The sequence below is a fragment of the Microbacterium sp. 11MF genome (assembly GCF_000383475.1).
Lineage (GTDB): Bacteria > Actinomycetota > Actinomycetes > Actinomycetales > Microbacteriaceae > Microbacterium > Microbacterium aquilitoris.
Map to the genome: position 1 here is coordinate 1 of NZ_KB911460.1, position 111,660 is coordinate 111,660.

Genomic DNA, 111,660 nt, shown 5'->3' on the forward strand with positions numbered 1-111,660 from the left:
ACCATCGACGACACCGCCGTCTCCGTCATCGGCGACAGCACCACCGAAAGCACCGACGCAGCCACCCCGGCCGCACCCACCGGCACCACCGGAACGCCGTCCACCGACGGAACCGACGGCATCGGCTCAGGCACCCAGGTGGTCGCCCCGATCACCCTTCCGGTGACCGTCGACGACACCGCCGTCTCCGTCATCGGCGACAGCACCACCGTCGGCGGCGGCACGGCCGGCACGCCTGGCACGGGCACAACGCCCGGCGCCCCGGTCACCTCGGGCGAAAACGGGGTCGGCAGCGGTACGCAGATCCTGCTGCCGATCGACATCCCCGTCACCATCGGCGACACCGCGGTCTCCATCATCGGCGACAGCACGGTGACTGACCCTGGCACCGACCCGGTCGACCCGGTCGACCCGGTGGACCCGACCGACCCGGTCGACCCCGTGGACCCGACCGACCCGGTCGACCCGGTGGACCCGACCGACCCGGTCGACCCGGTGGACCCGACCGACCCCGTGGACCCCGTGGACCCGACCGACCCGGTCGACCCGGCAACCCCCGGCACGGACCCTACCAACCCGGCGAACCCGGGCACGGTCTCCGGTGACACTCCGGGCATGGGCACGGACGACCAGATCCCCGGCGCCGGCGCCGCTCCGATGGCGCCCCAGGCCAGCGCGAGCACCCCGGTCGGGACGCTGGCACAGACCGGCGGAGTCGCGGTGACGTGGCTCCCCGCGCTCGCCCTGGCTCTGCTCGCCGCCGGAGCGCTGCTCACTCTGCGGCGACGTACCGTCTGATCTCCCCCGAGGGGGCGGATGCCGCGAGCCTCGACCCGCGGCATCCGTCCCACCCGTGCGCCGATGCAATAGATCGCGAGCGACACCCCGACCCCGGGCCCCTCAGCCCGGCGTGTCGCCCCGAAACCCTTGCATCCGCGAACACCCGCAAACACGCGAACACCCGCGAACACCCGCGAACACCCGCACACACGCCCCCAAACGCCGGATGCCGCGGCCCCCGCCCCGAAGGGAGGGAACCGCGGCATCCGAACCGCGCGCCAGGATTACTTGGCGGCGACCACCTGCAGGGTGATCACGGCGGTGAGGTCGTCACGCAGGCGAATGGTCGCCTCGTGCTCGCCCACGGCCTTGATCGGCGAGGTGATGTGGATCTTGCGCTTGTCGAGGTCGCCGAAACCGGCGGCCTTGACGGCGTCGGCCACGTCGGCGGTCTTCACCGAACCGAACAGACGGCCTTCTGCGCCGGCCTTGACGGCCAGCTTGACCGTGTTCGACTCGAGCGTGTTCTTGAGCGCCACAGCCTCTTCGTGGTCGTGGATCGCGCGGGACTCGCGAGCGGCGCGGATAGACGCCACCTGCTTCTCGCCACCGCGGGTCCAGGCCACAGCGAAGCCCTGGGGGATGAGGTAGTTACGGGCGTACCCGTTCTTGACCTCGATGACGTCGCCTGCGCTACCGAGCCCGGCGACCTCGTTCGTGAGAATCAGCTTTGCCATGTCGGTACTCCTTACCGGCCAGCGCCGGCGTAGGGCAGGAGCGCCATTTCACGGGCGTTCTTGATCGCCTTGGCGATCAGACGCTGCTCCTGCACCGAGACTCCGGTGATACGACGGGCGCGGATCTTTCCACGCTCCGAGATGAACTTGCGAAGCGTCGCGACATCCTTGTAGTCGATGACGCCGACGCGGATCGCCTTCGCGGGAGCGGCGTTCTTCGCGCCCTTCCGCGGCTTGCGGCGATCGCCGGTTGCCTTTCCAGCCATGTGTCTTCCTTAAGAGAGGTGGATGCCGCAGCCCGCGGCATCCGGAATTCGAATCAGAACGGGGTGTCGTCGCCGTAGCTCGTCCCGGGCGCGCTCCAGGCGTCAGGGGCCGAAGACCCGGGCGTGGCCCAGGGCTCGTCTGCCTGCACCTGCGGACGCGACTGCTGCTGACCGCCGCCGAAGCTGCCGCCACCGCCGCCACCATTGCCACCGCTGGACGCGGCGCGGGTGACCTGTGCGGTCGCGTAGCGGAGCGAGGGGCCGATCTCGTCGACCTCCAGCTCGATCGCCGTGCGGTTGTTGCCTTCGCGGTCCTGGTAGGAGCGCTGCTTCAGGCGGCCGGTCGCGACGACCCGCATGCCCTTGGTGAGCGAGCCTGCGACGTGCTCAGCGAACTCGCGCCAGACCGACGCGCGCATGAACAGCGCTTCGCCGTCCTTCCACTCGTTGGCTTGACGGTCGAAGCTGCGCGGCGTCGATGCGATCGTGAAGTTCGCGACGGGCAGGCCGTTCTGCGTGTAGCGCAGCTCGGGGTCCGCCGTGAGGTTTCCCACGACCGTGATGATGGTCTCGCCGGCCATGAGCCTTAGGCCTTCGCAGCCTTGCGGGCGGCCTTGGCCTCAGCGCGCTCCTTCTCGGCGGCGACCTGAGCGATCGCCTCCTCGGCGCGGAGGACCTTGGTACGCATGATCTGCTCGTTCAGCTTGAGCTGACGGTCGAGCTCCTTCGTCGCGTCGCTCGTACCGGTGAAGTTGACGACGGCGTAGATGCCCTCGTTCTTCTTCTGGATCTCGTAGGCGAGACGGCGCTTGCCCCAGACGTCGACGTTGTCAATGGTGCCACCGTCTGCGGTGATGACCTTGAGGAAACCGTCGAGCTTGGGAGCGACCTGGCGCTCGTCGATCTCGGGGTCGAGGATGACCATGAGTTCGTACTGGTGGATGTGCGTCACTAACCCACCTCCTTCGGACTAGAACGGATGCCGAGCATTTCCCGGCATCAGGAGGGTTGATGCACGTGTCCGCTGATTCCGCGCATGAGCGCAGACGGACAACCACAACAGTCTAGCGGATGACCGGCCCGGCCACGGACGCCGCCATCCGGCTCCCCGCCTCCGCCGCCGCGGCGGCCAACTCCGGTGGGCCGACGACCTCGAACGGCACATCGAACCGCAGTGCCCAGGCGAGCACCCCCGCCCACGACCACGACCCGACCCTCACGACGCACGTGCCGTCCGGGCGCTCCGCGAGCTCGGCGTCGCCGAGCCACGGCGCGATCCGCCGAGCCGGCAGCGACAGGGCGATCTCTCCCGTCACGGGCCACCGGTCCGCCGTCTCGGATCCCTTGAACCTGGCCGCGAGATACGTCTGCGCATCCCCCGTCGGGATCTCGCGCGGCTCGAACGAGACCCCGCCGCCCTGGCGGGGTCGCAGCCGGTCGAGCCGGAGGATGCGCCAGTCCGCGGCATCCCGGTCCCACGCCACGACGTACCAGCGTCCGTCCCGAGCGACGACGGCGTGCGGTTCCGCGTGCCGGGCGGGTCGATCGGCGTCGTCGCCGTAGTCGAAGCGGAGCGTCCGGCGCTCGCGTGCGGCGACGCTCACCGCTTCGAGCGCGGCGGTCGCGACCTGCTCGGCCGGCGGCCCCGCCTCGAACCGGATCCCGTCGATGCGGTGGCGCAGGTGCGACGGCATGACCTGCCGCAGCGTCGCGAGGGCTCGGGCCGCGGCATCCGTGATGTCGACTCCGGATGCCGACTGCAACGCGACGGCGATGGCCACGGCCTGCTCGTCGTCGAAGAGAAGGGGTGGCAGTTCGTCGCCCGGGCTCAGTCGGTACCCGCCGTACGGGCCCTTCGCCGCCGTGATCGCGTAACCGAGCTCCCGCAGCCGGTCGACGTCCCGACGGACCGTGCGGACGGTCACCCCGAGCCGGTCGGCGAGTTCCTGACCTCCCCAGTCGCGGCGCGACTGCAGGACGGACAGCAGATCCAGCATCCGGTGCGACGGCGACGACATTCCTCCATCCTGCTCGAGAAGCGGACAGAAACGGTCCTCTACGCGGCGAAGAGTGGATCCCGGCAGACAGCCACCGACCGAAGGACCACCATGACCCTCTCCACCACCACGCACCTCAACTTCCACGGCGACGCCCGCGCCGCGCTCGAGTTCTACGGCCGCGTGTTCGACGGCACCGTCTCGGTGACGACGTACGCGCAGGTCGGCATGCCCGCCGAGGCGCCCGGCGCCGAGAAGGTCGTGTTCGGCATCCTCGTCGCAGCGGACGGCTTCCGCCTCATGGCGTACGACGTCCCGGGCGAGACGCGGGGCGCCGAGGCCGTGGCCGGTTCGACCCGCCGCGAGAACGGTGCCACGATCACCGACCGCGCCTTCTTCGTCTCGCTGCAGGGCGACACCCTTGACGAGGTCGCCGCGCGCTGGGAATCCCTCGCCGACGGCGCGACGGTCATCGAGCCGCTCGCCGCGTCGCCGTGGAGCGCCGGCTTCGGCATGCTCACCGACCGCTTCGGCGTGACGTGGGTCGTCGACGTGCGCGCGGCCCACGCCGGCTGACACCCGGCCGCTGGCACAGAACGTGCACCCGACGCCACCCCGCGAGCAGGATCTCTCGCGGGGTGGCGCTTTCGGTACCGTGGCCGCATGAGCACCCCCGCCTTCGACGCGCGACCTTTGACCGACCCCGTCGACGGGGCCACGGCGCGGGCGTACCGCAGGCAGCTCCTGTCGACGGGGCGCGCGCCGAAGACCGCCGGCTGGGCAGCGGGATGCCTCATCGTCGCCGTCGTCGGGGTCTTCGGCCTCGTCGTCGTCAACCTCATCTTCCGACTCGTGTTCGCCCCGTTCTTCGAGGGCTCACCGCCCGAGGGTGCCGGGTCGATCGCGATCATCCTCGTGGTCGGCCTCATCGCGGTCGGCCTGACCGCCCTCATCGTGAAGGCGTACCGCAACGGCAGTGTGCGCTGGTACCGACTCGACCACTTCGCCCGGGCGAACGGCATGACCTGGTACCCGCAGGCATCCAACCCGCCGCTCCCGGGGATGATCTTCTCGCTCGGCAGTTCGCGCACGGCGACGGACATCCTCCGCGGCGAGCAGCCCCGCCTGGTCGAGTTCGGGAACTACCGGTACACGACCGGGTCGGGCAAGAACCGCACCACCCACCGCTGGGGCTACGTCGCGATACGTCTCGGCACCCCGCTGCCCCACATCGTGCTGGATGCCGAGGGCAACAACACCTTCCTGGGCACGAACCTGCCGCAGACGTTCGACAAGCACCAGCGGCTCAGCCTCGAGGGCGACTTCGACAAATACTTCTCGCTCTACTGCCCGGAGGGCTACGAGCAGGACGCGCTCTACCTCTTCACGCCCGACATCATGGCGAGGTTCATCGACAACGCCGCGCAGCTCGATGTCGAGATCGTCGACGACTGGCTGTTCCTGTACGGCAAGCGCGACTTCTCCACCCTCGATCCGCGGACGTGGGGTTGGCTGTTCTCCGTCGTCGGTGCACTGATGGACAAGCTCGCGCAGTGGGAGCGGTGGCGGGACGACCGGTTGGCGATGCCCGCCGCCGGCGCAGCGGCATCCGGTGTCGTCGGCGGCGCCGCGAGCGGAACATCGCCCGACGGGGTGGCGGGCGCCCTCCCGTTCGCGCCGCCGGTCGAGGCGCTCCGCCCGCCGCCGGGCGTCGCCCCGAGCGGTCGCCGACTGAAGACGGCCGTGCCGTGGGCGACCATCCTGATCGGCGGAGCGATCGTGATCGTCTGGTTCGCGCTGCAGAGCGGGGTGTTCGGGGCGATCTTCAGTCGATGACGGCGGTCGCCAGGACGGATCGGCGCGGGCGCACGATGGGGTCCTGATAGCGCGCGGGCGTCACCGTGATGTCGCTGCCCGCGTCGGACCACGACTCGGCGCCGCGGCGGCCGAGCACCTTGCGGGCCGTCAGGATGCCCCAGACGAGGGGGGCGCCGACGGCGAGCGCGACGGCTCCGAGGACCGAGTGATCTTCCGCGCCGAGGACGGCCTTGCGCTGCCACGCCTCGTGAAGGCGCCCGCCACGGGCGATCGGCACGACGCGCGGCTCGAGCGCACCCCGGCGGCGCATGTCGACGAGCCGTTCGACGTCCGACCACCACGTCGATTCGGTCGCGTCGTGGAAGTAGTTGTCGGCCAGCCATGCGGTGTGGGGATGCCGGAACCGCCGAGCGATCACATCGTCGGCGCCCCCCTGCACGCCGCTCCGACTGAAGACGGTGTTGAGGTGGCTCTTCGAGACCCCGAACGTCGTGAGCGCGATGACGGGCAGGCCCATCGCCATCGCCTCGATCGCGGCCGTGGAACTGACCGTGACGAGCCCTTCCGCGGTCTCGAGCGCCCGAGACATCGGCTCGTGCGAGAAGACGAGGTTGTCGGGCCGATCGCGCAGGAGATCGGTCAGCTCGGTGCGCTCGAAGTGCGTCTCGGCCTCGCCGAGGTCGGGCCGACTGCGCAGCTTGAGGACCACGCGCCGCGTCGGGTCGGCCAGAGCTGCGGCGCGGAGGATCTCGGCGAGCTGGCGCCGTTCCTCGGGCTCGCGCGGCACGATCGCCTGCGCGGCGAAGACGAGGTCCGTACCGCCCATGGCCTCGTGGGCGGGGCGGGCGAACGGCAGGGTGGCCAGACCGAAGCGCATCGTGAGCCCGAGCCGATCCGCCAGCTGCCTGAACGCGCGCAGCTCGCGCTTCGAGTGCACGACCATCAGGTCGCAGTGCCGGCGGTAGAGCGCCGCACCCCGCTGGGCCGGGATCGACATCCCGGGAAGACCCGAGACGACCACCGGGCGCGGCGTGACCCGGTCGATCTGACGCATCACGAGGCGCACGAACGGACCGCGGCCGCCGATGACGACGACGTCGGGGCGGTCCTTCGCCAGCCAGGCGGCGATGTCGTCGTAGGCCACGCGGGTGACCGCCTCGGGACGGATGCCGGTGCCCGCCAACGCCGCATGCTCCTGCGTCACGCTCACCACGAGCGGGGTCTGCACGAGCAGCAGGTGCGGATCGGCGGACGGCGCGGAGTCGATGAGCGCCGCCGACCACTTCACGAAGGAGTCGGCGTCGGCGATCGCGACGACGCGCAGGCGTCCCGGACGGTCACCGCGCATGATCAGGCCGGGACGCGGCGCAGCTTCGCCATCGGAGCCAGCTCGCCGTCGTAGATGCGCTTGACGCCATCTCCGAGAGCCGTCTCGATGACACGGATGTCGCGGACCAGGTGCTCGAGGCCGGTCGGCTCGAGCGATGCCGCATGGTCCGAGCCCCACATCGTGCGGTCGAGGGTGATGTGACGCTCCACTGCGACGGCGCCGAGAGCGACGGCGGCGAGGGAGATCTGCAGGCCCCGCTCGTGACCGGAGTAGCCGACGGGGATGCCGGCGTACCGGTCGCGGAGCGAGGCGATCATCTTGATGTTCGCCTCTTCGGGCTCCATCGGGTAGGTCGACGTGGCGTGCATCAGCACGGTGCGGTCGGTGCCGAGCACCTCGAGCGCACGGTCGATCTGATCGATGGTCGACATCCCGGTCGACAGGATGACCGGCTTGCCCGTGGCGCGGAGGGCCTCGAGGAGCTCGATGTCGGTGAGGCTTGCGGAGGCGACCTTGTGGGCGACGACGCCGAGGTCCTCGAGGAAGTCGACGCTCGGCACGTCCCACGGCGACGCGAACCAGTCCAGCCCGCGCATCGTGGCGTGGTCGCCGATCTCGACGTACTGGTCGCGGTCGAACTCGACGCGGTAGCGGTACTCGAGGTAGGTCATGGTGCCCCACGGCGTCTCGCGCAGGGTGTCGCGCATGTGCGCCGGGGTGGCGATCTCGGGCGTGCGCTTCTGGAACTTGACGGCGTCCGCGCCGGCGTCGGCCGCGACGTCGATCAGCCGCTTGGCGAGCTCGACGTCGCCGTTGTGGTTGAGGCCGATCTCGGCGATGACGTACACGGGGTGTCCGCCGCCGAGCACGTGGTTTCCGATGGTCACCGTCATGGCGAGTCCTTTCGTCGTTACTCCTCTCAGGGTGGGTTCCGACCGTGAATGACGGATGAACCCCCGATGGCGAGGACCGGACGACTGGCTGTCGGATGCGTGCGGTCAGCGCGCGGCGAGGATGCGGTCGGCGAGTTCGCGCACCGCACCGTCGCCACCGCGGCGCGTCAGGACGATGCGTGCGGCCGCCACGACCTCGGGCTGCGCATCGGCGACGGCGACCGGCCAGCCGACGAGCGCCATGGCGGCGAGGTCGTTCACGTCGTTTCCGAGATACGCCGTGTCGGAGAGGTCGACCCCGCGGTCAGCCGCCCACTGCCGCAGCACGGATGCCTTGTCCGCCACGCCGTGGACGACCTCGACCTGCAGCTTCTCGGCCCGCGCCCGCACCACGGCGTTCTGCTCCGTCGAGAGGATCAGGATCGGCACCCCCGCACGGCGCAACAGCGCGACGCCCATGCCGTCGGAGCGGCTCACCCTCACGTGCTCGGTGCCGGCGGCATCCACCCATGCGGAGTCGTCGGTGTGGACACCGTCGAAGTCCGTCACGACCACCGTCGCGGCGATCGGCTCGGCGGGCGCCACGAGGTGGGCGAGCGCCTGGGCGGTCCGCAGCTGGGCGGGGTCGTCGATCTCGATCGACGTCGCCTCGGGCACTTCGACGATCTCGGTGCGGCCGAAGAAACGGTGCCGCGCGCGACGGAAACCGTCGGTCGTGAAGACGTAGAACGCGCCGGTCTCGACGTAGTGCGGTTCCCGCTCCTGCCGGCGGGGACGGTGCGCCGCGTCGTGACCGAGAGCGGATGCGGCACCGTCGGCATCCCGCCGCCAGACGAACTCGTAGCTCTCCCGTGCCGAGAAGGCGCTGTCGGCGCTGCCGCTGCGTACCGCTGCGATGCCGGTGCCCAGGGCGTCGGCCGGGATGAAGGGGCTCGTCGCCTGCAGGAACGCCGTCACCCGCGGCGCGATGCCGTCATCGGCGAGGATGTCGAGGGCGTGCAGGAGTGCACTCTCGGAGCTCGCCGTGTCGCCCGAGATGTCGGCCGGGCGGGCGATGACACGGGCGCCGGCGGCGCGTGCGGCGGCCGCGATCGCCTCGTCGTCGGTGGAGACCACGACGAGGTCGACGGCTCCGGACGCGTGCGCCGCTCGCACGGCACGGACGACGAGCGGCACCCCGCCCACGCGCGCCACGTTCTTGCCCGGCACCCCTTTCGACCCACCTCGGGCAGGGATGATCGCGATCGTCTCGACGGTGCCTGCCACGGTCATCCTCCTCGAAGGGCCTTCCAGGCCCGCTTGCCGCGGCGGCGAGCGCCGCGGAGGGCGAGCTGGATCTCGGTGATCCGACTCGCGCCACTCTGCGCCCCGAGGGCGCGGGCGAACAGTCCGGGCCGGGCACCGCCCGGCAGGCCGAGCGAGCTCAGCCGGGTGCGGGCGAAGTAGCGGTGCCGCTCGTCGGCGGGCGCCCCGGTGAGGAACTCCTCTGCGCGAGCGCGCAGGTGCGCGGCGATCACCGGCTGCATCGCGAAGCCGACCGCGTCGACGAGGTGCTGCATCCGCTCCCCCCGGTACGGCGAATCGGCACGGGTGAGCGCGTCGATGATCGTGACCGGGATGCGGTTGCCGTTCTCATAGGGCGTGAGCCGCTGCAGCAGCAGCTCGGTGCCGACGGCGGCGATGGGGAGTCCGGTCAGCGCCTGCAGTGTCGGGAGGGCGGTCGAGAATCCCGCGACCGCGCCGACGAACGGGGCCCGCAGCGCCAGGACCTCGGCGGGGGTGCCGCCGCGGAACACGGTGAACCGCACGCCGCGACTCTCCGCGTGCGCGGCGAGGTCGTCGATCAGCGCGGGTGCGGCGGACGGATGCGGCTTGAACACGATCGCGCCGGGCGTCCACTCGAGCGCGCGGTCGATCATGTCGCACTGCATCTGCAGTTCCTCGTCGGCGGTGATGAGCTTCAGCGCCGAGAGGTATTGGCCCAGGACGAGCGCGGGCCGATCGAGATCGCCGAGCGCGTCGATGGCGAGATCGTCGGTCGCGGCGGCCACCTCGTCGACGACGGCGCGGAGAGCCGTCGCCGGGACGGGCAACCGGTCGGTGCCGGCGAACAGCAGCGGCTCGACCCCGGGGACGGTGTCGGCGTAGACGACGCCGACCACACGACCGGCGACCGTGTGCGGCCACCGGTTGCGGATGGGCGAATAGGTCATCAGACCGTCGCCGACGATCGACACGGGCGCGCCCATGAAGACGTCGATGAACACGCGCGACGGCGCGACCTGAGGGCTCTGCAGGAACAGCTCGACCGCGTGGTCGCCGATCCCCCAGGCCTGTCGGAGCAGCCGCTCGAGCACGGGCGCCTCACCGACGGTGACCCGCCAGTGCGGCGGCCGCTCCGGCGCGAGCAGTTCGTTGAGGTCGATCACGCGGTCGAAGCGGGACCGCAACGCCGCCAGATGCGGGGCGTCGACGATGCCGTCGCCGGCCTCGGGAATGATCGCGGCGTTGACGGCGACCAGGATGCGACCCGACGACGAGGCGGGGAGGGCACCGGCATCCATCGCGGCCACCGCCGTCATGAGACCGTATGCCGAGTTGAGGACGAAGATCTGGGTCATGCGCTGCGGACCTCGCGCACGAGGCGCGCAAGGATGCGGCGTCGCCGATCCGACAGGCGCGACAGGGCGGGGTCGATCTGGTCCGCGGGGATGGCGCGGAGGAGATCGCGGATGCCGCTGCGCAGCGCCGTGCGGTCGGCGGTCGACATCGCCCGCGCGCGGAACAGGTGGTACGCGCAGACCGACATCGTCGTGGTGGCGATCTTCGGCAGGAACCTGTCGGCGTCGTGGTCGTCTTCGACGACACGGATCGCCTCGGCGAAGGCAGGGAGGAAGTCGAGTTGGCGGCGGTCGAGGACCTGGGTCAGCGAGGTCGTGACGCCGCGGCGGTACAGGATGGCGGGTGCGTCGACGACGGCGAACGACGCCGCCCGCAGATGGAGCCGCCAGATCCACGGTCGGTCCTCCGCCGTGAACAGTCCGGGCTCGAAGTGGGCGAGACCCTGATCCAGGATGCGGCGATGGAACATTCCCGCCCAGGCATAGGGGTAGTCGACCATGGTGGTCTCGTCCGCGGGCAGGATCGCCTCGCGCGGCGACACCGCCCGTCCGCGCCACGCGTGCGGCGCCCTCATCAACCGGCGGCGGCCGTCCGTGTCGGTCACGTGGTCGGTGCGTACGAAGTCGCATTCCAGCCGGCGCATCGAGGCGATGAGACTCTCGAGGCGCTCGGGATGCATCCAGTCGTCGCCGTCGACGAAGCAGAAGAACTCGGTGTCCACGCGCTCGAGTCCCTGGTTGCGGGCGGCGGCGAGTCCGACGGGCTGCGGGTTGGAGATGATCTCCACGTGGGGCATGTCGCGGGCGAAGTGCTGGACCTGCACACGGGTGTCGTCCGTCGAGCCGTCGTCGATGACCACCAGCCGTAGCCGGCCGGGGTCCTGGAACTGGCGTCCGAGAGTCGTGACGGTCGTGCCGATGTAGGGACCCGCGTCTTTCGCCGGAAGGATGACGGTCACGATCGGAGAGGACACGTCGCGATACAAACAAGTGGTCGTGACCGGGAGGTTGCTCCCGGGTGAACGGGCGCTGACCTCGTTCGCGTCGCAGCACAGCAGTACCCCTCGGTCCACGGTTCGAGCTGCTCGGACTCCTCGGCTACCGTTGTCGATCGTCGGGGGGCGCGTCGTCATGGTGCGTGTCCTCGCACACCGCAGACCAAGGAGACCCACATGTCACGTACGCACACCATCTCCGCCGGCTTCGCCGTCGCAACGCTGGCACTGTTCGCCCTGACCGGGTGCGGCTCGGCCGAATCGGGCACCACCACCAACCCCGCGCCGGTCAGCTCCGCTCCCGCCGCCCAGTCCCCGTCCGCTGACGCCGAGGCGCCTACCGGCGACCAGACCACGGCCGAGGCCTGCTCCATCCTGCAGTCCGACATGACCGACCTGTCGAGCGAGATCAACGCCGCGAGCGGCGAGGTCAACAGCGCGATCCAGTCCGGCGACACGAGCGCCGTCCGCGACACCCTCTCCGAGATCGGCGGGAAGATCGACGACGTCTCGGGCAAGATCACCAACCCCGAGGTCTCCGAGGCGTTCGACGCGTACGCCACGGCCTGGGGCAGCTTCGAGAAGACCTTCGCCGAGATCAGCGACGCGGTCGACGCCAAGGACCAGGCTGCGCTGCAGTCCGCCGCCGGCGACATCAACACGGGCGTCACGGCGTTCACCGACGCCGCAGGCAAGATCGGCGAAGCCTGCAACGGCTGAGTCCCCTGTTCGCACGGCGCCCCTCGTCCCTCGGACGGGGGGCGCCGTGCGTCAGGCGAGCCCGAAGGCGACGAGCTCGTCGGCGGTCAGCATCCGGGACCGGATGAGGAACCGCATCCCGGTCGGTCCTTCGACGCTGAACCCCGCGCCGCGCCCGGGCACGACATCGATCGTGAGATGCGTGTACTTCCAGTACTCGAACTGGGATGCCGACATGTAGACCTCGATCGGATCGTCGATGCCCGCGTCGATGTCGCCGAGCTTCACGTCTCCCGGTCCGGTGAGGAACATCCCGATCGGGAAGCACATGGGACTGCTGCCGTCGCAGCATCCGCCGGACTGATGGAACATCAGGGGTCCGTGCTGCGCGGTGAGGGTGCGCAGCAGAGCCGCCGCCTCGTCCGAGACGGCGACTCTGCTGTAGGTGGTGTCGGTCATGGGGTGTCGGCTCAGAAGAAGCCCATCGCGCCCTCGGCGTAGGACACGAGCAGGTTCTTCGTCTGCTGGTAGTGGTCGAGCATCTTGAGGTGGTTCTCGCGACCGATGCCGGACTGCTTGTACCCGCCGAACGCGGCGTGCGCGGGGTACTGGTGGTACGTGTTCGTCCAGACGCGACCCGCCTCGATCGCCCGTCCCGCACGGTAGGCGGTGGCGCCGGAGCGGCTCCAGACGCCCGCACCGAGGCCGTACAGGGTGTCGTTGGCGATCGAGATGGCGTCGTCGAAGTCGTCGAAGCTCGTCACCGAGAGCACCGGGCCGAAGATCTCCTCCTGGAAGATGCGCATGTCGTTCGTGCCCTCGAACACGGTCGGCGCGACGTAGTACCCGCCGCTGAGCTCGCCGCCGAGGTCGACCCGCTCGCCGCCGGTGAGCAGCTTCGCGCCGCCCTGCTTGCCGATGTCGATGTAGCTGAGGATCTTCTCGAGCTGATCGTTGGATGCCTGGGCCCCGATCATCGTGGCCGGGTCGAGGGGATTGCCCTGCACGACCTTGCCGACGCGCTCGAGACCGTCCGAGAGGAACGAGTCGTAGATCGAGCGCTGGATGAGCGACCGAGACGGACACGTGCAGACCTCGCCCTGGTTGAGGGCGAACATCGTGAAGCCCTCGAGCGCCTTGTCGTAGTACGCGTCGTCGGTGCGGCTGGCGACGTCCTCGAAGAACAGGTTCGGGCTCTTGCCACCGAGCTCGAGGGTGACGGGGATGAGGTTCTGCGAGGCGTACTGCATGATGAGGCGGCCCGTCGTCGTCTCACCGGTGAAGGCGATCTTGCGGATGCGCTTGTGCGAGGCGAGCGGGGCGCCCGCTTCGATGCCGAACCCGTTGACGATGTTCACGACGCCCGCGGGCAGCAGATCGCCGATGATCTCGAACAGGAACAGGATGGATGCCGGGGTCTGCTCGGCCGGCTTCAGCACGACGCAGTTGCCCGCCGCGAGGGCGGGGGCGAGCTTCCACGTGGCCATGAGGATCGGGAAGTTCCAGGGGATGATCTGCCCCACCACTCCCAGCGGCTCGTGGAAGTGATAGGCCACCGTGTCCTCGTCGAGTTGGCTGAGCGTGCCCTCCTGGGCCCGCAGAACGCCCGCGAAGTAGCGGAAGTGGTCGGCGGCGAGCGGGATGTCGGCGGCCAGCGTCTCGCGGACGGGCTTGCCGTTCTCCCACGTCTCGGCGACGGCGATCTTCTCGAGGTTCTGCTCGATGCGGTCGGCGATCTTGTTGAGGATGACGGCGCGCTCGGCGGGCGTCGTCTTCCGCCACGACGCGAACGCCTGCCAGGCGACGTCCACGGCGCGGTCGATGTCCTCGACGGTGCCGCGGCCGACCTCGCAGAACGGCTTGCCGGTGACGGGGGTGATGTTCTCGAAGTACTGGCCCTTCACGGGCTCGACGAACTCGCCCCCGATGTAGTGGCCGTAGCGCGCACGGTACTCGGCGACCGAGCCCCGCTGGCCGGGTGCGGCGTAGGCGCTCGAGACGCCCTCTTCGACGATGGTCATGCTGTCTCCTTCGACGGACATGGATGCGGCGTCCTCGCCGCGGATCGGATTGCCCGCACGCTACGCCGCCCGAGGTTGCATCGGGTTGCGCGGGCGGCGGCGTGCGCGGATGCGGACGGGCGGGGCGACCGCGCGGATGCAATAGATCTCGCGCGACACGCCCCGCCCCGGCATCCGATCCCGGCGTGTCGCGTCGGATCCCTTGCATCCGCGGACACCCGCAAGCGCGCCAGCCCCGCGGAGCTTCGTCAGCCCAGCGCCTCGATGCGGGCGACGAGGCCAGCGCGGCGCGGCGACCGGGCCGGCAGCATCCCGAGGCAGAGGCGCAGCACCTCGGCATCCTCGGATCCCTCGGCCGTGTCGGCGTAGGCGAGGAGGACGTCCACGCCCGCCTCGGTGAGGAGCGTCTCGCGCAGGGTCGCGCGGACGGATTCGCGGAGCGCGTCCACTCCGGGGGCGACGGACTCGGGCAGGACGGCGCCGGGGTAGGCGGCGAGCGCGACCCGGTGCGCACCGCGCCCGAGGAGCGACACGACGTGCTGCACGTCGGTCTCGAGCTCGGAGGGCAGCCGGTAGGGGCGCGACAGCGGCACGAGGTGAGGCGCGCGCTTCTCGAGCACCTTCCGCAGCCGCACCATCTCGGGTCGCAGGGTATCGACGGCCGGCTCGCCGTAGACGAGCTCCGCCAGGGCGTCGGCCGACAGCCCCTCCCGGTGGGTCGCGAGCATGAGCAGGATCTCGGCGTGCCGGGCACTGAGCTCGACGACGGATGCCGCGGCATCCCCCGCTGTCTCGAGCAGGGCACGGTCGCGCCCGAGCACCCGCAGGGTCGCGTGGGGGCGCGTCGCGGGGCGCGTCGCCCGGCGCCTGGGCGTCGCCGCCCGGGAGCGCAGGCGTCCGACGAGCAGTTCGCTCTCGATGGCGCGGGCCGTGGCGTCGACGAGCAGCTGCGCCTGAGGGGTCACGGCCTCCGACCCGCCGGTGACGTCGATGACGCCGAGCAGACGCTGCGTCTCGGGGTCGTGGACAGGCGCAGCGGTGCACGACCACGGCTGCACGTACCGGTTGAAGTGCTCCGCCTGTCGGATCTGCACGGCGCGGTCGAGGGCGAGGGCCGTTCCCGGCGCGGAGGTGCCGACGGATGCCTCGGCCCAATCTGCACCCGCGACGAAACCCATGTCGCCGGTGAGCGTGCGGATGCCGCGGTCGCCCTCGACCCAGAGGAGGCGGCCCGAGGCATCCCCGACCGCGACGACGACGCCGGAGTCCTCTGCGGAGCCGGGGAGCAGCAGCGAGCGCACCATCTCCATGACACCCGCCAGGGGGTGCGCGCGTCGGTACGCCTCGAGTTCGTCGGCGGTCATGTCGAGCCGCGGCAGGCCTTCGGCGGCGGCATCCGAGGCGAGCGAGCGACGCCACGACTCGCGGACCAGCGGACGGACGTCGGCGAGACGCGGATCCCCGGTGTTCCCCGCGAGGAGCTCTTCGTGAGCGCGTTCGATCAGCAGGCGCGAGGTGGCGGGTGCGACCTCGGTCCGGGCGGACCACGGCGAGCTCATGGGGCTCCGATCATCGTCGAAGGAGCGATGCCGGCCAGTCTAGGTCGGGCTGCCGCGCGGCGACAGGCTCAGCGACGGAGGAGGTTGCCGTCTGCCCATTCGCCGAGCTGGGTCAGGATCGGTGCCAGGCGGCACCCCGCCTCGGTCAGCGCGTACGTGACCGCGACCGGCGGGCCCGGTTCGACCTGGCGCGCGATCAGGCCGGCGTCGGAGAGCTCGGTGAGTCGGTCCGACAGGACGGCGTCGCTGATGCCCGAGACGGCACGGCGCACTCCCGAGAACGAGAGCTCGCCCTCACCGAGGACGTCGAGGATCATGCCGTTCCAGCGTTTGCCGAGGATCGAGAACGCGTGCGAGACCGCGGCGTCGCACTGTCGCGCGTCGTGATCATCGGCCATGGATACATCGTAGGCGTGCTAGCGTTCACGAAGCCGCTATGTTTTCCATAGTCACTCTGATCGGAGAAGCACATGACCCTGTTCCGTCTCGATGCCAGCATCCTGCCCGCCACGTCCGCCAGCCGCGAGCTCGGCGACCTCGTCGAGGCGGAGTGGCTCGCCGCCCACCCGTCCTCCACCGTCGTGCGGCGCGATGTCGCCGCCGACCCGATCGTCGCGACCGCCTGGCGGGACTCGGTGACCGCCGGCTTCACGCCGGTCGAGGAGCTGACCGACGGACAGGGTGAGGCGATCGCGCTCCGCACGCGTCTCGCCGACGAGCTGATCGACGCCGATGCGCTGCTGTTCACCGTGCCCCTCTACAACTACGGCGTCTCGCAGCACGTGAAGACCTGGTTCGACCTCGCCTACACGGATCCCCGAATCGACCCGCAGGGGACGGCGCTGCGCAGCAAGCCGGCGACCCTCGTGACCGTCCTCGGCGGCAACTACGCGCCCGGCAGCCCGCGCGAGGGCTGGGACCACTCGACCGGGTGGCTCCGCCGCGTGTTCGAGGACGTCTGGGGTCTCGAGCTCACCGTCGTCCACCGCCCCTTCACACTGGTGGGCGTCAACCCCGCGCTCGATGCCTTCACCGACGCCGCGGCCGAGCTCAAGGCCGGCGCGGAGCAGGCCGCGGTCGACGCCGGTCGCGCCCTCGCGGCATCCCGCGCCGCCTGAGTCGGGTGTCGCCCGTCACGACTCGCCGCGCGGCGGTGCAGATCGTGACGGGCGAACGGCCTCACGGAGCCGCCGCTCCCGCATCATGGACGCATGGCATCCGCGAAGAGCGTCACCGGCACCGTCGTCCGTCGCCTCACCCGGTGGGGCACGGCATCCGTCCTCGTCGGCGGCGCGCTCACGCTGGTCCCCCGGACCCGCGCGTTCGGCGTGCAGACACTGATGTGGGGGGCCATCGACGCTGGTCTCGCGGCGTTCACCCGCCGGCAGCAGACCGTCCCGAAGAAGCGGATGCTGCGCCGCATCCTGCTCGTGAACGCGGCGCTCGACGTGGGCTACGTCGCGACCGGCGCGCACCTCGCCGCGCGGACCCCTTCGTTCGGCGGTCGCCTGGGCGCGGCCGATGCCCGCGGACACGGCCTGGCGATCGTCATCCAGGGCGCGGCTCTGTTCGTCATCGACCTGACGGCGGCCCGGCGCCTCTGACACGACCCTTGCGCCGCTCACCCCGGCCGTGTCAATGTTGCTTTACAGTAAAGCGACCTTGACACCTGGGAGAGCATCATGACGAACACGGACGGGACCGCGCCGAACATCGACCGCACCCGCTGGGGGCGCCTCCGCGGCGGCGGCGGCACTCCCGCGATGGCGATCGCGATCCCGGCCGGCCTCGTCCTCGCCGTCCTGGTCGGCATCATCGCCGCCGCGATGTGGGATGCCCCCACCCCGCCCGTCGTCGTGGGCATCGGCTTCACAGTCGTCACCCTCCCCGCGCTCGTCGGCCTGGTCTGGGTGTTCCTGGTCGATCGCAACACGCTGCGCGGCGCGATCGACCGGCCCGAGGAGTCGGTCGAAGGCGCCTGGTACGACAAGGCCGCGCAGGGTGCCTTCTCGGACATCCTCCTCGTCGTCGGGCTCGGCACGGCGTTCCTCGCCATCACCGGCATCCGGATCGACGTGCTCATCGCCCTCATCGGCGTCCTTCTCGTCGCGATGGGCAGCTTCACCGTCCGCTACCTCGTCGCGCGGCGCCGGGGCTGAGGGTGCGGAACACACTGCCTGCGCTGCGACAGGACCGGGGCTGGTCGCAGCAACGCCTCGCGGACGAGCTCGGCGTCTCGCGTCAGACGATCATCTCGATCGAACGCGGCCGATTCGACCCGAGCCTGCCGCTCGCGTTCCGCATCGCGCGTCTGTTCGAGACGTCGATCGAGACCGTGTTCGAGCCCGACGACGCCGACTGAGTCAGGCTCGCGCGGCCCACCAGTCGCGCAGGCGCTGCTCGGCGACCTCCGGCTCGACGACGCCCTCATCGAGGCGGATGTCGAGGAGGAACCGGTACGCCTCGCCCACCTCGCGACCGGGGCGGATGCCGAGAACCTCCTGGATCCGGTTGCCGTCGAGCGCCGGGCGCATCGCCTCGAGCTGCTCCTGCTCGGCGAGCTGCGCGATCCGCGTCTCGATGTCGTCATAGGCCGAGCGCAGGCGACCCGCCTTGCGCTTGTTCCGCGTGGTCACGTCTGCCCGCGTGAGGATGTGGAGCCGTTCGAGCTGCTCACCCGCGTCGCGGACGTAGCGTCGGACGGCCGAATCGGTCCAGGCGCCCTCGGCGTACCCGAAGAAGCGCAGGTGCTGCTCGATGAGCTGACACACGGCATCCGTCGTCGCGCCGTCGAACTTGAGGGCCTGCAGGCGCTTGCGGGCCATGCGGGCGCCCTTGACGTCGTGGTGATGGAAGCTGACGGCGCCGCCCGGCTCCAGCTTGCGCGTCGCCGGCTTGCCGATGTCGTGCAGGAGCGCCGCGAGGCGCAGCGTCACGTCAGGCGCCGCGCCCGGGTGCCGCTGCTTCTCGAGGTCGATCGCCTGCGCGAGCACCGTGAGCGAGTGCTCGTAGACGTCCTTGTGGTGGTGGTGCTCGTCGACCTCGAGCCGCAACGCGGGGACCTCGGGCAGGAACAGTTCCATGAGGCCGGTATCGACGAGCAGACGGATGCCGCGGTCCGGCGCGTCGGTTGCGAGAAGCTTCACCAGCTCGCCCTGCACACGCTCGGGGCTCACGATCGACAGGCTCGGTGCCAGGCGGGTCATGGCCTCGAGGGTGGCCGGGTGCACGTCCATGCCGAGCTGGCTCGCGAAGCGCGCCGCGCGCAGCATCCGGAGCGGGTCGTCGCCGAAGCTGACGTCGGGGTCGGTCGGGGTGCGGAGCGACTCACCGACGAGGTCCTCGACGCCGCCGGTCGGGTCGACGAGGGAGGGACCGGGGATCCGCAGCGCCATCGCGTTGACCGTGAAATCACGCCTGACCAAGTCTTGCTCGAGCGTGTCGCCGAACTCGACGGTGGGCTTGCGGGTCGTGCCGTCGTAGCTGTCGGCCCGGTACGTCGTGATCTCGACCTGCTCGCCGCGGACCTTCGCACCGATCGTGCCGAACGCGCGACCGATGTCCCACGTCGCCGTCGAGAGGGGTTTCACGATGCGCAGGATGTCGTCGGGGCGCGCGTTCGTCGTGTAGTCGAGGTCGTTCACCCTGCGGCCGAGCAGCGCGTCGCGGACGGGTCCGCCGACGATCGCGAGCTCGTACCCGGCATCCGCGAACGCACGGGCGAGCGCGGCCGACACGGGAGCCTCGGCGAGCGCGCCCAGGCGCGCGAGACCCTCGGCCATGTTCAGCATGCCTACGAGCCTACCGAGCGTCGCCGGGGGCTCCGGTGGGTGTGCACCGCCCCGCGCGCCGGCCGGTCAGACCAGGCGCAGGAACCCGGTGAACACGAGCTCGCGCACGCGCGGCAGGAGGTCGGCGCGGAGAGCCCCGGCATCCACCTCGAGCAGGTCGGCGATCGCGTCGATCAGCACGCCCAGCGGCAGGTCGCCGTCGGATGCCCCCACGAGGGCCGCGAGCGCCGGGTCGACGTTCAGCACGCGCCCGAACCCGCCGCCCTGGTGCAGCTCGATGACCGACGGCTCCTCCGCGCCCGGGCGGTGGTGACGGGCCTCGGTGACGTCCGGGCCCACGATGACGGTCGTGTCGGCGAGCGCGTCGTCGTCGAGCAGTCCGAGCCGGTCCCACGCGGCGAGCGCCTCGCCGAGGTGCGTCCCGAGAGCCCCGCCCACCGGCTGGGTGACCCGCTCGTAGCGGGCGAGGGACGGCATCCCGATCGGCGTACGCCGCAGCAGCAGGTACCCGAACCCGACCGAGCTCACGCCGCGTTCCGCGAAGTCGGCGAGCCACGCGTCGATCAGGCGCGCGTACTCGGGGCTGCCGGGGGTCGTGCCGCCGTCTCGCACCCACAGCTCCGCGTACGCGAGCGGGTCGAGGCGTTCGCGTTCCACGATCCACGCGTCGAGCGGGTGAGTGGATGCCGCGACCCACGCCCGCACGCGCTCGAGACCGTCGGCATCCTCCCTGTACTCCCAGTTGCCGAGCAGCTGCGCCGTGCCGCCGGGGGCGAGGACGTCGCCCACGCCCGAGACGAACGCGGCGACGAGGTCGTCGCCCGCGAAACCGGCATCGCGGTACTCGTACTCGGGCACCCCGGCGACGCGCGGGGTGATGACGAACGGCGGGTTCGAGACGACGCGGTCGAACTCCTCGCCGGCGACCGGTTCGAACAGGCTGCCGTGGCGCACCTCGACCCCGTCGACGTCGTTGAGGGCTGCATTGAGCAGGGTGAACCGCAGCGCGCGCTCCGAGACGTCCGTGGCGACGACGCGCGGTGCGCTCCGCCGAGCACGCAGGGCCTGGATGCCGCATCCCGTCCCCAGATCGAGCACGCGCTGCGCGGGGGTGTCGAGCTGCAGTCCCGCGAGCGTGAGCGACGCGCCGCCGACCCCCAGCACGTGTCCCGTCGGCAGGGCGCCGCCGAGCGCCGCCTCGTCGAGGTCGCTCACGATCCACCACTGACCGGAACCCCCGGCATCCGCGTACCCCTGCGGGCGCAGCAGCGCGGTCGGGGTGACCGTGTCGGCGCCGAGCCGCACGAGACCCAGCCGCTCGAGGCCCGCCGCCCCGGCCGTGGGCAGGGCGGCGTCGACGTCGGTGACGGACGCCGGGTCACCGAGGAAGAGGAGTCGGCACAGCACCGCGAGCGCGTCGGCGCGGTCCGCGAGGCCCCGGCGGGCGGGAGCGAGCAGCCCGCGGCCGATCGCGTCGTCGGCGATCGCCCCCCACGCCGCCCGCACCGCGTCGGCCGTGTAGCCCGCCGCGGCGAGGTCCGCGCGGAGCGCGACGATCGAAGACGGGTCGGGATGCCGGGAGTCGCTCACCCACCCATTCAACCGGCCCTCGCACGCAATCAGGGGCTCTGCAGGGCAGTGACCCTAGAATCGCTCCCGATGGTGCGGTCATGGATCGCACGGGAATCGACCTCTTCATGACCTTCATCTCGCCTGTTCCGGGCCGACGTCCGCCGCGCCGACCGCGCTGGCTGCGTGCGGCGACAGCGGCGAGCGCGGCCATCGCCCTCGCTGCTCCCGCCCCGGCCGCCTTCGCCGCGGTGGACGGTGCCGGGGACGACGAGACGGCGACCGCAGTCCTGGCGCCGGCGAACGACGGTGTGCTCTCGGCATCCGCCCCCCTCACACTCACCCTCTCCGCCGACAACGCCGGCACGGACGCCCTCGCGGCCGGCCAGGCGACCTTCGAGATCGGCACGCGCGCGCTGACCACGAGCGACACCCTCGACTCCTGGCTCGAACGCGGCGCGGCGGCGGTGCCGTTCGACGCGGTCGGCGAGACCGACGTGCCGGCCGTCGCCGGACAGCAGTCGACCTCGGTGTCGGTCACCGTCGACCCCGACGAGCCCGCGGTCCAGGACCTCGCCCCCGGTGTCTACCCGGCTCGTGTCGTCTACCGCACCGGCGACGAGACCCTCCGCGCGCAGACGGTCGTCGTCGTGCCGCGGACGGGCGAGCCGGCGCGTCGCGCGGGTGTCCTCGTCCCGATCACGGCCGGGCCGCAGGCGACCGGCGCGCTCGGCGCCGATGCCCTTCGCGAACTGACGGCGGAGGACGGCGATCTGCGGCAGCAGCTCGACGCCGTCTCCGGAACCGACGCGATCCTCGCCGTCGACCCCGCCATCACCGCGTCGATCCGCGCGCTCGGCAAGGCCGCGCCCGCCGATGCCGTGACGTGGCTCGATGAGTTGATGGCCCTTCCGAACGACCGTTTCGCATTGCAGTACGGCGATGCCGACCTCGCCGCGCAGGTCGGCGCGGGAGCGACGGCCCCGGCGCGGTTGACCTCGTTCGCGGCGTACCTCGACGCGGCGAACTTCGAGGCCGACACCGGCGCCGGCGGAGCGACGCCCGCCCCCAGCCCGACTCCCGGCGCACCCGTGGTGCCCACTCTCGACGAGCTCTTCGACGTCGGAGCCGACCGCGGTTCCGTGTTCTGGCCCGCGACCGGAACGGCCGGCGCCGAGACCGCCGCCGCCCTGGGCGCCCTGACCGGCACCGACGACACCCCCGTCACGCTGCTGCCGAGCTCGGTGGTCGGATCGGATGCCGCGGCCCACGCCACCGCCGGAGGCGCCGATCTACTCGTCTACGACGAGGGGCTCTCGTCGCTCCTCGCACAGGCGTCGACCACGGCAGACGCCGCCGAACGTGCCGACATCCTCGCGGAATACACAGCGCGCGCCGCACTGACGGCGCCCACCGGCCCGCTCCTGGTCACCGTGGATCGCGCGACGGGCCGCTCCGAAGCGGCGCTCCGCGACGCGATCCGCGCGGCGACGGCGCTCCCCTCATGGTCCACCACCGACCTCGGCGCTCTGCTCGCCACCGATCCGACGGCCGTCGCCCTGACCTCCGTCGCCCCCGACGCCGACCGCGTCGCGGTGATCACCGAGTTCCGCGACGCGCAGACCGGCCTCTCGCGCATCGCCGGCGTCCTCGAGGATCCCTCACTCCTCGCTTCTTCCGAACGGGCGACAGAGCTGCAGCTGCTCGGCAACGCGTGGCTCGGTGATCGTGAGGGGTGGGATGCCGCGATCCAGATGCAGCGCGAACGCATCGCGACCTGGACCGACGGCGTCGCCCTCGTCCCCGGCGGTCCCATCACGCTCGCGGGCTCGTCCGCACCGCTCGTCTTCACGGTGCGCAACGATCTGCCGTGGCCGGCCCGTCTCGACCTGCTCGCCTCGCCGGGAGACGCCCGCCTGGTGATCGAATCCCGCACCGAGGTGGAGATCGGCGCCCAGCAGACCAGTCGCGTCGCGATCCCCGTCTCGGCCCTCGTCGGCAGCGGCGAGTCCTCGGTGCAGCTCCAGCTGCGCACCCGCGCCGGTGTCGACATCGGTCCCGGTGAAACGATCCGCGTCTCGGTGCGTGCCGAATGGGAGGCGGTCTCCGTCATCATCCTCAGCGCCCTCGTCAGCGTCCTCCTCGTCTTCGGTGTCGTCCGCACCATCCGACGACGCCGACGGATGCCGGTGGACGCCTGATGGCCGGCCTCGGCCGCGCGAGCGCCACCGTCGCCGCCGGGACCATGGCGTCCCGGATCGCCGGCCTCATCCGCAACATCGTCCTGACCATCGCGCTAGGCACCGTCGGAGCGAAGGCGGCCGACTCCTTCGCCATCGCGAACCAGCTGCCGAACTCCGTCTTCGCGCTCATCTCCTCCGGGCTGCTCGCCGGGGTGATCGTCCCGCAGATCGTCAAGGCGGTGAAGACCCACGACGACCGGGGCGACGCCTTCGTGTCGAAACTCCTGACGCTGGGCGTGCTCGCCCTGCTGGTCGTCACGGCGGTCGCCGTGATCGCCGCCCCCCTGCTGGTCGAGATCTACGCGGGCGAGTTCACGGAAGAGGCGAAGACCCTGACTCTCGCCCTCGCGTACTGGTGCCTCCCGCAACTGCTCTTCTACGGCTTGTACGCGCTCGTCGGCGAGATCCTCAATGCGAACCGCGTCTTCGGCCCGTTCGCGTGGTCTCCGATCGTGAACAACGTGATCTCCATCGCCGGCTTCGGTGTCTTCATCGCGCTCTTCGGCACGTACGAAGCCGCCACGGGCTGGACCGCGGGGATGATCGCGTTGATGGGTGGCACCGCGACCCTCGGCATCGTCGTGCAGGCCGGCATCCTCTTCCTGTTCTGGCGACGCGCAGGCCTCCACGTGCGGCCTGACTTCCGGTGGCGGGGCATCGGTCTCCGCCAGATCGGCCGACTGGCCGGCTGGACCTTCCTCATGGTCGTCGTCGGCCAGGTCGCCGGGGCGTTCCAGGTCAACATCGTGGGCGCCGCGTCGGGCCCCGCAGCCGCCGGAGCGACCCTGCAGAACGCCTGGCTGCTGTTCATGCTCCCGTTCTCCGTGATCGTTTTGTCGCTGGGCACGCCTTACTACACGAAGCTCAGCGAGCACGTGGCAGAGGGACGGACGGATGCCGTCACCGCCGACCTGTCCTCCCTCACCCGCACGGTCGGCATCTTCATGGTCGGCATCCTCGCCGCCATGTCCGTCGCCGCCGTGCCGCTCTCGCGTCTGTTCACCCCTACGCCCGAGAAGGCGATCGCCTTCGCCTTCGTGCTCGGCGCCTATCTCGTCGCTCTCCTGCCCTTGTCGTTCCAGTTCGGCATCCAACGCACGTTCTACGCTCTGAAGGACACGCGCACGCCGTTCTTCTACACCCTGGTGCAGGCCGCGATGGTCATCGCTACGGCCGTGACCGCCTCCGCCCTGCTGAGTGCCGGCATCCTCCCGCTCACCTGGCTCGCCGTTGCCATCGCCCTCGGGCAGTCCGTCGCCAACATCGTGCAGTTCGCTCTCGCCGTGTCACTTCTGCGACGCAAGATCGGCCCGCTCGGGCTCGGCGGTGCGTTCCGCGGCATCCTGCGCTTCCTGCTCGCGGCGGTCCCCGCCGCGGCGGCCGGGTGGGGCGTCTTCCTTCTCTTCGGCGGCGTGCACGGCTGGACCGTCTCCGACCGCTTCCTCGGCTTCCTCGGCGCCGCACTCATCGGCGGCACCACCCTCGTCGTGTACGCCGCCATCCTCGCGGCGTTCCGCACTCCCGAGCTCGCCACGGCGGGCCGCGCGCTCCGACGCTTCCTGCCCGGCCGCTGACACGGGCCCGCGTCCCCAGGCGACGTGGAATGCCACGCGACTAGCATTGGTTGGACGTGTCGGGGCGAGGAATTTCGCCCCGATGGAGAAGGGATTCATCGTGCGCAAGGTCATCATCATCGGCTCGGGCCCCGCGGGGTACACCGCGGCCATCTACGCAGCCCGCGCGAACCTGTCGCCCCTCGTGGTGGCGAGTTCGGTCGAGGCCGGCGGTGAGCTGATGAACACCACCGAGGTCGAGAACTTCCCCGGGTTCCCCGAGGGCGTCATGGGCCCGGACCTCATGGCCAAGATGCAGGAGCAGGCCGAGAAGTTCGGCGCCGAGGTCGTCTACGACGACGTCGTCTCGCTCGACGTCTCCGGCGACATCAAGAGCGTCACCCTCGGACGCGGCGAGACCCACGAGGCTGAGGCGATCGTCTTCGCCACCGGCTCCGCTCCCCGCAAGATCGGCATCGAGGGCGAGACCCGTCTGTCGGGCCGCGGCGTCTCGTACTGCGCGACGTGCGACGGCTTCTTCTTCCGCGAGAAGGTCATCGCCGTCGTCGGCGGCGGCGACTCCGCGATGGAAGAAGCGACGTTCCTCACCAAGTTCGCCTCGAAGGTCTACGTGATCCACCGTCGCGGCGAGCTCCGCGCCTCGAAGATCATGCAGGACCGCGCGAAGGCGAACGAGAAGATCGAGTTCGTCTGGAACAGCGAGGTCATCGACGTGCTGGGTGAGGATGCCGTGACCGGCGTGCGCCTCCGTGACACCGTCGACGGCTCCGAGCGCGACCTGGCCCTCGACGGCGTGTTCGTCGCCATCGGCTACGACCCCCGCACCCACCTCGTGCACAACGTCCTCGACATCACCGAGCACGGCACGGTCTGGGTCGACGGCCGCACCTCGAAGACGTCGGTCGCCGGTGTCTTCGCCGCGGGCGACGTCATCGACCCGACCTACCGCCAGGCGGTCACCGCCGCCGGCAGCGGCACGGTCGCCGCCCTCGACCTCGAGCACTACCTCGCCGCCCGCGGTGACGCCGGGGCGCCGGCCGAGGACGCCTCGATCATCGACGGCCTGCCGACCCCGGCCTGACCGCGGAACAATTCCGGCATCCGCCGCGTTTTCCCACCTGACACGATCGTGTCGACCCCTAAGGAGACAGACATATGACCGCCAAGGCAACGAGCGAGAGCACCTGGCAGCAGGACGTCATCGACGCCGAAGGCCCCGTTCTGGTGGACTTCTGGGCCGAGTGGTGCGGACCCTGTCGCATGGTCGGGCCCATCCTCGACGAGATCCAGACCGAGAACCCCGAGAAGATCACGGTTCTGAAGCTCAACGTCGACGAGAACCCGCAGCTCGCCATGCAGTACCAGATCACGTCGATCCCGGCGATGAAGGTCTTCAACAAGGGTGAGGTCGAGAAGACGATCATCGGTGCGAAGCCGAAGTTCGCCCTTCAGCAGGACCTCGCCGACTACATCGGCTGAGACACCGCTTCACGAAGGACCCGCGCGACTCCGGTCGCCGGGTCCTTCGTCGTTTCACCCGGTCAACGCGAGAAACGCCGACGCCATCGCGCCCAGACCGAGCCCCGGCGGGCCGGGTGCAACTGCCGCCACACCATCCGGCCGGCCGGAGTTCGCTCGACGTGCTCGGCACCGGGCAGAGCGTCGATGTCGACGGTCCCCCGAACGATCCGGCCCACCTCGGTGGGCAGCCGGAACGCTCCGACAACGGCGTCGATCAGTACGTCGTCGTTGTCCCGCGTGAGCGTCTCCTCGATCTCGTTCCGCTCCACTCCGAGTTCTGCGAGCGCGGCATCCCGGTCGACCGGTCGTCCGAGGGCGCTCGACGACGACTGCCGGCCGCGCCCCAGCATCCGTTCGATGTCCGCGATCTGGCCGCGTGCATCGGACACCGGTCGCCATCGCGCCTGCCAGCTGAACGTGAGATTCGGGATGCCGAGCATCTGAGCGTCGTGCGACCCGACCGCACCGCGCATCGCGTCGCGGCTCCAGACCTCCACCGTCAGCGAATCGCCGACAGCGGTGACGGCGACGACCGGACGCTGCGCACTCGGCCAGTAGTCCTGCGGTTCCCCGTGTGCCTGCAGAACCCACCGCCCATCGATCGCGATGACGCTGACAGAGGCCTCGAGTTGCGCGGCGAAATCAGGCCGTCGCGCCGGGTCCCCCGTCACGCCACCGCCGATCACGTACACACGCCGCCGCGGCGGCATCTCCGCGTCGCGCGTCGGCTCCGGTCGAGCGGATGCCGCCACGAAACACACGTCTGATTCGAGCGTGACGTCCGCCGACCACTCGCCCGCGAGCGATTCGACGACTCCTGGGGCGGATTCCACCGTCGGCTGTCGCCCCTCGATCGAGACGAGGACGTCGCCGGCGTCGTTCACCGCCGCCCGGGCGGCCGTCCGCCCCTCCACCACACCCACCACGCCGAGCACACCGCGACGGGCGAGTGAATCGGCAACGACGTCGACCGTGATGTCATCGGAGGCTCGGATATCGAGAGAGGCGATCCGGATGTCGCGTGGCACGGCCCAAGCCTACGTATCGCCGGTGAACGGCGATGTTTCACGTGGAACGGTCAGGACGCGCGGACGGACAGATCCCAGGTGCGGTGTGGCTCGCTGCCGAGTAGTCGCCACACAGCCGGGCTCAGCGCAGGGTAATCCAGCGCGATCTGGCGCAGAACCCGGTAATTGCGCGCCTGCGTCGGCCGCTGACCGCCGTCGGAGGCGATGTTCTCCGCCCGAAGTGTCAGGACGACCAACTCGTCGACCGTGGGGAGGTCCTCCATGAAGGCCCAGGGATCCTCACCGTCGCGAAGACGCTCTTCGACGAGCACAGAGAGCTCGTCCGCGGCCTCGGCACGCAACACCTCGAGGCTGGCGCGACGAGGGAGGTTCGGGCTGTCACTCACTCATCCAGCCTACGCTCGACCCCTGGGAAGGAGGGCCGCTGAGCTGCGGATCAGGCTCCGCCGAACTCCGTTTCACCCAGTTCGCCGAGGATTCGGTTCAGGTCCTGGATGGTGGCGAAATCAATGCTGATCTGCCCTTTTCGCGCAGACAGCGAGATCTTCACCTTGGTGTTGAGTCGGTCCCCCAGCCGCTCTGCCACGTCGTCGAGGTGCGCGCGACGCGTTCCCGCCTTCGGGAGCGGCCGCACCCGGTTGCCGATCGTCTTAGCCGCCGCCTCGGCGGCGCGAACCGACAGATCCTCGTTGACGATCTTGTCGGCGAGCCGGGCCATGGTGTCGGTGTCCTCGACCGACAGGATGGCGCGGGCATGTCCCGCGCTGAGAACACCGGCGGCCACACGCTGCTGCACCGGGACCGGCAGCTTCAGCAGACGGATCGTGTTGCTGATCTGCGGACGCGATCGTCCGATGCGCGTCGCGAGCTCCTCCTGGGTGATCCCGAAGTCCTCGAGCAGCTGCTGATACGCGGATGCCTCTTCCAGAGGATTCAGCTGGGACCGGTGGAGGTTCTCCAACAGCGCGTCACGAAGGAGGTTCTCATCCTCCGTCTCGCGCAGGACAGCCGGAATCGCGGTCAGTCCTGCCTCGCGAGCAGCGCGCGTGCGCCGCTCGCCCATGATGAGCTCGAACTCACCGTCGTCGTTGCGGCGAACGACCACGGGCTGGAGCACACCGAACTCGCGAACACTGTGGACCAGCTCCGCGAGATCATCCGCATCGAAGTTGGTACGCGGCTGACGCGGGTTCGGGACGATGGCGTTCGGATCGACCTCGATGAGGCGCGTACCGGGGACCGCCACCAGGTCATCGGCCGGCGATGCGGCGGCGGCATCCGTCCCCGACTCAGTCTTCGTCGCCGCGGCATCCGACAGGGATGCGCCCGGGAAGAACACGTCCACGGGTCGCGCTTCTGAGGAGTCCTGGGTGGGGATGAGGGCACCGATGCCGCGGCCCAATCCGGTTCTCTTAGCCATCAGTGGGCTCCTTCGTCTGATTTCTGCTGGTGACCGCGCCGAACGATCTCGACGGCGGCCTCGCGATACGCGACCGCACCGACGGACTGGCCGTCATAGGCGATGACTGTCTGACCGAAGCTCGGCGCCTCGGAGATGCGGACCGAACGCGGGATGACCGTGGTGAGCACCGTCTCGGGGAAATGTGTGCGCACTTCATCCGCCACCTGCTGTGCCAGGCGGGTGCGACCGTCGTACATCGTCAGCAGGATCGTCGACAGGTGCAGTGACGTGTTCAGGTGCTTCTGGATCATCGTCACACTGCCGAGCAGCTGGCTCAGTCCTTCGAGCGCGTAATACTCGCACTGGATCGGGATGAGGACCTCCGTCGCAGCCGTGAAGGCGTTGATCGTGAGGAGTCCGAGCGACGGCGGGCAGTCGATGAAGACGAAATCCACGTGGTTGTCGCGCAGGTACGTGTCCAGAGCCGTCCGCAGACGGTGTTCGCGTGCCACCTTGGACACCAACTCGATCTCGGCGCCCGCGAGGTTGATCGTGGAGGGCGCGCAGAGGAGGTTGGGCGATTCCGGACTCGTCTGGATGACGTCGGCGAGCGGCTCCTCATCGATGAGGACGTCGTAGATACTCGCAACGTCGGCGCTGTGCGGGATGCCGAGTGCCGTCGAGGCGTTCCCCTGCGGATCCAGGTCGATCACGAGCACACGGGCGCCGACTGAAGCCAGCCCCGCAGCGAGGTTGACGGTGGTCGTGGTCTTTCCCACGCCACCCTTCTGGTTCGACACCGTCAGGACGCGGGTCGTGTCGTCGAACTCGACGTGCACGTCTGCCAGCGCTTTCCGACGCGACGTGAGATCTGCGAGTTCACGCGCGATCGGACTGTCGTCGAAAGAGAAGGGTGCGGGAGAGGTCTTGTTCTCCGAATCCGGCACCTGTTACTCCTGTCGTGTCGAGGACCATCCCACTGTAGTCGAGGCCTCCCCCGACCGCGGACGGTCATGATGTTTCACGTGAAACGAGCCGGTTCGATCCGAGTGTGTTTCACGTGAAACGGAATCCAGTCACCGCGCCGGGCCGTGATGTTCCACGTGAAACGTCGTGTCAGCGCACGGTGGCGCGGATGACGCGGGTGGGCTCATCGACAACCCCATCGCCGACCGGCTCGATCCGGACGTGGGAGAGCCGGAACTTCCGGATCACTTTCTCGGCCGCCGTGATCTCATTCGCAGCATTCGCACCCTTCAGAAGGATGAGCTCGCCGCCATCACGGACCAACGGTGCAGTGATCGGGATGAGCGTGCGGAACGCGCTGACCGCGCGTGCAGTGACGGCATCCAGAACCGGACCTTCCGCCCAATCCTCGCCGCGGCCACGAACGATCTCGACGTTGTCGAGGTGCAGATCGTTCGTCTGCTCTGTCAGCCACGCGATACGACGTTCCATCGGCTCGATGAGCACCCAGCGCACATCCGGCCGTGCGATCGCGAGCACGAGGCCGGGCAGTCCCGCACCCGATCCGATGTCACCGACTCGAGCGCCGGCCGTGAACAGGGGTGCGGCGACCGCACTGTTCAGAATGTGGCGCGTCCAGATGCGGGGGAGTTCGAGCGGGCCGATGAGCCCACGCTCTTCACCCTGCGCGATCAGCGCGTCGGTGAACCGCCGTGCCAGGTCGAGGCGTTCACCGAAGACGGATGCCGCGCCTGCCGGCTCGATCTCGGGTGTTTCACGTGAAACGTCAGCCACGACGGAGAACCGTGTGACGGTCTGCACCCTCGCCGTACGACTCCGACACCAGACCGTGCTCGGCGGCGATATCGTGGATCAGCTTGCGCTCATAGCTGGACATGGGCGGAAGGGATGCCTGCGACGCACCGTCATCGAGACGCTCGACCGCTCGTTCGACGAGCTTCTGCAGCTGACCGCGACGTGCATCACGCGAACCGCCGACGTCGAGGATCAGTCGCGAGAAGCGTCCGGTCTTCGTCTGCACGGCGATGCGGGTGAGCTCCTGCAGAGCCTGGACCGTGTCGGGGTCGGCGAGCAGCGACAGTGCGTCGGCCTGCTCGTTCTCGACCGACACGTAGGCACGGCCGGCGCGAACGTCGAGAGTCAGGTCGCCATCGATGTCGGCGATGTCGAGGATCCCCTCGACGAAGTCCGCCGCGATGTCGCCTTCCTGCTCGAGCTCGTCGACGGTGGGCTCAGGACGCGCGCTGGGGTTCTGTTCAGTGGTCGTCATCATCGTGATCCTTCGCTTCCGTCAGGACGTGCCGTCCTGCTTGCCCTTCTGAGCCTGCTTCTTCGCACGGTTCTTGCTCACGGGCTGCTGCCGCTTGGGGGCTGCCGCCTTCGCGCGCTCCGCCTCTTCGAGCAGTCGCTGCTGCTCGGCCTCGTACTTGGCCATCGGGATGACCTTGCCGGTGGCGTCGAGCGCCTTCCCCTTCTTGGCCAGGCGCTCCTCGCGGGCCTTGGCGGCCTCCGAGCCCGGCGTCGGAAGGTTACGGATGACGATGAACTGCTGGACCATGGTCCAGATGTTCGACGTGAACCAGTACATGACCACGCCGAGGGGGAAGAAGACACCCGAGAAGATGAAGGCGAGGGGGAGGACGTAGAGCATGATGCGCTGCATCTGGTACGCCTGGCCGGTCTTGGCCTCGGGGGAGAGGTTCTTCGAGATGATCTGCAGCTGCGTGAAGAACTGCGACAGGATCATCAGGATGACGAGGATCACGAGGATCACGACCGTCGCGGTCTGATTCGTGTTGATGGCATCGATCATGTTGACGTGCAGCGGTGCCACACCGAAGAGTTCGGCGTTGTAGAACTCGCGCGTCAGGACGGGGTTGAGCAGCCCGGTGCCGCCGACGCCCCACTCCGCGTGTCGCTTGACCTCACTGAGCGTGTAGAACATGCCGAGGAGGATGGGCATCTGCACGAGCAGGGGAAGACAGCTCGACAACGGTGACGTGCCGTGCTTCTTGTACATCGCCATGGTCTCGCGACTCATGGCCTCGCGAGAGAGCTGGTCGCGCTTACCCCGGTAGCGCTCCTGGATCTTGCGCATCTCGGGCGCGAGTTCCATCATCTTCCGCTGGCTCTTGATCTGCCGAACGAAGAGCGGGATCAGCGCGGCACGCACCACGATGACGAGGCCGACGATGGACAAAACCCAGGTCAGACCGGCATCCGGCTGCAGCCCGATCGACGTGAAGACCCAGTGCCAGAAGACGAGGATCGCCTCGACGACGAACTTGAACGGCCAGAGGATGGTGCTGAAGAAGTCCAGTCCGCCCGGTTTCGGGGTCGTCGGGTTCGGGAGCGGAGGCAGGGTCGCCGCGGCGGCGAAGAGATCCACCAAGGATCAGTCCTTTCTGCGGGGCACGACGAAGCCGTGCGAAGTCAGGTCGTGCCGGAAGTGCGTGTGGGCGGGAACGTCGTCGATGCCGCCCGCTGCCCACGGGTGGCATCGTGCGAGGCGGGAGGCTGCGAGAGCCGAGCCCTTAATCACACCGTGCTGTTGCACCGCGCCGAGCGCGTAGGCCGAACACGACGGATAGTACTTGCACACGTCGCCGTACACCTGGGAGATGGTGGCCCGGTATCCGTGCAAAAAACCGATGACGGCGTTGCGGGGGAGAAGCAGAACGGATGCCGGCAGTGCCGCGGCATCCATCACCGCTTCTCCTCGTGTGTACGAGGGGAGTGGTGCGGAGCTCACGCGGCGGCCTTCCGCTCGAGGCACCGGACCACTTCGGTTCGGAGATCCGAATAGTCGGCGGATGCCGCTGACGGCAGCACGCGGATCACCACGTCGGCACCCGGTCGCACGTCGGCGAGAGCCTCAGCGCAGATCGCTTTCAGGCGGCGCCGGACGGTATTGCGCACGACAGCGCCCCCCACGCGCTTGCTCACGATGAAGCCGAAGCGTGGGGGGCGCTGCTCAGACGTGCTGACCACATGGGTCACGGTGTGCGCTGCCGCACAGCGAGAACCTCCGCGGACGACGGAACGGTAGTCCGCCCCGCGGGTGATGCGATTCCCGCGCGCCAGCACCGTGTGGCGTCAGGCCGAGAGCTCGGTGCGCCCCTTGGCGCGACGAGCCGAGAGGATGGCGCGGCCGGCGCGCGTGTGCATGCGGGCGCGGAAGCCGTGCTTCTTGGCGCGGCGGCGGTTGTTGGGCTGGAACGTGCGCTTGCTCATGAAGATCACTCCGGGAAGGCGGGGTCACCCGAACGCTCGAGACCGGGGACACAGGTACATGGGGGACCCACGCCGAAAAGGCGCAAGTCAACCGACCTAGGATACGTCGAGATTTCTGAGATCCCAAACCGGGACGCCGACCGGCCATTATCCACCGATGCCGGAAGCGGCCTGGCGACGACACGCGGGCCGGTTCTACAGTGGGTTTTGCCTTGCGGAGCCCTGATGACTAGCGTGATCCGGACACTTATCCACAGGTTGTGCACAGACCCGTACACACCATTGTCCACACCCCGGGAGGGTCATGTCCGAGCACGAACTTCCAGATGTCCCCGTCTGGAGCGCTGTGCTCGACGTGCTGGCCCAGGACGACCGCGTGACACCGCAGCTGCACGGGTTCGTGAACCTCGCCGTCGCGCAGGGCGTGATGAGCGGCACCCTCTACCTCGATGTGCCGAACGATCTGACCGCGGGTCAGTTCAACAAGCGTCTGCGCGGGCCGATCATGGAGGCCCTCGCCCAGGTGGATGCCGAGCCGGCGGCGAGCACATTCCGTGTCGTGGTCAATCCCGAACTGGGTGACGCGCACCTCACCGCCCCGGTCCCCGTCCAGTCGGCGCTCGCGCCGACACCTTCGGCGCCGACGCGACCCGGAGCGGACGACTACGCGGAGCAGGCGGCCCCGGCATCCCGCAACGACACCCGACTGAACCCGAAGTACACGTTCGACAGCTTCGTCATCGGGCAGTCCAACCGCTTCGCCCACGCCGCCGCCGTCGCGGTCGCCGAGGCGCCCGCGAAGGCCTACAACCCGCTCTTCATCTACGGAGACTCGGGGCTCGGGAAGACCCACCTGCTGCACGCGATCGGCGATTACGCCATCAACCTCTACACGGGCATCAAGGTCCGGTACGTCTCGAGCGAGGAGTTCACGAACGACTTCATCAACTCGATCGTGAACAACCGCGCCTCCGCGTTCCAGGCCCGCTACCGGGATGTCGACATCCTCCTGATCGACGACATCCAGTTCCTGCAGGGTCGCGCCGAGACGCAGGAGGCGTTCTTCCACACCTTCAACCAGCTGCACGACCACGACAAGCAGGTGGTGATCACGAGCGATGTGCCGCCGCGACACCTCACCGGGTTCGAGGACCGGATGCGGAGCCGCTTCGAGTGGGGCCTCATCACCGACGTGCAGGCTCCCGACCTCGAGACCCGTATCGCGATCCTCCGGAAGAAGGCGCAGTCCGAACGCCTGCAGGTCCCCGACGAAGTGCTCGAGTACATCGCGACGAAGGTGTCGAGCAACATCCGCGAGCTCGAGGGCGCCCTCATCCGCGTCTCGGCGTTCGCGAGTCTCAACCGGTCGAACCTCGACATCTCCCTCGCGCAGACCGTCCTCCGCGACATCGTCGACCAGGATGACGCGAACGTCATCTCGCCGACCGACATCATCTCCGCCACAGCGCAGTACTTCCGCCTCACGGTGGACGACCTCTACGGCTCGAGCCGCTCGCAGTCGGTCGCAACCGCCCGCCAGATCGCCATGTACCTGTGCCGTGAGCGCACGAGCCTGTCGTTGCCGAAGATCGGTCAGCTCTTCGGCAACCGGGACCACACGACCGTGATGTACGCCTACAAGAAGATCAGCGAGCTCATGAAGGAGCGACGCTCGATCTACAACCAGGTGTCCGAGATCACGTCGCAACTCGGCCGTTCGGCGCGCTGAAGCTCGCACACACCCACGCTGAAGCTCGCACACGCCCGAGTGTTCCGGCGTACTTGACACGCCTCCGGGCAGACCCTCACAATGCGGTTTCCCACAGTGTGGAAAGCCTGTGGATAACTGTGCGGTGGCGGCCCTCGAATGTGAACGAACGGCGACAACCTGTGGATGACGGTCTGAACCGAGCATCGACGGCCGCAACGTTCTCCCGCGTGTTTCCGCAGTCTCTGCACAAGTTACACGGATGTGGTTCCGGCTCGACGACTGGGATCCACCGACTTATCCACAGTTTCCACAACTGTTAACAAGAAGACAGAGAACTATTTAATGAGAGCCAGATCCGATCACACCCACGGGTAGCGGTCGGCGGCCGACGGCTCGTCGCCTGTGCTTCCGGACCCGCTCCTCGTGGGCACTAGCATGAGAGGGCCCATCTCGCCGTCAAGGGAGCATCAGTGAAGTTCCACGTCAACCGCGATGTATTCAGCGAAGCCGTGTCGTTCGTCGTGAAACTGCTCCCGCAGCGGAACCCTCAGCCGATCCTGGCTGGCGTCCTCATCGAGGCGAGTGACGAAGGCCTCTCGCTGGCCGCATTCGATTACGAGGCATCCGCCCGTACCCGTATCGACGCCACCGTCGACGAGCCGGGCACGATCCTCGTCCACGGCCGCCTGCTCTCCGAGATCGCCAGCCGTCTTCCCAACGCCCCGATCCAGATCACGCAGGATGCCGACGGTGAGATCGTCCTGACCTGCGGATCCGCGCGCTTCACGCTGTCGGCGATGCCGGTGGCCGAATACCCGGCGATCCCGGAGGTGTCGGGAGAATCCGGACTCGTCCCGGGCGACGACTTCTCGACCGCGATCGCGCAGGTCGCCTTCGCAGCATCCCGTGACGACGTCACCCCCGTGCTCACCGGCGTCCAGCTCGAGGTGACGGGCAACGAGCTGAGCCTCGTCGCGACCGACCGCTACCGTGTCGCGCTCCGCGAGATCAACTTCGACAGTGGAGCCGTCGCCCGCGAAGAGGCGACCACCGCACTCGTGCCGGCTCGCACGCTGACCGAGGTCGGCAAGACCTTCGCCCACTCCGGCGACATCCAGGTGTCGTTCTCGGGGTCGGGCGACCGCGAGATCATCGCCTTCACGGCGGGCAACAAGACCGTCACGTCTCTCCTGATCAAGGGCAACTTTCCCCCGGTCCGGCGGCTTTTCCCCGCGCAGACCGAGCACTACGCCGTCGTCAACACCGCCGACCTCGCCGAGGCCGTCCGTCGCGTCTCGCTCGTGCTCGACCGTTCCGCGCCGCTGCGTTTCACGTTCTCCGACGAGGGTGTGTCGATGGATGCCGCCGGCACCGAGCAGGCACGCGCGACCGAATCGGTCGATGCGACGCTCGCCGGTGACGAGGTCACGCTGGGTCTGAACCCGCAGTACCTGCTCGAGGCCCTCGGCGCGGTGAAGAGCGAGTTCACGCGTGTGACGTTCACCTCGAGCGAGAACGCGAACAAGCTCAGCCCGGTTCTCATCACGCCGCAGACCTCGGGCACCCCCGAGACGTTCAAGTACCTGCTGCAGCCGAACCTGCTGCTGCGCTGACCCCGTCGTCCGTCCACCTCGAGGCGTGTCGGTGCCTCGAAGGAGGGTGATCTGATGATCGTGGAGCATCTGAGTCTCGTCGACTTCCGCAATTATGCGTCGGCCGAAGTGAGCCTCGTCGCCGGCCCCAACGTCTTCGTCGGTCGGAACGGTCAGGGTAAGACCAACCTGGCCGAGGCGATCGGTTATTTCGCCACCCTCGGCTCGCACCGCGTCTCGCAGGATGCACCGATGGTCCGGTACGGAGCGGATGCCGCCTTCGTCCGCGCGCGTCTCGGCTACGGCGACCGGCGCATTCAGCTCGAAGCGCAGCTGAACCGCTCCGGATCGAACAAGGCGCGTGTCAACGGCTCGTCCGTGCGTACCTCCGAACTCCCGCGCTATGCGCAGGTCGTCCTCTTCGCGCCCGAGGACCTGCAGATCGTTCGAGGTGACCCGTCGGCCCGCCGCAGGTTCGCCGATCAGTTGCTCGTGCAACGCTCGCCCCGCATGAGCGGCGTGCTCGGCGACTACGACCGAGTGCTGAAGCAGCGAACCGCGCTCCTGAAATCCGCGCGGGCCCGTGGGCTCAAGGCCGAGCAGCTCACGACGCTCGACGTATGGGACGACAAACTGATCTCGCTCGGCACCGAGATCATCCTCGCTCGGCTGCGACTGGCGGAGGATCTGGCGCAGCCCATGCGGGACGCCTACGAGGCGATCGCCGGTGCGGATCACGACCCGAAGCTCGAGTGGGTGCTCACCGTCGAGGGCGCGGATCCCGAGGACGACGCATCCGCTGTCGGACAAGCCGGTTCCGCCGTCGGCGCCGAGGCGATCGCGGCATCCTTCCGCGCAGGACTCACCGCCAAGCGCTCGCAGGAGCTCGAGCGTGGAGTGACGCTCGTCGGGCCGCACCGTGACGATCTCCTGCTTCGGCTGCGCGGTCTGCCGGTGAAGGGCTACGCGTCGCACGGCGAATCGTGGTCGACCGCACTGTCGTTGCGGTTGTCGTCCGCGCAGCTCCTGCGCGACCAGTTGCGGCTCGGCGACCCGATCGTCATCCTCGACGACGTCTTCGCCGAACTCGACGCGGATCGACGCGCGCGACTGGCCGGCGTGGTGGCGGATTTCGAGCAGGTCATCGTGACGGCCGCCGTCGAAGGCGACGTCCCCGAAGCGCTCCGAGTGCGGACCGTCCGAGTCGAAGCGGGCACGATCGTGACGGATGCCGATGTCTGATCCCGCCGGCATCCCGGAGACGGTCGCGACGTACATGCGCCTGCGCGGACTCGAGCCGTCGGCCGCCAAGAAGCGCCGCAAGCGCCGCCGGAACGACGACGACGAGAACCAGCCGTTCACGTCGGGACGCGATCCGAAGGGGGTCGGCGATCTGCTCGCGGACCTGACCCGTCAGTCCGGGTGGGATGCGCAGCTCGCGAAGGAGGACCTCGTCCTCCAGTGGGCCCAGGTCGCCGGCGAGGAGACCGCCCGTCACGCGGATCCCGTCGCGCTCAGCGACGGCGTCCTCACCGTGCAGTGCGATTCGACGGCGTGGGCGAAGAACCTGCACCTCATGCGGTCGACCATCGTCACGGAGCTCATCCGACGATTCCCCGAGGCCGGCGTCGAATCGGTGCGTTTCGTGGGGCCGGACGTCCCCTCATGGAAATGGGGCCCCAGAGCCGTTCCAGGGCGGGGCCCTCGCGATACCTACGGGTGAGGCACGTCCCGCACCATCCGGGAAGCTTTCACGCGCTCACAGCGCCGTTCAGCCGCTCATCGCGCCCCCTTTCCGATAGACTGGGGAGAAGGCCTGAACGATGGATGTGGAGCGCACGAAACCGATGACGTCAGAAACCCCCGACACCGTTCCCGAAGAACCCGAAACTCCCGCCGAACCCCGGATTCCCGCCGAATACGGCGCCTCCGAGATCCAGGTGCTCGAGGGTCTCGAAGCGGTTCGCAAGCGGCCCGGCATGTACATCGGATCGACCGGTGAGCGCGGCCTCCACCACCTCGTGTACGAAATCGTCGACAACTCGGTCGATGAAGCCCTCGCGGGCTACTGCGACACGATCCACGTGACGATCCTCGAAGACGGCGGGCTCCGCGTCGTCGACAACGGTCGCGGCATCCCCGTCGACCCGCACTCGTCCGACCCGAGCAAGTCGACCGTCGAGGTCGTGCTCACCGTCCTCCACGCCGGCGGAAAGTTCGGTGGCGGCGGATACGCGGTCTCCGGTGGTCTCCACGGCGTCGGCTCCTCTGTCGTGAACGCCCTGTCGACGCGGTTCGAGGTCGAGATCGCGCGCCAGGGTCACGTGTGGCGTCAGACCTTCTCAGGCGGCGGCAAGCCCGAGGCGCCGTTGGCGAAGGGCGAGGAGAGCGACAAGACCGGCACGACCATCACGTTCTGGCCGGACGGGTCGATCTTCGAGGCGACGGACTTCGACTACAACACCCTGCGCACGCGCTTCCAGCAGACCGCGTTCCTCAACAAGGGCCTCCGCATCACCCTCACGGACGAGCGTCCCGAGGCCCTCGACGTCGTCGACCTGCCCGAGGGCGGGTCCGAGACGGCCCAGCGCCACGACGACTTCCTGTACGAGCGCGGCCTCGTCGATTACGTCGAGTACCTCAACAAGGTCCGCAAGGCCGAGGTGATCAATGACGAGATCATCGAGATCGAGTCCGAGGACACCGTCCGCCACATCTCGCTCGAGCTCGCGATGCAGTGGACCGCGGGATACACCGAGAACGTCTTCACCTTCGCGAACACGATCAACACGCACGAGGGCGGTACCCACGAAGAGGGTTTCCGCGCCGCGATGACGATGTACATCAACCGCTACGCGAAGGAGAAGGGCCTTCTCAAGGAGAAGGACGAGAACCTCGCCGGTGAGGACATCCGCGAAGGACTCACCGCGGTCATCTCCGTGAAGCTCGCCGAGCCGCAGTTCGAGGGCCAGACGAAGACCAAGCTCGGCAACACCGAGGCGAAGGCTTTCGTGCAGAAGGTCGTCGGCGACCAGCTCATGGACTGGCTCGACCGCAACCCGCAGCAGGCCAAGCTCATCATCACGAAGGCGATCGAAGCCGCCACGGCGCGCATGGCCGCCCGCAAGGCGCGCGAGACCGCGCGTCGCAAGAGCGTCTTCGAGTCGGCATCCATGCCCGAGAAGCTCAAGGACTGCACGAGCAAGGACCCGTCCATCAGCGAGATCTTCCTCGTGGAGGGTGACTCGGCCGGCGGCTCGGCGGTCTCGGGTCGCGACCCGGAGCGGCAGGCGATCCTGTCGCTGCGCGGCAAGATCCTCAACGTCGAGAAGGCGCGCCTCGATCGCGCGTTGGGCAACGCCGAGATCCAGGCGATGATCCAGGCGTTCGGCGCCGGCATCGGTCCGGACTTCGACATCGCGAAGGCCCGGTACCACAAGGTCGTCCTGATGGCGGATGCCGACGTCGACGGCCAGCACATCACGACGCTGCTCCTGACGCTGCTTTTCCGCTACATGCGCGGACTGGTCGAGGCAGGCTACGTCTACCTGGCGCAGCCGCCGCTGTACCGCTTGAAGTGGTCGAACGCTCCTCACGAGTACGTGTACAGCGACGCCGAGCGCGACGCGCTGATGCGCGACGGGCTGGCGGCGGGCCGCCGCATCCCGAAGGACAACGGCGTGCAGCGCTACAAGGGTCTCGGCGAGATGAACGCCAAGGAGCTGTGGGAGACGACGATGGACCCCGAGACGCGCACGCTGCGTCAGGTCACCATCGACGACGCCGCGGCGGCCGACGAGATCTTCTCCGTGCTGATGGGCGAGGACGTCGAGGCGAGGCGCGGATTCATCCAGCGCAACGCCAAGGACGTGCGGTTCCTGGACATCTGAGTCCGCCGCATCCGCCCCTGCACTCCGACGACGACGAACGAAGACTGAGAGAACATGGCTGACGAAGAGCGTCCCGACCCGACTGCCGGCTACCAGCATGGCAACATCGACCAGGTCGACCTCCAGGTCGAGATGCAGCGGAGCTACCTCGACTACGCGATGAGCGTGATCGTGGGGCGTGCGCTGCCGCGCGTCGAGGACGGCCTCAAGCCCGTCCACCGCCGTGTCATCTACGGCATGTACGACGGCGGCTACCGTCCCGACAAGAGCTACTCGAAGTGCGCTCGCGTCGTCGGCGAGGTCATGGGTCAGTACCACCCGCACGGTGACAGCGCGATCTACGACGCCCTCGTCCGCCTCGTTCAGCCGTGGTCGCTGCGCTACCCGCTCGCCGACGGTCAGGGCAACTTCGGCTCCCCCGGCAACATGGGTGCCGCCGCCCCGCGGTACACCGAGACGAAGATGGCTCAGCTCGCGCTCGAGATGGTGCGCGACATCGACGAGGACACCGTCGACTTCGAGGACAACTACGACGGCCGCACGCGCGAGCCGGTCGTCCTCCCCTCGCGCTTCCCGAACCTGCTGGTCAACGGCTCGGTCGGCATCGCGGTCGGCATGGCCACGAACATCCCGCCGCACAACCTCCGCGAGGTGGCCGACGGCGTGATGTGGGCGCTGCAGAATCCGGATGCCTCTCGCGAAGAGCTCCTCGATGCGCTCATCGAGCGCATCCCCGGGCCCGACTTCCCCACCGGTGCGCAGATCCTCGGCACCAAGGGCATCCGCGAGGCGTACCGCACCGGCCGCGGATCGATCACGATGCGCGCCGTCGTGAACGTCGAAGAGATCCAGAACCGCACGTGCCTGGTGATCACGGAGCTCCCGTACCAGGTCAACCCCGACAACGTCGCGGCGAAGATCACCGCACTCGTGCGCGAGGGCAAGCTCAGCGGCATCGCCGACATCCGCGACGAGACGAGCGACCGCACGGGTCAGCGGCTCGTCATCGTGTTGAAGCGGGATGCCGTCGCGAAGGTCGTCCTCAACAACCTGTACAAGCACACGCAGCTGCAGGAGAACTTCGGCGCGAACATGCTCGCGATCGTCGACGGCGTGCCCCGCACGCTGCCGATCGACGGTTTCATCAGCTACTGGCTGACGCACCAGTTCGAGGTCATCGTCCGTCGCACCCGCTACCGGTTGCGCGAGGCCGAGAAGCGCATGCACATCCTGCGCGGCTACCTCAAGGCGCTCGATGCGCTCGACGAGGTCATCGCCCTCATCCGCCGCTCCCCCACGGTCGACGAGGCGCGCGAGGGACTGAAGTCGCTCCTCGATGTCGACGACGCGCAGGCCGATGCGATCCTCACGATGCAGCTGCGCCGACTGGCGGCCCTCGAGCGCCAGAAGATCGTCGACGAGGCGACCGAGCTCGAGCTCAAGATCGCCGACCTCAACGACATCCTCGCCTCGCGCGACCGCCAGAGCGCGATCATCGGCGACGAGCTCGGCGAGATCGTCGCGAAGTTCGGCGACGAGCGCCGCACGCACATCCTGCACGGATACGACGGCGACATGTCGATGGAGGACCTGATCCCCGAAGAGGAGATCGTCGTCACCGTCACGCGCAACGGGTACGTCAAGCGCACACGCAGCGACAACTACCGCTCGCAGCACCGCGGCGGCAAGGGAGTGAAGGGTGCGCAGCTGCGCGCCGACGACATCGTCGAGCACTTCTTCGTGTCGACAACGCACCACTGGCTGCTGTTCTTCACGACCAAGGGTCGCGTCTATCGCGCGAAGGGCTACGAGCTCCCCGAGGGCGGGCGCGACGCGAAGGGTCAGCACGTCGCCAACCTCCTGGCGCTCCAGCCGGGTGAGGACGTCGCGCAGATCCTCGACATCCGCGACTACGCCGCCGCCGAGTACCTCGTGCTCGCCACACGCGACGGCAAGATCAAGAAGACGGCCCTCACCGAGTACGACACCAACCGTCAGGGCGGCATCATCGCGATCCGTCTGCGCGGTCAGGACGAGGAGAACGGCGACGAGCTCGTCAGCGCGATGCTCGTCGACTCGACCGACGACCTGCTGCTCGTCTCGCGGCTCGGCATGTCGCTGCGCTTCACGGCGAGCGACGAGTCCCTGCGTCCCATGGGTCGCTCGACGGAGGGTGTGAAGGGCATGTCCTTCCGCGACGGCGACAGCCTGCTGTCGGCATCCGTCGTCCGTGATGAGGGCTTCGTCTTCGTCGTCACCCAGGGCGGGTACGCCAAGCGCACGGCGGTCGATCAGTACCGCGTGCAGGGCCGTGGTGGCCTCGGCATCAAGGTCGCCAAGCTGCACGACGATCGCGGCGAGCTCGCCGGCGGGCTGATCGTCAGCGCGGACGACGAGGTCCTCGTGGTTCTTGCCAGCGGCAAGGTGGTACGCTCGGCCGTTGCTGAGGTGCCCGCCAAGGGCCGCGACACGATGGGCGTGGTCTTCGCCCGGCCCGACGACGACGACCGGATCCTCGCGATCGCCCGCAACGGCGAGCGTGGACTGGCCGAAGCCGTGGCCGACGCGGAAGCCCCGGCCGATCCCGCAGCCGCCTCGGCTCCTGAGACCACCGAAGAGAGTGACGCATGAGCTCTGTTGCCGACAAACTCGCCAAGAAGTCCTCGAGCCGGACGACCGCCAAGCAGGTCCGCCTCCGTCTCGTCTACGTCGACTTCTGGTCGGCCGTGAAGCTGTCGTTCCTCGCTGCGGTCGCCCTCGCGATCGTCACGGTGGTCTCGACGCTGCTGATCTACCTCGTGATCAGCTCGACCAACTTGATCGGCCAGGTCGACCAGCTCCTCGGTGCCGTCAACGGTGAGAACTCCTTCACCCTGTCGTCGGTGATCAACCTTCCGCAGGTGATGGCGTTCGCTGCCGTCGTGGCGATCCTCAACCTCATCGTCGTGACGGTGCTGGGCGCGGTCATGGCCGGGATCTACAACCTCATGGTCAAGGTCACCGGCGGCTTGCTGGTCGGCTTCACCTCGAACTGAGTCGGATGCCGCGGCATCCCGTCACGCGACGGAGGTGCCCAGCAGCAGACCCAGCGCCCACGTGACGGCGAGGGCGAGCGCCCCGCCGACGACGAGGCGGGTGACGGCGCGACGCTTGCCGGCGCCGCCGAGGCGGGCCGAGATCGTCCCGGTCAACGCGAGCGCGATGAGCACGGCGACGAACGTCGTAGGGACGCGCCATTCCGCCGGCGGGAGGACGATCGCGAGGAACGGCAGCAGGGCGCCCAGCGTGAACGCGATCGCCGACGACAGGGCGGCCTGCCACGGGCTCGTGAGGTCATCCGGGTCGATGCCGAGCTCGATGTCGAGGTGAGCGCCCAGCGCGTCGTGCGCGGTGAGCTCTTCGGCCACCTTCAGCGCCGTCTCCTCTGACAGTCCCTTCTCGCGGTACAGCTCCGCGAGTTCTGCCAATTCCTGCTCGGGCATCTCGGCCAGCTCGCGCTTCTCCTTCTCGATGAGGGCGCGCTCGGTGTCGCGCTGGCTGCTCACCGAGACGTACTCGCCGAGTGCCATCGAGATCGCCCCACCGACGAGCGCCGCCGAGGAGGCCGTGATGATGGGACCGAGGTCGGTCGTGGCACCGGCGACGCCGACGGCGACGGCCGCGACGGAGACGATCCCGTCGTTCGCGCCGAGTACTCCGGCGCGCAACCAGTTCAGGCGCTGCCCGAGGCCAGCGCCCTGCGGTTCGGTGTGGAACGTCGTGCTCATGAGCCCAGTGAATCAGAACGAGCGGATGCCGCGGCCCACCCGTCGCTCGGATTCGTCAAACAGGCCCATCGTCGGGTAAAGTCTTGGAGGTTGCAGGCGTGAGCCGGCAACGACGGGGCTATAGCTCAGGCGGTTAGAGCGCTTCACTGATAATGAAGAGGTCCCAGGTTCAAGTCCTGGTAGCCCCACCGTCACCGCACCGGGGGCCTTAGCTCAGTTGGTAGAGCGCCTGCTTTGCAAGCAGGATGTCAGGAGTTCGAATCTCCTAGGCTCCACAGTACGAACGCCGGAATCCGCATCGGATGCCGGCGTTCTGTCGTTCTGTGATCGTTTCGTTGCCGGATCTTGCGGCTTTCTTGCGGTGGCCTTGCGCCTTCGTTGCGCCGAGGCGGCGACGATGATCGTGTCGCCGAAAGAACCGATGACCCGAATCTCGGATCCTTCGATGAGCACAGGCTCCCGCGGGGGACGCGGATCATGTTCGCGACATTCGCCTGGGGCGCGTGGCTGGGGAGCCCGCGCTCCAGGCAGTCGCGCGCACACCGGCATCCGCTCCCACTAGGGTGAACGCGTGGACATCCGCGTAGCTGCCTACGCCGTCATCACCGACGGAGACCGCATCCTTCTCGCCCATTGGAACAGCCCCACGCGTCCCGCGTGGACGATGCCGGGCGGCGGATTGGATCCCGGTGAGGATCCGATGGATGCCGCGGTGCGGGAGGTCCTGGAGGAGACGGGGTTCCACGTGGAACTCGACGGGATCCTGGGGACGGACTCGCAGGTGATCGCCGAGAAGGACCGATTCCACGGCAGCGGACCGATCCAGGCGCTGCGGATCGTCTACCGCGCGCACGTCGTCGGTGGCACGCTCCGGAATGAAGAGGATGGCTCGACGGACGAGGCCGCATGGTTCCCCCTCAGCGACGTCCCCTCCCTCACACGGGTCGGGCTCGTCGACACGGCGATGCGGATGGCGGGCCTGGGCGCCTGACCGCGACCCGGCCGGGTCACTGAATCGTCTTGATGTAGGCGAGCACGTCGTCCACGCGCTCGGGGCAGAACGTGACCGGCCCCATCCCGACCATCCCGGACGCGCTCTCGCTGTCGAGGAATGTGCCGGCCGTGACGATGAAGTTGTCGATCGCATCCTTCATCGGCAGGGTCTCGAGGTCTGCGCACAACTCCCGCGAGATCGCGAGGGCCTTGGTGATGTCGACGTCGGGGAACTCCTTGGCCGTGTACTGCTTGAAGGCCTCGACGAGCTTGGGCTCGTCTCCCGGACAATACGTCTCGACGGCGGGCGTCACGATGATGTCGACCGCGTCCTCGCCGTACTGCTTCCGGATCTTGTCGTTGAAGACCCCGTACCCCAAGATGTAGCCCTTGTCGTCGTCGTACAGGTCCTCGCAGAGCTGGTGCACCATCGGGATGAGCGTCTCCATGTCGGCCTCGGGCAGCTTCGCCGTCACCTCGGCCGTGAAGGCGGCGTCTTCTGCCGACACCGTCGGTGTGGGAGTGGACGACGGCGATGCCGACGGTGACGCCGTCGTGCCGGCGGCCGGACCCGTCGCCGTCGGAGCCCCGGAACAACCGACCAGGGTGAGCGCGGTCACGATCACGGCGAGGGCGGGCAACAGGCTGCGCGAGACGGCGGAAGTCATGACTTCATGCTGGTGCACGCCCCCGCTGACGACAAAGGCTGGCGCCGGGCACCCCGCGCCCCCTAAAGAGGGGTCAGACCCGTCGCTCGCTCATCGGCTGCGAGATGTCGTCGACGACGGCGTCATAAGAGCGGATGAGGTCATCCGCGTCGACGAAGAGACTGAACCCGTGCGCCCCGGCGCCCATCGCGATCCGTTTGCCGACGATGCTCGCATCGGCGTAGACCGGCCAGGCGGTCGTGCTGCCGACCGGCGTGATGGTCCCGCGCTCGAATCCCGTCGCGGCAAGCGCCAGCTCGGGTTCGGGGAGTCTCAGCTTGTTCACCCCGACGACGGCGCGCAGCTTCGGCCAGGAGATCGCGCGGTCCCCCGGGATGAGGGCGAACAGGTACGTGTCGTCGCTGCGTTTCACAACGAGGGTCTTGACGATGTCGGATGCCGCGAGTCCGAGAAGCTCCGCGGCCTCGTCGAGGCTCCCCGCCGCCGGACGAGCCACGAACTCCACCGACAAAGACCGGGAGCGCGCCGCTTCAGCGACGCGCTCCGACGGTACGGGCGTGGATTCAGGCATCCGGTGCGCGCAGCGGGTCGTCCGCCACCCACAGCTCGTCGTCAGCACGAAGCGTCTGCCACGCGGCGTAGAGGACACCGGCCGTGGCGGCGACACCGAAGATGATGGCGAGGACGCCACCGGCGCCGAGGCCCTTCTTCTCCGGGACCGACAGCTTCTTGGTGGCCTTCTTGCCGGCCTTGGCAGCGTTCTTGCGGAACGAGTCGGCGTCGAACCCTCCCAGGCCCTTGCCCTTGGAGAGGCGGTGGCGCTGGTCGTTGGCGACATCCCACACCGACATCGCGGTGCCGACGACCGCGCCGGCGGCGGGAACGATCGCGCCGTTCAGCACCTTGCGGCCGGTCTCGACGCCACGGTCGACGTACGGTGCGGCGTAGCGCTCGTAGGAGTCCTTGGCGGCAGGCACGACGTGGTCGTGGTTGTACTTGCCGAGCTGGCGACCCGCCTCGCGGGCGACGTCACCGGCCTGACCGACGAGCACCTGCTGTGACTCCCACAGGTTCGCAGCCTGCTTCTGCAGCTTGCGGAGTTCCTTCTTGGTCTTGCGGTTGAGGCTCACGGGGCCCTCCCTTTTCGGGGTTCATCCGGGGACGTAGTGGGTCCATACTGCCAGACGCATTCAGGCGGCGCGGGGGGTTGCAAGTGAGAGGATGATGAGTATGCCGATTCACTCCGCTGTCGCAACACTGCACACCAACCACGGCGACATCGTCGTCAACCTGTTCGGCGATCAGGCGCCGCGCACCGTCAAGAACTTCATCGGTCTGGCCGACGGATCCCAGGCCTGGACGCACCCCGCCACGGGTAAGCCCGGCGAGGGCCCCCTGTACACCGATGTGATCTTCCACCGCATCATCCCCGGTTTCATGATCCAGGGCGGCGACCCGCTCGGTCAGGGCGTCGGCGGACCCGGATACAACTTCGACGACGAGATCAGCCCCGAGCTGACCTTCGGCACGCCCTACCTCCTCGCCATGGCGAACGCGGGCCTCCGCCGCAACGCCATCACCGGCAAGGCCGAGGGCACCAACGGCTCGCAGTTCTTCATCACGACCGACCCGACTCCGTGGCTCAACGGCAAGCACACGATCTTCGGTGAGGTCGCCGACGACGCCTCGCGCGCCGTGGTCGACGCCATCGCCGCCGTTCCGACCGGAGCGCAGGACCGCCCGGTCGAGCCCGTCGTGATCTCGTCGATCGACATCACCGAGGCCTGATCCCTTCGTGACCTCAGCCGACCCCCGGACCAATCCGGACAACTTCTGCTACCGGCATCCGGATCGTCAGAGCTTCGTGCTCTGCCAGCGGTGCCTGCGCACCATCTGCCCCGAGTGCCAGACGCCGCTTCCCGTCGGCGTCATCTGCCCGGAGTGCCTGGCGGAGCAGCAGAAGGGGGCGCGGTCGGCTGAGGTGAAGCGGATGCCGGGGCGGTTCGCGCGCAAGATGCGCAGCGACCGCCCCGTCGTCACCTACGCGATCGTGATCTTCACGCTCGCGATGTACCTCGTGCAGCTCATCCCCGTCGTGGGTGGTGCGGTCACGAGCGCGCTCGCGTTCGTGCCGGCGTACGCGGTGCCCGGCACGGGTCTGCCGTTCGAGCCGTGGCGGATGCTCACGGTCGCCTTCGTCCATTCGACCCCGCTCCCCTTCCACGTCGCGCTCAACATGTTGGCGCTGTGGGCGCTCGGCCGGAGTCTCGAGCCGCTGCTCGGCAAGGCGCGCTTCGTCGCGCTCTACGCACTCAGTGCGATCGGTGGTTCTGCCCTGGTCGCACTCATCGCGCCGGGTACCGTCGTCGTCGGCGCCTCGGGTGCCGTGTGGGGGCTTCTCACCGCGATGCTGATCATCGGTCGCAACCTCGGCGTGAACATCCTGCCGATCGCGATCCTGCTCGGGATCAACCTGGTCTTCTCGTTCGTGGGCTCCGGTGTTTCCTGGCAGTCGCACATCGGGGGCGGCCTGGTGGGCCTGCTCATCGGGTTCATCTTCTCGAGGACGCGCGCGCAGAAGCGTCAGCCGTTGCAGGCAGCACTGCTCGTCGCTGTCGGTGTGGGTCTCGTCGCGCTGACCGCAACGGTGCCGGCTCTGCTGTACCTCTGAGTTATCCACAGATTCATCCCCAGGCTGGGGATGAATCACACCGGTGTAATTCCTGTCGGTGGGATGCCGCGGCTCAGCGCCAGCGCGTCGTCATCAAGAAGCCGACGAAGGCGATGCCGAAACCGATCGCGAGGTTCCACGGACCGATGTCGGGGATCGGGAAGGCCTGGCCGCTCAGGTAGAAGACGATGATCCAGACGAGGCCGATGAGCATCAGCCCGATCATGATCGGCTTGAACCAGACCGGGTTGGGGGCGGCGTCGCCCTCGGGCTGGACCAGTCGGTCCTCGTCCTTGTCTCCACGTGCCATGGCGAGAAGTCTACCTGCCAGCCCTGTTTCAGCCTGCGCTGGCTAAACTCCGATCGTGACCGCCTCCTCGCCCACGGAGCACCAGACCCGACGCACTCGTCGGAACCGTCCTCGTCCACGTGCCACCGTCCTGAGCGTCGTCGGTGAGATCCTGCTGACGCTCGGTGTCGTGACCCTCCTCTACGTCACGTGGCACACCTGGATCGGTGACGCGATCGTGCAGGGCGAACAGCATGCGGCCGCGCAGGCGCTGGCTGATCAGTGGGCCGCCGAGGGTGACCCGACCCCCGACGCCTCGGCCCCCTCGACGCCGGCGCCGGACGACCCGGCGGCGATCCCGATCCTGGGAGATCAGAAGCACGCCGAGGTGTTCGGCATCATGAAGGTGCCGCGCTTCGGCAAGGACTGGCAGTTCAAGATCGCCTCCGGCATCTCGCGCCCCGACATCCTCGACCGCGGTGAGATCGGGCATTACCCCGACACCGCCATGCCCGGGGCGGAGGGCAACACGGTCTACGCCGCGCACCGCTGGACCTCGGGTGCGCCGTTCGATCCGATCGACCGGCTCGTCATCGGCGACGCCATCGTCATCCAGACCAAGGCCGGCTGGTACACGTACCGCTTCCGGTCCCTCGAATACGTGCAGGACACCCAGATCCAGGTGCTCCTGCCTGTCCCCAACAAAGAAGGCGTCGCCGCGAACGGTCGTTACCTGACGCTCACGAGCTGCGCGCCGAAGCTGAACTCCCTGGAGCGCATCATCGCCTACGCCGTCTTCGACGAGTTCACTCCCGCGGCCGCCGGTCCGCCCGCCGCGCTGACCGCCGGGGTAGGTGCCTGATGTACGCGGCATTGTGGCGCGTGCTCCCGGGTCCGTGGTGGGTACGGGTGCTGATCCTGCTGGTCCTCGCGGCCATCATCTTGTATCTGCTCTACTTCTACGTCTTCCCCTGGGTGTTCCAGACGGTGTGGCCCAGCGAGGAGTCCACCGTCGGCGGCGGCGGGTGAGCGGCGGCATCCGGGTACTGGTCGTCGACAACCACGACAGTTTCGTCCACACCCTGATCGGCTACCTCCTAGAGCTCGGTGCCGAGGTCGACATGGTCGAGTCGGATGCCGCCGATGCCGTCGACTGCGTCGGTGCAGCCGACGCTGTGCTCATCTCTCCCGGTCCCGGTACCCCCGAGGGTGCGGGAGCGTCGATCGCCATCGTGGAGCGGTGCGCGAGCACGGCCACCCCGCTCCTCGGGGTGTGCCTGGGACATCAGGCGATCGCGGTCGCCTTCGGAGGGGTCGTCTCGCATGCGGCCGATCTGATGCACGGGCGGACGTCGCTCGTGCACCACGACGGTTCCGGTGTCTTCTCGGGTCTGCCGCGGCCGTTCACCGCCACTCGGTACCACTCGCTCGCCGTGGCGCGCGCGTCGCTGCCCGTCGACCTGCGGGTCACGGCGTGGACCGACTCCGGCACCGTCATGGGCCTGGCCCATCGGTCGCTGCCGGTCGAGGGGGTGCAGTTCCACCCCGAGAGCGTCCTCACCGAAGGCGGTTACCAGCTGCTCGGTACCTGGCTGGAGGGCGTCGGACTGCCGGATGCCGCGCGTCGGGGTGCGAGCTTGAGCCCGCATCGGGCGGTCGGCTGAGCCTGAGGGGTCAGCCGCTGCAGGTCGTGAGCGTGATCTCGGACCCGACCGGCACCTCGCCGATCGCGGACTGCACCTTCACCATCCGCGGATCGGTCGCGGGGCACGACGGATCCTCCTGCACGACCGGATCGAGGTTGTACTGGTCGGACTCGAGGATCTCGACGGCCTTGTCGACCGTGTAGTTGAGCGCGAAGTCCTCGACGGTGACCGTGCCGGTGGCGACGACCAGGTCGACCGCGCTCCCCTTTGGGATCTCCTGCCCGTCGGTCACCGCAGCGCCGTTCACCGACCCGCTGATCACGACGTCGGCCGCCAGCCGCGGATCGTTGCGCCGGGTGATCGAGCCGAGCTTCAGGCCGGCCTGCTCGAGCGAGGAGGTGACCTCCGAGACGGTGAGATTCGCGAGCGCGGGGACGGCTGCCTTCTCGACGCCCTGCGACACGTAGACCGTCACCTGCTCGCCGGGTGCGACCGTGGTCCCTGCAACGGGATCGGTGCGGACGACGGCGCCTTCGGGCACGTCGGCGCTCGTCTCGTCGATCTGCTGCGGAACGAGTTTGGCCTTGTCGATCACCTGTTCCGCTCGGTCCCAGGTCATGGTGACGACGTCGGGCACCGTCAGGGCGTTGGGTGTCACCGTGCCCTCGTCAGGTCGGAGCGTGTTCACCCAGATGAAGACGGAGACCAGCAGCACCGCGAGCATCGCGATGCCCGCCCACACCCACGCGACGGGCGGTCCCGACTGGGTGCGGCGCATCGTGTCGTCGCTGGTGAGCTGACGCAGCGACCGCGCCGTCTCGGCGGCCTGCTTCGGATCGGGGCCGTAGAGCTCGTTGCTGAGCGATTCGACGCGGCGCTTGCTCGGAGCCTTGCGTCCGGTCGCGGCCGCAAGGGCGTCGCGGAAGGCGACGGCCGTCTGCGGACGCTGGAACGGATCCTTCGCGAGCGCGCGGAGCACCAGGGCGTCGAGCGAGCGCGGGACGGTGTCGACCAGCTCGGACGGCGGAACGGGAGCCTCGGAGACGTGCTGGTACGCGACGGCGATCGGGTTCTCGCCGCGGAACGGCGGCTGCCCGGTGAGCAGCTCGTACAGGACGATCCCCGCCGAGTAGATGTCTGCACGGGCGTCGACCGGGTCGCCCTTGGCCATCTCGGGCGAGAAGTACGACGCGGTCCCGATGATCGCCGTGGTCTCGGCGACCGTCGACGACGAGTCCGACACCGCGCGCGCGATGCCGAAGTCCATGACCTTCACCTGACCGGCATCCGTCACCATGACGTTGCCGGGTTTGATGTCGCGGTGGACGACGCCGGCGCGATGCGAGTACTCGAGCGCCTCGAGGATGCCGTCGGTGTACCGCAGCGCGTCCTCGAGCGGAACCGGGCCGTCGCTGATGATGTCCTTCAGCAGGTGCCCGGTGACGAGCTCCATGACGATGTACGGCTCGGGATGCGGCTGGCCCGCGGCATCCGTCCTCGTCTCCTCGCCGGCGTCGTAGACACGGACGATCGCGGGATGCGACATGCGCGACGCCGACTGCGCCTCGAGCCGGAACCGCGTGCGGAAGGCGCTGTCTGCGGCCAGGTCGGCCTCGAGGATCTTGATGGCGACCGGACGACCGAGGGTCAGGTCCTGTCCGCGGTACACGGAAGCCATGCCACCCCGGCCGATGAGGTCATCGACTCGGTAGCGGCCCGACAGCACGCGTGACTTAACGGACACTTCACTCCCCGGAATGGAACCCGGACAGCCTATCCGACCGTGTTCGAAAGCCTGCTGAATGCGGTCGTGATCAGCCGTCGCTGCCGTTGCCGCCGCCGTCGCCACCGTCAGCGGGAGGGGTCTCCTCCTGAGCGGGGACGATGGATGCCGCAGCCTCCGACGACTCTCCCGAGACCCGCTCGGTGCCCTCGCCGTTGCAGGTGACGTTGTACGTGACCGAAAGGGCCTGACTGTTCGTGCCGACGACGACCTCCTGCGGACGGTCGCCGATCTCGAAGCTCGCGGTCGACTCGCCGTTCTTCTGGAAGACGCCGCCCGAGAGGGTCATCGTGTAGCTCGTGGCCTGCGGTGCACCGGCGGGGCAGGTGTAGCTGTCCCACATGATCCGCACGGTCGACCCGGCCGTGACGGTGCCGTCGTCGTTGCCGCCCTGGATGCTCGGCGCGGCGGGCGTCTGCATCTGGGTCGTCTTGTCGTAGTAGAGCAGGGTGATCTCACGGTCGAACTGCACGTTCCCCGTGGGGTCGATGCTGTAGACCTTGCCGACCTGGTCGTCGGTGTTCGCCTGGTCGCCGCGTTCGCAGACGACGTTGGCGAAGCCGTTGTCGTTGAGGATCTGCCTTGCGTCCTCGCACGACTTGCCCTCGATGTCGAAGGACTCGGGATCTGCCGAGGTCGGCGCCGCGGGCGTCGACGGCGGCGCCGAGGACGGCGGCGGGCTGGACACCGCGGCCGGGCTGCTGGGCGGCGGCGTGGTCGGGCCCGTCTCGCCGGTCGGCTGGAAGAGGGTGACGAGGGCACCGATCAGCACGACGGACAGCAGGACGATGAGGGCCACGAGGGGCCAGGTCCACGGGCTGCGCTTCTTCTTGGCGGGCTGCTGGCGAGCGGGCTGCTCGGTAGCGAGGGCGGCTGTCCCGGTCCCGACGCCGGCCGCTGCGCCGACGCCGGCGGCCGCGCCGGCGGCTGCTCCGGCCGCGCCCGCAGAGGGGAGCAGGCGGGTCGTCGCGTCGGTGCCGTTGTTGGACGTCAGGAGCTGCGTGAAGGCATCCGGTGACACGGCGCCGGCGATCGCCGGAACGATTGCGGCCGCGCCGGCGACATCGCCGCGGCGGAGTGCACCTGCAGCGCGGGCGACGGCCGAGGTCGACGCCGGACGCTCGTCGGGCTTCTTCGCGATCATGCTCATCACGAAGCGCTGCACGGGCTCCGAGATCGTGTCGGGAAGCGGCGGCGGGGTGTCGTTGATCTGCGCCATCGCGATCGCGACCTGCGATTCGCCCGTGAATGGGCGTCGGCCGGCCAGCAGCTCGTACGCGACGATGCCGAGCGAGTAGATGTCGGTCGAGGGGGATGCCGCGTGACCCGACGCCTGCTCGGGCGAGAGGTACTGGACCGTGCCCATGACCTGACCGGTCGCGGTGAGGGGCACCTGATCGGCGATGCGCGCGATGCCGAAGTCGGTGATCTTCACGCGACCGTCGGGAGTGATGAGCAGGTTGCCGGGCTTGATGTCGCGGTGGACGAGGCCTGCGGCGTGGGCGGCCTGGAGCGCCGAGGCGGTCTGCGCGACGATGTCGAGCGTCTTGTCGGTCGACAGCGCGCCCTCGCGCTCGAGGATCGTCGACAGGGCTTCGCCGGGGACGAGTTCCATCACGAGGAACGCGGAGCCGTTCTCCTCGCCGTAATCGAACACGCTGGCGATGCCCTCGTGGTTGACGAGCGCGGCGTGGCGGGCCTCGGCGCGGAAACGCTCGAGGAACCCGGGGTCGCCCATGTACTCGTCTTTGAGGATCTTGATGGCGACGGTACGCCCGATGACGTGGTCGGTGGCCTCCCAGACCTCGCCCATGCCGCCGATCGCGATCCGCGAAGCCAGTTCGTACCGTCCGCCGAAGCTCACACCCTGCGTCGGTCTCATTCGCTCAGCACCGCCTCAATCACTTTCTTCGCGATCGGGGCCGCGATCCCGTTGCTCGTTCCGTTCTGGCCGAGCCCACCACCGTTCTCCACCATCACCGTGACGACCACCTTGGGGTCCTCCGCGGGGGCGAAACCGGTGAACCACAGCGTGTACGGGTCCCCCGGATCGTGCTCCGCCGTTCCGGTCTTCCCGGCGACGTCGACTCCGTCTATTCTCGCACCCGACGCGGCGCCGTTTTTGACATTGCCGATCATCAGCTGCGTCATCGTCTGGGCCACCTCGGGCGACACGGCCCGGCCGAACTCGGTGTCGGCGGGCTCGTCCTGAACCGTCAGGTCCGACGCGACGACGCGGTCGACCATGCGCGGGTTCATGACGACGCCGTCGTTCGCGATCCCCGCGGCGACCATGGCCATCTGCAGCGGCGTCGCGCGGACATCCGTCTGGCCGATGCCGCTCAGCGCGGTCTGCGGCTCATCGAAGCCCTCACGGTAGCTGGACGCGGTCACGTCGAGCGGGATCTCGAAGGCCGAGTTGAACCCGAACTTCTGCGCCTGCTCCCGGATCGCGTCAGTGCCGAGCTCAAGCGCGAGCTCGGCCATGGGGATGTTGCAGCTGAGCCGCAGAGCTGTCTCGAGCGTCGTCTTCTCGCCCGGACCGCACGTGCCGCGATCGAAGTTGTGCAGGACGTTCGTCGTTCCGGGGAGCGTGAAGGTGGCGGGGTTGTCGAACGTCGAGTCCGGCGTGTACTTGCCCGACGCGAGCGCCGCCGAGGCGACCACGAGCTTGAACGTCGACCCGGGGGGCTCGGTCTCGCGCGTCACCCGGTTGGTGAGGGGACGCAGCGGGTCGGCCTGCAGCTTCTGATCCGCCGCGTTCACGGACGAGCTGTTGTGCGAGGCGAGCAGGTTCGTGTCGTAGCTGGGGCTCGTGGCCATCGCGAGGATGCGACCGGTGTCGGGCTCCATCGCGACGACCGCGCCCTCGAGACCGTCGAGCGCGTCGTAGGCGACCTTCTGAACCTTCGGGTCGAGCGAGAGGAGGACGTTCGATCCGCGCGCCGGCTGACCGCTGACGATCTGGTCGAGACGGGTCAGGAACTGCTGGCTTCCCGTTCCGGCGAGGGCCGCGTTCATGGCGTACTCCATGCCCGTCGACGAGCGGAGGACGGGGTTGATGAACCCCGTCACGGGCGCCCACATCTCGGCATCCGGGTACGTCCGGATCCAGCTGTAGACGTCGTCGCTCGGCTTCGACGAGGCGATCGCCGTGCTGCCCGCGTAGACCGTGCCGCGCTGCACCTCGTACGAGTCGTACAGGGTGCGGCGGTTCTCCCGGTTCTCGTTGAGCTGACCGGCCAGGGCCACCTGGATGACACTCGTCGCCGCGAACAGGCTGAGGAACATGAAGAGCACGACGACGCTCAGTCGGCGGAGTTGCTTGGTCATCCGATCACCACCCGGGGCCTGGAGCGAACCGCATCCGAGATCCGGAGGAGGATCGCGATGATGAGGAAGTTCGCGATGAGCGACGAACCGCCCGCCGCGAGGAACGGCATGGTCAGACCCGTGAGCGGGATGACGCGTGTGACACCGCCGACCATGATGAACACCTGCAGGGCGAGCGTGAACGAGAGCCCGGTCGCGAGGAGCTTGCCGAAGTCGTCCTGACCGGCGATGCCGATGCGGATGCCGCGGCTCACGAACACCATGTAGAGCGCGAGGATCGCGAACACACCGACGAGGCCGAGCTCTTCACCGAGGCTCGGCAGGATGTAGTCGTTGTGCGCGAGCGGTGTCAGGTCGGGGCGGCCGAGGCCCCATCCGGTGCCGATCAGTCCGCCGTGCGCGAGACCGAAGATGCCCGACACGAGCTGGTAGCTGCTGCCGTTGATGTAGTCGGGGTTGAACGCGTCGAGCCAGTTCGAGAAGCGGGACCCGACGTAGGGCAGGATCCGCGATGCGACGATCGCGCCGCCCGCCGCGAGGAGGACCCCGAGGATCGCCCAGCTGGCCTTTCCCGTCGCGACGTAGAGCATCGCGATGAACATTCCGAAGATCAGGATGCCGGTGCCCAGGTCGCGCTGCAGAACGATGATCCCGAGCGAGACCCCCCAGATGATCAACAGGGGGCCGAGCTGGCGAGCCTTCGGCCACGTGATGCCGAGGAACTTCGTGCCGACGGAGCTGAGCGCCTCGCGGGTGCGCACGAGGTATCCCGCGAAGAAGACGGCGAGGCAGATCTTCGCGAGTTCACCGGGCTGGAACGAGAAGACGCCGCCGATCGACACCCAGACGTCCGCGCCGGCCTTGATGCCGAGCCCCGGCACGAAGGGAAGCAGGAGCAGCAGGATGCCGCTGAGGCCGAACACGTAGGTGTAGCGGAAGAGGACGCGGTAGTTGCGGAGGAAGATGACGATGAGGATCGCGCCGGCGATGGCGATTGCCGCCCACACGAGCTGACGGAAACCGAGCGATCCCCAGCCCGCACGGTCCTCGGCGATGTCGAGGCGGTAGATCATCGCGATCCCGAGACCGGTCAGCAGCGTCGCGATCGGCAGGACGAACGGGTCGGCGTCGCGCGCGCAGATCCGCGTGACGATGTGCATAGCGAAGGCGAGTCCGGCCAGGCCGCCGCAGTACGAGAGGAACGTCGGGTCGATCTGGTCGCGGGTGCCCAGCTGGACGAGGATGACCGCGACGGTCGTCACGACGATGGCGAACAGGAGCAGCCCCAGCTCGCGGTTGCGCTGGGTGGCCGGCATCCGCAGTTTGCGCAGTGCCTTGATGACCGTGGTGTCGGTCTCTACCGAGGCTGTCATGGGGTCCCCTGGCGGAGGTTGTCGACGATCGCCTGCGCGTCGGCGAGGGATCGTGCGGAGATGGTCTGCTCGACCGACTGCCGCTCGAGGGCGTCCAGGTCGGCGAGGAGGATGTTCGTGTCCTCGTAGGGTGTCGACAGCGAGATCGGGCCGATGTCCTGCTGGATGCCGCGGTAGATCACGACGCTGTCGTCGTCGGCGCCGATGAAGTACCGCGTCTGCGTCCAGGCGTAGCCCGCGAACACACCTGCGGCGATGACCGCGATGATCGCGAGGAAGCCGACGAACCACCAGACGCGACGGCGCCGGGCACGACGGCGGTCCTCCTCGATGAGTTCCTCGAGGTACTCCGCCGCCGGCTCGAAGTGGCTCGGCTCGTTGGCCGCCTGGCGCCCGGTCTGGAACCAGCCGGTACGCGCCGGTCGCGCGACGGGGATCTCGATGCCCTTCGGCGTCGCGGCGGAACCGACGATCGTCGCGGTCCCGCTGTACATCGGATGCCGCCCGCCCACGTCCACGAGGACGATCGTGACGTTGTCGGGGGCACCGGCATCCAACGCCAGCTTCAAGAGCATGTCGGCGGTGCGGCCGGGGGCGAGGTCCTGCCGGAGGACCTTGGCGGTCTGCGCATCGTCGACGACGCCGCAGAGACCGTCGGAGCAGATCAGCCAGCGGTCGCCGGGCTGGGTCTGCATGATGAAGGCGTCGACCTCGGGGTCGGTGCCCATGTCGCCGAGGACGCGCATGAGGACGGAGCGCCGCGGGTGGTACCGCGCTTCTTCGGGCGTGATGCGTCCCGAGTCGACGAGACGCTGCACGAAGGTGTGGTCCGTCGTGATCTGAGTGAGCACGCCGTCGCGGAAGAGGTAGACGCGCGAGTCGCCGATGTGGGCGATGACGGCGTACTCGTCGACCATGAGGACGGCGCTGACCGTCGTTCCCATACCGGCCAGCTCGGGACGCTCGGCGACCGTGTCGACGAGGACGTGCGCCGCATCCACGATCGACTCGCGGAGTTCGCGCTCGGCCTCGGCCGGAGTCGGGAAGCCGTGGTCGAGGCCTTCGAGGTGGTGGACGGCGATGCTCGAGGCGATGTCGCCACCGGCGTGGCCGCCCATGCCGTCGGCGACGACGAACAGGTTCGAGCCGGAGAAGCCCGAGTCCTGATTGTTGGACCGGACCTTCCCGGTATGGGAGATCGCGGCGCTCGAACCCTCGAAGACCATCGGTGCGGGCCGTTACTTCCGCAGCTCGAACGTCGTTGCGCCGACCTTGATGGGCGCTCCGACGATCACGGGGACGGGAGAGGCGACGCGCTCGCCGTCGTGCCAGGTGCCGTTGGTGGAATCGAGGTCCTGCACCATCCACTGCTCGCCCCAGAGGACGAGGCGCGCGTGGTGGCTCGAGGTGTAGTCGTCGCGGATGACGAGACCCGATTCGCTCGATCGGCCGATCGTCAGGGGCTCGTCGCCGAGGGGGAGTTCGAGCCCGGCCTTCGGACCGCTCGTGATGACGATGCGGGAGACGGTGCTGCGGGTGGCCTTCTGCGGCCCGCTCGGGGCGGCCGGGCGATTGGTGATCGGCGAGACGATCGACGTCTCGGCGTTGGCCGGCGCTGTCGCCACGGGGCCGGGCGCAGCGGCGACGGGCTCGGGCATCTTGCGGACCTTGACACCGAACAGATCGGCGCGCAGCGAGTAGACCACCGCGAAGACGAAGAACCACAGCAGGATGAGGAACCCGATCTGCAGCAGAAGGAGCGTCAGTTCACTCATGCCTGGCCTCCGATGTCGAACATGCGGGTCGCGGGATCCTGCGGCCGCGGGGGGATGCGGGAGGCCTGCGCAACGACGCGGAAGGTGATGCGCGTGCGCCCGATGGTGACGACGGAGTCCGGCTCGAGTGCCGCCTCCGAGACTTTGACACCGTTGAGCTGCGTGCCGTTGGTGGAGCCGAGATCACGGACCATCGCGCGGCGGCCGTCCCAGAGGATCTCGACGTGCCGGCGGCTGGTGCCGGCGTCGGAGATCGTGATGTCGGCATTCGTCCCCCGGCCGATGACCGTGCGGCTGGCCGTGAGGGGGTGCTGGGTGCCGTCGATCTCGACGACACCGTGCCACGAGACGTCGTCGACGCTCGCGGAGGCGGAATCGACGCGGACCGTCCCGGTGCTGAGCGACTCGTCGGGGTTGATCCGCAGCGACACGGGCCCGGCGAAACTGTACTGCTGGCTCTTCGCGTGGGCTTCGACGAGCTGCAGCAGCTCGTCGTGCAGGGCACGGCCCAGCGTCCCCATGCGTTCGTGGTCCGCCGGCGCGAGCCGGACGACCAGCGTGTTGGGAACGAGGATGCGGTCTCGCGAGACGACGGCGGCCTTCGCGTCGAGCTCGGCCCGCAGTGCCGAGGCGATCTCGACAGGCTGCACACCGCTGCGGAAGGTCTTGGCGAACGCACCGTTCACGGCGCGCTCGATTCCCTTCTCGAAGCTGTCAAGTAGTCCCACGGGGCTCCTCAGGCAGTCTGGACCGGTGCTCACATGCTAGTTGTCGACCCTGGCAGGGTCTGGGGAACAAGGCTGCGGCTGTTTCTCCGGCGGGCTCGCGCCATGATATCCTCGGAAAGTTGATCCCGTGGCGACACGGGTTCGCGCGAGTGGCGGAATAGGCAGACGCGCTGGCTTCAGGTGCCAGTGCCCGAAAGGGCGTGGGGGTTCAACTCCCCCCTCGCGCACAGACAGTGCGACACGAAGCCGGTCGGTGGTGAGAACCTCACCACCGACCGGCTTCGTTGTTTCCGCGCGCGTAGGCTCTTGAGGTGAGTGCATCGCGTGGCCGGATCTGGACCGGGGTCATCCGTGTCGCGCCCTACGACCGCGATCACACGGTGGCGATCCGTGCCGCGATCAGCGTCGGCGTCCCCCTGCTCGTCCTCTGGGCGATGGGCCGGCTCGATCTCAGCATCTACGCGAGTTTCGGAGCCTTCGCCTCGCTCTACGGGCGCACCGATCCGATCGGCGATCGCGTCAGGATGCAGGCGGCCGCGGGCGCGGTCCTGGTCACCGCCATGCTCATCGGCACGGCCACGTCGGTCGCCCAGCTGGCGGCGCCGTGGGCGATCGTCGTCGTGTCGGCGGTCGCCTCGGTCGTCACCCTGCTCGCGTACTCGGCCCAGTGGCATCCGCCGGGAGCGCTGTTCATCGTGTTCGCCGCGGGGGCGACGGCATCCGTTCCCGCCGATGCCACACGGCTGATCGACGTCCTCGCTGTGGGTCTCGCGGCCGTGGTCTTCTCGATCCTCATCACGCTCGTGTACGAGGCAGTCTCGGCCCGAGGGCTTCCGCGCCTGGCGCGAACGAAGAACCGCATCGCCGTCGGCGCTGTGGCCACGGAGATGGCCGTCACGGTGGCGGTGGCGACGCTCCTCGGCGGGATCGCGGGGCTTCTGCTCCTGGATTCCCACTGGTACTGGGCGATGGTCGGCGCGGTCGCGGCGGTGAGCGGTCCGCACGTGAAGGCGCGCATCATCCGCGGACTGCAGCGGCTCATCGGGACCGCGCTCGGAGTTCTGGTGGCAGCAGCCATCCTCGCCCTGGGCGTGCCTCCCCTCGGGGTCATCCTGATCGCCGTCGGTCTGCAGGCGACTGCCGAACTGTTCGTGGGTCGCAACTACGCGATCGCGATGATCTTCATCACGCCGCTCGCGCTGTTGATGGTCCAGCTCGCGGCACCGACCACCGTCGGCGTGCTGCTGAGCGACCGACTGGGGGAGACGCTCATCGGCATCGTTGCGGGAACAGCCGTCGCCGTCGTCTCGGCGTTCGTCCGGAGCCGTCGGGCAGCCCGCTGAAGTTAGCCGGAACCGTCTTCGGGCGCCTCCCACAGTTCGATCTCGAGTCCTTCCGGGTCGACGATCCGGACGAACCGGCCGTACTCCGTCTCCCACTCCGGGCGGGTTTGGACCGGGACCCCGGCGCCCTCCAGACGCGCGACGAGGGCGTCGAGCTCGCTCACCCGAAGGTTCAGCATGAACGGCTGGTCCGCCCCGAAGTAGTCGCTGTCGGCGGAGAACGGCGCGAAGACCGTCATCCCGGCATCCTGCTGCCAGACGGCTCCCTGGCCTTCGGCGCCGGCATCGATGCCGAGGTGTCGGCGATACCACTCCGCCCGTGCCTGCGGATGACGACTGCGGAAGAAGAGCCCGCCGATCCCTAGTACGCTCACGCGGCCGAGCATACTCACGCGCCCGGGGCCCGGTCCGCCCTGATAGCCCGGTCAGCCCTGATAACCGATGAGCCAGGTGACCCCGAAGCGGTCGGTCACGGTGCCGTCATGGTCGCCCCACGCGCGCAGCTGCAGCGGATCGATGACGCTGCCGCCGTCGGCGAGCGTCGCGAACCAGGTCTCGAGCTCGGCGGGCTCGGCGGTGCCCAGGAGAGAGAACATGACGCCGCGCAGTTCCAGCGGTGGATCGCCCGGCCCACCGTCGGCGGCGAACAGCTCGACGCGCCCGCTCAGCATCCCGTGCGCGATGAAGTCGCTCGGCCCGTCCTCCCGTCCGAAGTCTCCGAAGGTGTGCAGCACCAGGCCGCCGCCGAAGACCTCCTGATAGAAGGTGAGCGCATCGCGCGCGACGCCGGGGAAGTGGAGATACGGAGTGAGTCCGGTCATCCGGTCACGCTATTGGGCGGACCCGCCCTGCGGAAGCCCCGCCTCGACGCCATCGGTCCAGGTGAGCCATCCGCCGTCGAGGTTGCGGACGTCGTGACCGAGCTGCTGCAGGAGGCGGCTGGCCGTGTGACCTCGCTGGCCCACCCTGCAGTGGACGATGAGCGGCGCAGCGGGGAGCTCGCCGTGCCGCTCGCGGAGCTCGTCGAGCGGGAGCAGGATCGAGCCGGGGATCGAGCCGGCATCGTGCTCGCCGGCCGTGCGGACGTCGACCACGACGGCGCCGGCCGCGCGGGCGGCATCCACCTCGTGCCACTGGATCGTGCGATCGGCGCCCGTCGCCAGGTTCTCGGCGACGTACCCGGCCATGTTGATCGCGTCCTTCGCCGACCCGTACTGCGGTGCGTAGGCGAGTTCGAGTTGGGTCAGAGCGGATGCCGTGAGCCCGGTCGTCATCGCGACGGCCAGGACGTCGAGCCGCTTGTCGACGCCGGCCCGCCCGATGATCTGAGCGCCGAGGAGGAGGTCGGTCTCGGGGTCGATGAGGAGCTTCATCGCCATCTGCTCCGCGCCGGGGTAGTAGGTCGCGTGAGAGAAGGGATGCGTGTGAACGACCCGATGCGGCCGGCCTGCCGCGACGAGTCGGCGTTCGCTCCAGCCGACGAGCCCGACGGTGAGACCGAGCACCCCGACGATGGTCGTGCCGAGGGCGGGAGTCACGGCCGGGGTGGGTGCGCCGGCGATGTCGTCGGCTGCGGCGCGCCCGTGGCGGTTCGCGAGACCCGCCATCGTGACGAGGGTCGCCTGCCCGTCGAGGTGATCGGTCTTCTCGACCGCGTCGCCGACGGCCCACACCCCGGGGACGCTCGTGCGATGTCGGTCGTCGACGGCGATGCCGCCCGTCGCCCCGAGCGCGATTCCGGCGGCCTCGGCGATTCGCACGTCGGGACGGACGCCGCGAGCGTCGACGACCAGATCGGCGGGCACCCGGGTGCCGTCGGAGAGCGTGACGGCCTCCGTGTCGACGCTCGATACCGTGACACCGGTGCGGAGGTCGACGCCGGCGTCGGCGAGTGCGCGATGGACGGGCGACACCATCTCGGGGTCGAGAGGGCTGAGCACCTGCCGTCCTCGCTGGACGAGCGTCACGTGCGCGCCGCGGGCGACGAGGTTCTCGACCGCCTCGATGCCGATGAACCCGGCCCCCGCGACGACCGCTCGAGGCGACGCGACATCGGCGAGGGCGTCGGTGATCGCGTCGACGTCTTCGACGCTGCGCAGGGTGACCACCGGCATCCCGTCACCGGGAAGGCGATCGACTGCCGTCGCACCCATCGCGAGGACGAGGTCGTCGAACGGTTCGATCCGCTCGTCGCCGGCGTCGAGGTCGCGAACGGTGACGGTCCGCGCGGCCACATCGATCGCGACGACCTCGTGGCGGACGTGGACCTGCAGCGCGGAGCGCGCGGCGAGGGATGCCGGTGTCTGCAGCAGCAGCGAGGAGCGATCCTCGATCACTCCGCCCACGTAATAGGGGAGTCCGCAGTTCGCGAAAGAGACGTAGGAGCCGCGCTCGAATACCACGATCTCGCGGTGTTCGTCGAGCCGGCGGAGTCGGGTCGCCGCGGACATGCCGGCGGCGACGCCACCGATGATGATGGTGCGCATACCTCTGACTATACCCCGGGGGGTATTACGACATGTCGCGGGCTTGTCATATTGGTCACCGATCGGTGTCCGGCGGGCAACGTTTGTGTCACCTTCCTACGGAGGGGGTGACTGTACAGGTTGCGGGGGCTAGGTTGGGGAAGGACCGGCGGACGTGTCGCCGGCAACAATCAGTAAGGCAGTTCATGAGCGTCAGCGGTACCGTCAAGTGGTTCAACTCGGAAAAGGGCTTCGGGTTCATCGCCCCCGATGAAGGCGGCGCCGACGTCTTCGCCCACTACTCAGCCATCGAATCTTCGGGCTACCGCTCGCTGGAAGAGAACCAGCGAGTCGAGTTCGACATCGCCCAGGGCCCCAAGGGCCTGCAGGCGGAGAACATTCGCCCCGTCTGAGGTTTTACACCTCAGCAGTGAGGAGCAGGCGGCGGAGTTCGGCCATCGTGTCGACCGCCGCCTGCGCCCCTTCACTCTCGTGGGGCCAACTAAAGCCCCACCGTACGAAAATGACGGGGACGCCGTTCGCGGCGGCCCCGTCGACGTCGTGATGGCGGTCTCCGATGAGGACCGGGCGGCTCGTGTCCGCCCCCGCCGCCTTCAGGCGGCGCAGTGCCTCGGCGACGATGTCCGCCTTCGTGGCGAGTGTCATCTCGTCCGGAGTCGCACCGGCCATGGCCTGCATGTGCTCTGACAGACCGAAGTGCTCCATGAGCGCGACTACCTGCACCTCGGGCTTCGAGCTCGCGGTCGCCTGCGCGATGCCGGCTGCCGCGACATCCGCGATCAGCTCCCCGACTCCCGGGTAGAGCTCCACGTTCGCGGTGTAGCCGTCGGCCTTGCCGAGAGCCCGGTAGTAGGCGACCGCCTCGGTGGCCTGTTCCGGCGTCATCCCGACGTTCTTCTGGAACGAGTCGTACATCGGCGGACCGATCCAGTGGACCAGTTCCGCGCGCGTCGGCGCCGCGTACCCGAAGTGGGTGAGGCAGCGATCGAGGCGGCTCAGGATGCCGACGGACGCGTCGACGATCGTGCCGTCCACGTCCCAGAGGATGCAGGACCAGGGGGAGCTCGTCGTCATGCGTCCAGCCTACGGGGACGGATGCCGCGGGTAGGCTCGTCGCCGTGCGTCTCGTCATCGCCCGCTGCTCCGTCGACTACACCGGTCGCCTGAACACGCATCTGCCCCCCGCCACCCGTCTCATCATGGTGAAGGCGGACGGTACGGTCGCGTTCCACCGCGACATCCAGCACCAACCGCTGAACTGGATGAGCCCGCCGTGCACCCTGACGGTGATCGAGCCCGGCGAGGACGACGTCGACGTCGTCGAGAAGTGGCGCGTCACCCACGCCAAGACCGGCGACGAGCTCACCATCCGCATCTACGAGGTGCTCCACGACTCGTCGCACGAACTCGGCGTCGATCCCGGTCTCGTGAAGGACGGGGTCGAGGCCGATCTGCAGCGGCTGCTCGCCGAGCAGGTCGGCGTGATCGGCGAGAACCTGACGCTCGTGCGACGCGAGTTCCCCACGGCGATCGGTCCGGTCGACCTCCTGCTGCGCAACCCCGAAGGCGGCACGATCGCGGTCGAGGTCAAGCGCCGCGGCGACATCGACGGTGTCGAGCAGCTGACGCGCTACCTCGAACTTCTCGGGCGCGACCCGCACCTCGCCCCTGTCACAGGGGTGTTCGCTGCGCAGGAGATCAAGCCGCAGGCGAAGGTCCTGGCGACCGATCGCGGCATCCGCTGCGTCACCCTGGACTACGACGAGATGAAGGGCATCGAGTCAGGCGCGCCCCGCCTCTTCTGATCCCCGTCAGTGGCTGGTGCCGCGCGTGCCCGGCAGCGGCTTCGCCGCACCGGAGGCGAACCCTGACGCGGCCACCAGCGCCGCAATGATGAACAGCGTGTTCAGCAGACCGATGTGCGTGCTGATCAGGCCGAGGACCGGCGGCCCGCACAGGAACGCGACGTAGCCGATCGTCGCCGCCGCGCTCACTCGTGCCGCCGCGCGGGCCGGATCGTCGGCCGCCGCCGACATCCCGAGCGGGAAGCCGAGCGAGGCGCCGATGCCCCACAGGGCCGCGCCGACGAAGACGAGCGGCAGGTTCGGCGCCAGGATGAACAGCAGGATGCCGGCCACCGCCGTCACGGCGAGGACGCGAAGCGTCGCGACCCGGCCGAAGCGGTCGACGAGCGGGCCGCCGAAGACGCGCACGACCGTCATGGCGATCGAGAACACGGTCAGGGCTGCCGCGCCGAGCGCGAAACCGCCCTCGTGATCCTCGCTCACACCGAGGGCCAGCCAGTCGTTCGCGCCGCCTTCGGCGAACGCCATGCCGAGCATGACGACACCGAGGACGTAGGTGCGCGGCTCGCGCCACGCCGACAGTGCGGTCGCGAGTCGGTTGCGCCACCCCGTGGGTGCGTCCTCAGGCGAACCGAACTCCCGGTGCGGCACGTAGCGGAAGGCGACGAATGCGAGGACCACGATCGAGATCGCGATCACGGCGGTGTGGGGGAACACCGCGAGCCGCGCACTCGCGGCCAAGGCGCCGATGCCGGCACCGATCACGGTGCCGAGGCTGAAGAACGCATGGAACAGCGGCAGGATCGTCTTCTTCACCTCGACCTCGATCGCGGCACCGTCGACGTTCATGAGGACGTCGAGGGTGCCGTTGCCGAAACCGAACAGGGCGAGCCCGATGAGGACGAGGGGGAGCGACGGGATGACGTCGGTGCCGACGCCGATGAGGAAGAGCCCTACCGACAGGACGAGCATGACCGCGAGCATGCCGCGTCGGGTACCGATGCGTGCCGCGATCATCGAGGAGACCGAGAGGCCGATGATCGAGGCCGCTCCCATGCCGAGCAGCAGGAGCCCGATCGTGGCGTTGTCGATGTCGAGCGCCGCCTTGATGGACGGAACCCGTGACGCCCACGTGGCGATGCTCAGACCGCTCGCGGTGAAGATCGCGAACACGGCGAGACGCCAGGTCCACAGGCGTGCAGAGGTGAGCTCGAGGGTCATGACGGTCACTCTAGCGGGATCTCCGAATCGATTCGACAAACGGATTCCGGCGGCTACGATCGAAAACATGAGCAGCCGCCGAGCGACGATCTCGGATGTCGCGCGCGAAGCCGGAGTGTCGGCCTCGACGGCATCCGTCGTCTTCAGCGGCAAGGTCGCCGTCTCGGACACGACCCGCGCGAAGGTGATGCAGGCCGCGGACGCGCTCGGTTACACGGGCCCCGATCCTCGCGCCGCCTCCCTGCGCACCGGCCGGGCCGGCGTCGTCGCGGTGCTGTTCCGCGAACGTCTCGGCGTCGCGTTCCGCGACCCCGTGACGACCGCCATGATGGACGGCCTCACCGACGCGCTCGGTCCGATCGGCGCCGGCATCCTGCTCCTCACCGACGAGGGGCCCGCCGAGTCCGGCCCTACGCTCACGACCGCCCCGCTCGACGCGGCGATCCTGCTCGGCTGCAACGAGATCCTGCAGTCCTCGGTCGACGTGCTCCGTCGCCGGGGCATCCCGGTCGTCGTGATCGAGGGGGATGCCGGATCCGACGTCCCCCGCGTCCTACTCGACAACGTGGACGCGCAGCGCGCCGCGGCCGAGCACGTGCGCTCCTTGGGCCACGACGACGTCGCGCTCGTGACGCTGTCCACCGACGCCGCGCGGGCTCGTGGCTTCATCGACGATTCCGCCCCGATCACCGTCGAGGTCACCCGCGACCGCCTGCGCGGCGCGCGAGAGGTCTTTCCCGACGCGCCGGCGTACGCGGTCAGTGAGAGCTCGATCGACGAGGGCCTCGCCGCGGGCCGGGTCCTGCTCGCCGGTGATCGACCGACCGCCATCATGGCGCAGAGCGACCTGCTCGCAGCCGGAGTCATCCGCGCAGCCGAAGAGGCCGGCCTGCGTGTGCCCGAGGACCTCAGCGTGACCGGTTTCGACGGCATCACGGTCGACGGTCTCGCGCCGTACGCCCTCACGACCCTCGAGCAGGATTCCCTCGCGAAGGGTCGCGCTGCGGGCGAGGCGGTTGTGGCGATGCTCGACGGGCGGGATCCGGCATCCGTCACCCTGACGTGCACATTCCGCCGGGGGAACACAACCGGTCCGTTAACGGTCTGACCTGAGAGGCAACCGGGCGCCGCCTTTGCCTCAGCCGGTAGACTGAAATCCTCGACCCCCGATTGCGCAGAGGAGGCCAGGTTGCTGATCCTCCTCGCGGCGTTCGCGCTCGTCCCCCTGGTTCTGCCGACGCTCGTCGCCCGGTTGGGATCGCGCACCTTCCTCGTCGCCGCTCTCGTGCCGATCGCGGCGTTCCTCCACACGGCGATGCAGGCGCCGCAGGTCCTCTCGGGTGATATCCCGTTCGAGACATACGTCTGGATCCCCGATCTCGACGTCCAGCTCTCGATGCGGATGGACGTTCTCTCGTGGGTCATGGCGCTCATCGTCACCGGCGTCGGTGCGCTCGTGATGATCTACTGCCGCTGGTACTTCGCCGGCAAGCGCGAGGGCCTCGCGACGTTCTCCGCGGTCCTCCTGGCCTTCGCCGGCGCGATGTACGGACTCGTGCTCACCGACGACATCGTCGTGCTCATCATGCTGTGGGAGGTCACGAGCGTCCTCTCGTACCTGCTCATCGGCTTCTATCACCGCCGCGGCGCGAGCCGGCGCGCCGCCCTGCAAGCGCTGCTCGTGACGACCCTCGGCGGACTCGTCATGCTGATCGGCGTCGTCATGCTCGTCGTCCTCTACGGCACGACCAGCATCACCACGATGATCGAGACCGGACCCGTCTTCCAGGGCGGCGAAGCGGTCGCGCTGGATGCAGCGATCGTCATGCTCCTGGTGGGCGCCCTCAGCAAATCGGCCATCTTCCCGTTCCACTTCTGGCTGCCCGGCGCCATGGCCGCGCCGACACCGGTCAGCGCCTACCTGCACGCGGCGGCCATGGTGAAGGCCGGCATCTATCTCATCGCCCGGTTCGCGCCCGCGTTCGCCGACACCGACCCCTGGCGCCCGATCGTCATCGGCCTCGGGGTCTTCACGATGGTGCTCGGTGGCTTCCAGGCTCTCCGCGAATCCGACCTCAAGCGCATCCTCGCCTTCGGCACCGTCAGCCAGCTCGGCATGCTGACGGTCGTCCTCGGCTACGGCGAACGCAACAGCGCGCTCGCCGGCCTCGCTCTGCTCGTGGGCCACGCCCTCTTCAAGTCCGCGCTGTTCCTCATCGTCGGCGTGATCGACCGGCAGCTCAGCACCCGAGACATCACGGAGTTGTCGGGGGTGGGGCGGCAGGCCCCGACCCTCGCCACGTTCTCGATCATCGCGATCGCGTCGATGGCCGGCGTCGCCCCGACGGTCGGCTTCGTCGCGAAGGAGGCGGCTCTCACGTCCTTCCTCGAGGGTGGCGCGTCTCCCGCGGCCCTCATCCCGCTGATCGGCATCCTCGGCGGGTCGGCGCTCACGGCGGCGTACGGCATCCGTTTCGTATGGGGCGCCTTCTGGACGAAGAAGGATGCCTCGGGCTCGCCGCGCGAGCGCACCGAGTGGCCCGACCCGCCCATCGGCTTCCTCGTGGCCCCGGTCGTCCTCAGCGGTCTGACGATGGTCGCCGGCCTTGCGGCGCCCGTGCTCGATTCGGCCCTCGCCGGTTATGCCGACGGCATCCCGCTCGACGACGCCGGCACGGCATACCACCTCGCCCTCTGGCATGGGTGGGAACCGGCGCTCTTCCTGTCGCTGGGGTCGATCGCGCTGGGTGCAGTCTTCTTCTGGGCGACGCAGCGGCGTCCGCTCTCGGCGCGCATGCTGCCGTTCACCGCGAACGACATCTACAACCTGGCGCTGCGCGGTATCGCGAAGCTCTCGGTCTGGACGACGTCGCTGACCCAGCGCGGATCGCTGCCCTTCTACGTCGGCACGATCTTCGTCGTCTTCATCGCTGCCGAGGCCACCGCGCTGGCGGCGACGACCGAATGGCGCATCGCGGTCGACGCCTGGCAGAGCCCGGCGCAGCTGCTCGCCGCTCCCGTCATGATCCTGGCGGGCATCGTGGCGATCCGGGCGCGCAAGCGGTACACGGGCGTGGTGCTCGTCTCGGTGACCGGTCTCGGCATGGTGCTGCTGTTCGCGACGAGCGGCGCACCGGACCTCGCGCTCACGCAGATCCTCGTCGAGACGGTGACGCTCATCGCGTTCGCGCTCGTCCTCCGCCGCATCCCGGCTCGCCTGGGAGACCACAACGCCTCGGTGCTCCCGGTCGTCCGCGCCGTCATCGGCATCGGCGTCGGCGTCACGATGGCGGCGGTCGCCCTCATCGCGACGGGAGCACGCGTCGCCGACCCGGTCTCGGGCCCGTTCCCCGACCTCGCCTACGAGATCGGGCACGGCAAGAACGTCGTCAACGTGACCCTCGTGGACCTCCGCGGGTGGGACACGATGGGCGAGCTGTCGGTGCTCATCCTCGCGGCGACGGGCGTGGCATCCCTCGTGTTCGTCACCAACCGCTCCGACAGCCGGGTCCTGCCGTCGCTCCCGTCGAGCACGGGTCGCAGCCGTCGCCCGCTCGTCGAGACGGCCGACGGTCCTCGCCCCCGCTCGACCGCACCGGGTTCGACCCGGCAGGCGTGGCTCGTGGGCGGGCTCAAGGTGAAGCCCGAGAATCGGTCGCTGCTGCTCGAGGTGATCGTCCGCGTCCTCTTCCACTCGATCATCGTCGTGTCGGTCTATCTGCTCTTCGCCGGGCACAACCTGCCCGGCGGAGGATTCGCCGGCGGTCTGGTCGCCGGTATGGCCCTCGTCATGCGCTACGTCGCGGGAGGGCGGTGGGAGCTGGGTGCGGCCGCGCCGACGGATGCCGGTCGGCTGCTGGGAGCGGGCATGGTCCTCGCGCTGTCGTGCGCGATCGTGCCGCTCTTCTTCGGCGCCGCACCCCTCACGAGTACGTTCTGGGAGGCGAACATCCCGGTCATCGGTCACGTCGAGTTCGTCACGTCGACGATCTTCGACGTCGGCGTGTACCTGGTCGTCATCGGTCTCGTGCTCGATGTGCTGCGCTCGCTGGGCGCCGAGGTCGACCGCCAGACGCAGGCGCAGCGGGATCGGGTGAGCGCATGACCGTCTCGCTCGTCCTCGTCATCATCATGGGTGCGCTGTTCGCCGCCGGGGTCTACGCGATGCTCGAGCGCAGCCTCACGCGCGTCCTCATCGGCTTCCTGCTGCTGGGCAACGCGGCCAATCTCTTCCTCCTGATCGTCATGGGCGCGCCGGGCGTCGCCCCCTTCTTCGGCAGCGCCAGCGAGGGCGAGACCTTCAGCGATCCGCTTCCGCAGGCCCTCTCACTGACGGCCATCGTCATCACGTTCGCGATCTCGTCCTTCCTGCTCGCCCTGATCTACCGGTCGTGGCAGCTCGGGCAGGCCGACACGGTCGCCGATGACGAGGCCGACCGCGAGGTGCGCGAGCGCGGCGCCCGCGACGAGGAGACGATGGACGACGAGATCACCGAAGAGGATGACGACGCCACGACCGACTTCATCGGGACGGAGACCTCCCCCATCCTGATCCTCCATGCGCAGGACATCGCCGAACTTCGCGACGACGCGGGCCTCGACAAGCCGGGAGGCCACCGGTGAGCGCGCTCGTCCCCCTCCTCGTCACCCTGCCGCTGCTCGGCGCGGGCATCGCGCTGATCTTCGGTCGCCGTCGGCGCGTGCAGGTGGGCGTCTCGATCGTGACCCTCACCGTGGCCGCCGCCATCGCCGCCGTGCTGCTCTACTACGTCGACGTGAGCGGGATGCCGCTGGCCGTCTCGGTCGGCGGGTGGCCGATCCCGTTCGGCATCGTCCTCTACGTCGACCGACTGGCCGCCCTGCTCGTGCTCGTCTCGAGCATCGTGCTCCTCGCGGTGCTGCTCTTCTCCGTCGGACAGGGTGCCGCCGACGGCGACGAGGAGACGCCGGTCTCGATCTTCCACCCGTCGTACCTGATCCTCGCCGCGGGCATCTTCAACGCGTTCATCGCCGGTGATCTCTTCAACCTCTACGTCGGCTTCGAGATCCTGCTCGTCGCCTCGTACGTGCTGATCACGCTGGGGTCGACGGAGTCCCGCATCCGCACCGGCGTCGTCTACATCGTCGTCTCGCTGGTCTCGTCGATCCTGTTCCTCGCCGCGATCGCGGCAATCTACGGCGCCCTCGGCACGGTAAACATGGCGCAGCTGGCCGACCGGATGGGGGAGCTCCCCGATGAGGTGCAGCTCGTCCTGCACCTGATGCTGCTGCTGGCCTTCAGCATCAAGGCCGCTGTCTTCCCGCTGTCGTTCTGGCTGCCCGACTCGTACCCGACCGCGCCGGCTCCCGTGACCGCGGTGTTCGCGGGATTGCTGACCAAGGTCGGCGTCTACGCGATGATCCGCACCGAGACGCAGATCTTCCGGGACAACGACGTGAATCAGCTGCTGCTGATCGTCGCGCTCGCCACCATGATCGTCGGCATCCTCGGCGCCGTCGCCCAGGCCGAACTCAAGCGCATCCTGTCGTTCACGCTCGTGAGCCACATCGGATACATGGTCTTCGGGCTCGCGATTGCGACGCCCGAATCGCTCGGCGCGACGGTCTACTACATGGTCCACCACATCGTCGTGCAGACGACGCTCTTCCTCGCGGTGGGGCTCGTCGAGCGGCGCGCGGGATCGACCTCGATCCTCAAGGTGAAGGGCCTCATGCGGGCCGCGCCCTTGTTGGCGGTGCTCTACTTCATCCCGGCGATCAACCTCGGCGGCCTGCCGCCCTTCTCGGGCTTCATCGGCAAATACGCGCTGTTCGACGCGGCCGCCGCGGTGGGCACGCCGATCATGTACGCCCTGATCGTCGCGGGGATCGTGACGTCCCTCCTCACCCTGTACGCCCTCATGCGCGCGTGGAACCTGTCGTTCTGGCGCGAGGAGGAGGACGCGAACGAGGAGTCCGGCGTCATCGACCGGATCTCGTACCTCGACGACGCTCCCGCCGCCGGTGTGCAGACCGAGCGTCGCGTCATCCCGAAGATCATGACGGCCTCCACGACGGGCATGGTCGCGGTCACGATCGCCCTCACCGTCTTCGCCGGGCCTCTCTACCACCTGTGCGCGAGCATGGGAGCATCGCTGCTGAACCCCGTGAGCCTCACGCAGCTGCAGGACGAGGTGAACGGTGGGAACTGACATCCGACGGAGTGCGCTGACCGGCATCTGGCGGCAGCTGCCGTTCTTCCTGTGGCTCATCGCCCTCTGGATGCTGCTGTGGGGGCAGTTCACGGTGCTCGCCTTCCTCACCGGCGTCGTCGTGGCCGTCTTCGTCACGAGCGTCTTCCGTCTGCCCCCCGTCGAACTGTCGGGACGCCTCAACCCGTGGTGGCTGCTCGTCTTCCTGCTCCAGTTCCTGGGCGCGGTCGTGAAGGGCTCCCTCGTCGTCGCGTGGCAGGTCGTCTCGCCGCGCAGTCAGCCCGGCGTCTCCGTCGTCGCCGTCCCGCTCGTGACCGACGACGACCTGATCATGGCGCACGTCGGGGTCACGGCATCCCTCATCCCGGGCTCGCTCGTCCTCGAGACCGACCGCGACCGCCGGATCCTGTACCTGCACGTCCTCGGAGCGTCGACGGATGCCGAGGTCGAGGCGCAGCGTCGCCTGGTGCAGCGGTGGGAGGCCCGGCTCGTTCGGGCCGTCGGGTCGCGGGCCCAGCTCGGCGCCATCCGCGCATCCCAGGCGGACGTCCGGACCTCCGTGAAGGGAGAGCGCTCGTGACCGCCGTCCTCATCGTCGTGATCAGCGCCGTCTTCGGCGTGGCCGCGCTGCTCACGGTCTGGCGCATCATCGTCGGCCCGTCGATCCTCGACCGCGCCGTCGCCTCGGACGTCCTGCTGACGCTGCTCATCTGCGCCCTCGGGGCCGAGATGGCGATCAACCACCACACCCGCACGCTGCCGGTGCTCCTCATCGTCGCCGCGGTCGGCGTCTTCGGGTCGGTCTCGATCGCCCGCTTCGTCGCTCGTCGCGACTCGGAGGTCGACCGATGACCGAGATCCTCCACGTTGTGTCGCTGCTGCTGATCCTCGCCGGGGCCCTCCTCTGCCTCACTGCCGCGATCGGTCTGCTGCGGTTCCGCGACGTCCCGACCCGTCTGCACGCCGCGACCAAGCCGCAGGTGCTCGGCCTGTTGCTCATCGCGATCGCCGTCGGGCTCGAGCTGCAGTCCTGGCCGGTCGTCGCCTTCCTCGTCCCGGTGCTGCTCATCCAGTTCGCGACCGCACCGCTGTCGGCGCACATGGTCGGCCGGCAGGCGTACCGCAACGGCACGATCGACCGCCGGAACCTGCACGTCGACGAACTCGCCGACGCGAAGGAGACCCCGCCGGGAGCGGGCGGCTGACCCTCAGCCGATGAGGCTCGGCTGCAGGTCGCGCATGGTGCGCCGGAACGTCATCCGGGTCACGCCGGCCATGGCGACCAGCAGCGCGCCGACCAGCCACGTCGCGAGGACCGCGGCATCCGTCCATGCCCTGCCGGCGACACCGCCGTACATCACCTGCCGCATCGCGTCGACGACGAACCCCATCGGCAGCACGTGGTGGAGCGCCGCGAGCGGTGCCGGCAGCGTCTGCCACGGGAACGTGCCGCCGGCCGTGACGAGCTGCAGCACCATGAGGACGAGTCCGACGAACTGGCCCACCGATCCCAGCCAGACGTTGAGCGCCAGGATGATCGCCGCGAACGTCGCCGAGGCGAGCAGCAGGATGCCGAGGGTCGGCAGCGGATGCGTGAAAGAGAACCCCAGGGCGATCGAGAGCACGCCGAACAGCGACACCATCTGCACCGCGCCGAGGGCGGCCGGCGTCAGCCAGCCGGCGAGGGTGACGCGGATGGGGGAGCGGAGCGCCGTGACGGCCCGCTTCGAGATCGGCTTCACGATGAGGAAGAGCGCGTAGATGCCGATCCAGCCGGCGAGGGCGGCGAAGAAGGGCGCGAGACCGGCGCCGTAATTCTGCGCCTGGGTGAGGGAGTCCTCGGCGATCCCGACCGGGTCGGAGAGCGTCGCGGCCTGCGCCTTGCGGGTGTCGGCGCTGTCGTCGGGGAGCTTCTCGGCACCCGCGCGGAGGGCGTCACGCAGCGTGGCGGCGCCGTCGTCGAGCTTGTGGATGCCGGTCGCCAGGGTGTGCGCCCCGTCGTCGAGCTTGTGGGCACCGCTGTCGGCGCTCGCGACGCCGTCGGCGAGCGTGTGCGCTCCGGTCGCCGCGGTGGCGGCACCGGCGGCGAGCTTCGCGCTTCCTCGGGCGACCTGGGCGGCGCCGTTGTCGAGCGCGTCGATCTGGGCGACGGCCTGCTGGACGCGGGAGTCGAGTTCACCCACCCGCGTGCCGATCGGATCGACGACCTCGAGGACGTCCGCGATCTGCGCGTCGTCGAGCCCGCGCTTCTTCAGGGCGGCCGTGAGGTCCTTGCGCACGGTCGGCACGGCGGACGAGACGCGGTCGGCGGCCGATCCCACGCGGTCGGCGACACTGCGCAGCTTCGCCGTGCCTCCGGAGACCTGCTCGGCGCCCGACGTGAGCGAGGAGAGGCCGCTCGAGAGCGTGTCGACGCCCGACGCGAGCGACGCGGCGCCCGTGCGGAGCTTCGACGTCCCGGCGGCGAGGGTCCCGGCGCCGTCGGCGAGGGTGTCGGCGCCGTCGCCGGCGCTTCCGAGCCCGTCGGTGAGCTTTCCGGCGCCGTCGGCGGCGTCGATGAGCTTGACGCGGACGGTGTTCAGGGCGTCGAGCATGGTCAGGCCGGCTTCGCGGACCACCTTCTCCGTGACGGTGGTCCGGATCCGCTGGACCGCCTGCGACCCGATGGTCGAGGCGAGGTAGTTGTTGGCGTCGTTCGTCGTCAGGTCGATCTCCGCCTGACGCGGGTCCTTCGACGAGATGGAGGCGACGGCGGAGGTGAAGTCGGCGGGGAGCGTGACGGCGAAGTCGAACGTACCGTCGTCGAGGCCCCGGTGGGCACCGGCGGCATCCACCTCATGCCAGTCGAAGCTGCCGTCCTCGATCAACGAGTCGGCGACCTCGTCGCCGAGGTTGCGGTCGGCGCCGTTGAGCGAGGCGCCGTCGTCCTGCACGACGAGGGCGACCGGCACCTCCGACAGGTTTCCGTACGGGTCCTGGTTCGCCCACAGGTACAGGCCGCCGTAGAGGACGGGCACGAGGATGAGCGCGATCAGTGCGATGACCCGCATGCGGGTCGAGGTGAGGCGGCGTAGCTCGGCCGCGAACAGAGCGGGGATCTTCACGAGAGGATGCCTTCGGTAGACGTGCGAGTGAGCAGGCGTCGCCGGCGGCGCAGCGACGATGTGGGCCGGATGCGCGGCCTGCCGACGCGGCCGCGTGGGGCCGGCGGTTCTGCGTCGAGCGCGGTCGCCGCGGCGGTGCCGGCGATGACCAGGACCGCGAAGCCGCGCGCGGCGAAGTCCTCGGCGATGCGCTGCCAGTGCCGCGGGTCGCCGCCGTGACGGTCGGGCGAGACGAGGACGAGCGCCTCGATCCCGCGGCGCAGGGCGGCGAGTTCGAGCAGCATCCGGATGCGGTCGTCCGCCTCTAGCTGTCCGATCGGGGTGCGGGCGAGCGTCCGCCAGCCGTGGTCGTCGAGCCACCGGCGCGCCGAGAGCGGATCGGCACGGCGCCCGGCGAACATCAGCTCTTCCTCCACCACGCCGACGACGGCGATGTCGGGAGCCGGGTCGTTGACGTCGGGGGCGTCGACAAGTGCCACGACCTTCCGCATCCTGCGAGGGCTGCGGCGGCCGTCGATCGTGACGGTACCGGTGGCGGGGCGCATGCGGCCGCTCGCGATGAGACCGAGCACGGAGGGGCGCTGCTCGGTCTCGGCGGTGGTGAGGGTGACGCGACCGGAGGCGAAGGCGAGCCGGGTCGCCGGCAGGACGCCGCCGTTGCGTCCCTTCGAGACGTCGTCGAGCACGATCTTCATGCGCGGGCTCCTTCCAGCACCTCGTCGGCTTCGCGCCAACCGAGACCGGCGACCCCGAGGATCGTCCGCACCGCGACCGAGGCGGCTTCGGGGCGACCGGTGTCGAGCCGGGTGATGACGGTGCGGGCCGCCTCCTCGACGAGCCGGGCGACCGTTGCCGCGGGCATGTCGGTGCGGATCGTGCCTTCGTCGCGCCCCCGCGTGACGATCGCGAGCACCCGGCGGCGGACGGGGGTCAGCACCGCGGCGGTCTCCTCGATGTGCGAATCGTCGAGGGCGACGGTCGCGGCGAACTGCACGTCGGCTGCGCCGTCCCAGAGCGCCAGGGCGAGGCGGGCGAGGGCGAGAGGGGCGGGACCGCTGTCGTCGACGCCGTCGGCGAGGGCGTTGAACCGCTCCGCGCCGCCGAGGATCATGGCGCGCAGAAGCGCGTCACGGTCGTCGAAGTGCCCGTAGAGCGCGCGTCGGCTGAGCCCTGCGGCGCGCGCGATGGCGTCGATCGGGGCGTGGGGGTCGCGGGCGATGGTGGCCGCCGCCGCTGCGAGGATGTCGGCGCGGTTCGACGCGGCATCCTTTCGCGGACGACGCGGCGATGCGGTCGTGGTCACCCCACGATCGTACGAAGTTGCACAGTCGTGTGCAACTTAATTCAGCGACCTCTCAGTCGGCGCCGAAGTCGAAGGATGCCGAGTCGCCCGACTCGTCGATGGCACCCGCCAGCTCGTCGACCTCACCGGTGTTCCCCGTGATGGCCGCAGCGCCGCCCTGCTCCAGCTCGCCGACGAGCTCGGCGGTCGCGCCGCCGATCATGCCGAGCGACACGAAGTGCTCGAGGCGCGCGCGGGAGTCGGCGATGTCGAGGTTGCGCATCGTGAGCTGCCCGATGCGGTCGGTCGGACCGAAGGCGGCGTCGCCGACGCGCTCCATCGAGAGCTTCTCGGGGGAGTACGAGAGGTTGCGGCTCTCGGTGTTCAGGATCGTGTAGTCCTCGCCGCGGCGCAGGCGCAGCGTCACCGTGCCGCTGATGGCGGAGCCGACCCAGCGCTGGATCGACTCGCGCAGCATGAACGACTGCGGCTCGAGCCAGCGGCCCTCGTACATGAGGCGCCCCAGGCGCCGACCCTGCTCGTGGTAGGTCGCGAGGGTGTCCTCGTTGAGGATGCCGTTGACCAGGCGCTCGTACGCGATGAACAGCAGCGCCATGCCCGGCGCCTCGTAGATGCCGCGGGACTTCGCCTCGATGATGCGGTTCTCGATCTGGTCGCTCATGCCGAGGCCGTGGCGACCGCCGATCTCGTTCGCGGCCATGACCAGGGCCACGGCATCCGAGTACTCGACACCGTTGATCGCGACGGGGCGACCGGCTTCGAAGGTGACCGAGACGTCCTCGGTCTCGATCTCGACGGCCGGGTCCCAGAAGCGCACGCCCATGATGGGTTCGACGATCTCGAGCGACACGTCGAGGTGCTCGAGGGTCTTGGCCTCGTGGGTCGCGCCCCAGATGTTCGCATCGGTGGAGTACGCCTTCTCGACCGAGTCGCGGTACGGGAAGCCGTGTGCGACGAGCCACTCGCTCATCTCGGTGCGGCCGCCCAGCTCGGTGACGAAGTCGGCATCCAGCCACGGCTTGTAGATGCGCAGGGCGGGGTTGGCGAGCAGCCCGTAGCGGTAGAACCGCTCGATGTCGTTGCCCTTGTAGGTGGAGCCGTCGCCCCAGATGTCGACGCCGTCCTCCTTCATGGCCCGGACGAGCATCGTGCCGGTGACGGCACGGCCGATGGGGGTGGTGTTGAAGTAGGTGCGTCCGCCCGAGCGGATGTGGAAGGCGCCGCACGAGAGGGCGACGAGGCCCTCCTCGACCATCATCGGCTTGCAGTCGATGAGGCGGGAGCCCTCGGCGCCGTACTGCAGGGCGCGGCCGGGGATCGACGCGATGTCGTCCTCGTCGTACTGACCGAGGTCGCCGGTGTAGGTGAAGGGGACGGCGCCCTTGTCGCGCATCCAGGCGACGGCGACCGAGGTGTCGAGACCCCCCGAGAAGGCGATGCCGACGCGCTCGCCGACGGGCAGGGACTGAAGGACCTTCGACATGGTCCCCATCCTATCGAGGGGGCCGTGCCGCGATCGGCGCGGTTACGCGGGGGACCGTGTGGCGGAGATCCGCCCGACGCGCCGTGGGGCGGATGCCGGGGCCCGGCGCGGCGGCCGGGATCTCCGCCGTTCGCTCGATGGCGGATGTGAGTGCTCACATCCATGGAGGCGGGCGACGGAGGGGGACGTGGATGTCCTTCGGTGGCGGCACCCGCGTTACGCAAATGTTATCGCTCACAATCTAGCGCCGCGAGAAATGTGAAGGCTAACATTCGAGCAACCGGAGGCCACGGCGGCCCGGAACACCGGCGGTCAGCCGGACCCGAACAAGGAGGTTTTGGGATGAAGAAGACTGCTTTCGCAGCAGCGGCCATGCTGGGGGCACTGGCACTCGTCGTCACCGGATGCGCGGGCAACGGCGCACCCGGCGCAGGGGGCAACGGGGGTGGCGGCGACCTGATCACGGTCGGGTTCGCACAGACCGGTTCCGAGTCCGGATGGCGCGCAGCCAACACCGAGTCGATGAAGAAGGCGTTCTCGGAGGAGAACGGGTTCAAGCTGACGTTCAACGCGGCGGACAACAAGCAGGAGGCGCAGATCTCCGCCGTCCGCAACTTCATCAACCAGGGCGTCGACGCCATCGTCATCGCGCCCATCACGGTCGACGGCTGGGACGACGTCCTGAAGGAAGCGAAGGATGCCGGCATCCCGGTGATCCTCGAAGACCGCACGGTCTCGGCGAGTGACGACCTCTACGCCTCGTGGGTCGGTCTCGACTTCGAGCAGGAGGGTCGCACCGCGGGCGAGTGGGTCAAGGAGAACTTCGACGGCAAGGGCGCGAACCTGGTCGTCCTCGAGGGCACGACGGGTTCGTCCGCCGCGCTCGACCGTGCCACCGGCTTCGACGAGGCCATCAAGGGCACGGACGTGAAGGTGCTCGACTCGCAGACGGGTGACTTCACCCGTGACGGCGGCAAGAAGGTCATGGAGGGCTACCTCCAGAAGTACGGCAAGGACATCAACGTCCTCTTCGCGCACAACGACGACATGGGCCTGGGTGCTCTCGACGCCATCAAGGCGGCAGGTCTGACCCCCGGCAAGGACATCCAGATCGTCACCATCGACGCGGTGAAGGACGGCATGACCGCCCTGGCGAACGGCGAGTTCAACTTCATCGTCGAGTGCAACCCCCTCCTGGGAGAGAAGGCCGCCGACCTCGTCAAGTCCGTCGTCGACGGCAAGTCGGTCGAGAAGCGCACGATCGTCGAAGACCAGTCGTTCACGCAGGAGCAGGCCGCCGAGGTCCTCGACTCCCGCCCCTACTGATCGATCGCCACCCTCACGATCCTCAACGATCACCGAACCACCGCCGGGGACCGGATTCCGGTCCCCGGCGGTCATCACGGAAAGGCGCGCCTCATGGTCGATGTCGCAGCCACGCCGGCCTCGCCGGCCACCGCCCCGCAGCACGACGAGGTCGTGCGGATGCGGGACGTCACCATCCGGTTCCCCGGGGTCCTCGCGCTGGACCGGGTCGATCTGACGCTCCGCGCCGGCGAGGTCCACACCCTCATGGGCGAGAACGGCGCCGGCAAATCGACGCTCATCAAAGCGCTCACGGGCGTCTACGCCATCAACGGCGGGACGATCGAGGTCGCCGGCGAGCAGCGCGTCTTCCGCTCGACCGCCGACGCAGAGGCATCCGGGATCTCCACGGTCTACCAGGAGGTCAACCTCTGCACGAACCTGTCGGTCGGTGAGAACGTCATGCTGGGCCGCGAGGTGCGGCGGGCCGGCTTCATCGACTGGCGCGCGACCCACCGCGAGGCGACGCGCTACCTCGCGGCCCTCGGGCTCGACATCGACCCGCGCTCGGCCCTGTCGTCGCACTCCATCGCGGTGCAGCAGCTCGTCGCCATCAGCCGCGCGACGGTCGCCGACGCCCGCGTGCTCGTCCTCGACGAGCCGACCTCGAGCCTCGACCGCAGCGAGGTCGAGCAGCTCTTCACCGTCGTCCGGGGTCTCCGTGACCGCGGCGTCGCCATCCTCTTCGTCACGCACTTCCTCGACCAGGTCTACGAGATCTCCGACCGCCTCACGGTCCTCCGCAACGGGCAGCTGGTGGGGGAGTACCTGCCGGCCGAGCTGCCGCGCGGCGAACTCATCGCCAAGATGATCGGCCGCCAGCTCGACGAACTCGAGGCTCTCTCGCGCGCGTCCGAGCGCGAGATCGACCGCACCGCGACACCGGTCCTGCGGGTGGCGGGCCTCGGCCGCAAGAACGTCATCGAACCCGTCGACATGGAGGTGTACGAGGGCGAGGTCGTCGGCATCGCGGGTCTGCTGGGCTCCGGCCGCAGCGAACTCGTCCGCCTCGTCTACGGCGCCGACCGCGCCGACGCCGGTACGCACGAAGTGCGGGGGGATGCCGCGCGCATCACGAACCCGCGGAACGCGATCGACAAGCGCATCGCCTTCTCGAGCGAGGACCGTCGCGCCGAGGGGATCATCGCCGACCTCACCGTGGCCGAGAACATCGTGCTCGGCATCCAGGCCAAGCGGGGCGCCATGCGTCCCATCGGCCGCACCGAGCGGGACGCCATCGTCGCCGAGTACATCTCGGCGCTCGGCGTCCGCCCCGCCGACCCGAACGCGCTCGTGCGCAACCTCTCGGGCGGCAACCAGCAGAAGGTGCTGCTCGCCCGGTGGCTCGCCACCGCGCCGCAGCTGATCATCCTCGACGAGCCGACGCGCGGCATCGACGTCGGCGCGAAGGCCGACATCCAGCGCAAGGTCGCCGAGCTCTCGGCGGAGGGGCTGTCGGTCGTCTTCATCTCCTCGGAGCTCGAGGAGGTGGTCCGCATCGCCCAGCGCATCGTGGTGCTGCGCGACCGTTCTAAGATCGGCGAACTGGACGCCACCGACGTGACGGTCGACGATCTGGTCGCCCTCATCGCGCAAGAGTCCGGCGAGACGACGTCGTCTCGCCTCAACCCGGAGACAGCGGCATGACCCCGACCCTCAAGCGCTTCCTGGCGCACCGCCTCGTCTGGCCGATCGCGGCACTGCTCGTGCTCGTCATCGTCAACACGATCGCGCGGCCGTCCTTCATCTCGATCACGGTGCAGAACGGTCAGCTGTACGGCCCGCTGCTCGACATCCTGCGCAACAGCGCACCGCTCATGCTCGTCGCGCTCGGCATGACGCTCGTGATCGCGACGCGCGGCATCGACCTCTCGGTGGGCGCCATCATGGCGGTCTCGGGGGCGGTGGCCCTGACCGTCATCTCGAACTCCTCGTCGCCGGGGGACCTGTCGACCGTGCTCATCGCGATCGCGCTCGCCGTCTTCGTGGCGCTGTTGCTGGGGGCGTGGAACGGCTTCCTCGTCGCGGTCGTCGGCGTCCAGCCGATCATCGCGACCCTCGTGCTCATGCTCGCCGGTCGCGGTGTCGCCCTCCTCATCACGGGCGGCTTCATCACGACCATCACGAGCGCGCCGTACCGCTTCATGGCGCAGGGCTACCTGGTGGGCCTGCCGTTCGCCTTCTACGTCTCGGTCGTCGCGATCGTCATCGTCGCAGTGCTGCAGCGTCGCACCGCGCTCGGCGTCCTCACCGAGGCCGTCGGCATCAACCCCGAGGCCAGCCGACTCGCGGGCGTGCGGTCGCGCGGCATCATCTGGGGCGCCTACGCGGCGAGCGGCCTGCTCGCCGGATTCGCCGGCATCCTCTATTCGTCGAACATCATGGCGGCCGACGCCAACGCGGCCGGCCTCTACATCGAGCTCGACGCGATCCTCGCCGTCGTCCTCGGCGGGACGAGCCTCATGGGCGGCAAGTTCACGATCGCGGGCACCGTCGTCGGCGTCTTCACGATCCAGACGCTGAAGTCGACGATCACCTTCCTCGGCGTCCCGCCGGCGGTCAGCCCGCTGTTCCTCGCGATCGTCGTCGTCATCGTCGTGCTCGTCCAGTCCCCGCGAACGCGGTCGCTGGTCGCGAAGGGGGTCGATGCCGTCCGAGGCGGCGGCCGTCGCACCGTGGAGGTGGCCTCGTGAGCGCCGTCACCGCAGACCTCGGTCGCACCGGCGGGTTCGCCGACACGATCCAGCGCTTCCGCAGCCGGCACGCCTCGTGGGTGCCCGTGTTCGCCGCCGTCGTCATCCTCGTCGCGATGCTCATCGGGGCGCAGGCCTACTTCGGCAACTTCGTCACGCCGCGTGTGCTGTCGGCGCTCCTGCTCGACAACGCGTACCTGCTGATCCTCGCGGTCGGCATGACCTTCGTCATCCTCACCGGCGGCATCGACCTGTCGGTCGGCGCGGTCATGGCGTTCACCGGGATGCTGGGGGCGAGCATGCTGAGCCAGGGCACACCGGTCGCGATCGTCATCCCGGTCATGCTCGTCCTCGGTGCGCTGATGGGACTGTTCGTCGGGGTGCTCGTGCAGTACTTCGGGGTGCAGCCGTTCATCGCCTCGCTCGCGGCGATGTTCGCGGCGCGGGGGCTCGCGTTCATGGTGAGCCTCTCGTCGATCCGCGTCGAGGAGCCCGCGATCCTGTGGCTCCAGTCGACCCGCATGCAGGGCGGCCCCGGCAGCTTCTACCTCACCCCGACGGGCATCCTCGCGCTCGTCGTGGTGGTCGTCGGCATCCTGATCCTGCAGTTCACGAGGTTCGGGCGCACGATCTACGCGATCGGCGGCAACGAGCAGTCGGCGCGCCTCATGGGCCTCCCGGTCGTGCGGACGAAGCTGCTGGCATACGTCATCAGCGGGGTGTGCGCGGGGCTCGCGGGTGTCGTCTTCACGGCGTACACCGGGGCGTCCTACCCGCTGAACGGCATCGGGACCGAGCTCGACACCATCGCCGCGGTGGTGATCGGCGGCACGCTGCTCACGGGCGGCAGCGGGTTCGTGCTCGGCTCGATGATCGGCGTGTTCGTCTACGGCACCATCAAGACGGCGATCTCGTTCCTCGGCGTCGACCAGTCCTGGACGCGCATCACGATCGGCGCGCTGCTGCTCGTCTTCGTGGTCGTGCAGCGCCTGCTGGTCGCGCGGACGGCGCGAACGTCACGGTGATGTCAGGCGTGAACCTCGGGGGAGGCTCACCGCGGGCATGATGGTCCGTATGGATGCGCGCGAAGCAGCGGTCGCGCCGGTCGTGGAAGTGACCGGCGCGACCGTTCGCTTCGGCGCCGAGACGGTGCTCGACGCCGTCGACTTCCGGCTGCTGCCGGGCGAGGTCCACTCGCTCATGGGCGAGAACGGGGCGGGCAAGTCGACGCTCATCAAGGCGATCACGGGGGCGCTCCGCCCGGATGCCGGGACGATCCGCGTCGGCGGAGAGCCGGTGCACTTCGCCTCGCCCGCCGATGCCCTCGCGGCCGGGATCAGCGCGGTCTACCAGGAGATCGATCTGCTCCCGAACCTGTCGGTCGGCGAGAACGTGCTGCTGGGGCGCGAGAGTCGACGCTTCGGAGCGATCGACTGGCGTGAGACCCATCGCCGAGCGGGGGCGATCCTCGAGGGCCTCGGACTCGACATCGACCCGCGGACGCGCCTGTCAGGTCATTCGCTCGCCGTGCAGCAGCTCGTCGCGATCGCCCGCGCGATCTCGGTCGACGCGCGTGTCGTCGTGCTCGACGAACCGACCTCGAGCCTCGACCTCGATGAGGTCGCCGAGCTCTTCCGCGTCATCCGCGAGCTGACCGCGCGCGGGGTCGCGGTGCTGTTCGTCTCGCACTTCCTCGACCAGGTCTACGAGATCTGCGACCGCATCACGGTCCTCCGCGGCGGGCGCCTCATCGGCGAGTACGTCCCCGCCGAGCTCCTGCGCATCGACCTCGTCGAGAAGATGCTGGGCCGCGGTGCCGACGAGATGGACGTCCACCAGAGGGAGGATGCCGCGGCATCCGTCCCCGTCGCGCTCGCCGGACGGGGACTCGCCTCGGGTACCGGGCTCACCGACGCGACCGTGTCGATCGGCGAGGGCGAGGTCGTCGGGCTCGCGGGGCTGCTCGGGTCGGGCCGCAGCGAACTGGCGCGTGCCCTCACGGGCGTGGACCGACCGGATGCCGGTGTCCTCGAGGTCCGTGGTGCTCCCGCCCACCTGCCGACCCCGCGCCGGGCGATCGGTCAGGGCATCGTCTACTCGTCCGAGAACCGCCGGACCGAGGGGATCATCGGCGAGCTCAGCGTGCAGGACAACATCACCCTCGCGCTGCAGGCCGATCGCGGCATCCTGCACCGGCTCGGCAACGCGCGCCGCCGGGAGCTCGCGATGAGCTGGATCGAGGCTCTCGACATCCGCCCCGCCGACCCCGACCGGCCGGCCGGCACGCTGTCGGGCGGCAACCAGCAGAAGGTGCTGCTCGCTCGGCTGCTCGCCCTGTCACCGCGCGTCCTGGTGCTCGACGAGCCGACCCGCGGCATCGACGTCGGAGCGAAGGTCGAGATCCAGCGGCTCGTCGCCGACCTCGCCGACAACGGACTGTCGGTGCTGTTCATCTCGGCCGAGCTCGAAGAGGTGCTGCGCGTCTCGAACCGCATCGCCGTCATGCGCGCGGGCCGCCTCGTCGACACGATCCCGGCCGACTCGTTGACCGTGGACTCGCTGCTCGCGCTCGTCGCCCGCCCCGAGGACGAGTCGTGAGCGACGAGCGCGGCGCGAAGTCCGCGAACATCTTCGACGTCGCGCGCCTGGCGGGGGTCTCGCACCAGACGGTGTCGCGGGTCCTCAACGACCTGCCGAACGTGCGGCCCGCGACGCGGGCCCGGGTCGAGCAGGCGATGGCGCAACTGCGCTACAGCCCGTCGCCGGCCGCCCGCGCGCTCGTCACCAAGCGCACGCGGACGATCGGCCTCGTCACCCCCGGCACGGCGGACTTCGGGCCGACGTCCATCGCCATGCACTTCAACGTCGCCGCCCGCGTGGAGCGGTACTCCGTCGACTCGGTGACCGCGCCCGACACGGATGCCGCCAGCATCCGCTCGGTCGTCGAGGGACTGCTCCGCCAGCGCGTCGACGCGATCGTCCTGGTCGTGACGGACCTGGGCGTCCTCGAGGTCGTGCGCGGGCTCGACCTCGGTGTGCCGATGGTCGCCGCGGCGGCGACCCAGCGGCGTCACCCGCAGCTCGTGTCCATCGACCAGTACCGGGGGGCGCGGGCGGCCGTCCGGCACCTCGCGGAGCTGGGGCACCGTCGCATCCTCCACATCGCGGGCCCGCCCCGCAATCCCGACGCGATCGAACGCATCCGAGGCTGGCGCGACGAGCTTGCGGCGCGTCAGCTCACGGTCGCGGAGCCGCCGCACGGCGACTGGACGGCGGCCAGCGGTGCCGAGATCGGCCGGACCCTCGACGTCGCCCGAGGGGATGCGGTCTTCGCGGGCAACGACCACATGGCGATCGGCCTGCTCTCCGCCCTTCGCGCGCGAGGGCTGCAGGTGCCGGAGGACGTCGCCGTCGTGGGCTTCGACGACGTGCCCGAGGCGGCCTACCTCTCGCCGCCGCTGACGACGGTGCGGCAGGATTTCCGCGCCCTCGGCGAGCTGATGATGCAGAAGGTGCTCCTCGCCGTCGAAGAGCCCGACGGCCTCACCGAGGACACTCCGCTCCCGACCCACCTGATCGTGCGGGAGTCGTCCCGCCGCTGAGCGTCGGCTCAGACCGGGGCGGGGACACGAGCCGCGCGGGTGCGCAGGCGCCCGACCCAGACGACGAGCGAACCGACGACGACGAACGCGGTCGCGATCCCGACGACGTACGCGCCGACCCCGCCCCACCCGTTGATCCCGTTCGGGTCGAGGAAGGGATAGGGGTACCAGAACGCCACCCCGTCGGTCGGGTCGACCACAAGGGGTCCGCGCACGAGCGTGTACCCGATCCAGGCGATCGGGACGGCGAGGATCACGATCACCGCGCGCCATGGAAGGGCCCGACGGGTGGGGGCGAGGAACAGGTCGAGCAGCAGGAACAGCGGCGCGACGACGTGCACGATCTCGTTCGCCCAGGCGACGTGATCATCCGACGTGGGATAGCCGCGCAGCAGCAGGTTGTAGACGACGCCCGTGATGAACAGGTAGCTCGTCGCGGCGGCGAGTCCGAGCGCGACCCCCGCCGGCTCGCGCTGCTCGTGGTGCGGCCGCATCCAGAACCAGACGACAGCGGCCAACAGGGCGAGGGCCCCGACGATGTTCGACAGGATCGTGAAGAAGCTGAAGAAGTTGGCGATCGTCGTCGCGACGTCGCGGTCCTGCGAGATCGCGGTGCGGACGGTCGTGATGAATTGGGCCACGACGGCGACCGTGATGGTGGCCGCCGCGACGAGCCTCAGTGCCGACCACACCGTCGGCCACGTTCGGGTACGCATGACCGAACCCTAGCGCGCGCCGCGCCGCCTCAGGCGGCGCCTTCCCGCGGGTGCGTTCCGCGTCCCCATCGGGCTCCCGCGCGGAAGATCCCGGCCCCGATCGCGACGACGGCGAGGACAGCGGCGAGGCCCAGCATCCCGGTGACGACGTCCCACATCGTCAGCCGGATCAGCCACACGATCGTCCACACCGTCGCGGCGGCGCCGATGCAGCGGGCGACGGCGCGAGCACGCACGATCGCCGCCAGGAGCGCGAGCACCCAGACGGCACCTGCCAGGAAGCCGGTGAACTCCTCCGTCAGGACCCGCAGCCAGATCGCGTCCGACGGGCTGCCGGGCGGGACCTCGAAGAAGAGGGGGAAGAAGACGAGGATGCCGGTCGTCACCGCCGCCGTCGCAGCCGCCGCGAGACGGGCGCGCACCGGGGCGAGGAGGGCGAGGAGGGCGAAGACCGTCATCGTCACCGTCGTGATCGCGCGGGGACCGGCGAGCGGGTCGAGCTGGGCGTAGACGAACGCCCCGACGCCGGCCACGGCCGTGGCCGCGAGGGCGATGCGCGCCGCCCGCGCGGCGCCGCCCAGGATCAGGACGAACGCGATCACCCACAGCCCGGCGGGCACGAGTCCCGGGCTCGCCTGCAGGTCGAGGTTCTGTCCCTCGGCGGGGAGGCGCCAATCCACGCGTTCGCCGAACCCGCTGAACACGGCGAACATCACGGCGAGGGCGAACCCGGTGGCCGCGGATGCCGTGGCGAGGGCTTCGCGGGCGGGGTGCGGTATCCACCCCAGGATGCGAACGGCGAGGCCGCTCCGCATCAGCGCGATGCGCTCGCCGCGGGAGGGTTCGTCTCGTCCCTGCGCCTCGGCTTCGTCGAGCAGCGTGCCGAGCATGGCCTCGCCGTGCCGTTCGCGCCACGAGGAGGGGTACGCGCGGAGCGCGCGGCGCCAGGGGGTGTCATCGATCGTGGTCACAGGGCGCCTCCGAACGCCGGGCGCAGCGCGAGGCGGCGTCGGGCTTCGGCCACGGTCACCTCGCGTCGGGCGACCTCCTCGGCGAGCAGATCGACCCCGTCGGGGGTGAGTTCCACGTACCGGCGGACGCGCCCCTGCACCCGCTCCTCTCGGGCGATGCGGATCGTGCCCTCCTTCTCGAGGCGGTCGAGGGCCGCGTAGAGGGTCGCGACCTTCAGGCGGACGTGGCCGCGGGAGACGCGGTCGACCTCTTCGATCAGCGCGTAGCCGTGCTTGGGGCCGTCGGCCAGAGCCGTCAGCATGAGGAACGTCGGTTCCCGCATCTCCTGCGTCATGGGGCGACCATACTCTGACAGACAGAGTATCCGCCACCCTCCGTCGGCTCCCGACACCCGGCCCGATAGGATGGGGTGTAACCGTCCGATAAACGGGGGAGAGCCCATGCCAGGCATCGTGATCGTCGGAGTTCAATGGGGAGACGAGGGCAAGGGCAAAGCCACCGACCTCCTGGGTGAGCGCACCGACTGGGTCGTCAAGTTCAACGGCGGCAACAACGCCGGCCACACCGTGGTGATCGGCGACGAGAAGTACGCCCTGCACCTGCTGCCCAGCGGCATCCTGTCGCCCGGCGTCAACGCCGTCATCGGCAACGGCGTCGTCATCGACCTCGAGGTGCTCTTCGCCGAGCTCGGCGCCCTGCAGGCCCGCGGCCTCGACGTCTCGCGGCTCAAGGTCAGCGCGAGTGCGCACATCATCACGCAGTACCACCGCACCCTCGACAAGGTGACCGAGCGATTCCTCGGCAAGAAGATGATCGGCACGACCGGTCGCGGCATCGGCCCGACCTACGCCGACAAGATCAACCGCACCGGCATCCGCGTGCAGGACCTCTTCGACGAGAACATCCTGCGCCAGAAGGTCGAAGGCGCGCTCGATCAGAAGAACCACCTGCTGGTGAAGGTCTTCAACCGTCGCGCCATCACGGTCGACGAGGTCGTCGAGGATCTGCTCTCGTACGCCGAGCGCCTGCGCCCGATGGTCGCCGACACCGGGCTGATGCTCAGCAAGGCGCTGGATGCCGGTGACGTCGTCGTCTTCGAGGGCGGCCAGGCCACGATGCTCGACATCGATCACGGCACGTACCCGTTCGTCACGTCGTCGTCCGCCACGGCCGGCGGCGCCTCGACCGGCTCGGGTGTCGGTCCGAACCGCCTCGACCGCATCGTCGGCATCGTGAAGGCGTACACGACCCGTGTCGGCTCCGGTCCCTTCCCGACCGAGCTCTTCGACGAGAACGGCGACTTCCTGCGCTCACGCGGCTTCGAGTTCGGCACGACGACCGGCCGTCCGCGCCGCGTCGGCTGGTACGACGCCCCGATCACGCGGTACGCGACGCGGATCAACGGCATCACCGACCTCGTGCTCACCAAGCTCGACATCCTCACCGGGCTGAAGGAGATCCCCGTCTGCGTCGCCTACGACGTCGACGGCGAGCGGTTCGACGAGGTGCCGGTCAACCAGACCGACTTCCACCACGCGACGCCGATCCTCGAGAACTTCCCCGGCTGGGACGAGGACATCTCGACGGCCCGCACCTTCGAGGACCTGCCGCAGACCGCGCAGGACTACGTGCTCGCGCTCGAGAAGATGAGCGGCACGCGCATCTCGGTGATCGGCGTCGGCGCCGCGCGCGACGCGGTCATCGTGCGCCACGACCTGCTCGACTGACCCGTGCGGTTCCTGCTCGGCGGGTACTCCGCCGACATGGGCGGGTCGGCGACGGGCATCGGACTGCTGGATGCCGGTGGCCCCGACTCCCCGCTCGCGAGCGGTCCGCTCGGGGTGGGCCCTGACGTCGTCGCGGCGGACTCGCCGTCGTGGATCGCGCGGCATCCGTCCCTCGACGTCGTGTACGCGGCGCTCGAGGGCCGGGGCACCGTGCGCGCCTACCGGCGCACGGGTGACACCGCCTACGCTCCGCTCGGTGCCGAGGTCGCCGTCGGCGAGAGTCCCTGCCACGTCCTCGCGCTCGAGGACGCGCTGATCGTCTCCTGCTACGGCGACGGCGGTGTCGTCCGGGTTGCGCTGGCGGCCGACGGGCGACCCGGCGCCGCGCGACGGTGGACGGATGCCGCCGCGGGCGACCCGGCATCCGATCTCGCCGCGGCGGCTCGGGCCCTGCGTGCAGCCGTCGGCGCGGAGTACGCGAACGTCGTGCCCTACGCCGACGAGACCGAGCCCGAGCCCGACGCTGCACCCGACTCGTCGGCGCGACCCTCGCACGCGCACCAGGCGGCATCCCTCCCCGGCGGACTGGTCGCGACGACCGACACCGGCCTCGACCTCGTGCGCTTCTGGCGCGGCGGCCGCGAGATACAGCGCCTCGACCTGCCGGCAGGGACGGGGCCTCGGCACCTGCGCCCGCACCCGAGCGGGCACCTCTACGTCGTGACCGAGCACTCCGGCGAGGTCTTCGCCCTGGCCCCCGACGCATCCGGATCCTGGCGGCTCGTCGGCGGCGCGCAGCTCGGCGCCTACCCGGGGGATGCCGGGGCCGAGCTCGCGATGTCGCGGGACGGCGTGTTCCTCTATGCGGGGCTGCGCGGGAGCGACACCATCGCGACCGTCCGGGTGCGCGGCGGCGGCGAGATGCTGCAGCCCGTCGCGCTCGCCGAGTGCGGCACAGTCTGGCCCCGCCACCACGTCGTCGCCCGTGACACCGTGCTGGTCGCGGGTCAGCGTGCCGACGAGATCGTCTCGCTCGCGATCGACGAGCGGACGGGTGTCCCGGGCCGCGTGCGGCACCGGACAATAGCACCGGCACCGACGGCCCTCCTAGCCTTTCCGGCGTGATCCGGCGGCCCGGTAACGTGTCGGCTCGGAGGGGTTCATGAGCGCGGGCGGACGGACGAGGGCGGGCAGGTCCGTGGGCCCGAACCTCGACGGCTTCACCGTGCTCGTCTCGACCCTCGGCCTCGTGGTCGCCGCCATCATCGGTCTCGCGTACGCGGATGCCGGCGATTTCGAGCTCGATCGGATCGGGGCCGGCGGGGGTGGCGGCGGCTACGCCCTCTCGCCCTGGACGAACCCCGATCCCGTCGTCGCGGACGAGAGCGACGTCGACACGTACCGCGGCCCGGACGGCGCCGTCATCCGGCTTACGGGTCTCGACGTCGACACCCCGATCGTCCTCACCCCCGCGGAAGACACCCGCGTCAGCGCCGTCTGGGTCACGGGTGCCGACGGCCGCATCGTCACGGAGGGCGAGGGTGGTGAGCCGCCCCGTTTCTCGACGCTGTGGGACGGTCAGATCGTCATCCTCGTCGAGCAGCCCGACGTCGAACTGTGGATCGACGGCTCCGGCGACGAGCCGTGGGAGGCGTCGCTGCGCTTCGACCGGGGACTGCGGGCCGACGACGTCCTCTCGAGTTCGCAGACCCTCATGTTCACCCACGACGGCGGCGCGACGACGGCGCGCGTGAGCGCACGCGGCGGTGACAACCTCTCGATCCAGGCCGTGACCGCCCACGGCAGCGAACGACCGCTCACCGAGGATTCGCCGTTCGACCGGTCGATCGCCTGGCGCGACGCGCCGCTCGTCCTCTTCTACATCGAGTCCTGGCACGACACGGCCTGGCGGATCGAGTTCCCGACCGACGCCGGATCCACGCCGACCCCGACCCCGGAGGGGACGCCATGACGACCGCGGATGCCCGGATCCGGCGCTTCTCGACGATCACGTTCCTCGCGGGGTCGGTCGTCGCGGTCGTCCTGGCGTTCATCGTCGTGCCGTTCGTGGGCATCAACCCCGCCACGGGGGAGTTGCTGCTCGACGATCCGAACGAGTACGAGTACCGCCCGTGGGCGGACCCCGCCGCGCAGGAGGTCGGTCGCGACGGCGACACGCTGATCGGGGCCGCGGGCACCCGCTATCTGGACATCCCCGCGGGGGACGACGTCTGGGTCATCGGCCCGCTCACCGAGGGTCAGCAGGACTACCTCAGCATCCATCAGCAGATCGACGCCGACGCGAGTACCGCCGACGATCGTCCGGCCTACATCGGCCTCGTGAGCGGGTCGCGGTCGCTCACGTTCGTGGCCGGCGACCACGCGAGCCGTCTCTGGTTCGCCCCTCGGCTGACGGACTGGCGTGCGACGGTCACCCGCGAGACTCCCACGCCCGTGGACGGCGCGACGGTGTCGGGCGAGGGATCTGCCCTCCTCGTCTACGACGGCGAGGCCCTCAGCGCGCGGTTCGTCTACGCGGGCGACGGTTTCTTCGGCGTCGAGGCCGTCTACCCCGGCGAGGCCGCCCTCGACGTCGTGCAGGGGTTTGACGCCGTCGACACGAGATCGTCCTGGCCGCCGAGCGACCGGGTCGTCCTCCGCGTCGACTCCGACGAGGGATCGGGGAAGTGGACGATCCGCTTCGACGAACCGGCATCCGACTCACCATGACCACCACACGAAAAGGAACCGACGTGACCTTCGACGCCACGCTGGATGCGGCCTTCAAGGCCCGCCTGCCCCTGCTGTACCTCGAGACGGCCGAGGAGGTCCGGGCGGTGGCCGCGATCACGGATGCCGCGCACGCCCAGCGCAACCGTCGCCGCGTCTGGACGTGGACGTCGGCGCTCGGGCTCATCGACCCCGACGGCAAGAGCGTCTCGAACACGACGAACCCCGCGCGGGCGTTGCAGCACGCGGCGGGGGTGACCGACCCGAGCGTCTTCATCTTCTGCGACCTGCACGCCTACTTCGGCGGCGAGCACCGGCAGGGCGACCCTGCGATCGTGCGGACGGTGCGCGAGACCGCACTCGAGTTCCGCCACGGCGACGTGTCGCGGACGCTCGTCGTCACGGCGCCGGTGCGGGTGATCCCGCCCGAGCTCGACGAGCTGACCCACCTGTTCGACTTCCCGTTGCCGACCGCCGCGGAGATCCGCGATCTCCTCGACACGATGATCGAGAACAACGCGGGTGACATCCGTGTCGACGCCGACGACGCAGCGCGGGAATCGCTCGTCCAGGCCGCGCTCGGCCTCACGATGGCCGAAGCCGAGAACGCCTTCGCGCAGGCGATGGTGAACGACGGCAAGCTGACGGGCGACGACATCCGCGTCGTACTGCACGAGAAGCGCCAGGTGGTGCGCAAGTCCGGCGTGCTCGAGTTCGTCACGGGCGACCTCGACCTCGACGATGTCGGCGGCCTCAACAACCTGAAGCGCTGGCTCGAGCGTCGCAACGGGTCGTGGCTGCCGAGCGCACACGAGTACGGGCTGCCCTCGCCGAAGGGCGTGCTGATCACGGGCGTCCCCGGCTGCGGCAAGTCGATGACCGCGAAGGCGACGGCGGCCTCGTGGGGGCTGCCGCTGCTGCGGCTCGACATCGGCCGGATCTTCTCGGGCCTCGTCGGCTCGAGCGAGCAGAACCTGCGGACGGCCATCGCGACCGCCGAGGCGGTGGCCCCCTGCATCCTGTGGGTCGACGAGATCGAGAAGGGCTTCTCGAACACCACGGGGCAGGGAGATTCGGGCACGACGGCGCGCGTGTTCGGCACGTTCCTGACCTGGATGCAGGAGAAGAAGCACCCCGTCTTCGTCGTCGCGACCGCGAACAACATCGACGCCCTACCGCCCGAGTTCATGCGCAAGGGGCGCTTCGATGAGATCTTCTTCGTCGACCTGCCCACGACCGTCGAGCGCGAGGTCATCTGGTCGCTGCAGCTCGCCGCGCACGCCACCCCGGCCAACGGGCTCGACGCGATCGCGAAGGATGAGGCGGCCGTCGCCGCCCTCGTCGCCGCGACCGAGAACCACTCGGGCGCCGAGATCGAGCAGGCCGTGGTCGCCGCCCTGTACGAGGGCTTCAGCGGCCGGAAGACGATCACCACCGATGTCGTCACCCGTGTCGTCGAGACGATGATCCCTCTCGCGGTCACGCAGGCCGAGGAGGTCCAGCGCATCCGCGCCTGGGCCGCCCAGCGCGCCGTCGGTGCGACCGGGACCGAAGACCTCGACGCCCACGACGTCACCGCGAACGGCACGGAGACCCACGGGGCCCTGTCGTCGCGTCGCGGCGGTCGTACCGTGGACTACTGACCGGTCGAGACACGCAGGAACGGGAGTCGGACATGAAGAAGCTCGTGGTGCAGTTGCGCTCCGACGGGTCGGTCGCGGCCGAGACCTTCGGGATGACGGGGGCCGAGTGCCTCGATTACATCGAGCAGCTCGAGGCGCTGCTCGATGCGGAGGCGACGTCGTCGCAGTTCACCGAGGACTACACGCGCGTCGCGTCGGCGGCATCCGATTCCCTCGTGCAGGAGGAACGGGACCGGTGATCGTCACCCAGTCGCTCGGCGTCGGCGGGGAGGGCAGCCTCCTCGGGACGACGCCGCCCCCGCGGGGCGGTGCAGCGCTGCAGTGGTCGCGTTTCGTGCCGGCCACCGCGGCCGAGGGCCCGGGGCTGCGGGCGGCGGTGTGGGTGCAGGGGTGTTCGGTCCGCTGCCCCGGATGCTTCAACCCGCACATGTGGGCCGAACGGGGGGCGCTGCTCGATGACCCCGCCGATCTCGCGTCGCGGTGGGTCGAGGACGCACGGGCCGCCGGCGCCGAGGGTGTGACACTCCTCGGCGGCGAGCCGTTCGATCAGGCCGACGCGCTCGCCACGGTCGCCGAGGCGTTCCGCGATGCGGGACTCGGCGTCATGGCGTTCTCGGGGTACACGCTGGACCGTCTGCAGGCCTGGGCCGCGGAGCGCGACGGCGTCGCGCGCCTGCTCGCCGCGACCGACCTGCTGTGCGACGGACCGTACCTCGCCGACCTCCCCGACACGCGTCGGCCGTGGATTGGGTCGCAGAACCAGTCGATCCGCGCCCTCACGCCCCGGTACGCCGCGGAGGTCGACCGCATCGCGCGCGACGGCGGCCGGGACGCCCTCGAAGTGCGCATCTCCGCCGACGGCGCCGTCGCCGTCAACGGGTGGGCGACGGATGCCGCGCTCGCCGACCTGCTGGACGATCTGGGCGTGCGCGGTGACCGCGTGGCATCCATCAGAAAGGGAACCTCCCGATGAGCATCTCGCTGATCCTCCTCCCCGCCGCCCTCGCCGCCGCCGCGGCCGTCGGCGGTACGGGCGCCCTTGGCGCGATCGCCCTGAACTCGCGGGCGACGTCCGGCCCCCGCGGCGAGTCGGAGGCCGTCCCGATCGCCGTGCAGACCCGGATGAAGGACCCCGACCTGCTCGCGGCCGCGCTCGCCGACCTGGGCGGGGCGGATGCCGTGCTCGTCGACGGGGTGCTGACGGCGACGATCGACGGCGTCGAGATCGTCATGTCGCGGACCGACGACGGGGTCTGGGGCGCCCACCTGTCGCGGCTCGACGGCCACGAGGTGACCGAGGCCGAGGCGACCGCCCTCATGACGCGAGTGGATGCCGCCTACGCGCGTCACGTGCAGCGTGCGGTCGCCGAGCGCATCCGCTCCCGCGCCGATCAGGCGGGGTTCGAGCTCGTCTCCGAGACGCGCGACGAGGATGACACCGTCACGATGGTGCTGAACGTGCGGGACTACGCGTGAGCACTCCCGCCCGAGACAGCGCGGTGCCGAGTTGGGGCTGGCTGCTCGGCGTCAGTTCGTGGCTCCTCCTCGTCTTCTTCGGGCCGGGCTCGGCGTGGATCGGCTTCCTCATCGTGGGGCTGGTCTCTCGTCGACGTGCCGCGTTCGTGGCGACCGCCGTGAGCGGGCTGTTGTACATCTCCGTGATCACCGAGCTCTGGGGCGGGCTGACCAGCATGGTCAACGCGGTCGCCCACCTCGGGGGCATCGTCTTCGCACTCATCCTGAACCCCGGGTGGCTGCGGTCGCGGTGGGAGGCCCGCACGTCGCGGGGAGCGGCGCGGACGTCGACCCACGGCTCGCGCGGACGGCGATCCACCCAGCGGTCCACGAAGCGCCCCACGACCGCGGCATCCTCCGGCTCGGCCCGATCTGCGGCCTCGACCCGCTCCGCGGCTCCGACGCGCTCGACCGAGGCGACGCGCCTGGCCGCCTCCGTCGGCGCGTCGTCCGCCGACCTGCTGCAGACGGCGGAGCCGGCCGAACCCGTCGACGTGCAGAACGCGACGGCGGACGAACTGGCCGAGCTGCCGGGCCTCACCCGCACCAAGGCACGCCGCGCCGTGCGGACGCGCGGCAAGAACGGCGGATTCACCTCGCTCGAGGACTTCGGCGAGGCCGCCGGCTTGCAGCCGCACGAGATCGTCCGACTGCGATCGGTGGCGACCTGCTCGCCCCGGCCCCGCGGCGAACGCCGGTTCGGCCGACGGGTGGATCTCTGACCGACGCTTTTCCAACGTTGCAATTCGGTCGCGCGGGGTCCAGGATCGGGGGCATGGCCGACTCCCCTCTCGAGCCCCTCGACCCGGCATCCCTCCCCCCTCGGGTCGACGTCCGCGACAGTTCGGCGGCGATCGCCGCGGTGCAGGACGTCATAGACGACGGCCCGTACGACGCGACGTGGGAATCGCTGCGGGCGTACGAACCGCCGCTCTGGTACCGCGATGCGAAGTTCGGGATCTTCATCCACTGGGGCATCCCGTCGGTCCCCGCCCAGGGCGAGTGGTACTCGCGCACGATGTACCTCGAAGCCGATCGCGCGTTCGAGCACCACCGCGTCACCTACGGGTCGCACGATCAGTTCGGGTATAAGGACTTCATCCCCTCGTTCACGATGGACCGCTTCGACCCGGCCGAGTGGGCCGAGGTGTTCCGCCGCGCGGGTGCCCAGTTCGTCGTGCCCGTCGCCGAGCACCACGACGGGTTCGCGATGTACGACACCGACCGGTCGCGGTGGAGCGCGGCCAAGATGGGGCCTCGACGCGACGTGTTCGGCGACCTCATGACGGCCGTCGACGACGCGTGGATGGTGCGCGGGGCCTCCTCGCACCGTGCCGAGCACTGGTTCTTCCAGAACGGCGGGATGCGGTTCGACTCCGACGTCCGCGATGCGCGCTTCTTCGACCTGTACGGCCCCGCCCAGCGCGAGGAGACCGCGCCGAACGAGCTCTTCCTCGAGGATTGGCTGCTGCGCACCGTCGAGATCATCGACAAATACCGGCCGCAGGTGCTGTGGTTCGACTGGTGGCTCGAGCAGCCCGCCTTCGAGCCCTACATCCGCGTGCTCGCGGCGTACTACTACAACCGTGCGGCCGAGTGGGGCCGCGGCGTCGTCATCAACTACAAGTGGACGGCGTTCGCCGAGGGGAGCGCGGTCTACGACATCGAACGCGGGGCGATGCCCGGCATCCGTCCCGACGTGTGGCAGAACGACAGCTCGGTCGGCAAGACGTCGTGGGGCTGGATCGAGGACCACGACTACAAGAGCGTCGACGACCTGATCGGCGAACTCGTCGACGTCGTCGCGAAGAACGGCAACCTGCTGCTGAACATCGGGCCGAAGGCCGACGGCACGATCGCCCCGGCCGAGCGTGAGATGCTCGAGGGGATCGGCGACTGGCTCACCGTCAACGGCGAGGCGATCTTCGGGACCCGGCCCTGGCTCATCCCCGGCGAGGGACCCACCGAGGTCGTCGCGGGGTCGATGATCGACGACGCGTTCGCGCCGTACACGTCCGAGGACGTCCGCTTCACGACCCGCACGGACGTCACCGGCGACTACGTCTACGCGACGGTGCTCCGCTGGCCCGAGGACGGCGTCGCGTCGATCCGCTCGTGGGGACGCTCGAGCGGTCTGCTCGGACGCCGCATCGCGGAGCTCACGGTGCTCGGCGCGGGCTCGGCCGAATGGACCCAGGATGCCGACGCCCTCCGCGTCACGCTGCCCGAGACACCGCCGTCCGCCGTCGGGGTCGTCGTGAAGCTCTGGCTCGAGCCCGTGCACGAGCCGGCGCGCAAGGACTTCCTGCACGGCTGAGTCTCATCATCGACCGCGGTACTCTCGTCGCCGGAGGAATCATGACCGACCCGAACGTCCAGCTGCAGACCCTGCGATCCAGCATCGACAACATCGACGCCGCCCTCGTGTTCATGCTCGCCGAGCGATTCCGCTGCACGAAGCAGGTCGGCGTCCTCAAGGCGGAGCACGGGATGCCGCCATCCGACCCCTCCCGCGAGGAGCAGCAGACCGCGCGCCTGCGACGCCTCGCCGAAGAGGCGGACCTCGATCCCGAGTTCGCCGAGAAGTGGTTCAACTTCGTCGTCGCGGAGGTCATCCGACACCACACCGAGGCCGCCGAAGAGCGCTGACGGACGGGTCCTCGACGCGACCCGTCAGCGGATGCAACAGTTCGGCGGCGACACGCCGATCAGGCGAGGGATGCCGCGGCGCGCCGCGCGGAATCTATTGCATCCGCTGACGCTGTACCCGCAGCCAGCGGACGCCGTGCGGCGCGAGCTCGAGGCCGTCGGTCAGATCCACGGCGGCATCCGTGACGACGTCGATCGCTGTCGCCTCGAACCCCGAGAGCGTCTCTCGGCCGACCGTCACCGCGTCGTCCCCCACGTTCGCGAGCACGAGCACGACGCCGGCGCCGACGCGTTGGAACCCGACCACCGACGGATGCAGCGTGTGGAACGGCGTCAGTGGATTGCCCGCGAACTCGGGCGTCCGCCGGCGGGCCGCGATGAGCGCGGCGAGCCGGGCGTGGATGCGCCCCGCGACCGTGGCGGTGTCGTGCCGCGCGGCGAACGCCGCGGCATCCGCTGCCGGACGGTGCACCCAGCGGCTGTCGCCGACGTGCGCGGGGTCGTCGAGGTACGAGTGATCGTTGAGCTGCCCGAGCTCGTCACCGAGATAGAGCAGAGGGATGCCGCCGGTCGACAGCGCGAGCGCATGCGCCAGGATGACGCGGTCCTCGCCGCCCGGGTCGCCCGCCTCAACGCCGGCGAGGGACGCCGTGGTCCCCGCGACGCGGGCGTCGCCCGTCTTCGGGTTCTCCTGGAACGGCACGCCGCGCGAGAACGTGCCCTCGAAGCGCCCCACGTAGAAGTCGTTGAGGAACCGGCGGTGCGAGTAACCGTCGATGCCGAGGGTCGCGGCATCCTCATCGGCGAAGGTCCAGCCGATGTCGTCGTGGCTGCGGACGTAGTTCACCCACGCGGTGCCCGCGGGCAGGGCGTGGCGTTCGTCGAGCGCCTTCTGCAGGAGGCGTCCGTCGCGGGTCGCCAGCGCCTCCCAGCCGAGCGCCATCTGCAACGGGTTGTAGGAGAGCTGGCACTCGTCGGGCGAGATGTAGGTGATGACCTCGTCCGGGTGCACGATGGCCTCGGATTTGAAGAGCACCGACGGGGCACCGAGGGCGAGGACCTGGTTGAACGCCTGCAGCAGCAGGTGCGCCTCGGGAAGCGATTCGCAGGTGGTGCCGAGCCGCTTCCAGATGAACGCGACGGCGTCCATGCGGAGCACCTCGACGCCCTGGTTCGCGAGGAACAGCATCTCGCCCGCCATGGCGCGGAAGACCGCCGGGTTCGCATAGTTGAGGTCCCACTGGAAGTGGTAAAACGTCGCCCAGATCCAGCGGCCGTCGGGCAGCTGCACGAACGCGCCGGGGTGGTCGTCGGGGAAGATCTCGCGGACCGTCTGCTCGTAGAGATCGGGCATCGTGCGGTCGGGGAAGATCAGGTAGAAGTCCTCGTACCCGGGGACGCCGGCGATCGCCTTCTGCGCCCACTCGTGCTCGTTGCTCGTGTGGTTGAAGATGAAGTCCACGACGAGCGAGATCCCCGCCTCGCGCAGCTCCGCCGACAGGGCGGCGAGGTCTGCCATCGTGCCGAGGCGGTCGTCGACCGCGCGGTAGCTCGACACCGCGTAGCCGCCGTCGTTGTTGCCCTCGGGGGAGTCGAACAGCGGCATCAGGTGCAGGTAGGTGAGACCCAGCTCCTGGAAGTACGGGATGCGATCCCGGATGCCGCGGAGGGACCCCGCGTAGCGGTCGACGTAGCAGACGCCGCCGAGCATCTTCTCCGACAGGAACCAGTCCGGGTCGGCGAGGCGTCGCCGGTCGAGGGCCTTGAGATCGGCGGGGCGGTCGCGCCAGCTCGCGGCGGCGGCGGCGATGACGTCGGCGAGGGCCTCCTGGCCGTCCTCGCGCTCGCCGTAGAGCTGCAGGAACAGGCCGTGCAGGACGGGGAACACGTCGTCGAGGCGAGCCTCGAACTCCGGATCGGGTCGGCCTGAGGCAGCGGATGCGGCGGCGACGGCGGCATCCCTGTCATTCTGCGTACCCGGTGTCAGACGTGCCATCGTGCTCCCCACCGCCCTGTCGAGTGGATCGAATCGTATCGCGGCCGGGGACCGCGCCAGGCGATCCCCGGCCGCGGCCGTCGGAGGGTGTCGTCCTCAGGCGATGGCTCGTCGGAGCGTCCCGTACGAGACGGCCGACAGCGCGGCGATGACGAGGACGAGTGCACCCGTCAGAGCGATCGGGGTCAGCGAGCCGAACCAGGCGAACACCGGTCCCCAGGCATCCATCCGTCCGACGACCCAGAGGCCGCCGACGAGGATCAGCCCGAGTCCGATCAGCAGGACGGTGAGGATGAGGTTGCCCCAGCGCTTGTAGACGGTCGCGAAGAAGAAGCCGACGACGAAGAACAGCATCGCGACGACGGCGAAGAACAGTCCCGCCACGAGCGGCCCCTGCGACCAGATCCAGGTGAGGCGGAACATGTAGGCGTTCATGCCCCACCCGCGCGTGGCCTGCTCGATGAGTCCGCCGATGACGAAGATCACCGCGAGACCGACGGACGTCAGCGAGGCGGTCAGGAGCGTGCCGAGGTAGAACTCGCGCCGCGTCACGCTCATGGCCTGCGAGAACGGGAAGCTCAGGGTCAGCGCCTGGACGCCGACGGCCAGGAAGTACCACAGCGGAGCCTGCGCTCCGCCGCCGAACATCGTCGTGGTGTCGATGGCGCTCGTCGAGAGCATGCCGAAGATGAGGAGACTGATGGCGAGCGTGCCGCCCAGCACGATCAGCGGCACCCAGATGAAGGTGGCGCGGTTGACGAGCTGCATGCGCACGACGTTGAGGGTGCGGTTCATCGGAGTGCTCCTTCGTCGGTGTGGACGGCGTTCTGCGTCTGCCGCACGATGAGCTGCTGCAGCGAGACCGGCAGGATGTCGAGGCCCGCCAGCGAGAGCTCGGTGCGGTCCTCGGCGCTCAGCGCGCCGAGGAGGGTGGCGCTCGTGGTGCGTCCGAGGCTCTCGCGGTGGATGACCTCGCGACCCGCGACGAACTCCTCGACCACGGAGGTCTCGCCGACGATCGTCGACGCGCGTCCCCGGATGGACTCGGTGTCCTCGTCCATGATGATGCGGCCGGCGTCGATGACGAGGACCTTCTCGAGGAGGTTGGCGACCTCGTCGATCAAGTGGCTGGAGAGGATGATCGTGCGCGGGTGCTCGGCGTAGTCCTCGAGGAGGCGGTCGTAGAAGATCTGGCGGGCGACGGCATCCAACCCCAGGTACGGCTCGTCGAAGAAGGTGACCTCGGCGCGGGCGGCGATGCCGATGATGACGCCGACGGCCGAGAGCTGGCCGCGCGAGAGCTTCTTGATGCGCGTCTTCATCGGCAGGCGGAACTCGCGGATCAGCCGGTCGGCGACCCCCTGGTCCCAATTCGGGTAGAACAGCCGGGCGATGCGGAAGGCGTGCGTCGGCGTCGCGTCGTCGGGGTACTTCTGGCTCTCTCGGACGAAGCACATCCGGCTGAGGACGGCGGCGTTCTCGTAGGGAGCCTCGCCGAAGACGCGGACATCGCCCGCGGTGGCGAAGTTCTGCGCCGTGAGGATCGACATCACGGTCGTCTTGCCGGCGCCGTTGCGGCCGAGGAGGCCGTAGATGGCGTCGCGCTCGATCGTGAACGAGATGTCGTCCACGGCGGTGGTGTCGCGGTAACGCTTGGTGAGGTTCTTCACGTCGATGACGGCGGTCATCGTGACGTTCCTTTCGTGGTCGTGGCGCGCTCGGTCAGCAGGCGCGCGAGGTCGTCGGGTCCGAGGCCGAGCTTGTGTGCCTCGGCGATCAGAGGATCGAGATAGCGGTCGGCGAAGGCCGATCGCCGTTCGGTGAGGAGCAGCTCGCGAGCGCCGTCGGCGACGAACATGCCGATGCCGCGGCGCTTCACGAGGACGCCTTTGTCGGTGAGCATCGCGATTCCCTTCGCCGCGGTGGCCGGATTGATGCGGTGGAAGGCCGCCAGCTCATTCGTCGACGGAGCCTGCTCCTGCTCGGACAGGCTGCCGTCGATGATCGAGTCCTCGACGCTCTCGGCGATCTGCAGGAAGAGCGGGCGTCCTTCGTCGACCATTCCGACTCCGCGTTCTCGTTCGTTGGTTAGTTACATGAGTAGGTAACCACCGAACCCCAACGGTGTCAACAGCCGGATACGACGAATCCCGCGACCCCTGAGGGATGCCGCGGGATTCGTCGTCAGTGAGGTCAGCTTCGGATCAGCCCCGGACGGCGGCGCCGACCCGGCGCACGATCTGTTCCAGGATCGGTCGCGGCGTCGCGAAGATCAGCCGGGTGAAACCCGTGCCGGCGACGCCGCACATCGACCCCTCGGTCAGCGTCACGCCGGCTTCGCGGGTGAGGAACTCGGCGGGGTGATCGCCGAGCCCGACCGCGCGGAGGTCGATCCACCCGACGTACGTCCCCTCGGGCTTCGGCATCCATGCGTCGGGGATCTCCTCGGCGACAAGGTCGAGCAGGGTGTCGCGGTTGTGCTGGAGGTAGGGCACGAGGTCGGCGAGCCAGGGGTCGCCTTCGCGGTAAGCCGTCGCGTTCGCGATCGCGCCCAGGTTGCTCGTGCCGTGGCCGGCGAAGGGGCCGAGCCGTTCCCAGGTCGCGCGGTCCGTGTCGCTCGTGAGGACGAGCTGGGCGCACTTGAGCCCGGGCAGGTTCCACGCTTTGGACGCGCTCATCGCGGTGATCGTGTGCTGGGCGGCGGCGGGCGAGACCGTGGCGTAGGGCACGTGGGTCGATCCGCTGTAGACGAGGGGCGCCCAGATCTCGTCGGAGAAGACGCGCCCGCCGTTGCGTTCCACAACCTCCGAGATCGCGATCAGCTCGTCCCGCGAGAACACGCGGCCGACGGGGTTGTAGGGGTTGCAGAGCAGCAGGAGGTTCCCGCCGTCGTCGAAGGCGCGCTGCAGGGCATCGAGATCGAACTCGTACCGCCCGTCGCGGACGGCGAGCGGCACCTCGATGACGTCGCGTCCGCGCATCGGGGGCACGAAGAGGAACGGCATGTACGACGGCGTGGGCACGATGATCTTCGAGCCCGGCGCGGAGCAGTGCTCCATGGCCAGCTCGAGTCCCATGATCACGTCGGGAACCGGCTGGACGTCGGATGCCGCGACCTGCCAGCCGTATCGCCTCGCCAAGAACTCTGCGGTCGCCTCGGACAGATCGGCGCTGATCCCCCGGGGCATGTACCCGAAGGACCCGGCGTCGACCGCGCGGTGGAGAGCCGCCGTGATCGCGGGATCGATCCCGAAGTCCATCTCGGCGACGAAGGCACCCAGTGACCCGTCGTCGGCCGACCACTTCGTGGCGCCCGTCGACCTCAGGTGGTCGATCGTCGTGGCGTCGATGCGTCGGGCGAAATCGCTCATGCGTGGTGCTCCTCATTCCGGGTGGACTCCCTCCACTCTGCACCCCCGCGGGCGTGGACGGGTTGCTCTCGCGGCGGGTGCGCGCGCGTGATATCCGCGCTTCGGGAGGAGGTCAAGGGGGTGGCTCGATTTGATCCACGTCAACCGACTTCGTTACCGTCGAACGTGGGCCTCGTGCCCTCGACGACCAGTCCGCGGCCGTTCGAGCCGGCGCCTCAGGGCGTGGTGACGAGCGGACGTATGGTCGGCGGTCTGGGCGATGGACCCGATGTTCGTCGCCGAAGCTCTGCACTCGAGTGAGGTTTCGCTCGTGCGGATGCCGGTGATCGCCACCCGGGCGCTACCGATGCGGACGCGTGCGCGCCCGCCGAGGGAAGCACGTGACAACTGCCGCTGTCGAAGCGAAGAATCTGTTCAAAGTCTTCGGACGCAATCCCGGCCAGGCGGTCAAGCGCCTGAAGGCCGGGGAACCCCGAGACCAGGTCCGCGATGCCGGGACCGCCGCCGTCATCGACGCGAGCTTCCGCGTCGAGCGGGGCGAGATCTTCGTGATCATGGGCCTGTCGGGCTCGGGGAAGTCCACCATCATCCGCATGCTCAACGGGCTGCACGACGCGACCGGCGGAGAGGTGCTCGTGCACGGCGAGCCGATCACCGGCATCCCGGCCGCGAAGCTCCGCGGCATCCGTCGTGAGCGCATCGCCATGGTGTTCCAGCACTTCGCGCTGCTGCCGCACCGCACGGTGGCGGCGAACGTCGCCTACCCGCTCGAACTGCAGGGCGTCGGCAAGGCGGAGCGGCTCGCGAAGGCCGAGGAGATCCTCGGGCTCGTCGGCCTCGACGGCTGGGGCGACAAGCTGCCGTCGGCCCTGTCGGGAGGTATGCAGCAGCGCGTCGGCATCGCCCGTGCGCTCGCCGCCGACACCGACATCCTGCTCATGGACGAGGCGTTCAGCGCGCTCGACCCGCTCATCCGTCGCGAGATGCAGGAGCAGCTGCTCGAGCTGCAGCACAAGCTGCAGAAGACGATCATCTTCATCACGCACGACCTCAACGAGGCGATGTTCCTCGGCGACCGGATCGCGGTCATGCGCGACGGCCGCATCGTGCAGATCGGCACGCCGGAGGACATCCTCACCGACCCCGCCAACGACTACGTCGAGCAGTTCGTGCAGGACGTCGACCGCGCTCGCGTCCTCACCGCCGCGAACGTCATGGAGCGTCCCGGGTCGGTCTCGGTGACGGATGCCGCCGGCCCCCGCCGCGCCCTGCGCACCATGCGCGACGCCCGCATGGCCGCCGTCTACGTGACGGACCGCAGCCGCAAGCTCATCGGCATGGTGAGCGACCGCGACGCGCTCAAGCTGGTCCGCCGCGGCGAGAGCTCGCTGGCCTCCGCGCTCCGGCCGGTGCCGCAGGCCGTCGGCCAGGACGACGTCCTCATGGACCTCTTCGTCCCCGCTGCCGAGTCGCCGCTGCCGCTCGCGGTGACGGATGCCGAGGGTCGCCTCGTCGGCGTCATCCCGCGCATCACGCTGCTCACCGCGCTCGGCCCGTCGACGACCGAGACGACGGAGATCCCCGTGATCCTCGACCCGGTGCCCGGCTCCGTGATCGATGAGGCACTGGCCGGCGGCGCGGTCGACGGACCGGCCACCGAGAAGGAGGAGGTGCGCTGATGGGTGGTTTCCGCATCCCTATCGGTGAGTGGGCCGAAGCAGGCGTGGCGTGGATCCGCGACACGCTCGGCTGGCTGCTGTCCGGTGTCTCGGCCGTCGTCGGCTGGTTCGTCGACGCGCTCGCGAACGGTCTCCTGTCGTTGCCCATCGTCACCGTGATCGTGATCTTCGCGGCGCTCGCCTGGGTGCTCCGTTCGTGGCGCTTCGCGATCGGCACGGTCGTCGGCTTCGTCCTCATCCTCGGGGTCGGTCAGTGGGTGACCTCGATGCAGACGCTCGCGCTCGTCCTGGTCGCGGCGATCATCGCCGTCGTCATCGCCGTGCCCCTCGGCATCGCCGCGGCCCGCAACGACACGTTCAGTGCGATCCTCCGCCCCGTGCTCGACCTCATGCAGAGCATGCCGGCTTTCGTCTACCTGATCCCCGCCATCGTGTTCTTCAGCATCGGCGTCGTGCCCGGTGTCGTCGCGACCGTCATCTTCGCGCTGCCCCCGGGCGTGCGTCTGACCGAGCTCGGCGTCCGCGGCGTCGACAGCGAGACGGTCGAGGCCGGCCACGCGTTCGGCGCCACCCCGGGCCAGATCCTCCGCGGCGTGCAGCTGCCGCTCGCGATGCCGAGCATCATGGCCGGCGTCAACCAGCTGATCATGCTGGCCCTGTCGATGGCGGTCATCGCCGGTATCGCCGGCGCCGACGGCCTCGGCAAGGAGATCGTCCAGGCCATGTCGACCGTCGACATCGCCAAGGGCGTCGAGGCCGGGCTCAGCGTCGTCATCCTCGCCGTCTACCTCGACCGCCTGACGGGAGCCCTCGGCGCTCTGAAGACGCAGCGCGGCTCGCTGCTCGGTGCGATCGCGCGTCGTCGCGCGCCGAAGGACGCTCGCGTCTCGACCCCGACTCCCGCCCCGGAGCCCGTGGGCGTCTGACCCACCTGACCTGCTCGATACGGAACCAGCAATCACATACGGAAGGCACACATGAACAAGCGACACCTGACCGGCATCCTCGCGATCGGCGCTGCGGCATCCCTCGCCCTCGCCGGCTGCGCGACCGGCAACGACGTCGAGAACGGCGGCGGATCCAACGGGGGCGGCGAGGGCGACCTCGGTACCATCACGCTCGGCTACCTGCCGTCGTGGACCGACGGCCTCAGCACCGCGTACCTGCTCCAGGACCAGCTCGAGAAGGTCGGCTACACGGTCAAGATGCAGGAGCTCACCGAGGCGGGACCGCTCTACGCCGGTCTCGCGCAGGGCGACGTCGACATCTACCCCTCGGCCTGGCCCGAGCTGACCCACAAGTCCTACATGGACCAGTACAAGGACCAGATCGAGGACCTCGGTGCGTACTACGAGGGCGCGAAGCTGACCATCGCGGTGCCCGACTACGTCGACATCGACTCGATCGACGAGCTGAAGGCGAACGCGAGCCGCTTCGGCGGCAAGATCTACGGCATCGAGCCCGGGGCTGGTCTGACGAAGCAGACGCAGGAGTCGATGCTGCCCGAGTACGGGCTGGAGGACACCTACCAGCTCGTCACGTCGTCGACGGCGGCGATGCTCACCGAGCTCGACAGCGCCGAGGCCGCGCAGCGCGACATCGTCGTGACGTCGTGGCGTCCGTTCTGGGCCAACGACAAGTACAACCTGAAGGACCTCGAGGACCCGAAGGGAGCGATGGGCGAGGCTGAGGCCCTGCACTTCCTCGCGACCGACGGCTTCAAGGAGGAGAACCCCGAGGCGGCGAAGCTCATCGCCGGCATCAAGCTGGACGACGAGGAGTACGCGAGCCTCGAGGACACCGTCGTCAACAAGTACGGCGAAGGCAAGTACGCCGACGCCATCGACGAGTGGCTGACGAAGAACCCCGACGCCTACGACACGATCGTCACCGACTGATCGGTCCGTGAGGTCACGGGGATCCGGCTTCGGCCGGGTCCCCGTTGTCGTTCGGGCGCTCGGTCAGCGGCTGGGCCACCTTCTTCTCGAGCACCTCGACCGCCTCGTCCGAGAGGGCGATGAGCCCGTCGATCTCCTCGCGGACGCGCTGGTAGGCGAGGTGGCGTTCCGCCGGCGTCGCGGCGTCGTCGGTGGCGACGGCGAGCATGCGGGATGCCGTCGCGAGCCGTTTGCGCTCGGCGTCCGTCAGTCCCGAGTCACGGGTGCGACGCGCTTCGCGCTCGGCGAGGTCGAAGGCGACCTCGAAGTCGGTGACGGCCCGGCGGTACTCGGCGACCTGCTCGGCCGTGGGCTTCGAGCCGTCGGCGGGGCGGGCGCGGTCGGCGATCTTCTTGGCGCGGAGGAACCCGGCGGTGAGGGGGTCGCGCCCGTTGCTCATCGACGGGAACGCGATGAGCTTGGCGACGTCGAGCTCGTAGTCGAGCCAGCGGTGCGTGACCTCGTCGTGGACGGCGCGCAGGTCGTCGGCCTGGTCCGCGACGGACTGCGAGGGGGCGTCGATCTCGGCGGCGGAGGCCGACCCGATGCCGCGCTTGGCCGCCGCACGCGCCGCCGTGAGTTCGGCCTTCGCCTTCATGATCTCGAGGCGCTGCTTGTGTCGGCGCTTCGACGACGCGGCGAACGATCCGCTCGCCGCGGAGGCGAGCCCGAACAGCGGGAACACGAGCCACCAGTAGTGGCCCGCGAATTGCCAGAAATCGGTCACTCGCTACACCTTACGGGCGGTGCTGGTCGCGGTCGCGACCGTCCCGCCGTGAGCGGTAGGCGTCCAGAGCGGATGCCGCGCCCTCCGCGGCGCGCGAGATCCCGTCCACCGAGCGGGCGATCGCCTCGGTCGCGACGATCGTCCAGCGTGCAGCGGTCGAGTGGTCCGCGGGGGCGTCGTCGGGTCGGTGTCCGGCGAGGCGCCAGGCCTCCTGCTCCGCAGCGGCGAACGCGCGCCCGGTGTCGTCGACGGCAGCCCGGTAGGTCGAGAACTGCTCGGGCGTCAGGGTGGCGGTGGCGGATGCCGGGCGGTGCTCGCGGGCGATGCCCTCGAGGCGCAGGAACTCGGCCGTGGCGGGGACGCGCACGTCGCTGAGCGCGGGGAAAGCGAGGCGGCGGGCGGCATCCGTCTCGTACTCCATCCAGCGTGCGGCGATCGCGTCGTGCGCGGCCATGAGACGCGCGAGGGGGAGGTGCTTCGGGTCGGTGCCGCGGGCGGGGACGGCGGCGCGCTCCGCGCCGACGCGGGCGCGAGCGACGCGGATGGTCGCGGTCGCCGCGGCTTTGGCGCGCTGCGCCGTCTCGAGTGCGCGCCGCGCGGTGCGGACGTCGTCGGGGTGGGCGCGGCCGACGGCGCGTTCGGCCTCGGCGCGGGTGAGTTCCGCCTGCGCGACGCGCGCTGCGGCGCGCGCGCTGACCGCGTCGGATCGGGCCTGCTGCAGCTCATGCTGGGCCGCCGTGAGCCCGAGGCGGCGGGCGCGGGTGGTCCGGCCGCGGCGGACGCCGACGAACCCGACCGCGCCGGCACCTGCGGCGGCGGGTGCGACCCACCAGAACTCCGCCAGCGCGGCTCCGACCCCCACGATCCAGAGCTGCATGCCGCCATGCTAGCCGCGACGGATGGTCGCGTTCCCAGGGATCGGACGTCGGGATGTCGCTCGGGCTCGCTACGCTCTGCCGCATGGGCACATGGAGCGAGGAACCGTTCGGCAACGACACCGCAGCGGACTGGGCGTGGGAACTCGACGAAGCGGACTCGTGGGCTTTCGTCACCGACGTCCTGCAGGGCTACGCGGCGGGTGATGAAGAGGACACGGACCGCGACGCCATCGCCGTCGCGGCGGCCGCCGTGGTCGCACACGGTTCCGGTCTTCCGCTCTCGGAGGAGGAGGACGCCGAGTCGGTCGAGGGCTTCCTCGCGCGGGTCGGCGCGCCGCCGGCATCCGTCGTGGCACTGGCGCGCGCCGCCCTCGACAAGGTCGGCGGCGACTCCGAGCTCGCCGAACTCTGGGATGAGTCCGACGAGATCGACGACTGGCGGGCGACCCTCACCCGGCTGCGGGACGCGCTCCCCGCCTGACGCCCGTCAGCGCACGCGGCGTGCGCTCGAGAAGCGGGTGATGACGCCGGGATGCCGGGCGGGCATCGCGAGCACGGAATCGGGCGCGCGGTCGGCGAGGCCCGGGAAACCGGCATCCGCGAGCAGGCCGTCGTCGAGACGCTCGACCTCGGCGCGCACCAGCGGCCACGGCTCGTGCTCGTTCGCGGCCCAGATCGTGCGGCCGAGGTGTCGCTCGTGGAAGCCCCAGCGTGCCGTGAGGAAGCGGCTCAGATCGTCGTCGACGACCTCGGTCCCCGGGACGACGCGGATGCGGGTGCGCGTCCGGTCGCCGAACCCCGGATGCCGCCGCGAGGCGTACTCGAGCGCGTCGCCGTCCGTTCGCATCGCGGCCTTCGCCCAGCGGTACGGCAGGCCGAAGACGGCACGCGCGCCGAGGACCGGCAGGAGGTGCTCGGCCTCGAGGGTCTGGAAGACGACGCCGCGGCGGCCGTCGGCATCCTTCGCGTAGGTGCGGACGTTGATCTCGACGAACCGGCCGACGAAGGGGACCGGGCGCAGCGGCAGGAAGCGGAACTCACTGAGGACGAACGGAATCAGCCCGACCCACGCCGACCCGTCGAAGAGGTCGGGTTCGGTTCCGGGCGGCAGGTGGGGTTCGACCCGTGCCGGATCGACCCGCCAGTGCAGGAAGCAGGCGCCGCTCCAGCGCTGCTGCAGCACCGCGCGACCCGGCAGGGCAGGCGCGGTGGCGTCCATGGTCCGGGTCAGCCGAACAGGAGGGTGAGGACGGTCGCGCCGCCGCCCACGAGCACCATCGCGACGATGACGGTCCACGCGACCACCTTCGTGCGGGCGCGCTTGCGCCCGACGAAGTCGGCGTATTCCGGGTCGTCGCTCACGCGGTGGCCTCGTCGACGATGGCTCCGAAGGCGGCGGGAAGCGTCGCCTTCGAGACCTGACGGAGCTCGGCGACGGGGACGGTGAAGACACCCTGGATCTCGAGGGCCGCCTGCTCGCCCTCGGCGGCGTCGTCGGTCACGCCGATGCGGAGCACGGGGTAGCCGCGGCCCTCGCAGAGGCCCCGGAACTTCACGTCCTCCTCGCGCGGCACCGACACGATGACGCGGCCGGTCGACTCGCTGAACAGGGCGGTCGCGGCATCCACACCGTCGCGCTCCATGATCTCGCGGAGCCACACGCGGGCGCCGACGCCGAACCGGGTCGTCGCCTCGGCGAGAGCCTGACCGAGGCCGCCGGCCGACAGGTCGTGCGCGCTCGAGACGAGCATCTCGTCGCGCGCGGCCTGCAGCAGGCCCGCGAGGGTCTTCTCGCCGGCGAGGTCGACCTTCGGCGGGCGACCGCCGAGGTGGTCGTGGATCGTGTCGGCCCAGGCCGAGCCGTCGAGCTCGGTGGACGTCGTGCCGAGCAGGTAGATGTTCTCGCCGGCATCCTGCCAGCCGCTGGGGATGCGGCGCGAGACGTCGTCCATGATGCCGAGCACGCCCACGACGGGGGTCGGGAAGATGGGCTGGTCGCCGGTCTGGTTGTAGAAGCTGACGTTGCCGCCCGTGACGGGGACGCCGAGTTCGAAGCAGGCGTCGGCGAGACCGTCGACGGTCTGCCCGAACTGCCACATGACCTCGGGGTTCTCGGGGCTGCCGAAGTTGAGGCAGTCGGTGACGGCGGTGGGCTCGGCGCCCGTGACGGCGACGTTGCGGTACGCCTCGGCCAGGGCGAGCTGCGCACCCGCGTACGGGTCGAGCTGGCAGTAACGGCCGTTGCAGTCGGTTGCGATCGCGAAGCCGAGACCCGACTCCTCGTCGACGCGGATCATGCCGGCGTCGTCGGGGAAGCTGAGGGCCGTGTTGCCCATGACGTAGTAGTCGTACTGGTTGGTGACCCACGACGTGTCGGCGAGGTTCGGGCTGCCGAGGAGCTTCAGGAACTGCTTGCGCAGCACATCGGGGTCGTCGCTCCGCTCGAGGGACGCGGCGGAGTCCTCGCGGAGCGCGTCGATCCAGGTCGGGTAGGCGACGGGACGCTCGTAGACGGGGCCGTCGACCGCGACGGTCGAGGGGTCGACGTCGACGATCTGCTCGCCGTGCCAGAAGATCTGCAGGCGGCCGTCTCCGGTGACCTCGCCGAGGACGCTCGTCTCGACATCCCACTTCTGGACGACGGCGAGGAACGCGTCGAGCTTCTCGGGAGCGACGATCGCCATCATGCGCTCCTGGCTCTCGCTCATGAGGATCTCTTCGGGCGTGAGCGACGGGTCGCGCAGCAGCACCTTCTCGAGGTCGACCTTCATGCCCGAGCCGCCGTTGGCGGCCAGCTCGCTCGTCGCGCACGAGATTCCGGCGGCACCGAGGTCCTGGATGGCCTCGACGAGCTCGCCCTGGTAGAGCTCGAGGCAGCACTCGATGAGCACCTTCTCGGCGAACGGGTCGCCGACCTGCACGGCGGGACGCTTGGTGGGGCCGCCGTCGGCGAAGGTGTCGGACGCCAGGATCGAGGCGCCGCCGATGCCGTCGCCGCCGGTGCGGGCGCCGAACAGGACGACCTTGTTGCCGGCGCCGGTGGCGTTGGCGAGCTTGATGTCCTCGTGCCGGAGGACGCCGACCGCGAGCGCGTTGACGAGCGGGTTGCCCTGGTAGACCTTGTCGAAGACGGTCTCGCCGCCGATGTTCGGCAGGCCGAGGCAGTTCGCGTAGAAGCTGATGCCGCTGACGACGCCGTGCACGACGCGGGCGGTGTCGGGGTCGTCGATGTCGCCGAAG

The 111,660-nt window shown here is 69.5% G+C and carries 116 protein-coding genes and 3 tRNA genes (1 of these 119 only partly in view); 59 read left to right on the forward strand and 60 right to left on the reverse strand.

What is annotated here, in order from left to right; translation table 11 throughout:
- The coding region (locus H286_RS15145; protein ID WP_020097584.1) for an LPXTG cell wall anchor domain-containing protein at nt 1–798 on the forward strand (798 nt) is incomplete at its 5' end.
- A gap of 266 nt (nt 799–1,064) precedes the next feature.
- On the opposite strand, the gene rplI is transcribed toward H286_RS15145, so the two are convergent.
- The 5 genes from rplI to H286_RS0106965 all read right to left on the reverse strand — a co-directional run bounded on the left by rplI (nt 1,065) and on the right by H286_RS0106965 (nt 3,801).
- Complete coding sequence (gene rplI / locus H286_RS0106945; RefSeq protein ID WP_018187766.1) at nt 1,065–1,517, reverse strand: 50S ribosomal protein L9; 453 nt, start codon at nt 1,515–1,517, stop codon at nt 1,065–1,067.
- A gap of 11 nt (nt 1,518–1,528) precedes the next feature.
- Nucleotides 1,529–1,783: a 30S ribosomal protein S18 gene (rpsR, locus tag H286_RS0106950; protein ID WP_005054609.1), complete on the reverse strand. Its 255-nt coding sequence runs from the start codon at nt 1,781–1,783 to the stop codon at nt 1,529–1,531.
- 53 nt (nt 1,784–1,836) lie between these two features.
- The gene (locus tag H286_RS0106955; protein ID WP_018187767.1) at nt 1,837–2,364 is read right to left on the reverse strand and encodes a single-stranded DNA-binding protein; all 528 of its coding nucleotides are present in this window, start codon (nt 2,362–2,364) and stop codon (nt 1,837–1,839) included.
- Nucleotides 2,365–2,369: 5 nt separating this feature from the next.
- The gene (gene rpsF / locus H286_RS0106960) at nt 2,370–2,735 is read right to left on the reverse strand and encodes a 30S ribosomal protein S6 (RefSeq protein WP_018187768.1); all 366 of its coding nucleotides are present in this window, start codon (nt 2,733–2,735) and stop codon (nt 2,370–2,372) included.
- A 112-nt stretch (nt 2,736–2,847) separates the two neighbouring features.
- Nucleotides 2,848–3,801, reverse strand: a complete 954-nt coding sequence (locus H286_RS0106965) for a helix-turn-helix transcriptional regulator (protein WP_020097585.1) — start codon at nt 3,799–3,801, stop codon at nt 2,848–2,850.
- 90 nt (nt 3,802–3,891) lie between these two features.
- On the opposite strand from H286_RS0106965, the gene H286_RS0106970 reads away from it, so the two are divergent.
- Both H286_RS0106970 and H286_RS0106975 read left to right on the forward strand, forming a co-directional pair.
- Nucleotides 3,892–4,356 (forward strand): VOC family protein, encoded by a 465-nt coding sequence (locus H286_RS0106970; protein ID WP_020097586.1) that lies wholly within the window; start codon nt 3,892–3,894, stop codon nt 4,354–4,356.
- Between the two features lie 87 nt (nt 4,357–4,443).
- Nucleotides 4,444–5,616 (forward strand): hypothetical protein, encoded by a 1,173-nt coding sequence (locus tag H286_RS0106975; protein ID WP_020097587.1) that lies wholly within the window; start codon nt 4,444–4,446, stop codon nt 5,614–5,616.
- Here H286_RS0106975 and H286_RS14500 read toward each other — a convergent pair.
- The 5 genes from H286_RS14500 to H286_RS0107000 form a co-directional block, all read right to left on the reverse strand.
- A complete protein-coding gene (locus tag H286_RS14500) occupies nt 5,606–6,946 on the reverse strand; it encodes a DUF6716 putative glycosyltransferase (RefSeq protein WP_051090664.1) in 1,341 nt (446 codons plus the stop codon). The two genes, H286_RS0106975 and H286_RS14500, sit on opposite strands and share 11 nt — an antisense overlap.
- 2 nt (nt 6,947–6,948) lie before the next feature.
- Nucleotides 6,949–7,821, reverse strand: coding sequence for an N-acetylneuraminate synthase family protein (locus tag H286_RS0106985; RefSeq protein WP_020097588.1), 873 nt, complete (start codon nt 7,819–7,821; stop codon nt 6,949–6,951).
- Nucleotides 7,822–7,926: 105 nt separating this feature from the next.
- Nucleotides 7,927–9,093 carry an acylneuraminate cytidylyltransferase gene (locus H286_RS0106990; RefSeq protein WP_020097589.1) on the reverse strand — a complete coding sequence of 389 codons (1,167 nt, stop codon included), beginning with the start codon at nt 9,091–9,093 and terminating at the stop codon, nt 7,927–7,929.
- Entirely contained in the window at nt 9,090–10,442 is a 1,353-nt protein-coding gene (locus H286_RS0106995) for a polysialyltransferase family glycosyltransferase (protein ID WP_020097590.1), read from the reverse strand. Before H286_RS0106995 ends, H286_RS0106990 begins: the two co-directional genes overlap by 4 nt.
- Nucleotides 10,439–11,416, reverse strand: a complete 978-nt coding sequence (locus H286_RS0107000) for a glycosyltransferase family 2 protein (protein WP_231370911.1) — start codon at nt 11,414–11,416, stop codon at nt 10,439–10,441. Before H286_RS0107000 ends, H286_RS0106995 begins: the two co-directional genes overlap by 4 nt.
- 198 nt (nt 11,417–11,614) lie before the next feature.
- Here H286_RS0107000 and H286_RS0107005 point away from each other — a divergent pair, with 198 nt between their 5' ends.
- The gene (locus H286_RS0107005; RefSeq protein ID WP_018187776.1) at nt 11,615–12,157 is read left to right on the forward strand and encodes a hypothetical protein; all 543 of its coding nucleotides are present in this window, start codon (nt 11,615–11,617) and stop codon (nt 12,155–12,157) included.
- A 51-nt stretch (nt 12,158–12,208) separates the two neighbouring features.
- On the opposite strand, the gene H286_RS0107010 is transcribed toward H286_RS0107005, so the two are convergent.
- The 4 genes from H286_RS0107010 to H286_RS0107025 all read right to left on the reverse strand — a co-directional run bounded on the left by H286_RS0107010 (nt 12,209) and on the right by H286_RS0107025 (nt 16,114).
- Complete coding sequence (locus H286_RS0107010) at nt 12,209–12,595, reverse strand: DUF779 domain-containing protein (RefSeq protein WP_018187777.1); 387 nt, start codon at nt 12,593–12,595, stop codon at nt 12,209–12,211.
- A gap of 11 nt (nt 12,596–12,606) precedes the next feature.
- Nucleotides 12,607–14,157: an acetaldehyde dehydrogenase ExaC gene (exaC, locus tag H286_RS0107015; RefSeq protein ID WP_026302942.1), complete on the reverse strand. Its 1,551-nt coding sequence runs from the start codon at nt 14,155–14,157 to the stop codon at nt 12,607–12,609.
- Between the two features lie 248 nt (nt 14,158–14,405).
- A complete protein-coding gene (locus tag H286_RS0107020) occupies nt 14,406–15,716 on the reverse strand; it encodes a GAF domain-containing protein (protein WP_020097591.1) in 1,311 nt (436 codons plus the stop codon).
- 68 nt (nt 15,717–15,784) lie between these two features.
- The gene (locus H286_RS0107025; RefSeq protein ID WP_018187780.1) at nt 15,785–16,114 is read right to left on the reverse strand and encodes a winged helix-turn-helix transcriptional regulator; all 330 of its coding nucleotides are present in this window, start codon (nt 16,112–16,114) and stop codon (nt 15,785–15,787) included.
- A 72-nt stretch (nt 16,115–16,186) separates the two neighbouring features.
- Here H286_RS0107025 and H286_RS0107030 point away from each other — a divergent pair, with 72 nt between their 5' ends.
- The 4 genes from H286_RS0107030 (at nt 16,187) to H286_RS0107045 (ending at nt 18,078) form a co-directional block, all read left to right on the forward strand.
- Nucleotides 16,187–16,834: an FMN-dependent NADH-azoreductase gene (locus H286_RS0107030; protein WP_020097592.1), complete on the forward strand. Its 648-nt coding sequence runs from the start codon at nt 16,187–16,189 to the stop codon at nt 16,832–16,834.
- 93 nt (nt 16,835–16,927) lie between these two features.
- Nucleotides 16,928–17,320 carry a DUF6992 family protein gene (locus tag H286_RS0107035; protein ID WP_020097593.1) on the forward strand — a complete coding sequence of 131 codons (393 nt, stop codon included), beginning with the start codon at nt 16,928–16,930 and terminating at the stop codon, nt 17,318–17,320.
- A gap of 78 nt (nt 17,321–17,398) precedes the next feature.
- On the forward strand, nt 17,399–17,875 hold the full coding sequence (locus tag H286_RS0107040) for a hypothetical protein (RefSeq protein WP_020097594.1): 477 nt from the start codon (nt 17,399–17,401) through the stop codon (nt 17,873–17,875).
- A 2-nt stretch (nt 17,876–17,877) separates the two neighbouring features.
- Nucleotides 17,878–18,078, forward strand: a complete 201-nt coding sequence (locus H286_RS0107045) for a helix-turn-helix transcriptional regulator (protein WP_020097595.1) — start codon at nt 17,878–17,880, stop codon at nt 18,076–18,078.
- A gap of 1 nt (nt 18,079) precedes the next feature.
- On the opposite strand, the gene H286_RS0107050 is transcribed toward H286_RS0107045, so the two are convergent.
- The gene (locus H286_RS0107050) at nt 18,080–19,507 is read right to left on the reverse strand and encodes a CCA tRNA nucleotidyltransferase (protein WP_018187785.1); all 1,428 of its coding nucleotides are present in this window, start codon (nt 19,505–19,507) and stop codon (nt 18,080–18,082) included.
- 66 nt (nt 19,508–19,573) lie between these two features.
- The gene (locus H286_RS0107055) at nt 19,574–21,097 is read right to left on the reverse strand and encodes a DUF7059 domain-containing protein (RefSeq protein WP_020097596.1); all 1,524 of its coding nucleotides are present in this window, start codon (nt 21,095–21,097) and stop codon (nt 19,574–19,576) included.
- Nucleotides 21,098–21,177: 80 nt separating this feature from the next.
- Here H286_RS0107055 and H286_RS0107060 point away from each other — a divergent pair, with 80 nt between their 5' ends.
- The 4 genes from H286_RS0107060 to trxA all read left to right on the forward strand — a co-directional run bounded on the left by H286_RS0107060 (nt 21,178) and on the right by trxA (nt 26,372).
- Nucleotides 21,178–23,277 (forward strand): DUF6049 family protein, encoded by a 2,100-nt coding sequence (locus H286_RS0107060; RefSeq protein WP_020097597.1) that lies wholly within the window; start codon nt 21,178–21,180, stop codon nt 23,275–23,277.
- On the forward strand, nt 23,277–24,893 hold the full coding sequence (murJ, locus tag H286_RS0107065; protein WP_020097598.1) for a murein biosynthesis integral membrane protein MurJ: 1,617 nt from the start codon (nt 23,277–23,279) through the stop codon (nt 24,891–24,893). The genes H286_RS0107060 and murJ overlap by 1 nt, the downstream gene beginning before the upstream one ends.
- Before the next feature lie 100 nt (nt 24,894–24,993).
- Nucleotides 24,994–25,974: a thioredoxin-disulfide reductase gene (gene trxB / locus H286_RS0107070; RefSeq protein WP_028497428.1), complete on the forward strand. Its 981-nt coding sequence runs from the start codon at nt 24,994–24,996 to the stop codon at nt 25,972–25,974.
- A 74-nt stretch (nt 25,975–26,048) separates the two neighbouring features.
- Nucleotides 26,049–26,372, forward strand: coding sequence for a thioredoxin (gene trxA, locus H286_RS0107075; RefSeq protein WP_018187790.1), 324 nt, complete (start codon nt 26,049–26,051; stop codon nt 26,370–26,372).
- A 62-nt stretch (nt 26,373–26,434) separates the two neighbouring features.
- Here the strand turns inward: trxA and H286_RS0107080 are convergent, their stop codons facing one another.
- The 10 genes from H286_RS0107080 to rpmH form a co-directional block, all read right to left on the reverse strand.
- Nucleotides 26,435–27,442 carry a hypothetical protein gene (locus H286_RS0107080; RefSeq protein ID WP_020097600.1) on the reverse strand — a complete coding sequence of 336 codons (1,008 nt, stop codon included), beginning with the start codon at nt 27,440–27,442 and terminating at the stop codon, nt 26,435–26,437.
- A 50-nt stretch (nt 27,443–27,492) separates the two neighbouring features.
- Nucleotides 27,493–27,828, reverse strand: a complete 336-nt coding sequence (locus H286_RS0107085; RefSeq protein ID WP_018187792.1) for a hypothetical protein — start codon at nt 27,826–27,828, stop codon at nt 27,493–27,495.
- A gap of 50 nt (nt 27,829–27,878) precedes the next feature.
- Nucleotides 27,879–28,862 carry a ParB/RepB/Spo0J family partition protein gene (locus tag H286_RS0107090; RefSeq protein ID WP_028497429.1) on the reverse strand — a complete coding sequence of 328 codons (984 nt, stop codon included), beginning with the start codon at nt 28,860–28,862 and terminating at the stop codon, nt 27,879–27,881.
- Nucleotides 28,862–29,791, reverse strand: a complete 930-nt coding sequence (locus H286_RS0107095; RefSeq protein WP_020097602.1) for a ParA family protein — start codon at nt 29,789–29,791, stop codon at nt 28,862–28,864. The genes H286_RS0107090 and H286_RS0107095 overlap by 1 nt, the downstream gene beginning before the upstream one ends.
- 169 nt (nt 29,792–29,960) lie before the next feature.
- Nucleotides 29,961–30,632, reverse strand: a complete 672-nt coding sequence (gene rsmG / locus H286_RS0107100) for a 16S rRNA (guanine(527)-N(7))-methyltransferase RsmG (protein WP_020097603.1) — start codon at nt 30,630–30,632, stop codon at nt 29,961–29,963.
- A complete protein-coding gene (locus tag H286_RS0107105; protein ID WP_018187796.1) occupies nt 30,598–31,104 on the reverse strand; it encodes a Jag family protein in 507 nt (168 codons plus the stop codon). The genes rsmG and H286_RS0107105 overlap by 35 nt, the downstream gene beginning before the upstream one ends.
- An 18-nt stretch (nt 31,105–31,122) precedes the next feature.
- Entirely contained in the window at nt 31,123–32,220 is a 1,098-nt protein-coding gene (yidC, locus tag H286_RS0107110; RefSeq protein ID WP_020097604.1) for a membrane protein insertase YidC, read from the reverse strand.
- A gap of 6 nt (nt 32,221–32,226) precedes the next feature.
- Nucleotides 32,227–32,538: a membrane protein insertion efficiency factor YidD gene (yidD, locus tag H286_RS0107115; protein ID WP_018187798.1), complete on the reverse strand. Its 312-nt coding sequence runs from the start codon at nt 32,536–32,538 to the stop codon at nt 32,227–32,229.
- 41 nt (nt 32,539–32,579) lie between these two features.
- Complete coding sequence (rnpA, locus tag H286_RS14505) at nt 32,580–32,918, reverse strand: ribonuclease P protein component (RefSeq protein WP_026302946.1); 339 nt, start codon at nt 32,916–32,918, stop codon at nt 32,580–32,582.
- A 9-nt stretch (nt 32,919–32,927) separates the two neighbouring features.
- On the reverse strand, nt 32,928–33,065 hold the full coding sequence (gene rpmH / locus H286_RS0107125; RefSeq protein WP_026302947.1) for a 50S ribosomal protein L34: 138 nt from the start codon (nt 33,063–33,065) through the stop codon (nt 32,928–32,930).
- Between the two features lie 304 nt (nt 33,066–33,369).
- Here rpmH and dnaA point away from each other — a divergent pair, with 304 nt between their 5' ends.
- From dnaA to H286_RS0107160, 7 genes are all read left to right on the forward strand, one after another.
- Nucleotides 33,370–34,794, forward strand: a complete 1,425-nt coding sequence (gene dnaA, locus H286_RS0107130) for a chromosomal replication initiator protein DnaA (protein ID WP_018187801.1) — start codon at nt 33,370–33,372, stop codon at nt 34,792–34,794.
- Nucleotides 34,795–35,246: 452 nt separating this feature from the next.
- Nucleotides 35,247–36,389: a DNA polymerase III subunit beta gene (gene dnaN / locus H286_RS0107135; RefSeq protein ID WP_018187802.1), complete on the forward strand. Its 1,143-nt coding sequence runs from the start codon at nt 35,247–35,249 to the stop codon at nt 36,387–36,389.
- Nucleotides 36,390–36,443: 54 nt separating this feature from the next.
- Nucleotides 36,444–37,610, forward strand: coding sequence for a DNA replication/repair protein RecF (gene recF, locus H286_RS0107140; protein ID WP_018187803.1), 1,167 nt, complete (start codon nt 36,444–36,446; stop codon nt 37,608–37,610).
- Complete coding sequence (locus H286_RS0107145; protein ID WP_018187804.1) at nt 37,597–38,091, forward strand: DUF721 domain-containing protein; 495 nt, start codon at nt 37,597–37,599, stop codon at nt 38,089–38,091. Before recF ends, H286_RS0107145 begins: the two co-directional genes overlap by 14 nt.
- A gap of 124 nt (nt 38,092–38,215) precedes the next feature.
- On the forward strand, nt 38,216–40,258 hold the full coding sequence (gyrB, locus tag H286_RS0107150; protein WP_026302949.1) for a DNA topoisomerase (ATP-hydrolyzing) subunit B: 2,043 nt from the start codon (nt 38,216–38,218) through the stop codon (nt 40,256–40,258).
- A gap of 54 nt (nt 40,259–40,312) precedes the next feature.
- On the forward strand, nt 40,313–42,889 hold the full coding sequence (gene gyrA / locus H286_RS0107155) for a DNA gyrase subunit A (RefSeq protein WP_020097606.1): 2,577 nt from the start codon (nt 40,313–40,315) through the stop codon (nt 42,887–42,889).
- On the forward strand, nt 42,886–43,293 hold the full coding sequence (locus tag H286_RS0107160; RefSeq protein WP_018187807.1) for a DUF3566 domain-containing protein: 408 nt from the start codon (nt 42,886–42,888) through the stop codon (nt 43,291–43,293). The genes gyrA and H286_RS0107160 overlap by 4 nt, the downstream gene beginning before the upstream one ends.
- A gap of 21 nt (nt 43,294–43,314) precedes the next feature.
- Here the strand turns inward: H286_RS0107160 and H286_RS0107165 are convergent, their stop codons facing one another.
- On the reverse strand, nt 43,315–44,025 hold the full coding sequence (locus H286_RS0107165) for a VIT1/CCC1 transporter family protein (RefSeq protein ID WP_018187808.1): 711 nt from the start codon (nt 44,023–44,025) through the stop codon (nt 43,315–43,317).
- Between the two features lie 114 nt (nt 44,026–44,139).
- Between H286_RS0107165 and H286_RS0107170 the strand changes: the two genes are divergently transcribed.
- From H286_RS0107170 to H286_RS0107180, 3 genes are all read left to right on the forward strand, one after another.
- A tRNA-Ile gene (locus H286_RS0107170) sits at nt 44,140–44,213 on the forward strand.
- A 14-nt stretch (nt 44,214–44,227) separates the two neighbouring features.
- Nucleotides 44,228–44,300: transfer RNA gene (locus H286_RS0107175), tRNA-Ala, on the forward strand.
- 296 nt (nt 44,301–44,596) lie between these two features.
- Nucleotides 44,597–45,016, forward strand: a complete 420-nt coding sequence (locus H286_RS0107180; RefSeq protein ID WP_020097607.1) for an NUDIX hydrolase — start codon at nt 44,597–44,599, stop codon at nt 45,014–45,016.
- A 16-nt stretch (nt 45,017–45,032) separates the two neighbouring features.
- Here H286_RS0107180 and H286_RS0107185 read toward each other — a convergent pair whose 3' ends face one another.
- The 3 genes from H286_RS0107185 to H286_RS0107195 all read right to left on the reverse strand — a co-directional run bounded on the left by H286_RS0107185 (nt 45,033) and on the right by H286_RS0107195 (nt 46,816).
- Complete coding sequence (locus H286_RS0107185; RefSeq protein ID WP_018187810.1) at nt 45,033–45,686, reverse strand: hypothetical protein; 654 nt, start codon at nt 45,684–45,686, stop codon at nt 45,033–45,035.
- A 73-nt stretch (nt 45,687–45,759) separates the two neighbouring features.
- Nucleotides 45,760–46,257, reverse strand: coding sequence for an aminoacyl-tRNA deacylase (locus H286_RS0107190; RefSeq protein WP_028497431.1), 498 nt, complete (start codon nt 46,255–46,257; stop codon nt 45,760–45,762).
- Complete coding sequence (locus H286_RS0107195; protein ID WP_018187812.1) at nt 46,250–46,816, reverse strand: hypothetical protein; 567 nt, start codon at nt 46,814–46,816, stop codon at nt 46,250–46,252. Before H286_RS0107195 ends, H286_RS0107190 begins: the two co-directional genes overlap by 8 nt.
- 100 nt (nt 46,817–46,916) lie before the next feature.
- On the opposite strand from H286_RS0107195, the gene H286_RS0107200 reads away from it, so the two are divergent.
- A complete protein-coding gene (locus H286_RS0107200; RefSeq protein WP_018187813.1) occupies nt 46,917–47,474 on the forward strand; it encodes a peptidylprolyl isomerase in 558 nt (185 codons plus the stop codon).
- Nucleotides 47,475–47,481: 7 nt separating this feature from the next.
- On the forward strand, nt 47,482–48,357 hold the full coding sequence (locus H286_RS14515) for a rhomboid family intramembrane serine protease (protein WP_026302951.1): 876 nt from the start codon (nt 47,482–47,484) through the stop codon (nt 48,355–48,357).
- 73 nt (nt 48,358–48,430) lie between these two features.
- Here the strand turns inward: H286_RS14515 and H286_RS0107210 are convergent, their stop codons facing one another.
- Nucleotides 48,431–48,667, reverse strand: a complete 237-nt coding sequence (locus H286_RS0107210; RefSeq protein ID WP_018187816.1) for a cell division protein CrgA — start codon at nt 48,665–48,667, stop codon at nt 48,431–48,433.
- Nucleotides 48,668–48,722: 55 nt separating this feature from the next.
- Between H286_RS0107210 and H286_RS0107215 the strand changes: the two genes are divergently transcribed.
- Genes H286_RS0107215 through H286_RS0107225 form a run of 3 tightly spaced genes read left to right on the forward strand, consistent with a single transcriptional unit; the run spans nt 48,723 to nt 50,310 of the window.
- Nucleotides 48,723–49,508, forward strand: a complete 786-nt coding sequence (locus H286_RS0107215) for a class E sortase (RefSeq protein WP_020097609.1) — start codon at nt 48,723–48,725, stop codon at nt 49,506–49,508.
- Nucleotides 49,508–49,675 (forward strand): hypothetical protein, encoded by a 168-nt coding sequence (locus tag H286_RS15035; protein WP_020097610.1) that lies wholly within the window; start codon nt 49,508–49,510, stop codon nt 49,673–49,675. The genes H286_RS0107215 and H286_RS15035 overlap by 1 nt, the downstream gene beginning before the upstream one ends.
- Complete coding sequence (locus tag H286_RS0107225) at nt 49,672–50,310, forward strand: anthranilate synthase component II (protein ID WP_020097611.1); 639 nt, start codon at nt 49,672–49,674, stop codon at nt 50,308–50,310. The genes H286_RS15035 and H286_RS0107225 overlap by 4 nt, the downstream gene beginning before the upstream one ends.
- Nucleotides 50,311–50,320: 10 nt before the next feature.
- On the opposite strand, the gene pknB is transcribed toward H286_RS0107225, so the two are convergent.
- From pknB to H286_RS0107260, 7 genes are all read right to left on the reverse strand, one after another.
- Nucleotides 50,321–52,018, reverse strand: coding sequence for a Stk1 family PASTA domain-containing Ser/Thr kinase (pknB, locus tag H286_RS0107230; protein WP_028497432.1), 1,698 nt, complete (start codon nt 52,016–52,018; stop codon nt 50,321–50,323).
- 88 nt (nt 52,019–52,106) lie between these two features.
- The gene (locus H286_RS0107235; RefSeq protein ID WP_081630848.1) at nt 52,107–53,957 is read right to left on the reverse strand and encodes a protein kinase domain-containing protein; all 1,851 of its coding nucleotides are present in this window, start codon (nt 53,955–53,957) and stop codon (nt 52,107–52,109) included.
- A complete protein-coding gene (locus H286_RS0107240) occupies nt 53,954–55,408 on the reverse strand; it encodes a peptidoglycan D,D-transpeptidase FtsI family protein (protein WP_020097614.1) in 1,455 nt (484 codons plus the stop codon). The genes H286_RS0107235 and H286_RS0107240 overlap by 4 nt, the downstream gene beginning before the upstream one ends.
- Entirely contained in the window at nt 55,405–56,781 is a 1,377-nt protein-coding gene (locus tag H286_RS0107245; RefSeq protein WP_020097615.1) for an FtsW/RodA/SpoVE family cell cycle protein, read from the reverse strand. The genes H286_RS0107240 and H286_RS0107245 overlap by 4 nt, the downstream gene beginning before the upstream one ends.
- Complete coding sequence (locus H286_RS0107250; RefSeq protein ID WP_018187824.1) at nt 56,778–58,007, reverse strand: PP2C family protein-serine/threonine phosphatase; 1,230 nt, start codon at nt 58,005–58,007, stop codon at nt 56,778–56,780. Before H286_RS0107250 ends, H286_RS0107245 begins: the two co-directional genes overlap by 4 nt.
- A gap of 12 nt (nt 58,008–58,019) precedes the next feature.
- On the reverse strand, nt 58,020–58,556 hold the full coding sequence (locus tag H286_RS0107255; RefSeq protein WP_018187825.1) for an FHA domain-containing protein FhaB/FipA: 537 nt from the start codon (nt 58,554–58,556) through the stop codon (nt 58,020–58,022).
- Entirely contained in the window at nt 58,553–59,284 is a 732-nt protein-coding gene (locus H286_RS0107260) for an FhaA domain-containing protein (RefSeq protein WP_020097616.1), read from the reverse strand. Before H286_RS0107260 ends, H286_RS0107255 begins: the two co-directional genes overlap by 4 nt.
- Before the next feature lie 143 nt (nt 59,285–59,427).
- On the opposite strand from H286_RS0107260, the gene H286_RS0107265 reads away from it, so the two are divergent.
- Both H286_RS0107265 and H286_RS0107270 read left to right on the forward strand, forming a co-directional pair.
- Nucleotides 59,428–59,511: transfer RNA gene (locus tag H286_RS0107265), tRNA-Leu, on the forward strand.
- Nucleotides 59,512–59,595: 84 nt separating this feature from the next.
- Nucleotides 59,596–60,627 (forward strand): FUSC family protein, encoded by a 1,032-nt coding sequence (locus H286_RS0107270; RefSeq protein ID WP_020097617.1) that lies wholly within the window; start codon nt 59,596–59,598, stop codon nt 60,625–60,627.
- A gap of 2 nt (nt 60,628–60,629) precedes the next feature.
- Here H286_RS0107270 and H286_RS0107275 read toward each other — a convergent pair whose 3' ends face one another.
- The 3 genes from H286_RS0107275 to H286_RS0107285 are packed head-to-tail and all read right to left on the reverse strand — an operon-like array spanning nt 60,630 to nt 63,113.
- Nucleotides 60,630–61,013 carry a VOC family protein gene (locus H286_RS0107275; protein WP_020097618.1) on the reverse strand — a complete coding sequence of 128 codons (384 nt, stop codon included), beginning with the start codon at nt 61,011–61,013 and terminating at the stop codon, nt 60,630–60,632.
- 39 nt (nt 61,014–61,052) lie between these two features.
- Nucleotides 61,053–61,448 (reverse strand): VOC family protein, encoded by a 396-nt coding sequence (locus tag H286_RS0107280; RefSeq protein ID WP_020097619.1) that lies wholly within the window; start codon nt 61,446–61,448, stop codon nt 61,053–61,055.
- A gap of 9 nt (nt 61,449–61,457) precedes the next feature.
- On the reverse strand, nt 61,458–63,113 hold the full coding sequence (locus H286_RS0107285; protein WP_020097620.1) for an FAD-dependent oxidoreductase: 1,656 nt from the start codon (nt 63,111–63,113) through the stop codon (nt 61,458–61,460).
- Between the two features lie 185 nt (nt 63,114–63,298).
- On the opposite strand from H286_RS0107285, the gene H286_RS0107290 reads away from it, so the two are divergent.
- Nucleotides 63,299–63,505: a cold-shock protein gene (locus H286_RS0107290; RefSeq protein WP_018187833.1), complete on the forward strand. Its 207-nt coding sequence runs from the start codon at nt 63,299–63,301 to the stop codon at nt 63,503–63,505.
- 4 nt (nt 63,506–63,509) lie between these two features.
- Here H286_RS0107290 and H286_RS0107295 read toward each other — a convergent pair whose 3' ends face one another.
- Nucleotides 63,510–64,187 carry an HAD hydrolase-like protein gene (locus tag H286_RS0107295; protein WP_018187834.1) on the reverse strand — a complete coding sequence of 226 codons (678 nt, stop codon included), beginning with the start codon at nt 64,185–64,187 and terminating at the stop codon, nt 63,510–63,512.
- Nucleotides 64,188–64,231: 44 nt separating this feature from the next.
- On the opposite strand from H286_RS0107295, the gene nucS reads away from it, so the two are divergent.
- Nucleotides 64,232–64,918, forward strand: a complete 687-nt coding sequence (gene nucS / locus H286_RS0107300; protein WP_018187835.1) for an endonuclease NucS — start codon at nt 64,232–64,234, stop codon at nt 64,916–64,918.
- Nucleotides 64,919–64,924: 6 nt separating this feature from the next.
- On the opposite strand, the gene H286_RS0107305 is transcribed toward nucS, so the two are convergent.
- Nucleotides 64,925–66,139 carry an MFS transporter gene (locus H286_RS0107305; RefSeq protein ID WP_028497434.1) on the reverse strand — a complete coding sequence of 405 codons (1,215 nt, stop codon included), beginning with the start codon at nt 66,137–66,139 and terminating at the stop codon, nt 64,925–64,927.
- 67 nt (nt 66,140–66,206) lie between these two features.
- Between H286_RS0107305 and H286_RS0107310 the strand changes: the two genes are divergently transcribed.
- The 7 genes from H286_RS0107310 to mnhG all read left to right on the forward strand — a co-directional run bounded on the left by H286_RS0107310 (nt 66,207) and on the right by mnhG (nt 73,535).
- Complete coding sequence (locus H286_RS0107310; protein ID WP_020097622.1) at nt 66,207–67,247, forward strand: LacI family DNA-binding transcriptional regulator; 1,041 nt, start codon at nt 66,207–66,209, stop codon at nt 67,245–67,247.
- 81 nt (nt 67,248–67,328) lie between these two features.
- Nucleotides 67,329–70,244: a Na+/H+ antiporter subunit A gene (locus H286_RS0107315; RefSeq protein WP_020097623.1), complete on the forward strand. Its 2,916-nt coding sequence runs from the start codon at nt 67,329–67,331 to the stop codon at nt 70,242–70,244.
- Entirely contained in the window at nt 70,241–70,762 is a 522-nt protein-coding gene (locus H286_RS0107320; RefSeq protein WP_018187839.1) for a Na(+)/H(+) antiporter subunit C, read from the forward strand. Before H286_RS0107315 ends, H286_RS0107320 begins: the two co-directional genes overlap by 4 nt.
- On the forward strand, nt 70,759–72,330 hold the full coding sequence (locus H286_RS0107325) for a Na+/H+ antiporter subunit D (protein WP_018187840.1): 1,572 nt from the start codon (nt 70,759–70,761) through the stop codon (nt 72,328–72,330). Before H286_RS0107320 ends, H286_RS0107325 begins: the two co-directional genes overlap by 4 nt.
- Nucleotides 72,320–72,910, forward strand: a complete 591-nt coding sequence (locus H286_RS0107330) for a Na+/H+ antiporter subunit E (protein ID WP_020097624.1) — start codon at nt 72,320–72,322, stop codon at nt 72,908–72,910. Before H286_RS0107325 ends, H286_RS0107330 begins: the two co-directional genes overlap by 11 nt.
- Nucleotides 72,907–73,182: a monovalent cation/H+ antiporter complex subunit F gene (locus tag H286_RS0107335; protein WP_018187842.1), complete on the forward strand. Its 276-nt coding sequence runs from the start codon at nt 72,907–72,909 to the stop codon at nt 73,180–73,182. The genes H286_RS0107330 and H286_RS0107335 overlap by 4 nt, the downstream gene beginning before the upstream one ends.
- Nucleotides 73,179–73,535 (forward strand): monovalent cation/H(+) antiporter subunit G, encoded by a 357-nt coding sequence (gene mnhG / locus H286_RS0107340; protein WP_018187843.1) that lies wholly within the window; start codon nt 73,179–73,181, stop codon nt 73,533–73,535. The genes H286_RS0107335 and mnhG overlap by 4 nt, the downstream gene beginning before the upstream one ends.
- Before the next feature lie 3 nt (nt 73,536–73,538).
- Here mnhG and H286_RS0107345 read toward each other — a convergent pair whose 3' ends face one another.
- From H286_RS0107345 to argG, 4 genes are read right to left on the reverse strand one after another with little or no spacing between them, the layout of a single operon-like run.
- Nucleotides 73,539–75,434 carry a YhgE/Pip domain-containing protein gene (locus H286_RS0107345; protein ID WP_018187844.1) on the reverse strand — a complete coding sequence of 632 codons (1,896 nt, stop codon included), beginning with the start codon at nt 75,432–75,434 and terminating at the stop codon, nt 73,539–73,541.
- Entirely contained in the window at nt 75,431–76,129 is a 699-nt protein-coding gene (locus H286_RS0107350) for a hypothetical protein (protein WP_020097625.1), read from the reverse strand. The genes H286_RS0107345 and H286_RS0107350 overlap by 4 nt, the downstream gene beginning before the upstream one ends.
- Nucleotides 76,126–76,737 (reverse strand): TetR/AcrR family transcriptional regulator, encoded by a 612-nt coding sequence (locus H286_RS0107355; RefSeq protein WP_018187846.1) that lies wholly within the window; start codon nt 76,735–76,737, stop codon nt 76,126–76,128. The genes H286_RS0107350 and H286_RS0107355 overlap by 4 nt, the downstream gene beginning before the upstream one ends.
- Nucleotides 76,738–76,789: 52 nt before the next feature.
- Entirely contained in the window at nt 76,790–78,220 is a 1,431-nt protein-coding gene (argG, locus tag H286_RS0107360; RefSeq protein WP_018187847.1) for an argininosuccinate synthase, read from the reverse strand.
- A gap of 342 nt (nt 78,221–78,562) precedes the next feature.
- On the opposite strand from argG, the gene H286_RS0107365 reads away from it, so the two are divergent.
- The 6 genes from H286_RS0107365 to H286_RS0107390 all read left to right on the forward strand — a co-directional run bounded on the left by H286_RS0107365 (nt 78,563) and on the right by H286_RS0107390 (nt 85,880).
- A complete protein-coding gene (locus tag H286_RS0107365) occupies nt 78,563–79,546 on the forward strand; it encodes an ABC transporter substrate-binding protein (protein ID WP_018187848.1) in 984 nt (327 codons plus the stop codon).
- A gap of 93 nt (nt 79,547–79,639) precedes the next feature.
- A complete protein-coding gene (locus tag H286_RS0107370; protein ID WP_020097626.1) occupies nt 79,640–81,232 on the forward strand; it encodes a sugar ABC transporter ATP-binding protein in 1,593 nt (530 codons plus the stop codon).
- A complete protein-coding gene (locus H286_RS0107375; protein WP_020097627.1) occupies nt 81,229–82,278 on the forward strand; it encodes an ABC transporter permease in 1,050 nt (349 codons plus the stop codon). The genes H286_RS0107370 and H286_RS0107375 overlap by 4 nt, the downstream gene beginning before the upstream one ends.
- Nucleotides 82,275–83,303 carry an ABC transporter permease subunit gene (locus H286_RS0107380; protein WP_020097628.1) on the forward strand — a complete coding sequence of 343 codons (1,029 nt, stop codon included), beginning with the start codon at nt 82,275–82,277 and terminating at the stop codon, nt 83,301–83,303. Before H286_RS0107375 ends, H286_RS0107380 begins: the two co-directional genes overlap by 4 nt.
- A 49-nt stretch (nt 83,304–83,352) precedes the next feature.
- Nucleotides 83,353–84,876 (forward strand): sugar ABC transporter ATP-binding protein, encoded by a 1,524-nt coding sequence (locus H286_RS0107385; protein ID WP_020097629.1) that lies wholly within the window; start codon nt 83,353–83,355, stop codon nt 84,874–84,876.
- Nucleotides 84,873–85,880: a LacI family DNA-binding transcriptional regulator gene (locus H286_RS0107390; protein ID WP_020097630.1), complete on the forward strand. Its 1,008-nt coding sequence runs from the start codon at nt 84,873–84,875 to the stop codon at nt 85,878–85,880. The genes H286_RS0107385 and H286_RS0107390 overlap by 4 nt, the downstream gene beginning before the upstream one ends.
- An 8-nt stretch (nt 85,881–85,888) precedes the next feature.
- Here H286_RS0107390 and H286_RS0107395 read toward each other — a convergent pair whose 3' ends face one another.
- Genes H286_RS0107395 through H286_RS0107405 form a run of 3 tightly spaced genes read right to left on the reverse strand, consistent with a single transcriptional unit; the run spans nt 85,889 to nt 87,902 of the window.
- A complete protein-coding gene (locus H286_RS0107395; protein WP_036324234.1) occupies nt 85,889–86,596 on the reverse strand; it encodes a Pr6Pr family membrane protein in 708 nt (235 codons plus the stop codon).
- 29 nt (nt 86,597–86,625) lie between these two features.
- A complete protein-coding gene (locus H286_RS0107400) occupies nt 86,626–87,567 on the reverse strand; it encodes a hypothetical protein (RefSeq protein ID WP_020097632.1) in 942 nt (313 codons plus the stop codon).
- Complete coding sequence (locus tag H286_RS0107405; protein ID WP_018187856.1) at nt 87,564–87,902, reverse strand: PadR family transcriptional regulator; 339 nt, start codon at nt 87,900–87,902, stop codon at nt 87,564–87,566. The genes H286_RS0107400 and H286_RS0107405 overlap by 4 nt, the downstream gene beginning before the upstream one ends.
- 106 nt (nt 87,903–88,008) lie before the next feature.
- Between H286_RS0107405 and H286_RS0107410 the strand changes: the two genes are divergently transcribed.
- The 11 genes from H286_RS0107410 to H286_RS0107460 are packed head-to-tail and all read left to right on the forward strand — an operon-like array spanning nt 88,009 to nt 97,832.
- Nucleotides 88,009–89,295, forward strand: coding sequence for an adenylosuccinate synthase (locus H286_RS0107410; RefSeq protein WP_018187857.1), 1,287 nt, complete (start codon nt 88,009–88,011; stop codon nt 89,293–89,295).
- Between the two features lie 3 nt (nt 89,296–89,298).
- On the forward strand, nt 89,299–90,420 hold the full coding sequence (locus tag H286_RS0107415) for a lactonase family protein (RefSeq protein WP_020097633.1): 1,122 nt from the start codon (nt 89,299–89,301) through the stop codon (nt 90,418–90,420).
- Between the two features lie 37 nt (nt 90,421–90,457).
- Nucleotides 90,458–91,267, forward strand: coding sequence for a hypothetical protein (locus tag H286_RS0107420; RefSeq protein ID WP_231370912.1), 810 nt, complete (start codon nt 90,458–90,460; stop codon nt 91,265–91,267).
- Nucleotides 91,264–92,025: a hypothetical protein gene (locus H286_RS0107425; protein WP_020097635.1), complete on the forward strand. Its 762-nt coding sequence runs from the start codon at nt 91,264–91,266 to the stop codon at nt 92,023–92,025. Before H286_RS0107420 ends, H286_RS0107425 begins: the two co-directional genes overlap by 4 nt.
- Nucleotides 92,026–92,048: 23 nt before the next feature.
- The gene (locus H286_RS0107430; protein ID WP_020097636.1) at nt 92,049–93,668 is read left to right on the forward strand and encodes an AAA family ATPase; all 1,620 of its coding nucleotides are present in this window, start codon (nt 92,049–92,051) and stop codon (nt 93,666–93,668) included.
- A 32-nt stretch (nt 93,669–93,700) separates the two neighbouring features.
- Nucleotides 93,701–93,907, forward strand: coding sequence for a DUF2997 domain-containing protein (locus H286_RS0107435; protein WP_020097637.1), 207 nt, complete (start codon nt 93,701–93,703; stop codon nt 93,905–93,907).
- The gene (locus H286_RS0107440) at nt 93,904–94,641 is read left to right on the forward strand and encodes a 4Fe-4S single cluster domain-containing protein (RefSeq protein ID WP_020097638.1); all 738 of its coding nucleotides are present in this window, start codon (nt 93,904–93,906) and stop codon (nt 94,639–94,641) included. Before H286_RS0107435 ends, H286_RS0107440 begins: the two co-directional genes overlap by 4 nt.
- Complete coding sequence (locus H286_RS0107445; RefSeq protein ID WP_020097639.1) at nt 94,638–95,144, forward strand: hypothetical protein; 507 nt, start codon at nt 94,638–94,640, stop codon at nt 95,142–95,144. Before H286_RS0107440 ends, H286_RS0107445 begins: the two co-directional genes overlap by 4 nt.
- Complete coding sequence (locus H286_RS0107450; RefSeq protein ID WP_020097640.1) at nt 95,141–95,905, forward strand: ComEA family DNA-binding protein; 765 nt, start codon at nt 95,141–95,143, stop codon at nt 95,903–95,905. Before H286_RS0107445 ends, H286_RS0107450 begins: the two co-directional genes overlap by 4 nt.
- 53 nt (nt 95,906–95,958) lie before the next feature.
- On the forward strand, nt 95,959–97,500 hold the full coding sequence (locus tag H286_RS0107455) for an alpha-L-fucosidase (protein WP_020097641.1): 1,542 nt from the start codon (nt 95,959–95,961) through the stop codon (nt 97,498–97,500).
- Nucleotides 97,501–97,541: 41 nt separating this feature from the next.
- Nucleotides 97,542–97,832 carry a chorismate mutase gene (locus H286_RS0107460; protein WP_020097642.1) on the forward strand — a complete coding sequence of 97 codons (291 nt, stop codon included), beginning with the start codon at nt 97,542–97,544 and terminating at the stop codon, nt 97,830–97,832.
- A 94-nt stretch (nt 97,833–97,926) separates the two neighbouring features.
- On the opposite strand, the gene H286_RS0107465 is transcribed toward H286_RS0107460, so the two are convergent.
- From H286_RS0107465 to H286_RS0107485, 5 genes are all read right to left on the reverse strand, one after another.
- On the reverse strand, nt 97,927–99,828 hold the full coding sequence (locus H286_RS0107465; protein WP_020097643.1) for an alpha-amylase family protein: 1,902 nt from the start codon (nt 99,826–99,828) through the stop codon (nt 97,927–97,929).
- A gap of 96 nt (nt 99,829–99,924) precedes the next feature.
- Entirely contained in the window at nt 99,925–100,623 is a 699-nt protein-coding gene (locus H286_RS0107470; protein WP_020097644.1) for a hypothetical protein, read from the reverse strand.
- Nucleotides 100,620–101,516, reverse strand: a complete 897-nt coding sequence (locus H286_RS0107475; protein ID WP_020097645.1) for an ABC transporter ATP-binding protein — start codon at nt 101,514–101,516, stop codon at nt 100,620–100,622. The genes H286_RS0107470 and H286_RS0107475 overlap by 4 nt, the downstream gene beginning before the upstream one ends.
- Complete coding sequence (locus tag H286_RS0107480; protein WP_018187871.1) at nt 101,513–101,890, reverse strand: GntR family transcriptional regulator; 378 nt, start codon at nt 101,888–101,890, stop codon at nt 101,513–101,515. Before H286_RS0107480 ends, H286_RS0107475 begins: the two co-directional genes overlap by 4 nt.
- A gap of 142 nt (nt 101,891–102,032) precedes the next feature.
- Nucleotides 102,033–103,199 carry a MalY/PatB family protein gene (locus H286_RS0107485; protein WP_020097646.1) on the reverse strand — a complete coding sequence of 389 codons (1,167 nt, stop codon included), beginning with the start codon at nt 103,197–103,199 and terminating at the stop codon, nt 102,033–102,035.
- Nucleotides 103,200–103,579: 380 nt separating this feature from the next.
- Here H286_RS0107485 and H286_RS0107490 point away from each other — a divergent pair, with 380 nt between their 5' ends.
- The 3 genes from H286_RS0107490 to H286_RS0107500 are packed head-to-tail and all read left to right on the forward strand — an operon-like array spanning nt 103,580 to nt 106,776.
- Entirely contained in the window at nt 103,580–104,878 is a 1,299-nt protein-coding gene (locus H286_RS0107490) for a quaternary amine ABC transporter ATP-binding protein (protein ID WP_020097647.1), read from the forward strand.
- Nucleotides 104,878–105,804, forward strand: coding sequence for an ABC transporter permease (locus tag H286_RS0107495; protein ID WP_020097648.1), 927 nt, complete (start codon nt 104,878–104,880; stop codon nt 105,802–105,804). The genes H286_RS0107490 and H286_RS0107495 overlap by 1 nt, the downstream gene beginning before the upstream one ends.
- A gap of 51 nt (nt 105,805–105,855) precedes the next feature.
- The gene (locus tag H286_RS0107500; RefSeq protein ID WP_020097649.1) at nt 105,856–106,776 is read left to right on the forward strand and encodes a glycine betaine ABC transporter substrate-binding protein; all 921 of its coding nucleotides are present in this window, start codon (nt 105,856–105,858) and stop codon (nt 106,774–106,776) included.
- Nucleotides 106,777–106,789: 13 nt separating this feature from the next.
- Here H286_RS0107500 and H286_RS0107505 read toward each other — a convergent pair whose 3' ends face one another.
- Together H286_RS0107505 and H286_RS0107510 are read right to left on the reverse strand one after the other, a co-directional pair.
- Nucleotides 106,790–107,542 carry a hypothetical protein gene (locus H286_RS0107505; protein WP_018187876.1) on the reverse strand — a complete coding sequence of 251 codons (753 nt, stop codon included), beginning with the start codon at nt 107,540–107,542 and terminating at the stop codon, nt 106,790–106,792.
- 10 nt (nt 107,543–107,552) lie between these two features.
- Nucleotides 107,553–108,419: a hypothetical protein gene (locus H286_RS0107510; protein WP_020097650.1), complete on the reverse strand. Its 867-nt coding sequence runs from the start codon at nt 108,417–108,419 to the stop codon at nt 107,553–107,555.
- A gap of 83 nt (nt 108,420–108,502) precedes the next feature.
- Here H286_RS0107510 and H286_RS0107515 point away from each other — a divergent pair, with 83 nt between their 5' ends.
- Nucleotides 108,503–108,901 (forward strand): DUF4259 domain-containing protein, encoded by a 399-nt coding sequence (locus tag H286_RS0107515; RefSeq protein ID WP_028497435.1) that lies wholly within the window; start codon nt 108,503–108,505, stop codon nt 108,899–108,901.
- Between the two features lie 6 nt (nt 108,902–108,907).
- Here the strand turns inward: H286_RS0107515 and H286_RS0107520 are convergent, their stop codons facing one another.
- The 3 genes in view from H286_RS0107520 to purL are tightly spaced (at most 8 nt apart) and all read right to left on the reverse strand, a layout consistent with a single transcriptional unit that may run on beyond the window.
- Nucleotides 108,908–109,639: a YqjF family protein gene (locus H286_RS0107520; protein ID WP_018187879.1), complete on the reverse strand. Its 732-nt coding sequence runs from the start codon at nt 109,637–109,639 to the stop codon at nt 108,908–108,910.
- A gap of 8 nt (nt 109,640–109,647) precedes the next feature.
- Nucleotides 109,648–109,782, reverse strand: a complete 135-nt coding sequence (locus H286_RS15210) for a hypothetical protein (protein ID WP_018187880.1) — start codon at nt 109,780–109,782, stop codon at nt 109,648–109,650.
- Nucleotides 109,779–111,660, reverse strand: partial view of a phosphoribosylformylglycinamidine synthase subunit PurL gene (gene purL, locus H286_RS14520; protein ID WP_020097652.1) — the 3' portion only. Its footprint extends 452 nt past the window's final position; only the last 1,882 of its 2,334 coding nucleotides appear in the window; its start codon lies beyond the right edge, outside the window; its stop codon occupies nt 109,779–109,781. The genes H286_RS15210 and purL overlap by 4 nt, the downstream gene beginning before the upstream one ends.

What these genes read in the sequence shown, in the direction of transcription:
- H286_RS0107410 (WP_018187857.1), top strand. Translation starts at nt 88,009, where the DNA reads ATGCCAGGCATCGTGATCGTCGGAGTTCAATGGGGAGACGAGGGCAAG.
- H286_RS0107485 (WP_020097646.1), bottom strand. Translation starts at nt 103,199, where the DNA reads ATGAGCGATTTCGCCCGACGCATCGACGCCACGACGATCGACCACCTG.
- rpsR (WP_005054609.1), bottom strand. Translation starts at nt 1,783, where the DNA reads ATGGCTGGAAAGGCAACCGGCGATCGCCGCAAGCCGCGGAAGGGCGCG.
- H286_RS0106955 (WP_018187767.1), bottom strand. Translation starts at nt 2,364, where the DNA reads ATGGCCGGCGAGACCATCATCACGGTCGTGGGAAACCTCACGGCGGAC.
- H286_RS0107160 (WP_018187807.1), top strand. Translation starts at nt 42,886, where the DNA reads ATGAGCTCTGTTGCCGACAAACTCGCCAAGAAGTCCTCGAGCCGGACG.
- H286_RS0107250 (WP_018187824.1), bottom strand. Translation starts at nt 58,007, where the DNA reads ATGGTCTTCGAGGGTTCGAGCGCCGCGATCTCCCATACCGGGAAGGTC.
- H286_RS0107295 (WP_018187834.1), bottom strand. Translation starts at nt 64,187, where the DNA reads ATGACGACGAGCTCCCCCTGGTCCTGCATCCTCTGGGACGTGGACGGC.
- H286_RS0107060 (WP_020097597.1), top strand. Translation starts at nt 21,178, where the DNA reads ATGGATCGCACGGGAATCGACCTCTTCATGACCTTCATCTCGCCTGTT.
- H286_RS0107480 (WP_018187871.1), bottom strand. Translation starts at nt 101,890, where the DNA reads ATGGTCGACGAAGGACGCCCGCTCTTCCTGCAGATCGCCGAGAGCGTC.
- H286_RS0107500 (WP_020097649.1), top strand. Translation starts at nt 105,856, where the DNA reads ATGAACAAGCGACACCTGACCGGCATCCTCGCGATCGGCGCTGCGGCA.
- H286_RS14500 (WP_051090664.1), bottom strand. Translation starts at nt 6,946, where the DNA reads ATGCGCGGTGACCGTCCGGGACGCCTGCGCGTCGTCGCGATCGCCGAC.
- H286_RS0107035 (WP_020097593.1), top strand. Translation starts at nt 16,928, where the DNA reads ATGGCATCCGCGAAGAGCGTCACCGGCACCGTCGTCCGTCGCCTCACC.
- H286_RS0107420 (WP_231370912.1), top strand. Translation starts at nt 90,458, where the DNA reads ATGAGCGCGGGCGGACGGACGAGGGCGGGCAGGTCCGTGGGCCCGAAC.
- H286_RS0107515 (WP_028497435.1), top strand. Translation starts at nt 108,503, where the DNA reads ATGGGCACATGGAGCGAGGAACCGTTCGGCAACGACACCGCAGCGGAC.
- H286_RS0107405 (WP_018187856.1), bottom strand. Translation starts at nt 87,902, where the DNA reads ATGACGCAGGAGATGCGGGAACCGACGTTCCTCATGCTGACGGCTCTG.
- H286_RS0107280 (WP_020097619.1), bottom strand. Translation starts at nt 61,448, where the DNA reads ATGACCGGACTCACTCCGTATCTCCACTTCCCCGGCGTCGCGCGCGAT.
- H286_RS0107190 (WP_028497431.1), bottom strand. Translation starts at nt 46,257, where the DNA reads ATGCCTGAATCCACGCCCGTACCGTCGGAGCGCGTCGCTGAAGCGGCG.
- H286_RS0107310 (WP_020097622.1), top strand. Translation starts at nt 66,207, where the DNA reads ATGAGCAGCCGCCGAGCGACGATCTCGGATGTCGCGCGCGAAGCCGGA.
- H286_RS0107455 (WP_020097641.1), top strand. Translation starts at nt 95,959, where the DNA reads ATGGCCGACTCCCCTCTCGAGCCCCTCGACCCGGCATCCCTCCCCCCT.
- recF (WP_018187803.1), top strand. Translation starts at nt 36,444, where the DNA reads ATGATCGTGGAGCATCTGAGTCTCGTCGACTTCCGCAATTATGCGTCG.
- murJ (WP_020097598.1), top strand. Translation starts at nt 23,277, where the DNA reads ATGGCCGGCCTCGGCCGCGCGAGCGCCACCGTCGCCGCCGGGACCATG.
- yidD (WP_018187798.1), bottom strand. Translation starts at nt 32,538, where the DNA reads ATGGATGCCGCGGCACTGCCGGCATCCGTTCTGCTTCTCCCCCGCAAC.
- H286_RS15035 (WP_020097610.1), top strand. Translation starts at nt 49,508, where the DNA reads ATGTACGCGGCATTGTGGCGCGTGCTCCCGGGTCCGTGGTGGGTACGG.
- H286_RS0107245 (WP_020097615.1), bottom strand. Translation starts at nt 56,781, where the DNA reads ATGACAGCCTCGGTAGAGACCGACACCACGGTCATCAAGGCACTGCGC.
- H286_RS0107460 (WP_020097642.1), top strand. Translation starts at nt 97,542, where the DNA reads ATGACCGACCCGAACGTCCAGCTGCAGACCCTGCGATCCAGCATCGAC.
- H286_RS0107010 (WP_018187777.1), bottom strand. Translation starts at nt 12,595, where the DNA reads ATGACCGACACCACCTACAGCAGAGTCGCCGTCTCGGACGAGGCGGCG.
- H286_RS0107370 (WP_020097626.1), top strand. Translation starts at nt 79,640, where the DNA reads ATGGTCGATGTCGCAGCCACGCCGGCCTCGCCGGCCACCGCCCCGCAG.
- H286_RS0107240 (WP_020097614.1), bottom strand. Translation starts at nt 55,408, where the DNA reads ATGACCAAGCAACTCCGCCGACTGAGCGTCGTCGTGCTCTTCATGTTC.
- H286_RS0107495 (WP_020097648.1), top strand. Translation starts at nt 104,878, where the DNA reads ATGGGTGGTTTCCGCATCCCTATCGGTGAGTGGGCCGAAGCAGGCGTG.
- H286_RS0107445 (WP_020097639.1), top strand. Translation starts at nt 94,638, where the DNA reads ATGAGCATCTCGCTGATCCTCCTCCCCGCCGCCCTCGCCGCCGCCGCG.
- H286_RS0107200 (WP_018187813.1), top strand. Translation starts at nt 46,917, where the DNA reads ATGCCGATTCACTCCGCTGTCGCAACACTGCACACCAACCACGGCGAC.
- H286_RS0107385 (WP_020097629.1), top strand. Translation starts at nt 83,353, where the DNA reads ATGGATGCGCGCGAAGCAGCGGTCGCGCCGGTCGTGGAAGTGACCGGC.
- H286_RS0107020 (WP_020097591.1), bottom strand. Translation starts at nt 15,716, where the DNA reads ATGAGCTCGCCGTGGTCCGCCCGGACCGAGGTCGCACCCGCCACCTCG.
- H286_RS0107510 (WP_020097650.1), bottom strand. Translation starts at nt 108,419, where the DNA reads ATGCAGCTCTGGATCGTGGGGGTCGGAGCCGCGCTGGCGGAGTTCTGG.
- H286_RS0106985 (WP_020097588.1), bottom strand. Translation starts at nt 7,821, where the DNA reads ATGACGGTGACCATCGGAAACCACGTGCTCGGCGGCGGACACCCCGTG.
- gyrA (WP_020097606.1), top strand. Translation starts at nt 40,313, where the DNA reads ATGGCTGACGAAGAGCGTCCCGACCCGACTGCCGGCTACCAGCATGGC.
- rpmH (WP_026302947.1), bottom strand. Translation starts at nt 33,065, where the DNA reads ATGAGCAAGCGCACGTTCCAGCCCAACAACCGCCGCCGCGCCAAGAAG.
- H286_RS0107290 (WP_018187833.1), top strand. Translation starts at nt 63,299, where the DNA reads ATGAGCGTCAGCGGTACCGTCAAGTGGTTCAACTCGGAAAAGGGCTTC.
- trxA (WP_018187790.1), top strand. Translation starts at nt 26,049, where the DNA reads ATGACCGCCAAGGCAACGAGCGAGAGCACCTGGCAGCAGGACGTCATC.
- H286_RS0107395 (WP_036324234.1), bottom strand. Translation starts at nt 86,596, where the DNA reads ATGCGTACCCGAACGTGGCCGACGGTGTGGTCGGCACTGAGGCTCGTC.
- H286_RS0107030 (WP_020097592.1), top strand. Translation starts at nt 16,187, where the DNA reads ATGACCCTGTTCCGTCTCGATGCCAGCATCCTGCCCGCCACGTCCGCC.
- H286_RS0107235 (WP_081630848.1), bottom strand. Translation starts at nt 53,957, where the DNA reads ATGAGACCGACGCAGGGTGTGAGCTTCGGCGGACGGTACGAACTGGCT.
- exaC (WP_026302942.1), bottom strand. Translation starts at nt 14,157, where the DNA reads ATGACCATCGTCGAAGAGGGCGTCTCGAGCGCCTACGCCGCACCCGGC.
- H286_RS0107090 (WP_028497429.1), bottom strand. Translation starts at nt 28,862, where the DNA reads ATGGCTAAGAGAACCGGATTGGGCCGCGGCATCGGTGCCCTCATCCCC.
- H286_RS0107025 (WP_018187780.1), bottom strand. Translation starts at nt 16,114, where the DNA reads ATGGCCGATGATCACGACGCGCGACAGTGCGACGCCGCGGTCTCGCAC.
- H286_RS0107210 (WP_018187816.1), bottom strand. Translation starts at nt 48,667, where the DNA reads ATGGCACGTGGAGACAAGGACGAGGACCGACTGGTCCAGCCCGAGGGC.
- H286_RS0107185 (WP_018187810.1), bottom strand. Translation starts at nt 45,686, where the DNA reads ATGACTTCCGCCGTCTCGCGCAGCCTGTTGCCCGCCCTCGCCGTGATC.
- H286_RS0107050 (WP_018187785.1), bottom strand. Translation starts at nt 19,507, where the DNA reads ATGCTGAACATGGCCGAGGGTCTCGCGCGCCTGGGCGCGCTCGCCGAG.
- H286_RS0106970 (WP_020097586.1), top strand. Translation starts at nt 3,892, where the DNA reads ATGACCCTCTCCACCACCACGCACCTCAACTTCCACGGCGACGCCCGC.
- H286_RS0107365 (WP_018187848.1), top strand. Translation starts at nt 78,563, where the DNA reads ATGAAGAAGACTGCTTTCGCAGCAGCGGCCATGCTGGGGGCACTGGCA.
- H286_RS0107425 (WP_020097635.1), top strand. Translation starts at nt 91,264, where the DNA reads ATGACGACCGCGGATGCCCGGATCCGGCGCTTCTCGACGATCACGTTC.
- H286_RS0107275 (WP_020097618.1), bottom strand. Translation starts at nt 61,013, where the DNA reads ATGCTCGGCCGCGTGAGCGTACTAGGGATCGGCGGGCTCTTCTTCCGC.
- H286_RS0107435 (WP_020097637.1), top strand. Translation starts at nt 93,701, where the DNA reads ATGAAGAAGCTCGTGGTGCAGTTGCGCTCCGACGGGTCGGTCGCGGCC.
- rplI (WP_018187766.1), bottom strand. Translation starts at nt 1,517, where the DNA reads ATGGCAAAGCTGATTCTCACGAACGAGGTCGCCGGGCTCGGTAGCGCA.
- H286_RS0107465 (WP_020097643.1), bottom strand. Translation starts at nt 99,828, where the DNA reads ATGGCACGTCTGACACCGGGTACGCAGAATGACAGGGATGCCGCCGTC.
- H286_RS0107165 (WP_018187808.1), bottom strand. Translation starts at nt 44,025, where the DNA reads ATGAGCACGACGTTCCACACCGAACCGCAGGGCGCTGGCCTCGGGCAG.
- H286_RS0107475 (WP_020097645.1), bottom strand. Translation starts at nt 101,516, where the DNA reads ATGACCGCCGTCATCGACGTGAAGAACCTCACCAAGCGTTACCGCGAC.
- dnaA (WP_018187801.1), top strand. Translation starts at nt 33,370, where the DNA reads ATGTCCGAGCACGAACTTCCAGATGTCCCCGTCTGGAGCGCTGTGCTC.
- H286_RS0106965 (WP_020097585.1), bottom strand. Translation starts at nt 3,801, where the DNA reads ATGTCGTCGCCGTCGCACCGGATGCTGGATCTGCTGTCCGTCCTGCAG.
- H286_RS0106975 (WP_020097587.1), top strand. Translation starts at nt 4,444, where the DNA reads ATGAGCACCCCCGCCTTCGACGCGCGACCTTTGACCGACCCCGTCGAC.
- H286_RS0107375 (WP_020097627.1), top strand. Translation starts at nt 81,229, where the DNA reads ATGACCCCGACCCTCAAGCGCTTCCTGGCGCACCGCCTCGTCTGGCCG.
- gyrB (WP_026302949.1), top strand. Translation starts at nt 38,216, where the DNA reads ATGACGTCAGAAACCCCCGACACCGTTCCCGAAGAACCCGAAACTCCC.
- H286_RS0106990 (WP_020097589.1), bottom strand. Translation starts at nt 9,093, where the DNA reads ATGACCGTGGCAGGCACCGTCGAGACGATCGCGATCATCCCTGCCCGA.
- H286_RS0107305 (WP_028497434.1), bottom strand. Translation starts at nt 66,139, where the DNA reads ATGACCCTCGAGCTCACCTCTGCACGCCTGTGGACCTGGCGTCTCGCC.
- mnhG (WP_018187843.1), top strand. Translation starts at nt 73,179, where the DNA reads ATGACCGAGATCCTCCACGTTGTGTCGCTGCTGCTGATCCTCGCCGGG.
- H286_RS0107470 (WP_020097644.1), bottom strand. Translation starts at nt 100,623, where the DNA reads ATGAACCGCACCCTCAACGTCGTGCGCATGCAGCTCGTCAACCGCGCC.
- H286_RS0107350 (WP_020097625.1), bottom strand. Translation starts at nt 76,129, where the DNA reads ATGAAGATCGTGCTCGACGACGTCTCGAAGGGACGCAACGGCGGCGTC.
- H286_RS0106995 (WP_020097590.1), bottom strand. Translation starts at nt 10,442, where the DNA reads ATGACCCAGATCTTCGTCCTCAACTCGGCATACGGTCTCATGACGGCG.
- H286_RS0107005 (WP_018187776.1), top strand. Translation starts at nt 11,615, where the DNA reads ATGTCACGTACGCACACCATCTCCGCCGGCTTCGCCGTCGCAACGCTG.
- H286_RS0107105 (WP_018187796.1), bottom strand. Translation starts at nt 31,104, where the DNA reads ATGATGACGACCACTGAACAGAACCCCAGCGCGCGTCCTGAGCCCACC.
- H286_RS0107255 (WP_018187825.1), bottom strand. Translation starts at nt 58,556, where the DNA reads ATGAGTGAACTGACGCTCCTTCTGCTGCAGATCGGGTTCCTCATCCTG.
- H286_RS0107040 (WP_020097594.1), top strand. Translation starts at nt 17,399, where the DNA reads ATGACGAACACGGACGGGACCGCGCCGAACATCGACCGCACCCGCTGG.
- H286_RS0107320 (WP_018187839.1), top strand. Translation starts at nt 70,241, where the DNA reads ATGACCGTCTCGCTCGTCCTCGTCATCATCATGGGTGCGCTGTTCGCC.
- argG (WP_018187847.1), bottom strand. Translation starts at nt 78,220, where the DNA reads ATGTCGAAGGTCCTTCAGTCCCTGCCCGTCGGCGAGCGCGTCGGCATC.
- H286_RS0107520 (WP_018187879.1), bottom strand. Translation starts at nt 109,639, where the DNA reads ATGGACGCCACCGCGCCTGCCCTGCCGGGTCGCGCGGTGCTGCAGCAG.
- H286_RS0107145 (WP_018187804.1), top strand. Translation starts at nt 37,597, where the DNA reads ATGCCGATGTCTGATCCCGCCGGCATCCCGGAGACGGTCGCGACGTAC.
- H286_RS0107285 (WP_020097620.1), bottom strand. Translation starts at nt 63,113, where the DNA reads ATGCGCACCATCATCATCGGTGGCGTCGCCGCCGGCATGTCCGCGGCG.